The sequence below is a fragment of the Streptomyces sp. NPDC020917 genome, from assembly GCF_044333795.1.
Lineage (GTDB): Bacteria > Actinomycetota > Actinomycetes > Streptomycetales > Streptomycetaceae > Actinacidiphila.
The window spans coordinates 1-115,343 of sequence record NZ_JBIRRR010000016.1 but is presented as its reverse complement, the minus strand read 5'-3'; the positions used below and the strand labels follow the sequence as shown (position 1 = coordinate 115,343).

Genomic DNA, 115,343 nt, shown 5'->3' with positions numbered 1-115,343 from the left:
GCCGATCACCACGGCGAACACCGCCCGCCTGCCGCGGAAGTCGAACTTCGCCAGGCCGTAGCCGCCGAGCACCGCGAGGAACGTCGCGCCGCCGGCGCCGAGCACCACGTACAGCAGGGTGTTGAGCAGCCACCGTACGAAGATGTGGTCGTTGTAGGTGAACGTCTCCCGGATGTTGTCCCACAGCGCGAACTTGCCGCTGAACCACAGGCCGAAGGAGTCGAGCAGCTTCGGCTGGGTCTTGCAGGCGTTGATGACCAGCCAGGCCAGCGGGATCAGGGAGTAGAGCACCACGATCGCGGTCAGCACGGTCAGCAGCACGCTGCGCCGGGGCTTGCCGGGGCTGTGGCGCCGGGACGAGCGGGAGATGCGCGGCCGCACACGCTCCCGGGTCCGCGACGTGGGGGCGGTGCCCTGCACGGCGGTGTCGGTGGCCATCGGTCACGCCTCCTTTCGCATGCCGCGCAGCTGCACGAGGTAGGCGACGATCATCGTGACGACTCCCATGACGATCGCGACCGTCGCGGCGTAGTTGTGCTGCTGGCCGGAGAAGGACAGCGAGTAGGTGTAGAGGTTCGGGGTGAAGTACGTGGTGATGGCATTGGGCGCCAGGCTCTTGAGGATGCTGGGCTCGTTGAACAGCTGGAAGCTGCCGATCACCGAGAAGATCGTGGCGATGACCAGCGCGCCCCGGATGGCCGGGATCTTGATCGAGCGGATGACCCGCCACTGCCCGGCACCGTCGATCTCCGCCGCCTCGTACAGCGACTCCGGGACGACCCGCAGCGCCGCGTAGAAGATCAGCATGTTGTAGCCGACGAACTCCCAGGTGACGATGTTGCCGATGCTGGCCAGCACCCAGCTCGGGGAGAGCGGGTCGGGGATCGACGTGTGCAGGTGCTGGTTGATGCTGGCGACCAGGCCGAACCGCTTGCCGTACATGAAGCCCCACATCAGGGTGGCGACCACCGCGGGCACCGCGTACGGCAGGAAGATCGAGATGCGGAAGAAGTCCCGCCCGTACAGCCGCCCGCTGTCCAGCGCCAGGGCGACCAGCAGGGCGATGCCGAGCATGATCGGCACCTGGACGATCAGGAACAGGCCGACGCGGCCCAGCCCCGACCAGAACTCGTGGTCCTGGAACGCCTGCGTGTAGTTGTCCAGGCCGACGAAGTGGTTGCCGCCGATCAGCTGGTCCCGGTACAGGCTCAGGTAGATCGAGTAGGCGATCGGCGCCAGGAAGACCAGGGCGAAGACCACCAGGAACGGGGCGACGAAGCCCCAACCGGCCAAGCGCCGCCTTCCGACGCGCCCCCCGTCGCTGCGCCTCCGGCCGGTCGCGGGACGACCCGCGGCCGATGGGGGCGAGAGGACCGCCATGACTCATCCTTCCGGTCGGCGTCACAGCCCCGCCGCGGGCTCGCGGCGAGGGGGGATGGTTACGTAACCATTGACGACCGGGGGTCGCTCCTGTTTACGTAAACATTGGATGACGGCGATGTTGGCATTGCAGGTCGAGGACGTCAAGGTCTGAGTCGGGGTTGTGGAGGGAAACGTGATCCGAGAAGGGCAGGCACCGCCTTCGGCGGCGGTCCGGAGCGGCGTGCCGCCCGCCGGAGCGGCCCCCGGGGAAGCCGGTCAGGCCCGCCCGAGACGCGGCGTCTCCATGGCCGACGTCGCACGGCTGGCCGGGGTCTCCTCCCAGACGGTCTCCCGGGTCTCCAACGGGCATCCCAGCGTCGTCGCCGGCACCCGTGAGCGGGTGCTGCGGGCGATGGAGCAGCTGGGCTACCGGCCCAACAGCGCCGCCCGCGCCCTGCGCAGCGGCCGGTTCCGCACCATCGGCGTGATCCTGTTCACCCTCTCCACCACCGGGAACACCCGCACCCTGGAGGCGATCGCCGTCTCGGCCGCCGAGCAGGGCTACGCCATCACGCTCCAGCCGGTGGCCGTCCCGACGCAGACCGGGGTGCACGGCGCCTTCACCCGGCTCGGAGAGCTCGCGGTCGACGGCATCATCGTGATCATGGAGGTGAACCTGCTCGACGCGGCCACCATCACCCTGCCCCCGCACGTCCAGGTCGTCGTGGTGGACTCCGACGCGGGCGACCGGTACAGCGTGGTCGACACCGACCAGGTCGGCGGCGCCCACCTCGCGGTGCGCCACCTGCTGGACCTCGGGCACTCCACCGTGTGGCACCTGGCCGGGCCCGACGGGTCCTTCGCGGCCCAGCGCCGCGAGCAGGCATGGCGGGAGGCGCTCGCGAAGGACTGGCGTGCGGCACCGCCGGTGGTCCGCGGCGACTGGTCCGCGGAGTCCGGCTACCGTGCGGGCCTGGAGCTCGCCGGCCATCAGGACTGCACGGCCGTGTTCGCCGCGAACGACCAGATGGCGCTGGGGCTGCTGCGCGCCCTGCGCGAGTGCGGCCGCCGGGTCCCGCAGGACGTCAGCGTGGTCGGCTTCGACGACATCCCGGAGGCGGCGTCCTTCGCCCCGCCGCTGACGACCGTCCACCAGGACTTCGCCGAGGTCGGCAGGCGCTGCGTGGACGGGGTGCTGCGGGAGATCAGCCGCGCGGAGGTGCCCACCGGCGCCGTGCTGGTGCCGACCCGGCTGGTCGAGCGTTCCAGCACCGCGCCCGCGCGGCGCGGTTGACGCCCTGGCGGCGCGGGCCGGGGAAGCATGGCCCGGCCCGCACCGCCACGGATTCAGGCGACGGTGAAGGTCACCGTGTGCACGGTCGGGTCGGATCCCGCCGAGAACGCGAAGGTGTGCGTGCCCGCGGCGAGTCCCTTCGTGTCGAGCAGGTGCAGGTACGCACCGCCGGTCGGCGTGAAGTCCTCGCCGAATGAGGTGTGGCCGTCCGCCGTCTCCGCCCTGGTGTCGATGCCCAGGGCGCGGACCCTGACGAGCGGCGACGCCTGGTCGCTGCCGGCCGCGTCGGTGAGCTTGACGCGCAGCGGCAGCGTCGCCCCGCCGCGCACGGGGCGGCTGAGGTCGGTCAGGGTGACCGCCTTGTAGGCGATCGCGAAGGTGCGGGTGACGTCCGCGGCGGGCCGGAAGTCGGCGTTGCCGTCCTGGGCGGCGGTCACCGTGCAGGTGCCCGCGCGGGCCAGGCGCAGCGCCGAGCCGTCCAGGTCGCATGCTCCCTGTGCGGTGAACCGGACCGGGAGTCCGGACGAGGCGGTGGCGTGCAGCGGTATGTCCGCGGCGTGCAGGACCTGTTCGGGCAGCGCGGCGAAGGTGACGTCCTGCGCGTCGGGGTGGGCGTAGACCTGGACTTCGACCAGCCCCGCGGCCCAGTCGGCCCCGTTGCCGTTGTGGTCGTTGACCACCTTCGACACGCTCACCCGCACGTAACGGTAGGTGCCCGTAAGGGTGTTGCTGGTGAAGCCGACGGTCCTGCCGGCGCTCTGGCCGACCAGCCGCGTCCAGGCCTGTCCGTCGTCGCTTCCCTCGACGGTGTATCCGCTGTACGTCTCCGACCCGTTGTAGCTGCGGAAGCTCAGGTCGACGCGGCTGAGGTCGTACGGCCGCTGCAGGTCGACGGTCCACGAGTAGGGCACGGACGACGGCTGGTAGAAGTTGCTGTTGTCGCCGCTGACGTTGAGGTTGAACACGTTGCCGTCATTGGCGTCGCCCGCCGGATGGCCCGCGGCGGCGGCGGTCGCCACTACCGGCTTGTCCTGCGAGACCAGGCGGTCGGTGGACAGCGTGAGGTCGCCGGAGGCGGTGTCGAACGACCACTGCGGCTGGTAGCCCATGCTGATGTCCGGCCCGCCGGCACCGGTGGCCGCGGTGACGTCCAGCGGCAGCCAGACGTAGGTGGAAGTGCCCAGCGCCTTGGGGGTCCAGCGGTCGCCCATGTAGATGTAGCGGGTCGTGCCGTTCTTCCCGGTGAGCGGCAGGATGTTGGTCGGCTGGCTGTAGAAGGTGGTGTTGTTGCCCACCGGCTTCAGCGGCGACCATCCCGCCGGGTCGGAGATGTCCTTGGTGAAGGAGTACATCGCCTGGTTCGGGTACCAGCCGGACTGGCTGGAGGTGAGGACGACGTAGTAGTCGCCGACCTTCACCAGTGCGGGCGCCTCGCGCCGGGAGCCGGCGAACAGCGGGTAGGAGTGCTGCCAGTCGACGTCGGTGTAGTCGTCGGTGAGCTTGTAGACCCGCATGTCGGTGCCGTTCTGCGTGGACACCAGGTACGCGTCCGACGTGGCAGGGTCCTGGAAGACGGTGAAGTCCCTTGACCCGTAACCCCACTTGCCGTCACCGCCGGTGTAGGTGGGGTCCGCGTCGGCGGTGGCCACCTGCCCGGCGCCGGGCCGGAAGTCCTTCAGGAAGCGGTAGTCGCCGTCGACGGTGGAACTGGTGGCGACCATCAGGTGCGAGGCGGAGTAGTCGGTGGCCCGCTCCCAGTGCGCCCACAGCACGAACGTGCCGGTCTTGGCGTTGTAGACGAGCTTGGGGCGTTCGACGTTGCAGTCGGCCAGCTCCCCCGCGCTGCCCGCGGTGAGGATGTCCTTGACGTACGTCCAGTTCTTCAGGTCACGGGACTTGTACAGGCTGATGCCGGCGAACCGGGTGCTGTTGTCGGTCTTGTTCTCCCCGACCCAGTAGTACCAGCCGTCCCTGGCGAGGACGTTGCCGCCGTGGCCCTGGATCGGCGTGCCCGCGGTGTCGTACCAGAGGCGGCCGACGGGGACGGAGGAGTACGTGCCGGGGTCGGGTTCGATGTCGTACGCGGCCTCGAACTGCGCGCTCGGGAAGCCGTCGGAGACCGCGACCGCCTTGAGCGTCCGGGAGGAGGAGACGGTGACCGGTCCGGTGTACCTGGTCCCGTTGGCACGACTCGCGTCCGTGCCGTCTGTGGTGTAGTAGATCGCGGCGCCGGGCGTCGCCGTGCTCAACGCGACGCTCTGGGCGGTCTTGTAGATGCCGGCGGCCACCGAGGCGGTGGGCGCGCCGACGGAGATCGGCGCGGTGTCGATGTCCCACGCCCCCGAGGCGACGCCGAACCAGCCGAGGACCGGGGCCTCGGTACCGCCCGCGATGTCCACGCGGAGCTGCGCCAGGCCGCCGTCCCCGGCGGCGACGGTGACGTGCCCGCTGACCATGGCGTTCCTCGTCAAGCTGCTGCTCACGGTGACGTTGGGGGTGATGACGGTGGTGGCGCCGGACGCCGTCACCAGGCTGACCTTCATCTGCCGCGGCCCGCTCCACCATTCACGGAACCCCGCGGTCACCGTGTAGGTGCCCGCGTCCAGCGGCAGTTCGTACACGATCGGCTTGGACGTGGCGGAACTGCCCAGCGCGTACAGGCCGGTGGCGTCCTTGTCGGCCGCGTCCCCCGGGTGCTGGGCCACGTAGGCGTTGCCGTCGTTGACGTACCCCCAGCCGGCGCCGGCGGTGTACTGCTGGTCGGCGGCGCCGTTGCGCAGGTCCGATCCGGTGAGCTGCTTCACGGCGCCGTAGGCGGGCGTGGTGGCCAGCATGCCGCTGTCGACGTAGTAGAGCGTGCCGTGCGGGACCACCTCGACCTGCGCGCTGGTGGCGAGGGCGCCCTCGACGCTGCCCGGCACCGTGAAGGTGCGGTAGGGCTTGTCGAAGGAGTAGCCGGACAGGTCCCACGTGACGTCGGCGGCCCGGGTCCCGCCGTCGGCGGTGGTCACCTGGACCTGCTTCGGCAGTGCGGGCTGCTCGCCGGTGTAGGTGGCCACCGTCACCGGCGAGGTCACGGCGACCGGTGTGCCGGCCTGCGCGGCGGTGCCGGACGCGCCGGCAGAAGCGGAGGACGCGGTGACCGCGGCGGTGCCGGCCGGCGTCGCGGCCTGGCTCCCGGTCGCCAGGTACACCGGGGCGAGGACGGTGGCGGCCAGCATTCCGGCCAGGGCGAAAGCCAGCGTCCCGCGCGGCCGTTCGGGTCTGCGGCCTTCGGGTCTGGGGCGTCCGGAGATACGTGTTCTGCGTGGTGGCATGGGATGATCCCTTCGCGTGTTTGCGCAAACATACGGGTCGGCCGCGAGGAGCACCAGACACCTGACAGGGATGTCCGGAGGATGGGGTTCCGAATCCGGGGCGGTGTTCGGGTACTTCTCGCCGGCCGAAGCCGGCTGCCGGAGCGGCCGGGCCCGCGGCCCGCCGCGAACCCCGGTGGGGGAGCGGGGCGGTGGTGGTGCCGGGTGCGTGCGCGCATCCGGGCCCGGGCTGCTACCGTCCTCCCAGTCGCCCGGACCCGCATTGGCCCGGGCCTCACATTTCTCTTCCGCCTGGTGCACGGGGTGGCGGCGAGGGCGCGTGCCCCGTCCTGCCGCAGTTCTGGACGCCTCAGGCGGGCTGCGGGTCGCACCACATCTCTCCGCACCCTGGCAGGGGTGCAGGCGCCGGCGACCCGGGACGCAGCCCGCCCCGCCCGGCGGCGACGAAGGACTCCCATGCCGTCCCTCGCGTCCGGCTACCGTCCTCTGCTGCGCACTCCCGGTGCCGCGGCCTTCTTCCTCGCCGCGTCCGTGGGGCGCGTCGGCATCGCCATGACGGGCCTCGGCCTGGTCTGGCTCGTCCATGCCCGCACGGGTTCCTACGGCACCGCCGGGCAGGTCGCCGCGGCCTTCTCCGTGGCCGAGGCCCTGATCGGCCCGCATCTGGCCCGGCTGGTCGACCGGTTCGGCCAGACACGCGTCCTGCCGTGGTGCCTCCTCGCCCACGGTGCCGCCGTCGCCGGCGTGCTGTCCGCGGCCTCCGCCGGCTCCCGGTCCGCGCTCGTCACCGCCGCCACGTGCGCCGGGGCGGCGGTCCCGCAGCTCGGGGCCTGCTCCGCCGCCCGCTGGGTCGCGCTGCTGCGCGGGGGACGGGACGCGGAACTCCCCACCGCCTTCTCGCTGGAGTCGCTGGCCAACGCCACGGGATTCCTCCTCGGGCCCGTCGCCGTCACCGCGCTCGGCGCGGCCGGCCGGGCCGCCCTGGCCACCGCCCTCGCCGCGGCCCTGATCGTGGTCGGCGGCGGAGTACTCGCGCTGCAGCGCCGGACGGCTCCGGCGCCCGCCCGCGGGGACGCCGACGCCACCGGGCCCGCAGGGGGCCTGCTGCGACCGGACTTCCTGCTCCTGGCCCTGCTCAACCTGGCCATCGGGCTCTACTTCGGCACGATGGCCATCGCGGTCAGCGCCTTCGCGGTCGGGCACGGCAGGCCCGGGGCCGCCGCGCCGATCATCGCCGCAGCCAGTCTCAGCGGGCTGCTCTCCGGCTGGATCTACGGCACCCGGCCGCGCCGTGCTCCGGCGCATCTCCAACTGGTCCGCGCCACGCTGTACATGACGTGCGCGGGGCTGCTGCTCCCGCTCGCGCCCTCCGCGCTGTGGCTCGGCGCCGCGGTGGCCGTCACCGAGGCGGCGGTGCCGCCCACGCTCGTCCTGCTGAACGTCCTCACCGAGAAGTCCGTCTCCCGGGCGGTGCTCACCCAGGCGTTCACCTGGAACAACTCCACCAGCGCGGCCGGTTCCGCATCCGCCGCGTGGCTGGCCGGCCGGACCGCCGACGCCCTCGGCGCCTCCGCGGCCCTCGCCCTGGCACCGGCGGCCGGGCTCCTCCTGCTCGCCCTCGCCCTCGCCTCGCGGCACCGATCCGTGCGGGCCGGAACCGTGTGATGCCCGCGCGGGCGGGGAGAGGGCGGCGGGCCCGAACCGCCGCGCTCGGCTGATGAATTATGTGCGTTTCGTTGTGCTGATCAGCTCGTTCGTGTTTGATTCGCGGTGGGTTGCCGCCGTCCTGCCGGACCGGGCGGCGGCTGCGCCGCACTGTACGACGGTCCGGCGTGGAGCACCGCGACCAGGAAGGCGAGGAAGGCGACGTGATCCTGGCGGCGTGGTGTGCCATCGCCCTCGGCGGCCTCGTGCAGACGACCGCCGGCTTCGGCTTCGCGCTGGTGTCCTCCCCGGTCGTCGTCGCCGCGCTCGGCCCGACGGAAGCCGTTCGCGCGGTCATCACGCTGTCCTCGCTCATCAGCGTGCTGATCCTCGCCCGCACCTGGCGGCACACCCGGCTGCGCGACGCCCTGCTGCTGGCCGTTCCGGCCGTCGTGCTCGCGGCCCCCGCTGCCGTCCTCGTGCACCACATGAATACCCGGCTGCTGACCGTCGCGGCCGGCGCCGTTACCGTCACCGGCGCCGCCCTCATGGCGCGCGGCAACCGGCGCCTGCCGCTGCGCGGGCCGGGCGGCGTGTGCGCCGTGGGCCTCGCCAGCGCCCTGATGAACGCGCTCGGCGGGCTGTCGGGACCGGCCGGAGCGATCTACGCGGCGAACGACGAGTGGCCGCCGGAAGCGATCGCCCCCACCCTCCAGGTCTTCGGCCTCATCCTCAACGCGGCCTCCCTGACGACCCTCGGCGGACCCGAGCTGGACTACCGGCTCGCGACGGCGCTGCCTGTCGGGTGGCTGTGCGGGATATGGGTGGCCAGGCGGCTGTCGGCGTCCCATCTCCACCGCATCGTGCTGGCCGTGGCGGCCGCCGGCGGCGCGGCTGCCATGATGCGCGCGGCCGTCGGCTGACGCTGCCGGCCGGAAGGCGGCCCACCGGCCCTCTTCGCACATCTGCCCGGCGTCGCCGCCCCGCCGCGCGCCCCGTACGATGACCGCCAATGCCCGGATGTAGCGCAGAGGCAGGCGCGCCGTCCCTCAAGACGGTCACGCCGGTTCGAATCCGGCCGTCCGGGCAGGCAGCACGACGGGACCCCGTAGCGCAGAGGCAGGCGCGCCGTCTTGGCAAGACGGGTACGCCGGTTCGAATCCGGCCGGGGTCACCGCTGGGAGAAGGGGAGTCGGGGGCGTGGTGGGGGACGGACGCATCTCTGAGGAGGAGTTGGCCGCCTTCCACCGCACGGTCGGCCGGCTCCGTGCACTGCCCGCCGACGACCCGGTCCGCCTTCAGGCCGAGCAGGTCGCCGCGTCCTTCGCCCGGGACGGCCGGCAGCAGCGCAAGCGGTTACGCAACCAGGAGCGGTCGCAGGCCGAGGCCGCCGTCTTCGGCGCCACCGCCACCGGCGCGCACGACCGGCGTGAGGACGCGCCGCTCGCCGTCCCGGAGACTGTCGCCGGCGGGCCGGGCGCGTACCCGCGGCCGCGCCGCTGCTATGTCTGCAAGTCGCCTTATCGCCAGGCCGATTCCTTCTACCACGCACTCTGTCCCGCGTGCGCCGCGGACAACACCGCGCGCCGTTCGCTGACCACCGATCTGCGCGGCCGGCGGGTGCTGCTCACCGGCGGCCGGGTGAAGATCGGCTTCCAGCTCGCCCTGATGATGCTGAGGGACGGCGCCGAGGTCCTCGTCACCAGCCGCTTCCCGCACGACACCCTCCGCCGGTTCCGGGCGGCCGACGGCAGCGACCACTGGATCGACCGGCTCACCGTCATCGCCGTCGACCTCCGCGACCCGCGCCAGGTCATCGGGCTCTGCGCGGAGTTGACAGCGGCCGGCGAGCCGCTGGACATCCTCGTCAACAACGCCGCGCAGACCGTGCGCCGCCCGCCCGGCTCCTACGCGGCGCTGACCGCCGGTGAGGGCGGGCCGCTGCCCGCCGCCGTGATCCGCGCTCCCGGCTACCGGCCGATGTCCGCCCTGGCGGGAACGGGCACCGAAGTGCCGTCGGCCGTTCGGGACGTGCTCGACCTCGCTCCGGCCGACGCCGGCGAGGGCCACGCGACCAGCGCCGTGCTGCCGCAGCAGGGGCCGGGCGCCGGCGCCGTCCTCGACGAGGCGGGGCTGCTGCCCGACCTCTCACCGGCCAACTCCTGGTCGGCGCGGATCGGGGAACTGGACCCGGCCGAACTGCTGGAGACGCAGCTGGTGAACGCTCTCGCCCCGGCGCTGCTCGCCGACCGCCTCCTCCCGCTGCTGCTCGCCTCGCCGCACCCGCGGCGGTACATCGTCAACGTGACCGCCGTCGAGGGCCGCTTCGCGGTGCGCAACAAGACCTGCGGCCACCCGCACACCAACATGGCCAAGGCCGCGCTGAACATGCTCACACGCACCAGCGGACCCGAACTCGCCGCGCGGGGCGTCCACATGTGCAGTGTCGACACCGGGTGGATCACCGACGAGAACCCTGCGCCGAAGAAGGGCCGGATCGCGGCCCGGGGCTTCCGCACCCCGCTGGACATCGTCGACGGGGCCGCCCGCGTCTACGACCCGATCGTGCGCGGCGAGGCGGGGGACCCCGTGTCGGGCGTGTTCCTCAAGGACTACCAGGAGGCGGAGTGGTGACCTCCGATCCGGCACCCGAACCGCCCGGACCCGCACCCGCGTCGGCGGACGGTACCTCCGCCGACCAGGCGCCCGACCTCGAACCGTCCGACCTCGAACCATCGGCCGCCGGCGAACCGCCGTCCCCCGTCGAGCCGTCCGCCGAGGGGCCGTTCGCGGGCGTGCCGCCGGTCCTGCCCCGCTCCGTGCAGGATCTCGCGCCGCTGCTCGCCTGGCTCAGGACGGGGGGTCCGGCGCAGGCGCGCCTCGACTTCCCAGCCGGCACCGCCCTTCCCGACGGCCGCCTGGACCTGTGCAAGCAGGCCCTCGGCCCGGAGGGCGCCACGTTGATCAGCGAGGCGCTGCGGCTCGGCGGCGGACGGGCGGCCGGCGGCGTACGCCATCTGCTGCTCGGCACCGACGGCCTGGGCGACGAAGGAGCCGCCGCCGTCGCCGACCGTACCGCCGGCACCGGTGTGGAGACCCTGTACCTGGGCTGCAACGGCATCACCGCCGCAGGCGCCTGCCGGATCGCCGACAGCGTCCGTGCCTCGCAGCACGTGGTGACCGGCGTCTGGCTCAAGCGCAACCCGCTGGGCACCGGCGGCGGCCGGGCCGCCGCCGAACTCATCGGCGCCGCAGCCGCGTTGCGCACCCTCGACCTGGTGCAGACCGGTCTCGACCCGGCCGGTGCCGCCGTGCTGGCCGAGGCGCTGCTCGCCGCCGCGGCGGACGGGCGTCCCATCGAGCGGCTCTACGTCGGCGGCAACCCGCTGGGCAGCCTCGGGGCGGCGCCGCTGGCCGCGCTGGTGGCGGCCGGCGCCCTCGGCGAACTGTACGCATCCGCCTGCGGCTTGGGCGACGACGGCGCCCTGCTGCTGGCCTCCGCGCTGGAGCGGGCACCCCGCGCCCGGCTGACACGGCTGTCCGTCGCCAGCAACGGCATCGGGCCGCGCGCCGTCGCCCGGCTCGTCGCGGCCGCCGTGGCCGCCGGCGTCGCGTTGCTGGACTTCGGCCGGGTGCGGGCCGCGGGCACCCTCGGCGCGCCCGACAACCAGGTGGACACCGTGGCGGCGACCGCCATCGGCCTGGCCCTGGCCGCCGCGCCGCACCGGCTGACCCATCTCGTGCTGTCCCACACCGGCATGCGCAGCCATCAGGCCCACCGCCTGCTCGACGCCGCTCCCTCGGCCCCCACCGCCACCCGCTACGTGCTGGGCAAGGGCGTCGCCACCAGCGTCCGCCGGCGCCTGGACGCGCTCAGCGCGCACCTGCCGATGCCCGCCGTCGCGGCGGACGTCGCCGCGGTGCGCAGCGTGCACCGCACCGCGCCGCCCGAGGACTGACGACCACCGACGAGCCCTGGCGAGGGCCTCAAGACGACGACCGGCGGCGTCCGATCAGCGCGATCAGCGCGGCAGCGAGGTGAACAGCCCGATCCAGAACCGCTGCTGCGCATCCGAGGCGCCGACCAGGTACGTCGCCCGGAGCTTGGGCGGCAGCAGCGCCACCAGCCGCGCCACGGCCTTGCGGTGCCGCTTCAACTGCGACAGTTCCGCGTTGGCGATGACCTGGTGCACCACGTCGGTGTCGTCGGTGCCCTCGCTCGACCGGTCGGCCGCCCGCCGCAGCCGCTCCTCCCAGCGGCCCACCTCGGCGGCCAGCTCCCGCAGACCGGTCACCGGCCGGTTGTCGAGCCGCTCGACCAGCGCGGTCAGCGGGACGGGCGCGTACTCCCCGTCGCCGAGGTAGACCATTCCCATCTCCAGCGGCAGGCCCCGCTGGTGGAGTTTGACCAGCCGCTCGATGGTGCGCTTGGTGACCCAGGCGCGTCCGTCCTCGTCGATGTCGTGCTTCCACCACTCCAGGACCGTCTCCGCCACGGCGCCGTACCGGGCGATCAGCCACTCGTTCGCGGGGATGTCCTGTGGCGTCACCGTCAGCGAGGCGGTGAAGCGGGTGGCCTGGGCGATGTTATTCCGCGCGACCAGCAGTTTGCGGCCCAGGTGGTACGGCGGGTTCTGCACCGCTATCTGTGCGCGCAGGCCGGGGATCGGGCGCCCCGCGAGCGACCACTCCTGGGTGATCTCCATCAGCTTCGCGAACGCGGCCTTGTCCTTGGGGCGGTTGTACTCGTCCCAGACGATGACCTTGGGCTCCGGGCCGGTGAACCCCTTGGCCAGCAGGTTCTCCAGCGAGCCGTCAGGCGTCGGGACCGGCGCGCACAGATCCTCGACGTTGGTGACCGGCAGCGAGAAGTACAGCGGGTCCCGGCCGCCGAGCTCCTCGCGCACCGTCTGCCGCACGATCTCCGTCTTGCCGCAGCCCGGCGGGCCCTGCAGTAGGACCGTCCAGCGGTTGCGCAGCGCCGCCCGCAGCACTCTGCGCACCGGATCGGCGATGTTCGCCGGGTTCGGCACCCCGAGGGCGGCCGCGATCCGGTCCAGTACCTCGGCCGTCCGGTCGGGGCCCGGCTTCCCGTCGGGGCGCGGCTGGGCCAGCCGAAGCCGCTCACCGTTGACCAGTGGCAGCCCCCAGCGCAGCGGGAAGCCCTCGCGGGCGTTGGCCAGGATGTGGTCGACGGTCCGCGGGGACAGCGTCTCGCGCAGCTCCGGCCCGAGCGATGCCCACACCCCGAACACCCCGGTCAGGTCCCAGTCCCGGTATTTCTGGGCCAGCTTGATGCGCCACGACGTGTCGTTCGCGGTGATCCGCACGGTGACCATGCGGTCCAGGATCGCCAGGTCGCTGCGGCGGGCCGCGGTCTCCGCCAGCGACTCGTTGTCGGTGAGGAAGACGCCCATGCAGCCCAGCGCCCGCAGGTCGTACTCGCCCAGCGTCCAGTTGCAGGCGATCTGCATCAGCTGCGACTGGATGGTCTCGCCGGCCTGCAGCGAGTCGTCGATGAGCAGGACGAACGGCCGCCCCGGCTTCAGTTGGCTCATCACCAGCTGGCGCAGCACCAGTTCGCCGGTCGCCTCGTCGCGCACCGGCGCGTTGGCCAGCAGGTCGTCAGGGGTGAGGTTCGCGGCCGGCACGAACACCAGCTGCGCCTGCGGATAGGCCTCCTCCACGTGGGAGAAGAACGTCGCCGTCTTGCCGATGCCGTGCTCGCCGAAGACCTGACCGGTCTGGCCCATGTCGATCATCGCGTCGATGAACGACTCCAGGCGGGAGGCGCCGTTCCAGCCCTCGGGCGGCCGGGGATAGGTGGCGTTGGGCCGCCAGGCGGGCGCTGCCGGCGTGACCGCGGTGCTCATGTCGATCCTGTCGTGACGCGATGGCAGGCCATCGGCGGACGGTGGGCGTCGGGCCAGTCGTCGCCGCCCTCGGTGATCAGCCAGATCCACTTGTCCGGCTCGGCCGGGGTGATGTGCGGTGCGTAGCCGTCGGTGAGGACCACGACCGCGTCCGGGCGCTCCTCGAACAGCTTCCCGTCGAGCGGGGTGCGTCCCTCCACGTAGTCGGCGACGACCGCGAAGCTGGTGCCGCCGCCGCCGAAGACGCGTTCGCCGGGCTGGAACGGCATGACAGCACCGTCGAACGAGAGCCAGTACGCCTGGACCCCGTCGATGGCGCCGACCAGGTCCGTCAGCCAGCCGATCACCCGGTGGGGCATGGACCCCGAGGTGTCGTAGGCGATCACGAGCACCTTGTCCCTGACCGGTCCGCGGCGGGACAGCATCGGGTCCATCCCCAGCGCGGCCAGCAGCGCGCCGCGCTTCTTCGGATAGACCAGCCGCTCGCCCTCCCGCAGTTTGGAGGCGAGGACGTCCACCAGCCAGCGCTGCCACCAGTCCACCCGGCCGGTGGCCGTGGTCGTGCCGCGCAGCGCGCCCGCCCCGAGCCGCCCCCACAACCGGGACACCCGCTCGCCTGCCCCCTCCGTACGGTCCATCAGGTCGAGCAGTTCCTGCTCCGCGACGGCGTGCCCGCGGCGCGCCGCCAGCAGCGAGTTGAGCAGTACCGAAGAGGCGGTGGAGTCGACAGTCTCCTGGTCGGCCGGCACCGCGCCGTCCGTCAGATGGAGGCAGACGGGCGCCGGCACCGGCGGGTGCCGCATCCGCTTCAGCTCGCGGTACACCGCCATGTCGGTGTCGACGAACTCGGCGTAGTCCACGGGCTCCAGGCCGTGCGCCCGCAGATCCTCGGCGTAGCCGCGGTGGACTTCGGCCGGATCGACGCCCGTCGGCTCCCCGTCCACCGACGGCAGGGACTCACGGGCGAGCCGGACCAGGGCGACATGGTTGATGGACACCTCCGCGGCCAGGGTGAAGACCGGGTCGGCGCGCAGCTCCGGCTCGCTGAACAGATGGCGGTGCACCAGGTGCCGCGCCTCGTGGAAGAGCACGAACTTCACCCCGTCCAGGCCCAGCGCGACGAAGAAGTCCGGGTTGTAGAGCAGCAGGCAGGAGCCGTCGCCGCTCGCGACCACCGCGGCGGTGCCGACCGCCGTGGTGGCGATCTGGTGCCGGCACTTGGCGTACAGCCACGAGGCCACCGCCGACTCGGTCAGCCCGAAGTCCAGCAGGGCTGCCTCCTTGAGCCGGTGCGCCTCCGCCACCACGGACTCGTCGGCCGGCCGCCACCTCTCCAGGGCCCGGCGGTCCGCCAGGTCGACGACATGCCGCTGCCGCCCCCGCTCCCCGTACGCCATGTGCTCCGCCCCCAGCGTTCCCCCGCGTTCCGTCCTCGTGATCCATTGGTATCAGGGAGCCCCGACACCGGCGATGTGGTTTTCCACAGGGCACCGGAGCTACGATCACGGCCAGGCGGGGTCGTAGCGCAGAGGCAGACGCTCGGTCTCCAAAACCGGATCACGCTGGTTCGAATCCAGCCGCCCCGCCGCCTTCCGCCCTCCTGACGGCGCGTGGGGCGACCCCCTCTCGCTGCGTCAGGCGACGGATCCCTCGCCGGATCGGACGGCGGCTCAGGCGATCGCGCCGGCCGTCGCGACCAGTTCCGGCACCGTACCGGTGAACGTCGGCAGCAACTGGGCGGCCACCGCCCACGCTTCGGTGCTGCCGCCGAGCCGCTCGCGCACCAGCGGCCGCAGCCCGTCCAGCGCCTGCGCCACCCGTTCGGGGAAGGCCCAGCGCCCGGCGTCGAGCACGGACAGCACCTGGCGGGCCGGCCCCCACCCGCGGACGTACACGTCCGGGTCGTCCACGATCCCCGCCTGCCGCATCCGGTGGGCGAACGACGGGTGGCCGGCGCCCAGCCGCTCGCGCACCTCCTTCGGGCAGTCGATCCGGATCGCGAGCGCCCAGCGCGCGTAGCCGGGCAGCGGGCGTTCGCGGTCCGCGGCATCCACCGAGTCCCAGTGCTCGCGCTGCACGAGGGCGGCGGCCGACCTGCCGGTCTTCATCGACGTCACCTGCCGCAGCTCCGAGACCGCCTCGGCCGCGCCGACATCGCGCAGGTCCGAGGCCGCGGCGGTCCTGACCCGCTTCGCGACCGGCACGCTGCCCGCCGCGCGGTCGCCGAACGGCAGGCCCCGCTGGATGTCCCGGCGGATCGCGCGGTCCGCCAACGCACTGAAGAAGACGATCTCGTTGACCTCCGGACGGTCGCGCTCCAGCATCCACAGCACGACCGAGGCCGGTACGTCGCCGGACGACATCCACCGGCCGCCGGTCCAGACGGTCGGAGGCACGGCGCCACCCCCGGGCGCGGGCAGGCCCAGGCGTGCCCGTATCCGCTGCTCGTCGCCGGGGTCCGCCGCCGCAAGCAGCACGTTCAGATGCGCGTCCGTCACCCGCACAGGGTACGAGCCGCCCCCGACAGGCCGTGCCGGGGGTCGTCCGCTCGCCGCCGTTCGGACGGCGCGTCAGCGGGGGAGCCGGACCGGGGACTTCGCGCCCCGCGAGGAGCGGGGGCGGCCCCGGCCGGCTGACACGGGAGGTGCTACTTCACGGCGTCCTTGTCGGGGTGCGGGTTGAGGGGGCCGCCCTGGCGCAGCACGGCGTAGCCGACGCCGATGCCGGCCGCCACGGGCCATTCCAGGACGCCCACGATGCCGAGGGCGCCCAGGCCCATGTACAGGGGGAGTCCGCCCGCGGCGGGCAGGATGCGCTGCGCGGCGGTGACCGGCAGGGTGACGACCTTGCCGACCGCGTTGGCGGCGCTGTCGATCGGAATGGTGATGGTCATGTCGTGGTCGTGCTCATGGGCCTTGGTGCGGCCCCCGGACTTGGCCCGGCTCTCGGCCTTGCCGCGGCCCTGGCCGCCCCGCCCGCCGCCGCTGGACGCCTTGCCCTTCCCCTTGGTGCTGCGGGTCGTCGTGGAGGACCGGCCGCGCGCCGCTGCGCCTTTCGGGGACTTCGCCGTGGACTTGGCGGCTCGTTTGGCCGGGCGGCGGCTGCTCTGCGTGGCGGTCGTCATGGCGTGGTCCTCCTGCTGGCTGCGGGGTCACCCCCTCTGGGGTGTTATCGACCCATTATCCGATTACGTCACCTAATGTTCTCTTTGTGGCCTGCTCCGCGACCGGGATCCGTCCGGCCGTGTTCATCGAGCGGAGGCGGTGGGCCGGGGACTGCGGGAGTTGCCTTGGTGTCGTTGAACGGGCTCGTGCCCTCCGTCGTGGGTCTGGTGTCCGCACCCGTGGGAGCGCTGGGCGGAGCGGTGCGCGACGCCACCACGACGGCCTACCAGTGCGGCCGCGCCGCGCAGCAGGCGCTGCGCAGCGTTCCCGGTGACCTGGCAGAAGCGGCCGCCGTACTGGCGGACGCGGGCAAGAAGCGCGGACGGCGGCGGGTGTGGCGGCGCAGGGGCCGGGCCTACGTCGAGGTGCGCGGCCTGACCGGGAGCGGCGAGTGCCACGAACGGCTCGGCCGCGAGGTGACCGCGGCGCTCCGCGCCGTCGAGGGGGTGCGCTGGGCGGAGGTCAACGCCGTACTCGGGCAGGTGGTCGTCGACCTCTCCGAGGACGACACCGGCCTGGACGAGGTCCTCGACGTGGTGATGGCCTTGGAGGAGGAGCACGGCACCGACGACCACCCGTTCTCCGGCACCGGCCCGATGCCCCCGTTCGCCACCGCGCCCGCCGCGCTGGCCAAGGCCGCCCTGGTGGCGGACTGCGTGGCGCTGGGGGTGGCCGCGGTCCGGCAGGTCACGCCGCTGCCCGCGTTCCCCACGGTGCTGCGGGTGCCGGTGGTCATGACCGAGTCCCACCCGCGACTGCGCCGTCTGGTGGAGAACCGGCTCGGCAAGCCGCACGCCGCCGTGGTGATCGCGGTGTCCAGCGCGACGGTGCACGCCCTGACCGACGGTGTGGCACCGGTGGCCCTGGACACCGTGCAGCGCGTCTGGCAGCTCGCCGAGATCCGCGCGCGGCAGGGAGTGTGGCACGCGCGGGAGCACGAACTGGTGCCCGCCGGGGCGGGGTTGCCGCCGCGGATCGGCGGCCGGCAGCCCCGGCCCGTTCCGCTGCCACCCGGCCCGGTGGAGAAGTGCGGTGAGCGCACCTCGATGGCCTCCGTGCTCGGCGCGGGCGGGCTGCTCGCGTGGACGGGCAGCATCGACACCGCCGCACGGGCGATCCTCGCCACCGTGCCCAAGGCGGCCGGCATGGGCCGGGAGGCGTTCAGCGCCCTGCTGGGACGCGACCTGGCCGGCGCCGGCGCGGTGCCGATGGACGCCGAGGCGCTGCGCGTCCTGGACCGCGTGACGACCGTACTCATCGACTCCTCCGTGCTGTGCACCTCCCGCCCCAGGCTGCTGGAAGCGGCGCCCACCGGTGAGTTGGACGAGGCGGAGGTGTGGAGCGCCGCCCACAACGTGCTCGCCGGCCGGTCGGTGGCGGACCTGTCGCACCCCGGGCCGTGGACGGCGGACGGCTGGCGGCTTCAGCGTGCCGCCGGCACCGGGGGCCGCAGGCCCGACGACCCGGCGGGGATGCCGCTGGACCTGCACGACGCCGGGGGCCGCGTCCAGGGCCGGATCCTCGCCGGCTGCGACCTCGACCCGCTCGCGGACGCGCTCGTCGGCGCCGCGAGGTCCGGCGGCCGGGGCCTGCTGCTCACCGAGCACGCCGGCGCCAGTGAACTGCTGCCCTGGGCCGACCGGGTCCTGCCGTCCGGCAGTTCGGCGGCCGCGGAGGTGCGCCGGCTGCAGGCGGACGGGGAAGTGGTGCTGGTGGTCGCCACGGGCGACGACCATGCCCTGGCCGCGGCGGACGTCGGGGTGGGCGTGCTGCCGCCGCCCGGCGTGCCCGGCCATCCCTGCTGGTCCGCCGACATCATCTGCGGTCCCGGCGTCGAGCAGGTCTGGCGCATCCTGATCGCCGTCGACGAGGCCCGGCAGGTCAGCGGCCGGTCCGCGCACCTGTCCATGGGCGGCTCCGCGCTCGGCGCCCTGATCGCCGCCGCCGGACGCCGCCGGACCATGCTGGGCCTGACGACCTCGCCGGTCTACGGTGCGGCGTTCCTGGCGCAGCTCGGCGCGCTGCGCGCCGCCCGCCGCCTCGCCGGCCGGCCGCTGCCGCCGCGACGCGTCCGCGGTACCTGGCACGCCCTCGGGGCACGCGAGACCCTCGGCGTGCTGCACCACTCCGGCCGGCCGAAGGCCACCTCGGGCGTGGCCGCCGAAACCGGAGGGCCCGGCCCGGGAGCGGTCGAAGCGACCCGTCAAGCCCTCGCCGCCGCCGCCCGGTTCACCGCCGGCGCCACCGGCCTGCGCTCCGCCGCCCACGGTGCCGGGCAGTTGGCGACGGCGGTACGCGAGGAGCTGCGCGACCCGCTGACCCCCGTGCTCGCGCTGGGGGCCGCAGCCTCCGCGGCAGTGGGGTCCACCATCGACTCGGCCCTGGTCGGCGGGGTCATGGCCGGGAACGCCGTGATCAGCGGCGCGCAGCGGGCCCGGGCCGAACGCGCCCTGAACGCGCTGCTGCTGACGCAGCAGACCACCGCGCGCCTGGTGACCTGGGACCCGCCGGACCCCGCGGACGTCTCCGACCGGGAGGCCTTCTTCGCCACGCTCGCCGACGCCCCCGAGGAGACCGTCCCCGCCGAGGGCCTGCAGATCGGCGACATCATCGCGCTGCGCCCCTCCGACGTCGTCCCGGCCGACGCCCGCCTGCTCGTCTGCGACCGGCTCGAACTGGACGAGGCGAGCCTGACCGGTGAGGCCGCGCCCGTCGTCAAGGATCCCAGGGCCACCCCCGGCGCCGACCTCGCGGAGCGGTCGTGCATGGTCTACCAGGGCTGCACCGTGCTGGCCGGCACCGGCCATGCCGTCGTCGTCGCCAGCGGCGCGCAGAGCGAGGCCGGACGCGCCGCCGACATGGCGGGCGCCGCCACCGTCCCGACCGGCATCGAGGGCCACCTCGCGGACCTGACCAGGGCCGCGCTGCCCGCGGTCGGCGTCGGCGGCGCCGCCGTCACCCTCCTCGGGATGATGCGCGGGGTGCCGGTGCGCGAAGCCCTCGCCTCCGGTGTGGCCGTCGCCGTCGCCGCCGTTCCCGAGGGCCTGCCGCTGGTCGCCACCGTCGCCCAGTCGGCCGCCGCGCGCCGCCTGTCCCAGAAGGGCGTCCTGACCCGCGCCCCGCGCGTCCTGGAGGCGCTCGGCCGCGTCGACGTCGTCTGCTTCGACAAGACCGGCACCCTCACGCTCGGCCAGCTGGCCGTGACCCGCCTGGCCGGCCTCGACTACGACCTCGATCTGGACAGCGCCGAAGGGCACCGCCTGCTGCGCACCGCCGCGCGGGCCTGCCCGGAGACCGGCGGCGGCCACCTCGTCGCGCACGCCACCGACCGGGCCGTCCTGGAGGCCGCAGCCGAGCACTGCCCGCCCGACGACGACTGGCACCTGGCGGCGGAACTGCCCTTCGAAGCCACCCGCGGCTACTCCGCGTCCTCCGGCACCGAGGCCGGACGGCACCGCCTGGCGGTCAAGGGCGCACCCGAGACCGTGCTCGCCCGCTGCACCACGGTCGCCACGGCCGGGCGCGGGGGTTCTGGCGGCCGCACAGGCGGCCACGCGCCCTTCGCGCCGAGCCGCAAGCGCGCCGCCGACCGCCTCGTGCGGCGTCTCGCGGACGACGGGCTGCGCGTCCTGGCCGTCGCCGAGGCGCTTCCCGACGGGCCCCCGAGCCCCGACGACGACATCCCCGAGATGGTCCGCGACCTCACCCTGATCGGCTTCCTCGCCATCGCGGACACCCCGCGGCCGGGCGCGGCCGAAACCGTCAAGCGCCTCGCCGACGCGGGCGTGCGTGTCGCCATGATCACCGGCGACCATCCCGCCACCGCGTCCGCGATCGCCCGCGACCTGGGGATCAGCCAGGCCGAGAGCGTGCTGACCGGGCCGGAACTGGACGGCCTGCCCGACCGCGAGCGCATCGACCGGGTCTCCCGGACCGCCGTCTTCGCCCGGGTCTCCCCGGAGCACAAGGTCCGCGTCGTCCAGGACCTCCAGCGCGCGGGACACGTCGTCGCGATGACCGGCGACGGCGTCAACGACGCGGCGGCCATCCGCCTGGCCGACGTCGGCATCGGCCTGTCCGCGCACGGCTCCACGGCCGCCCGCGCCGCCGCCGACCTCGTCCTCACCGACGCCGACCCGGCGCGCATCCTCGACGCCCTCCTCGAAGGGCGCACCCTGTGGCGCAGCGTCCGCGACGCCGTCGGCATCCTCGTCGGCGGCAACGCCGGCGAGGTCGCCTTCACCGTCCTCGGCACCGCACTGTCCGGGCGCGCGCCGCTGGGCACCCGCCAGTTGCTCCTGGTCAACATGTTCACCGACATGCTGCCCGCGCTCGCCGTCGCCCTCGCGCCCGTCCGTACGCCCGACACCGGCGAGGACCCGCTGGCCGGCGGTCCCGTCCCCTCCCTGCTCGGCCCCGAACTCGCCCGTGTGCTCGCCGTCCGCGGCACCGCCACCACGCTCGGCGCGGCCGGCGCCTGGCAGACCGGCCGCATGACCGGCCGGGCGACCCGCGCGAGCACCATGGGCCTGGCCGCCCTCGTCGGCACCCAGCTGGGCCAGACCCTCATCACCGACTGGCACAGCCCCCTCGTCGTGACCACCGCCGCGATCTCCACGGCCGCACTGGTCACGGTCATCCAGACCCCCGGCGTCAGCCAGTTCTTCGGCTGCACGCCCCTGGGACCCGTCGCCTGGACGACCGTCGCGACCTGCTCCACCGCGGCCACGCTCACCGCCGCCGTGGCTCCCCGGCTGATCGCCCGCCTGACCCCCGAGGAAAGCTGATCCGGCGTCCGTACGCACGCCGTTCACGCCGAAGCAACCGGGACCACACCCGCGCTCCGGCTTGCTCGCCTCCACTGGGACCGTCCCCGACGCGCCGGCCCCGCGCGTCAGCATCCAGGCACGACCCGCCGGAGCCGAGCATGACCGTCACCCTCCGCATCACCCTCCCCGACCTCGTACCTCCACAGCACGCCGCCCGCGTGCTGCGCGGTCTCGTCCCGCTCGCCGTCCCCGCGCTCCTGGCCGCCGTGGACGCAAGCGGCATGGGACTGCCGGCGCGCCTCCTGCTCCACGCGGCCGCCGGCGCCGCCCAGCGTGCCGCGGCCGCGCCCGCGGACTGAACGGTCCGAACCCGTCACCCCCGCCTCGAACCTTCCTGGACGGCCGCCCTCAGGGGTGCTTCGGGCAGGTGGTCGGCGAGGCCGGCGCGGCAGGGCGCACGTCAGCCCGCTGTTTCGGCGGGGCGGTCGAGGGCGGAGATCAGGCGTCCCAGATCGCGGCGGCGCGAGTCCGCGGGCCACACCGCCCACGTGCGGCGGACCAGCGGCCGGCCGGCCAGCGGCGTCCAGCGCACCCCCTCCGGAAGCGGCTGCGACCAGTTCGGCGGGGCCAGCGCGAAGGCGCGGCCGGCGCTGACCGCCGCGAGCTTCACCTCGGCGATCAGCCGCTGGCCCACCGGGACGTCGGTGAACCGGTCGAGGCCGTGGCTGCGCAGGATCGCGGTCAGCTCGTCGTACCAGGCGGGGCTGTCCGAGCGCGGGAAGGCCAGCCACTCGAGCCGGCCGAGGGAGTCCAGCGGCACGCCGTCCCGGGTCGAGAACTCCTCCGCGTGGTCCGCGGACAGCAGCACCCCCAGCTCCTCGCGCACGACCGGCATCGCGTCGAACAGCTCGCCGCCCGGCCGCTCGCGCAGCAGCCCCAGTTCCAGCTCCCCGTCGCGCAGCGCGACGAGTTGGGCGGCCGACGACAGGTGCCGGGCCTGAACCTTCGTGTCCGGCCACTCCTCGGCGAGCTCCGCCAGCGCCGGGCGGAGCACGTCGAAGGGGAACTCGAGCGGGATGCCGATCCGCAGCACCCCTTCGTGGCCGTCGGACAGCTGCGCCATGGTGCGCACCGCCTGGTGGTAACGGGCCAGGACCGCCCGCGCCTCGCCGAGCAGGGTGACGCCCGCCTCGGTGGGCCGGGTGCCGGAGCGGCTGCGTTCGAGCAGCTTGACCCGCAGCTCCCGTTCGAGGCTGCCGATCGTCTGCGACAGTGCCGGCTGGCTCACGTGCAGCCGCCGCGCGGCCGCGGACAGCCCGCCCTCCTCCACCACCGCCACGAAGACCGACAGCTCCCGCAGTTCCATGAGCCCATCCCACCACGGGCCGGACGCCGGGCAGGCGGGATGCGCCGGACCGGGGCTTAGGCCATAGGCGTGGCTTATGGCGGTTGCCGGCAGAAAGGGGGAAGCGCGCCGTCCCCACCGCGAAGGGGGCGACCTAGCGTGGGGAAGGCGGCGCCCTCCGCGCACCCGCATTCGTCGCAACCGTCACCCGGGAGACCGCATGACCGCGAACGCCGAAGAGCAGCCCACCCTCCGTGCCGACGTGCTGGTGATCGGATTCGGCAAGGGCGGCAAGACCGCCGCGAAGGCCCTCGGCCGCCTCGGCAGGAACGTGGTCCTCGTCGAGGAGTCCGCGCGCATGTACGGCGGCACATGCCCGAACGTGGGCTGCGTCCCGTCCAAGGGGATGGTGCACCACTCCCGCGAGCGCCGCCCGCAGGACGATCCGCAGACCTTCTACGAACGGTCCGTCGAGAAGGTCCAGGACGTGCGGGAGTTCATGCGCAAGGGCAACTACGACGGCCTGAACGGCCTCGAGACCGTCACCATCCTGACCGGAAAAGCGGTGTTCACCGATCCCCACGCCGTCGCCGTCACCCGGCAGGACGGCGAGCGGCTGACCGTCACCGCGGAGACGATCCTGATCAACGCCGGGTCCCGGCCGGTCGTGCCGGACATCCCCGGCCTGCGCACCAGCCGGCACCTCGTCAGCAGCACCGGACTGCTGGAGAGCCGGCGCCTGCCGCAGCGGCTCGCGGTGATCGGCGGCGGTTACCTGGGCCTGGAGTTCGCCGCGATCTACCAGCGCTTCGGCTCCAGGGTGACGATGCTCGCCCGGGGCGAGCGGTTCCTGCCGCGCGCGGACGCCGACGTGGCCGAGGCGGTGCACGCGATCCTCACCGGAGAGGGCGTCGAGATCGTCACCGGTGCCCGGCTGCGCGAGGTCCGCGACGGCGCGGACGGTGCCACGGTCGTCTACGAACACGGCGGCGCCGAGCGCACGGTGACGGTCGACGCGGTGCTGCCGGCCACCGGCCGGGTCCCCGCCACCGGCGGGCTCGGCCTGGAGGCGGCGGGCGTGCGCACGGCGGAGAACGGCGCGATCGAGGTGGACGGCCACCTGCGCACGAGTCAGCCCCACATCTTCGCCCTCGGCGACGTCAACGGCGGCCCGAAGTTCACCTACATCTCGCTCGACGACAGCAGGATCGTGCTGGACCAGCTCGCGGGCGAGGGCAAGCGCTCCACCGCCGACCGCGTCGCGGTGCCGAACACCGTCTTCATGACGCCGCCGCTGGCGACCGTCGGCATGACCGAGGAGGAGGCGCGGGCGGCCGGCCACCGGATCAGGGTCGCGCGCGAGAACGTCGCCGACATCCTCCTCATGCCGCGCGCCTACGCCGTGGAGGAGACGCGCGGACTGATGAAGTTCGTCATCGACGCCGACACCGACCTGATCCTCGGCGCCGTGCTGCTCAGCGTCGACGCGCAGGAGCTGATCAACACCGTCGCGCTCGCGATGCGCCACGGCATCACCGCTACCGACCTGCGCGACGGCATCTACACCCACCCCAGCTCGACGGAGGCGTTCAACGAGGTGCCGTCGGTCGTCGTGCACGAGGACGCGCGCGGCTGAGCATCCGGTGCCGCCGGCCCGCGGGTCCGCGCGCGGCGGGCCGGCGGCCGGCGGAGGTGTTCTTAGGGCAGGGGGCGGCGCACGGTCGGCCGGCCGTCGGCCGCGGTGATGGCCACGCCCGCCAGGTCGGGGCAGTCCAGGCCGATATGGACGGCGTCGGAGCCGCGGCCCTCGGCGGTGATGCCGCCGGCGACGGCCAGACTGCTGAGCTCGCCGTCGATCTCCACGGTGGTGACACCGTCCCCGCGGGTGGCGATCCGGCCGCCGACGCTCATCTCGTCGATCCTGCCGCCCGGCTTGATGCTGAACGCGACGGCCTGAAGCTCGACCTGGACGCCGCGGACCAGGCTGGTCCCGGTGCCGCCCGTGGTGGCCAGGTCCCCGCGGACCTCCAGACGCGGCAGGTGCCTGCTGACCTGGACGCCGACCGCGCCGTCCCCGCTGGTGGTGATGGAGTCGAACGACGCGTGGCGCAGGGAGCCGTCGTAGAGGTTGAAGCCGCGCGCACCCGTGCCGTGCGTGGTGATCGGGGCCTGCACGTCGAGGTGGTCGAGCGCGCCGAAGTTGACGAAGCCGATGCCGCTCGGCCCGTGCGAGACGACCGGCGCGGTGGCCGTCCAGGTGCGCACCCGGCCCCAGTTGTCGAGCACCATGTCGTTCTGGCCGCGCGTTGTGACCGGGCCGGCGGTGCGGACGTCCTCGACGACGGCGCCGGAGACGACGAAGACGCCGTCGCTGATCAGGTCCGGGGTGCCGGCCGGGATGCCGCCGTCGGTGTGGATCTCGCCGGTGCGCAGCTCGCCGACCCGGACCGTGCCGCCGTCCGCGGCGCCGTCCCGGTCGCCGTGGCCGCCGACGAACACGCCGCTGCCGCGCACCGGCCGCTCCGCGCTGCCCGCGGCCACGTCGAGCAGCTCCGCGGTGATCTCGACGGCGGGGTCCGGCTGCTGGTTCCACAGGGTGAAGGCGCCCTGGAGGGCGTCGACACCGAAGTCGTGCGGCCGATCGAGCCGCCCGCGCACGTCCGCCGCCTCGATCGTCAGCCCGGCGACCCGCACATGGCCGGAGCGGACCGCGTCCCGGGCCAGCAGCAGCACCTGGCCGCGGGTGCGCACGCCGCGCAGCTCCAGCGTCCCCAGCGTGTCGACGGAGGTGTCGTTGAGCACCGCGACCTCGTGCTCGGCGGTGCGCACCGCGACGTCCTCCAGCACGTTGTCCCGCGTCAGCCGCACGCCCCTGGCGCCGAACTGCAGAGTGCCGCCGCGAAGGTGGGTGCCGGGCGGCAGTGTGACCATGGGCATGCCCTGCAGGACGCCGGAGACCTCGATGGCCGGCGCCTGCCGCCGGATCGCCTCCATCAGCTCGGCCGCGGTCGTGACGCGCGCCCACTCACCCACGGTGACCTCCTGAACGTCCCTGCTCCCGGACCCGCCCGGACCGTCGTCCGGCCCCCACCCTGCCAGCCGCACCCCGCCACCGGCGGAGTCTCCGGTTCCGGCGCGTCGCCTCGGGTGCGGACCGCCGCCTGCCGAGCGGGCCGCGCCCCCTAGAGTGGGGGCGAGGCGAGGGGGGAGCCGGTGTGATTGGCGAGCCGGAGATGGTGGAGGGGACGGGCGGCGACCTGCCGTCCGATGTGCTGAGCGACTCCGACGACGGTCCCGCGAAGGCGAACGCGCCCTGGAGCGGGCGGCCTTGGGTGTGGGCGGTCGGCGGGATCGCGGTGGCTTCGGCGGTGTGGGCGGCGGTCCTGCACGGGGTGGGCGCGACGACGCCGGACCTGCACGGCTACCACCTGGGCGGCAACCCGTGCGCCGGCAGCGCCCTCGGCCCGCTCGAGGACGCGGTGGGCAAGCGGAGTTTCGCGGCGTCCGACGCGAACATGAGCCAGGGGCCCGCGCTGGACAAGGTGTCGTGCGTGCTGAGCAGCAACTCGCCGACCGGCGACGGCTGGGTGACCGACTACGCCGTCACCGTGACGGTGGAACTCCACAAGAAGACCGATCCCCGCGCCGAGTTCGAGAACGTCCGCCACGCCCGGGCCTCCACCGTGCCCGGTGCCTCCCGGGACGGCAGCGCGGTGCTCGCGGTCACCGGGACGGACACCACCTCGGCGGACGACGTCCATCCGGTCACCGGAGTCGGCGACGAGGCGTACTTCCTGGATTCCCGCGCCTCCGCCCAGACGTTGCAGGTCCTGCACGGCGGCGCCGTCCTCACCCTCCAGATCACCGGCTACAGCCGCTGGAACGGCCCGACCGGTTCCCCCGCGGACCCCGACGGCGCCCCGGACGTCTCGGACCTCAGCGGCCTCCGGCCCGCCATGACGGCGGCGATGCGCCACCTGATGACGTCCCTGGCGTCGTGACGGGACCGCTTTCCCAACCCCCCGTCGGTGCGTGAATTTACCCTGCTTGGGAAAGGGAGAAGGTCTCGTTCCGCTGCTTTCCCGAGGATGATTTCGCGTCGACGCGGTCCTCGATGTCGTCGTCGACCGCGCGCTCACGAGCAGCGACGCCGGGTCCGTGCGCGACGGCGGGGCGCTGTTCTCGACCGCCTTCGGCGGCGGCGACGGACTCCTCGCCGACCCGCGCATCCGCGGTGCGAACCACCGGCTCGACCGCAAGCCCGAGCGCCTCGCCGAACTCGCCGAGTCGGTCACCACCGGCGTGCTGAGCCCCGTCGTCGGCGCGTACGTCCCGCTCACGGAGGCTCCGCGAACTCTCGCCGGCGGCACGGAAGGTGCCGGACCGCGGGGCAAGAGGGTGCTGCGCGTGCCATGACAGGCAGATCCGCCCCGGCAACCGGCGGTTCTGCCGCTGCTTCCCGATCATTCTGCGGCGGCGCGCCGCAGCGTAGAGTGGCCCACCGTTCAGACGCCGCACAGCCGGAGGCAGAGCGTGAGATCTCAGCGATTGACCTGGAGAGTTCGAAGAAGAACCGGCGCCGCCCTGATGGGTCTGCTGCTCTCGGCCGTGTCGGTCGGGGCGCTCGGCCCGCAGGCGGTGGCCGCGGATCCGGCGGGCGCGGATCCGGTGAGTGCCGACACCGCGGACGCGGGCTGGGTGCTCAGCACGACCGATCCGTCCACCGATTACGCGCCGGCCTTCCTGGGCAACGGCTACTTCTCCACCCGCGTGCCCGCGCAGGGCGCCGGCTTCTCCGCCACGCCGCTGCTGACGGAGTCCCAACTCGCCGGGTTCTACGGCCAGGGACCGGGTATTTCGGTGCAGCGGGTGAACATCCCCGCCTGGTCCACCCTCGGCATCTCCGACGGCAGCGGGGTCTACGGGAACGTCGGCTCGGCCGGCTGCCCGTTCGGCGTGGTCTGCGAGGCGGAGAGCGGGACGCTGGCCGGCGGCGCGTTCCTCGCCACCAACCACACGGGCTTCGGCGGGACCGGCTTCATCGCCGGATACGGTCCCGGCGGCCACCCGGCCCCCGGCGCCTCCGCGACCGTGAAGATCTCGGACGTGCCCGCGGGCACCGCCCGGCTGACCGTCCGGTACTCCGCGGCCTCCGGTGGAACGCAGACGCTCAGCGCCGGGACGAACGGATCCGCGCCGGTCCAGCTCCAACTGCCCGCGACCAGCAACTGGGACACCTGGGCCACGGCGACCGTCGACGTCCCCGTCACCGCCGGGGTGAACACCGCGACCGTCCTGTGCGCCCAAGGCGACAGCTGCTTGGCGAACGTCGACCAGATAACGTTGTCATCGGTGGGGACGCCGCCGGCCGACAAGGCGCCGACCGGGACGACCTCGGACTACCGGCAGTCCCTCGACCTGCGCAACGGCGCCATCACCACGTCCCTGACGTGGACCTCGCCGGCCGGCCGTGAGACCCGGCTGGCCTACCGCGTGCTCGTCGACCGGGCCAACGCCCATCTCGGCGTCACCCAGGTCGACATCACGCCGCTGAACTGGAGCGGCCCGCTGTCGGTGATCGACATGTTCGACGGGCGCGCCGACACCCTCCCGGTCAACCACCGGCTGTCCAAGGCGGTCGACCTCACCCAGGTCTCCGGCGGCCGGGTCGACCAGGCGTCGGCGACGATGAGCGAGAGCCTCACCACCCAGCAGATCGGGATGCGGGCCGGCCTCGCCTCCGTGCTGCGGGTGAACAACGAGCCGGTGGACGCGCGGCCGTACACCGACGTGCCCGCCAACTCCCTGGCGCAGAGCGCCGATCTGCAGGTGCGCACCGGAAAGACCTACCAGGCGGCGAAGTTCGTCGGCATCGCGTCCTCCAACGACACCGCGCAGGGCTCCGCGCCCCTGGTGAAGGACGGTCCCGGCGACCCGCAGGCCGCGGCCGAGGGCTACGCCACGAGCGGCGCGCTGCAGGGCTGGCGCTCGGTCCAGGTCGAGCACGAGCACGCGTGGGCGAAGCTCTGGCAGTCCGACATCTCCGTCCCCGGGGATCTCGCGCTGACCCAGAAGCTGCGTGCCGGGCTGTTCTACCTGCTCTCCTCGGTGCGTGACGGAGTGGCCTGGGGTCCGTCGCCGGGCGGGCTGTCGTCCGCCGACTACAACGGCCATGTGTTCTGGGACGCGGACACCTGGATGAACCCGGCGCTGCTGGCCGCGCATCCCGAGCTGGCCAGGAGCCTGCTCGACTACCGCTCCACGCTGCTCGACGCGGCCCGCGCGAACGCCCAGGCGCACGGCTACCAGGGCGCGCAGTACCCGTGGGAGAGCGCGGACACCGGCAGCGACGTGGGCATCCACCCGCGGGAGATCCACATCGACTCCGACGTCGCCCTCGGCCAGTGGCAGTACTACGAGGCGACCGGCGACCTGGACTGGCTGCGCACCAAGGGCTGGCCGGTGATCAAGTCGATCGCGCAGTTCTGGGCGAGCAGGGCCACGCCCGACGGGCAGGGCGGCTACGCACTCAAGGGCGTGCAGTCGCCCGACGAGAACCACGACAACGTGACCAACAGCGCCTACACCAACGCCGGCGCGATCGACAGCCTGGACATCGCCACCCAGGCTGCCCAACTCGTCGGCGAGCAGCCCGATCCGCTGTGGAAGCAGGTCGCCGGCGGGCTGGGCGTGCCGGTCGACCCGGCCACCGGTGTGCACCTGGAGTTCGACGGCTACCGCGGCGACACGATCAACCAGGCCGACACCGTCATGCTCCAGTACCCGCTGAACTACCCGATGACCGACGCGCAGGCGCAGGCCGACCTCGACTACTACACGCCGCGCACGGACATCAACGGGCCGTCCATGACGGACTCGATCAACCTGATCGACAGCGCCCGGCTGGGCACCCCCGGCTGCGTCACCGAGACCTTCCTCAAGCGCAGCCTCGACCCCTACACCTACGCGCCGTTCGACCAGTTCGCCGAGACGCGCGCGGGCGGGGCGTTCACCTTCACCACCGGCATCGGCGGGGTGCTGCAGGCTTTCTACTACGGCTTCACCGGCCTGCGGTTCGGCTCCGACGCGATCACCGTGGACCCGATGCTCCCGCCGCAGATCCCGGGCGTGGACATCACCGGCCTGCAGTGGCACGGCAGCACCTTCGACATCTCCGTCCGCCCGGACGGCACCCGGATCACGCAGCACGGCGGCGGCTCGCTGGTCGTGAAGGCCGGCGGCCGGACGACGACGCTGCGCGGCTCGCACTCCGTCACCGTCCCCACCCGGCGCCCGGACCTGACGCCGACCCAGGACGCGGCGCGCTGCAAGAGCGTGAGCGCCTCCACCGCCGACCTGAGCTTCCCCGCGGTCGCCGCGGTCGACGGCAGCCCGAGCACGCGGTGGAAGCCGACCGGGACCGGGGCGAGCCTCACCGTCGACCTGGGAAGCGCCATGAGCGTCGGCCGGACCGTCGTCCGGTCGTACGGGAGCACCACCCCGTACCGGATCGACGTCTCGACCGACGGCACGACCTGGACGCCGTTCGGGTCTCCGGTCGCGGCGGCCACCGACGCCACGTCGACGGTCACCGCGCCCCCGGTGACCGCGCGCTACGTCAGGTACACCGCCGGCAGTTCCACGACCGCGCAGGTGGTCGCGCTGGAGGCGTACTCCGGGTAGTGCGTGACCGGTGAACAACAGCCAGGAACGGGCCAGTCGGGCGCCGCCGCCGGTTGCGGCGGCGGCGCCCGCTGTCCGCTCGGGGACGATGCCGCACCTCCAGGCGCGGGTCGGTCGCGGCCCGCGCGCCGACTTGACGTGAACGCGACTTACACAGACACTCCATCTGCCGGTGAGAGCGCTCTCAGATCTGGTTCGAGAGGCCCACCGCCCGGACCCGGCATCCCTTTCGCCCCCCACACGCGCCGAAGAAGGGACACCGCACCGATGCGCAGAATCCCCCATGGGCGGCCCCGCCATGCCCTGCTCCCGGAAGGCCCGCGCCCACGTCACCGCGGCGCGATCACCGCCCTGGTGTGCGCCGCGGCACTCGTGCTGGCCGGCCTGTTCGGGCTGGCGTCCCTGCCGGGGAGTGCCGCCGCGGACTCCTCCGACTACACGCAGAGCGTCGTCCCGGTCGGCACCGACCAGGCGAAGATCTCCTTCACGCCGACGACGGCCGCCGCCTACGTGGACGTGCACTACCTCGTCAACGGCGCCAACCAGCAGAACTTCCGGATGACCAACGGCGGCGGTACCTGGACCCAGACGGTCGGCAGCCTGTCCAACGGCACCGTCCTGACGTACTGGTTCACCTACGAGAAGAACGGTCCGCAGTACGACACCCCGCAGTTCACCTACACCCAGGGCAGCGGCGGGACGAGCACCACCGGCGGCGGCACCTCCGGCAGCACCACCAGCGGCAGCACGGGCGGCGGCGGGCAGCCGGTGCCCGGCACGGTCCCGCTGACGATCACCAACAACTCCGGCCGCTCCGGCAGCGTCTACCTGTACGATCTCGGTACCCAGCTGTCCTCGGGACAGCAGGGCTGGGCGGACGCGGGCGGCACCTTCCACGCTTGGCCGGCCGGCGGCAACCCGCCGGTGCCCGCGCCCGACGCGTCGATCCCCGGCCCGGCCAACGGCCAGTCCGTCACCATCCAGATCCCGCGGTTCTCTGGCCGGGTGTATTTCTCCTACGGCCAGAAGCTGGTCTTCAAGCTCGCCACCGGCGGCCTGGTCCAGCCCGCCGTGCAGAACCCGTCCGACCCCAACCGCAACATCCTGTTCAGCTGGTCGGAGTACACGCTCGACGACAGCGGGCTGTGGATCAACAGCACCCAGGTGGACATGTTCACCGCGCCCTACGCGGTCGGCGTGACGTCCACCACCGGCGCCTCGCAGACCACCGGCCACCTCAAGTCCGGCGGCTACAACGCGGTGCTCAACGCGCTGCGCGCGCAGGGCGGCGGCTGGGGCGGCCTGATCCAGACCGCGCCCGACGGCTCGGTGCTGCGGGCGCTGTCGCCCGGCCACGGCATCGAGACCGGCGCGCTGGCCAACTCGGTCATGGACGACTACATCAACCGCGTCTGGACGAAGTACACGAGCAGCACGCTGACCGTCACGCCCTTCTCCGACCAGCCGAACACCAAGTACTTCGGCCGGGTCTCGGGCAGCACCATGAACTTCACCGACAGTTCCGGTGCGGTGGTCACCAGCTTCCAGAAGCCCGACGCGGACAGCGTCTTCGGCTGCTACAAGCTGCTCGACGCCCCCAACGACCAGGTGCGCGGCCCCATTTCCCGCACCCTGTGCGCCGGCTTCAACCGGTCGACGCTGCTGACCAACCCCAACCAGCCCGACAGCAGCGACGCGAGCTTCTACCAGGACGCGGTGACCAACTACTACGCCAAGGCGATCCACGCCCAGATGGCCGACGGCAAGGCGTACGCCTTCGCCTTCGACGACGTCGGCAACCACGAGTCGCTGGTCCACGACGGCAGCCCGCAGCAGGCGTCGCTGATCCTCGACCCGTTCAACTGATCCCTGCCCGTCCTCTGCGTGCGGGCCCGTCACCGCGGGCCCGCACGCCCGCGCCCACGCCCCCAGGAACGTCGCAGCACGCTCTCAGGAGGTCCCCCCATGCACCTGCGCCCCGCGCGCGGCAGAGCACGGCCGTCGACCCGCCCTCCCCGCCCCCGCTCCGATCCGCATCCCCCGAACCCGGCGCCCGGTCAGCCCCGTTCGGCCCTTCGCCGACCGGTCCGCCGGGCCGTCCTCGCCGCCGGCGGCTGCCTCGCGCTGCTGTGCGGGCTCGTGGTGTCGGGCGCCGCCGGAGCGCCGGCCGCCCGCGCCGCGGGCAGCGCCGTCACCGACGGCAACGCCCGCTTCGAGGTGCTCACGCCGACCCTGATCCGCCTGGAGTACGCCGGCGACGGCGCGTTCCAGGACGGCGCCACCTTCAACGCGGTGAACCGCTCGTTCACACCGCCCGCGTACACCACGGACGTGACCTCCGACGGGTACCGGGAGATCACGACCAGCGCGCTGACGCTGCGCTGGAAGGAGGGCAGCGGGCCCTTCACCCCGGCCAACACCACCGTCACGCTGTCCGTGACCGGCGTGCAGGCCAAGCCGGCGTTCCCGTCCTTCTGCGCGCTCGGCACCGCATGCGAGGGCGAGGACGCGCTGTTCAGCGGGCGCGCCGCGGTGGCGTACGACCACACCGGCTACACCGGCACCGGCTTCGTCGCCGGCTACGAGGCCACCGGCAGCGGCATCACCCAGGACGTCTCGCAGGTGCCGGCCACCGGCGACTACCGCCTCCAGGTGCGCTACTCCAACGCGGCCGGCGGCACCGGCAGCCTGTCCACCCGGGTCGACGGGACCGCCGGGCCGAAGCTGAGCCTGCCCGCGACCTCCTCGTGGAACGCCTGGTCCACCGCGTCGGCCACCGTCCACCTGACCGCGGGCACCGACACCCTGAACGTGGTGCAGAACTCCGACGACACCGGCCGCGTCAACATCGACAGCCTCGCCGTCACCCCGGTCGCCACCACCACCTACCCCGCCGCGCAGACGGACCTGGCCACCACCGGCTACGGCGCGGGCCCCACCGACACCCTCGGCGGCTGGTCGCGCACCCTGGACAACCCCAGGACCCTGCCGGTGCCCGAGCACCCCGGCATCCTCGACCGGCACGGCTGGTACCTGCTCGACGACACCCGCAGCGCCCTGCTCGGCTCCGGCCACACCGTCACCGACCGGCCCTCGCACGGCCGGCAGCCGTACCAGGACGGCTACTTCTTCGGCTACGGCCAGAACTACAAGCAGGGCCTGACCGACCTCAACGCGCTGACCGGCGGCACCGACCTGCTGCCGCAGTCCGCGTACGGCGTCTGGTACTCGCGCTACTACGCCTACTCGACCGCCGACTACGAGAACACCCTCCTGCCGGCTTTCCGCGCCAGCCACACCCCGATCGACTGGCTGGTGGTGGACACCGACTGGAAGTCGCCCACCCAGTGGAACGGCTGGAACTGGAACTCCGCGCTCTTCCCCGATCCGCAGGGCTTCCTCGACTGGACGAAGCAGCGCGGCCTGTCGGTCGCGATGAACATCCACCCGAGCATCAACGGCGACGACCCGAAGTTCGCCGCCGCCAACAGCCAGGCCGGCGGGCTCACCGTCGACAGCGGCAGCACCTACCGGTTCGACTGGTCCGACCCCGCCCAACTCGCCGCCTACCTCGGCCTGCACCAGCCCTTCGAGCAGCAGGGCGTGCGGGAGTGGTGGCTGGACTACTGCGGCGGCTGCGGCGGTTCGACCGCCGGCGACCCGCACGTCGCCCCCGACAACCTGATCAACCAGGCGTACGCGGACGACTCGGCCGCCAAGGGCCTGCGCGGCTTCTCGTTCGCCCGGATCGGCGGCTCCGAACAGGGCGGTGACGACAGCAACTACGCGCTCGGACCCTGGTCGGAGCGGCGCACCACCATGCAGTTCACCGGGGACACCCCCGCCACCTGGGACATGCTCGGCTTCGAAGTGCGGTTCACCGCCGACGAGGCCGCCGCGGGGATCTCCAACGTCAGCCACGACATCGGCAGTTTCCACGGCGGCCACCTGGCCGACGACCTGTACGTGCGCTGGATGCAGCTCGGCACCTTCCAGCCGATCGACCGGATGCACTCCGACCACGGCGACCGGCTGCCGTGGAACTACACCGGGGCCGCCCAGACCGCGGCCGAACAGGCGCTGCGGCTGCGGGAGTCCCTGGTGCCGTACACGTACACCCTCGCCCGGCAGGCCAACACCACCGGCGTGCCCATCGTCCGGCCGCTGTACCTGGACTACCCGGCGCAGGACGCCGCGTACAGCGCGCCGGGCGAGTACCTGTACGGCGACGACGTGCTGGTCGCGCCGATCACCACCCCGAACGACTCCTCGGGCAACGGCTCGGCGTCGGTGTGGGTGCCGCCCGGGACCTGGACCGACTACTTCACCGGGAAGAGCTACACCGGCCCGTCGACCGTGACGGTCACCGACCCGCTCAGCCAGATGCCGGTGCTGATCAAGTCAGGCGGCATCCTCACCACCCGCACCGACTACACCGACAACGCGCAGAAGGCGCTCACCGCGCTGACCGTCAACGTCGCGGCGGGCGGGGACGGAGCGTTCTCGCTGTACTCCGACGCGGGCGAGGGCACCGGCTACACCTCGGGCCAGTCCGCGACCGCGCCACTGTCCTGGAACGACACCGCGCGCGCCCTCACCATCGGTGCGCAGAGCGGCAGTTGGCCCGGCGCGCCGACCAGCAGGGCGTACACCCTGCGGCTGTCGAACTCCGCCGCGCCGACCGCCGTCGCCGTCGACGGCATGCAGGTGCCCGAGACGGACTGGTCGTGGAACGCCAACCGGCGCACCGTCACCGTGGCCACGGCGGCGCTGCCGCTCGGCACCGCGCACACCGTGACCCTCAGCGGCAGCGCCACCGCCAACCCGTCGACCGGCGAGGTGATCGGCGACGGCGGCGGATGCCTGGACGTGCGCGACGGCGCCACCGCGGACGGCACCGCGATGCAGCTGTGGACCTGCAACCACACCGCCGCGCAGCAGTTCGCGCTGCAGTCCGACAACACCCTGCGCACACTGGGCAAGTGCGTGACCGCATCCGGCGGCGGCACGGGCAACGGCACCCCTGTCGCGCTCTCCTCGTGCACCGGTTCGGCCGGGCAGGTCTGGACGCACCGCACCGACGGCACCCTGCTCAACCCGGCGTCCGGCCGCTGCCTCGACGTGCCGGACGGCACCACGACCCCGGGCGCCGTGCAACTCCAGCTCTACGACTGCAACTCCACGGCCGCCCAGCTGTGGCAGCTGCCGCCAGGGCCGGTCGGCGGGCCCGGCGGGCTGTGCGTGGACGTGGCCGACGCCGATCCGGCACCCGCCACGCCGGTCCAGCTGTGGGGCTGCAACGGGAGCGACGCGCAGCGCTGGTCGGCACCCGGTGACCGCACCCTGCACACCCTCGGCAGGTGCCTGGACGTGGCAGGCGGCGCCACCGCCAACAGCACACCGGTGCAGCTGTGGGACTGCAACGGCACCGGCGCGCAGGTCTGGACGAGCCGCTCCGACGGCACGCTGTTCAACCCGCAGTCCGGGCGCTGCTTGGACGACAGCGGCAACCACCAACTGCAGGGCGACGCCCTGCAGATCTACGACTGCAACGGCACCGGCGCCCAGGTCTTCCGTCTGGGCTGACCCGCCGCCAGCCGCACCGGGCGCGGCCGCGCAGGGCCATGGACGGCGACGCGCGGCCGCGCACGACCCGGCACAGCCCCTCACGACGCACGACCTCTCACGACGACGCACGACCCCGTTCGACCACGCCCACCGACACCGAAAAGGAGAAAGAGCCGACGATGACCTCCACCACCCCATGGACCGCGCTGCGCACGGCACTTCGGCGCTGCCGCCGCGTCCTCCTCGCGCTCGGCGGGGCCCTGGCCCTGACGCTGGGCCTGCTCATCGGCGCGGTCGGACCGGCGCACGCCGCCGGGACCCTCCCCTGCGACCTCTACGGCGACGCGGGCACGCCCTGCGTGGGCGCCTTCAGCACGGTCCGCGCCCTCTACTCGTCGTACGACGGGAACCTCTACCAGGTCGTGCGCAAACGGGACAACGCGACGCTCGACGTGGGGGTGCTCGCCACCGGCGGGTACGCCGACGCGTCGGCCCAGAACGCCTTCTGCACCGGGGCCGTCTGCGTCATCACCACGATCTACGACCAGTCGCCGCGGCACAACGACCTGACCATCGCCGGCGCCGGCACCGCCGGGGCAGCGAACGTCGGCGCGCTGGCCAACACGCTGCACGTCACCGTCAACGGCCATGCCGTGTACGGCGTCTACGTGATGCCGGGCATCGGGTACCGCCACGCGGTCGGCGCCGGTGTCGCCACCAACGGCCAGGCCGAGGGTATGTACATGGTGACCAGCGGCACCCACACCATCGCCAAGTGCTGCTTCGACTTCGGCAACGTCGAGGCGGCCGAGAACGACACCGGCGCCGGCCACATGGACGCGCTGAACATCTCGTCGATCACCTCGTGCGACCCCTGCCAGGGCAGCGGGCCGTGGGTGCAGGCCGACCTGGAGAACGGCATCTTCCAGGCCGACACCAAGGCGCACAGCGTCAACGGCGGCAACCCCAGCGCCTTCGTCACGGCCCTGCTGAAGAACAACGGCCAGACGAGCTTCGCGCTCAAGGGCGGCAACTCCCAGTCGGGCGGCCTGTCGACGTGGTGGAACGGCGCGCTGCCCAGCGGCTACGCACCGATGAAGCAGGAGGGTTCGATCGTCATGGGCACCGGCGGCGACAACAGCAACCGGGCCGGCGGGTCGTTCTTCGAGGGCGCCATCACCTCCGGGTACCCCTCGGACGCGGCCGACAACGCCGTCCAGGCGAACATCGTCTCGGCCGGCTACGCGGGCGACACGGCCGGCGTCGCGCCCTCGACGATCTCCGCGCCCGGCGGCACCTGCGTCGACGTGACCGGCGACGACATCTCGGGAGACAGCGGCGCCGTCCAGCTGTGGAGCTGCCAGAGCGGCGCGGCCGACCAGCACTGGACCCACGAGTCCGACGGGTCGCTGCGCACGCTCGGCCGGTGCATGGACATCGCGGGCAACTCCACCGCGCAGAACGCCCAGGTGCAGCTGTGGGACTGCAACGGCGTCGGCGGCCAGAAGTGGGTGCAGCGCGCCGACGGCACGCTGTTCAACCCGCAGTCCGGCCGCTGCCTCGACGCGACCAACGGCGCCACCGCCGACGGTACCCGGCTGCAGATCCACGACTGCAACGGGACCGCCGCGCAGGTCTTCACCGTCAACGGCGGCGGTATGGTCGCCGGCCCCGCCGCGAAGTGCCTGGACATCGCGGCCGACGACACCGGCGGCAACGGCGCGGCCGCGCAGCTGTGGGACTGCCAGTCCTACGCCAGGGACCAGCACTGGGTGCACACGTCCAGCAACAGGCTGACGACGCTGGGCCGTTGCCTGGACATCGCGGGCAACTCCACGGCGCAGAACGCGCTGGTGCAGCTGTGGGACTGCAACACCGCGGGCGGCCAGGTCTGGGTGCAGCAGTCCGACGGATCCCTGCTCAACCCGCAGTCCGGCCGCTGCCTCGACGCCACCGACGGCGCCACGGCCAACGGCACGCGCCTGCAGATCCACGACTGCAACGGCACGACCGCGCAGAAGTTCGCGTTGAGCTGAGCTGAGCTGAGCCGGGCGCCGGCCCGGTCCTGGAAGCGCATCCCGGAGCCCGTCGAGGACAGGCGGGGAACGCTGCCGGGACCGGGCCGGCAGCCCGCACCTCGCGCACTTCGCCGCAGCGCCCGGATCCTCGCGTCCTCTTCGGCGGTGCCGGTCCGCCTCGTCATCCGCAGTGCGGGGCGCGCAGCGCGGTGAAGCCGCGGCCGTCCATGCTCCAGGAGGCCGCGGCGGTCCAGCCGGCCGCCGCGGCATGGCGGGCCAGGGTGTTCGTGCCCAGCAGCGCCCAGGGGAACGGGATGCCGGACGCCGCCGTGCCGTCGTGCAGCCGGACCTGGAGCCGCTCGTCCTGATCCGGCCCGCTGCCACCGGGTGTGCACTCGGCGACGAGCGTCCCGCCCGGACACACCAGGTCCCGTACCCGGGCCAGCAGCGCGACGGGGTCGCCGCCGATCCCGACGTTGCCGTCCATCAGCAGTGCCGTGCGCCAACTGCCCTCGCGGGGAAGGGAGTCGAAGACGGAGCGGACGAGGGCCTGGCCGCCGGCCGCCCGGGTGCGCAGGACCGCGTGCGGGTTGACGTCGATGCCCAGCGCGGGCGCGCCGCGGGTGGCGAGCGCGGTCACCATCCGGCCCGGTCCGCACCCGATGTCCAGCACCGGTGGTGCGCTCGCCGCAAGGGCCAGCACCGTGCGATCGGCGGCGTCCGGGGCGCCGCACCACCGCTCGACCTCCAGCGGCAGCAGCCGGGCGTCGGCATCGGGACTGCCGTCCTGACCGGCGTCGGCGCAGGCCAGGAACAGCGGCCCGCGGCCGGAGCGCAGTGCCTCGGCATAGGGGTCGGCGGTCGACCACGCGGGCGCCGGGAGCGGCGCGGTCAGGGGGACGCTCACCGCACGCCCGCCGTCCGGTAGCCGGCGAGGACCGCGGCGAACCGGGTGCCAGGGGCCTGCCCGGCCACCCAGGCGGCGTCCGGTGCGGTGTCCACGTCGCGCAGTTCCGGCAGGTCCCGCACGGTGAGCCCGGCGGCCGTCAGCCGCTCGCGCTGCGTCCTGCCGGTGTACGGCGTGGACATCGGCACCCCGCGGACCAGGTCCGGGTCGGGCACGGCCAGCCCCAGCGCCCAGAACCCCCCGTCGGCCGCCGGCCCGAACCAGGCGTCGGGGCCGGGCTCCAGCGCGGACCCCAGGAGCTCGGGCGTGACCTGCGGCGTGTCCATCCCGATGAGCAGCGCCGGCCCCTCGCACCGCGCGAAGGCCGCGGCCAGCCGCGCGTCGAGGCCGCCCCGCCCCTGCGGAACCACGTCGATGCCCGGCGGCAGCCACGGCCCCGGGCGCCCGTCCAGCACGAGCAATTTACGTCCGGCAGGCGTCGCCGCAACCGCGGCCAGGGTGTCGGCGAGCGCGGCCGCCGCCAACTCGGCCGCCTGCTCCGGCGTGTACGGCGGCGTCAGCCGCGTCTTGACCCGCCCCGCCACGGGCTCCTTGGCGATCACCATCAACGTCGTCACCGAGCACCACCCCGTTCGTCGTGGACCTCGGGTGCGTCGCGGACGTCTCGGGGGTTGGGCTGGGCCGAGGAGTGGAGCGGGGTGCGGGCGTCGCGGACGGCCAGTGGGTCGGTCGCGGGCCGTGTGGCGGGGAGGGCGGGTGCGGGGAGCGAGGCCTGTCCGTAGCCCGGGCCGGTTGTGTCGGGCGTCAACTCCCTTGCGGGTGCGGCGGGTGCGGGTGACCCGTCCCGTTCGTCGTGGACCTCGGGTGCGGGGAGGACGTCCCGGGGGCTGGGGTGGGCCGAGGAGTGGAGCGGGGTGCGGGCGTTGCGGACCGAGGGGGCGGGAGGGACCGCCGCGGTGTGCAGCACGGCGCGCATGTCGTGGACGGCGTGCCATGTGCCCCGCCAGGTGCCGGTGACCTTGGATCGCCCGGTGCGCGGGTGGTAGGGGACGTCCTGTTCGGCGATGCGCCAGCCCGCGTCGGCGGCCAGGACGACCGTTTCCAGCGGGTAGCCGCTGCGCCGGTCGCGCATGCCGAGGTCGAGCAGCGACTCGCGGTGGGCGGCCCGCAGCGGGCCGAGGTCGCGCAGGCGCAGGCCCGTGCGGCGCCGCAGCATGCGGACGAGGGCGGCGTTGCCCGCGCGGGCGTGCGGCGGGAACGCGCCCCGGGCCGTGGGCCGGCGGCGCCCCAGCACCAGATCGGCGTCACCCGTCGCGATCCGGTCGACGAAACCGGGAAGCAGGCCCGGATCCAGGGAGGCGTCGCAGTCGCAGAAGCAGACGAACTCGGCCTCGGCGGCGAGGAGCCCGGCGTGGCAGGCGGCGCCGAAGCCGCGCCGCCGCTCGTGCACGACGGTCGCCCCCAGCTCGGCGGCGATCCGGGCGGAACCGTCACTGGACCCGTTGTCCACGACGACGGCCCGCCACCCGGGCGGGATGCGCGCCAGAACCCAGGGAAGCGCCCCGGCTTCGTCGAGGCAGGGCAGGACGACATCGGCGGTTGGTGTCACGAGCATTCCCGTCGGTTGCGAGTTCGGTGATCAGAGGTGGGTGGTGGGTGCGTGGGGGAGAGGGAAGCGAGGCAAGCCCCCCGGAGGCACGAAGACATGACGCCGCGTCAGGACAACTGCCGTGCCCCGCGGGACTCTGTGAGGAGACCGGCGCCCGCACCGGTCCCGCCCTGCGCTCACGCCCCGGCGCAGCCCGCGGCGCGGCGCGGCGTACACCGGCCGGGCGAGAAGGAGGGACAAGGGGGGTGGCGCGGTGGTGCGGGCCGTGCCGGCGAAGCCACGAGCGGAGCCGCCCGGTCGCCGAGCGGGTCGCGGAGCCGGTGCCGCCACCGGGCAGCGGACCGGGCGCCACGCCCGGGCAGGTCAGCGGCCCATTGCCGAAGCGGGGGTCAGGAAGCCGTCACCCCCTCCTGGCCACGCAGCCGTGCCCGCGCGAACTCGGCGACACCGGCGGCGAATTCGACCGAGGGCCGCCACCCCAGTTCGTCGCGGAGGCGGGCCGAGGACGCCGTCACATGGCGGACGTCGCCGAGGCGGAACTCGCCGGTGACGACGGGCACGGGTCCGCCGCTCGCGGTGGCCAGCGCGGTCGCCAGGTCCCCGACGGTGTGCGGCGTTCCGCTGCCGGTGTTGTACGCGCGGAAGCTCCCGCCGGGCCGGTCCGCGACGGCCTCCAGCGCGCGCACGTTCGCCGCCGCCACGTCCGTCACGTGGACGAAGTCCCGCCGCTGGCCGCCGTCTTCGAACACCCGCGGCGCCAGGCCGCGCGCCAGGGCCGAGCGGAAGTACGACGCGACGCCCGCGTACGGGGTGTCCCTCGGCATCCCCGGGCCGTACACGTTGTGGTAGCGCAGCGACACCGCCCGGCCGCCGGTCGCCCGTGCCCAGGCCGAAGCCAGGTGCTCCTGGGCGAGCTTGGTGGCGGCGTAGACGCTGCGCGGGTCGGCGGGCGCGTCCTCCGTCACCAGCCCGGGCCGCAGGTCCGCGCCGCAGTGCGGGCACGGCGGCTCGAACCGGCCGGCCGCGAGGTCGTGCTCCGCGCGGGGACCGGGGATCACCCGGCCGTGCCGCGCGCAGTCGTACCGCCCCTCGCCGTAGACGACCATCGACCCGGCGAGCACCAGGTTCCGCACACCCTCGCGGGCCATGGCGGCCAGGAGTTCGGCGGTGCCGAGGTCGTTGCAGCCGACGTAGGCGGGGGTGTCCGCCATGTCCTTGCCGAGGCCGACCATGGCTGCCTGGTGGCAGACCGCCGTCACCCCGCGCAGCGCCCGCCCGACGGCCTCGCCGTCGCGGACGTCCTCGTGGAAGAACGCGGCGGCTCCGGCCGGAGGCGCCGCGGGCGGCATGGCGTGGGCGGCCGGCAGCAGGGCGTCGAGGACGACCGGTTCGTGGCCGCGGGCGGCGAGTTCGGCGACGATGTGCGAGCCGATGAAGCCCGCGCCGCCGGTGACGAGTACGCGCATGCCGGCGACCTTAGGAGCCGGCGCGGCCGGAAGGACCGGTGCCGCGGCGTCCGCCACAGGTTCGTAAGAATTCACCGGCCCCTCCCGCTTCCGTCACGCCACAGGCGAAAGGCCAGGTGGAGGCCCGAGAGGCCGAACAGCACCCCGGTGATCACCAGCCAGCGGGTGCGGAAGACACCGGGGTCGAGCAGGGTCGCGGACCGGTACTGCGCGCCGCTGTCCCTGGAGACGAGCGGCCAGTAGACGAGCAGCAGGACGAGCGAGACGAACGCCGGGACGCGGACGTGGTTCACGACGGCGATGCGGTACGGCGAGTGCGGTCGCCCGGCGCGCACCGCCCGGTGGAGCAGCCAGTCGGCGCTGCCGTACAGCGGGACGGCCACCAGGTCGTGGACGAGGGCGGCGCCCACTGCCCACTGCACCACGCCCCACCAGTCGCCGGCGAGGAGCTGGGCCATGGCGTAGCCACACAGGGCGAACGAACCGAGCAGGGCGGCGAGATGCCACCACGGCTCGCCGTACAGGGTCCGGAAGGCGTGCTTCACGCGGTGGTTCATGCCGGCTCCGGGAAGTCGGTGGCGCCGAAGGTCAGCCGGCCGACCCACTTGGTGTTCATCACTCCGGGCGCGCCGGGGACGATGACCCGCGCCGGACGGCCGTGGTCGGCGGTGAGAGCCGCGCCGTTGACCCGCAGGGCCAGCAACGACCGGCCGTCGCGGACCTGTTGGGCGCTGAGGGCGACCGCGCGGAAGGACCCCGTGCGCTGGACGGACTCGACGAACACCCCCGGCGGATCGGCCGGGTGACCGACCAGGGCGGCGAGGTCCCGCAGCCGCACGCCCTCCCAGTGCTGGTCGCCGGTGGACCAGCCCTCGACGCACGCGATGGGCAGGGCGGCACTGTGCTGCGCCAGCCGCTGGAGGTCGGCGAGGCCCAACCGGACGCTGCCGGCCGCTCCGCTGACCGTCAACCGCCAGCCCGGGCCGACGTCCTGGGGTCTGATGCGGGCGGCGGCCGCGGGTTTGTTCACCGGGAAGCCCCCGGGGCCGGTGCCCGGCGAGCGGCCGTGCGGCGCGAGCAGGGCGGCGCGGCGCAGCGGGCCGCCGACGCTCTGGCCGGCCGTCACCACCAGGAGCGCGAGGGAGCCGAGGCCGACCATCCCGAGCGCGCCGCGCCGGGAGATGGTGGGATCCGCGGGGTGCCGCGGGACCAGGCCGCCCGCGTCCGGGGCCTCGGGTCGCGTCCGCGACGTCGGTGTGCGCAGCTCGGCCCGCAGGTCGCGACTGCGCAACGCCCGTACGGCCGTGGGCAGTTTGAGTGCCACGTGGGCGAGCACCGCCCCGAAGAACACCCAACCGCCGTAGAAGTGCAGGGGGTAGAACGAGCCCGGGAAGACGTAGTCCAGCTGCACATTGAGGATGCCGGTGGTGAACTCGAACAGTCCGCCGCCGACCAGGAGCACCAGGGACAGCCGCTCCAGCGCGTGGCCGGCCGAGCGCACGGGCGGCAGCGCGAACAGCTTGGGCACCACCGACCAGAGCTTGGCCAGCAGCACGGGCACCAGCACGATCCCGAGCGTGACGTGCACGCCCTGCGTCACCCGGTACAGCCAGTACGGGTGCGTCGGCCAGGAGAAGAGGTAGAAGCCGAGCAGGCCCTTGCCCGGCGTCTTGTCGTTCACGTGCGACAGGCCCGGGTTGTACGCGGCGTACGACAGCAGGCCGGTGACGAACAGCACCGGGATGCCGATGAGGAGCACCGCGCCGAACACGGACGTCAGCCAAGGACCGCGCAGCGGGCTGCGCCAGGGCCCCGGCGGGCGGGGGAGGGGGACGTTCATGGCGGCCGACCCTAGGGGCGGGCGGGCCGCCGGCGACCGGATCGACTCATGACGAAAGTCTGACGTCGCCCGGTACCGCGCCGAGTCCTTGCGGAAGTCTGACGTCCTGCCGCGGCGCCGCGACCACCGCCCGGCGCGCGCCTAGGGTGCGGCGGGTGAGCCCCTTCCCGCCTTCCGCGCGCAGCCGGCGCGACGCCGCGTCGCCGTCGACGTCTCCACACCCGTCCGCTCCCGCTCCCGCGTCCGCCTCCGTGCCCGGCTCCGCCTCCTCCTCCGCACCGGGCCTGCCGGAAGCGTCGCCGGCCGGGCCGGACCCGCTGCGGCGCGAGGGGCCGCGGTCGCGTCGCCGGGACCTCCTCGCCGCGGGCGCGGCCCTCCTGCTGTTCGCGGCGATGGCGGGGATCGGCGCCTGGCTGCAGCGGGACAGCTACGTGCTCAGGTCGCCCTTCCCGCCCCTGGAGGCGTGGTGGCGGCCGCACGCGGGACCGGGCACGCCGCCGGCCGTGGTGGTCGCCGCCCTCGTCGTCGGATACGGGCCGTCCGTCGCCGGACGGCTGCCCTGGCGCGCACTGCCCTGGGCGGCGTGGGCCGCGGCGATGGCATGGACCTGGTCGCTGGCCCTGGTGGACGGCTGGCGGCGCGGCATCTCGGGCCGGCTCCTGGAGACCGGCGAGTACCTGACGCAGCTGCACCGGTTCGATCACCTCGGGCCCGCGCTGCGCACGTACACCGACCACATCCTCATCGACTCCCCGCAGCACTGGACCACGCACATCGCGGGCCACCCGGCCGGCGCGGTGCTGACCTTCGTCGGGCTGGACCGGATCGGGCTCGGCGGCGGCACCTGGGCCGCGGCGTTCGTGATGACCGCCGGCACCTCGCTGGTCGTCGCGGTGCTGATCGCGCTGCGCCTGCTCACCGGCGAGCAGCGGGCACGGGCAGCCGCGCCGTTCCTCGTCCTGGCGCCGGGCGCGGTGTGGGTCGGGGTCTCCGCGGACGGCTACTTCGCGGCCGTCGCCGCCTGGTCGCTGGCGCTGCTCGCCGTCTCCGCCACCCGCACCTCGCCCGTGGCCCGGGCGGCGGCCGGGTTCGGCGGCGGGCTGCTGCTCGGCGCCGCGTGCTACCTGTCGTACGGTCTGGTGCTCCTCGCGGTGCCGGCGGCCGTCGTGCTGGTCTGCGCCCGCAGCGCCCGCCCGGTGCCGTACGCGCTGGCCGGAGCCGCGGTCGTGGTGGCCGCGTTCACCCTGGCGGGCTTCGACTGGTGGCAGGCGTACGGGCTGCTCAGGACCCGTTACTACCAGGGCTACGGCGGTGTACGGCCGTACAGCTACTGGTTCTTCGGCGACCTGGCGACAGTGGCCGCGGCGGCCGGGCTCGCCGCGTTCGCGGGGCTGCGCCGGGTGCTGGCGGCCGTGCCCGCCGTCGCCCGCAGCAGGTTGCGCGGGGAACGGGCGGCGATCGCGGCGGTACTGCTGCCGTGCGGTTTCCTCCTGGCGATGCTCGCCGCCGATCTCTCGGGGATGAGCAAGGCGGAGACCGAGCGCATCTGGCTGCCGTTCAGCCTGTGGCTGCCCGCCTGCGCCGCGTTCCTCCCGCGGCGGGACCACCGCGGTTGGCTCGCCGCCCAGGCCGTGGCCGCGCTGCTGCTCAACCACCTTCTGCTGACCGGCTGGTGAGCCCGCGGCCGGGGACGTCGGGGGCCGCCCGGGCAGGAGCGGGCGAGCCGGGTGATCCGGGTCAGAAGAGGGGGAGCAGCGCGGCGGCTTCGGCCCCCGCGGCGGCCGCGTCGTCGACGTCGATCTCCAACTGCCGTCCGTGCGCGGGCAGGTCGACGAGGCGCAGCGAGCCCCCGCACGACACGAGCGGCCCGCCGGCCACTTTGGGCTGCCCCGGCGGGTCGTGCCGCCACACCCGTCCCTTGTTCAGCCGTCCGGCCACCGGGCCTGCGGCGATCGGCCGCCCGCAGTCCGGGCACTCCACCCGCGGAAGTTTCACCCCTCCAGTGTGGACCGGCCCCCTGACAGTCCGCCCTGATCCGCGCGCCCCGCCCCCGCGCGCCCCGCAATCCGCCCCTGCTGATGAGCCCTGCGGCGGGCGGGCCGCCGCCGCGTTCCCCGGCTCCGATCCGTGGCATGATGCAGCACCACAATGGCCGTGGATCATTCAAGGGGCGTGCGAGGTGGCGGGGTTAGCGGACCTGGAGCGGGAGGATCCGCGGCAGGTCGGACGGTTTCGGATCGTGGCACGGCTCGGCGCGGGCGGCATGGGGCAGGTCTTCCTGGCCCGCTCGCCCGCCGGCCGCCCGGTCGCCGTGAAGGTGGTGCGGCCGGAACTGGGGGAGGACGGCGAGTTCCGGCGGCGGTTCGCGCGCGAAGTGGCAGCGGCCCGGCGGGTCAACGGCGCTTTCACTGCGGGGGTGGTGGACGCCGACCCAGACGGCTCCCCGGCCTGGCTGGCCACCGTCTATGTGCCCGGGGTGCCGCTCGGGGAGGCGGTCGCCGCCCACGGCCCCTGGCCGGCCCGTTCGGTCCTGGCGCTCGGCGCCGGCCTGGTCGAGGCGCTGGAGGCGATCCACGCCGCGGGCGTCGTGCACCGCGATCTGAAGCCGTCCAACGTGCTGCTCGCCTCCGACGGCCCGCGGGTGATCGACTTCGGCATCTCCGCGGCCACCGAGACGAGCATGCTGACCCGGACGGGCACCACGATGGGCACGCCCGGGTTCATGTCGCCGGAGCAGCTCACCGGTGACCCCGTCGGGCCCGAGAGCGACGTGTTCAGCCTCGGCGAGCTGCTGGCCTACACCGCCACCGGGACCGGGCCGTTCGGCACGGGCTCGGCTCACGCGCTGTCCTACCGCACGGTGCACGAGCAGCCCGACCTGGACGGACTGCCGCCGGAGCTGCGCGCGGTGGTCGCGGACTGCCTGGCCAAGCGACCCGGCGAGCGCCCCACCGTGCCCGCCCTGCTCGACCGGTTGACGGCCGCGGGCAGCACGGGCCCCGAGGACCAGGGGGACACCGCCACGCTGCTGCTGGGCGAGCCCGACTGGATGCCCGATCGGGTGGCCCGCCTGGTCCAGGAGAACACCGCCACCGCACTGCCCCAAGTCGCCCCGCCCGTACGGGAGTCGCCGTCAGGGCAGCCGCCGTCGGACGCTGCCCCTGCCCCTGCCCCTGCCCCCGCGCCTGCCGGGATGCACGAGGCGCCCACCCGGACGGGGACGGCGGCGGCCTTCGAGGCGCCCGGCCCGTCCGCCCCGCCCGGTCCCGGCCAGTCCGGTCCCGGTCCGTCCGGTCCCTCGGACCCGCCGGGTCCGCCCGCCGGGACGCCGGCTCCGCCGCAGGACCCGCCCCTCGACCCCGCGACGGAGCTCTCCCGCCGCCGCGCGCTGATCGCCCTCACCGGCGTGGCGGCCGCGGGCGTGGGCGTCGCCGTGTGGTCGATCGCCGACAACGGCGGCTCCGGCTCGCCCTCCGGCGGAACCCCGCAGAGCACCGGCACGTCCTCGCGTCCCCCCACCGCGCCGCCTGCCCAGGCCGGTGGCGCGACACCGCGTCTCGACGCCGGACCGGGCGAGCAGCGCTGGGCCTTCGAGACCGGGGACGCGGTGACGGCCTCGCCGGTGGTGGCGGAGGGCGTCGTCTACGTGGGCAGCAACGACCACCTGCTGTACGCGGTGGACGCGCTCACCGGCTCCCAGCAGTGGGTGTTCCGCACCAGGGACTCGATCGACGGGTCGGTGGCGGTCGCCGGGGACGCCGTCTACGTCGGAAGCATCGACTTCAACCTCTACGCGGTGGACACGGCGTCGGGGTCGCAGCGCTGGACGTTCCCCACGCAGTCAGGTGTCTACTCCTCGCCGGCGGTGGCCGGCGGCCTCGTCTACTTCGGGAGCACCGACTACAACCTCTACGCGCTGGACGTGGCGACGGGGACGCAGCGCTGGGCGAAGGCGACCAAGGTCACCGGGTTCTCCTCGCCGGTCGTGGACGGTGGCGTCGTCTACGTCCTCAGCGACAACGAGGACCTGTACACGTTCGACGCGAAGACCGGCGACCGGGGCTGGATGCTCCCCGCGTCCGGTGACGTCTACGGGGACCAGCGGCCCGTGGTGGCCGGCGGCATGGTCTACTTCGGCAGGTCCGACGGGCGCCTGTACGCGGTGGACCTCGTGACGGGCAAGGAACGGTGGCGCTTTCCGACCGGCGGCCCGGTGCACTCCTCGCCCGTGCTAGCCGGGGGCACCGTCTACATCGGCAGCGACGACCACCACCTGTACGCGGTCGACGCCAGGACGGGCGGCCAGAGGTGGGCCTTCCGCACCAACAACTGGGTGCGGACGACCCCCGCGGTCGCCGGCGGGGTCGTGTACGTCGGCAACGACGGCGGCAACCTCTACGCCGTGGACGCCGCGAAAGGCAGGCAGCGCTGGACCTTCCACGCCGGCGGCCCCTTCAACTCGTCGCCGGCAGTCGCCGGAAACCTCGTCTACATCGGCAGCGACGACCATCACCTGTACGCCGTGCAGCGATGACCCGGTCCCCTGCGGGAGGGGACCGGGCCGAACCGGGTCCGGCCGAGGGACCTCCCTCGGCCGGCCGCCGTCGCTCCGGCGGGGGTGACTAGAGGGAGAAGCGGGCGACGAAGCTCCGGCCCGCCGCGCCCTCGACGTCCACCGAGAGGCGGAGGTCGGGGGAGGTGGCCAGGACCGTGACGCCGGGGTCGGTGGAGGTGACGCGCGAGACGGGGCCGTCGACGGTGACCGTCACCGATCCGGTGAGCTGCTGGGTCGGGTCGCAGACGGCCACGCTGAGCTTGCCGTCCTTGCGCCGGGTGACGACCGAGGCGGTCCTGTCGACCTGGATGCCGGCGGCCTTGGGCGCTCCGGCCTGCCAGACGTTGGCCATCGCGAAACCGGACCCGGAGCGGCTGACGGCCTGGACCTCGGCGGTGTTGGCGGCGACCGTGACGTCGTTGGAGGCGGCGAACGCCTCGGTCTGGGCCGAGGTCGCGGCAGGCAGCTGGATGTAGCGGTAGCTGCCGCCGGCCGGGCTCACGCCGTGGTCGACCCACATGGTCACGAACCGGCGGGTGTAGGCGGTGGTGTCGTCGTAGACGCCGCGATGGTCCATGTCGGTCCACCTGCCGGTGCGGTCCTCGCGCAGCAGGTTCACGTGGCCGCCGACCGGGAAGACGTAGCCGCCGAGGTTGTCGACGAAGATCCACTGCGGCTGCACGAGGGCCGGCGTGCTGCTCGGGGTGGCGAGCACCACGCTGCCGTCGACGTGGATGTTCGCCCGCCCGTTGGGGCCGATGTTGCGGTTCTCGATGACCGACTCGACCGTGTGGCCGTCGGTGCTGGTGATCCCGGCGCCCAGGCAGATCACGGCGTCGTCGATGCAGAACCACGACTTGCGGCCCTTGAGCGTCTGCACCGCGAACGACAGTCCCATGCCGGCCGCCACGTTCCCGTCCAGCAGGGCGCCGCCGGCCCAGGTGTTGGTGGAGCCGCGGTTGGCGCCCAGCGCGAGGGTCTTGGTGTCGAGGGTGACGCCGGGCACCCGGTACTTGTCCGCGGCCGGCCAGTACCCGTTGGTCCAGTGGCCCGGCTGCGTGGCCAGGTACAGGTAGGTGGCGCCCTCGCCGGTGTACCAGCCCTGGAGGTTCTCCTTGTTCGCGCTCTCGTACGGCTTGATGCGCGTGCTGTCCATCGCGATGGCGAGGGCGAACGCGGGCCGCCGGTGCACGATCCGGGCCATCGACGTCGCGACCACGGTCGTCGTCGACTCGGCCGCCGTCGGGACGTGGGTGTCGGCGACGACGGCCCGGCCCAGGGCGATGGACGAGACCCGCACCTGCTCGAGCGGCACCGAGTCGTAGGTGAAGAAGTCCTGGTAGGTGTCGGCGGCGATCCAGCTCTTGGCCTGCGCGCGGACGGCGCGGGCGTGGCCGGGCGGGAAGACGCCGGCGAGCTGGAGGAGGGTGGCCGTGGTGAGCCGCCCGATGCGGTGGTCGGTCTCGTAGAAGCGGGAGAGCGCGCGGCCGCGCACCATGTCCATGAACGCCCCGCGGTAGATCCACGGCATGTAGTTGGCCTGCGTCCAGGTGTAGACCCGCTGCACCTGGTCCGCTGTCGCCGCCCACGGCGTGCCCTGCAGGGCGACCAGCAGGTAGGTCAGGTACTGCAGCAGGGACACGCCGTAGGAGCCGTTGTAGGCGAAGTAGACGTGCTGGAGGAAACCGCCGTCGGGATAGAAGCCGTCACCACTGGTGCTGTAGGGGAAGAGGCGCGCGATGGCCGTCATGGCGGCCTCGATCACGTCCGCGTCCTCGCTCAGCGCGCCGCGCACGGTCGAGATGGCACAGGTCCAGTTGAGGTTGGCACCGGTGGCCGTGCCTCCGCCCACCCGGCTCGGGTCCGGCAGGTACCGGGCGATCGCGGTCATCGCGGTGCCGATCTCGGCCGAGGTCAGCTGCGGGTACAGGGCGACGCAGGTGTCGTTGAGGGCCAGCGGTATGCCGATCTGGAAGTCCCACCAGTTGTCGTACTGCGCGGTGACGCCGTACTTGTGGGACAGGAACCAGTCGAGGGCGGACCGGATGTCGGCCAGCAGTTGAGGGTCGCCCGCCAGCGACGAGCCGGGGGTGGCGTAGACGAGGGCGAGCTGCCGCAGCCGTCCGATCACGTCGCGCTGGACCGCCGAGACGGTGCTGCTGTCCAGGTCCGCCCACAGGTAGGTGCGCGAGGCGGAGGTGTCCAGCGTCGCCCACAGGTCGCTCGCGGTCCTGGCCATGGCCTGCACATAGGTGGCGATCACCTGGTCGGAGCTGTCGTAGCTGCCGATCAGGGTGTCGTGCCACTGGTTGCGGACCGTGGCGAAGTCCGCGGCCGTCGCCGCGCCGGCCCGGCCCGGGGCGGCGAAGGCCGAGCCGAGGAACCACGCGGGGGCCAGCGCGGCACCGGCCAGCAGGGTCGAGCGGCGGGTGATGCCACGGGATGTGTGCTCAGCGGACATGAGAAAGACCCTCACGGTAGGGGAGGAGGATGGCGGCCGGGAGCGGGCCGGAGCGGATGGTGCCCGGCGGCGTGAGGGATCGTGGCTCCACGCTACCCTGGAAGTCAAGAGATAATACGTATTAGCATGGGGTCCGACGGAGATCGGCCGGACCGTGCCGGCCGGGAGTCGATCGTTCGCAGAGGAGGGTGGCGTTACGATGCAGCACGTGACGCAGCGCCGGAAACGGGTTACCCAGGCCGAGGTGGCCCGCCTCGCGGGTGTCTCGCAGGCGATGGTCTCCCTGGTGCTCAATGACTCCGACGGGGTGCGCGTCGCGCCGGAGACCCGCAAGCGCGTCGAGGAGGCGCTGCGGCAGACCGGCTACACCGTGGACATCATGGGTCGGCGCCTGCGCGGCAAGTCGAACCAGATCCTCGGGGTGTTCACCTACGAGGCGGTCTTCCCCTCCGGCACGGCCGACTTCTACGGGCCGTTCCTCGGCGGTATCGAGGAGGAGTCGGAGGCGCAGGGGTTCGACCTGCTGCTCTTCACCAGCCCGGGCCGCCGGCAGGGCCGGCGCAAGGTCTACGAGAAGGGGTCGAACCGGCTCGGCATCGCGGACGGCTGCATCCTGCTCGGCCGGCACACCGACCGCGACGAGCTCGACCGCCTGGTAGACGAGCGGTTCCCGTTCGTGTTCATCGGCCGGCGCGAGTCGTCGGCCGGCCCGGTGAGCTACGTCGGCGGCGACTACGCCGCGGCCACCGCGGCGCTGTACGAGCGCCTGTGGTCGCTCGGCCACCGCCGGGTGGCGCTCGTCGGGTACCGCGAGGAGAGCGAGTCGACGGCCGACCGCCGCTCCGGGTACCTGCGCGCCTGCCGGCGGCACCGCAAGACGCCGCTGGCGCTGACCGACGACGATCCGTCGGCGGTCTTCGAGCGGCTGCGCGCCGACCAGGTCACCGCAGCCCTGGTGGAGACCACCGAGATGGCCGTCGCGCTGCACGCGCTGGCCGTGAACTCCGGGCTGCGCGTGCCCGAGGACCTGTCCATCGGCGTGCTCGGTGACACCGACCCCACGCAGACCTCATCGTGGCCGCTGCGGGCGACGCCCGAGATCGACTGGACCACGTTCCGGATCCCCCGCCGCGAGATGGGCGCCCGCGCGGTGCGCATCCTGGTCGGGATGCTGCGCGGCGACATGGAACCCGGCCGCAGGACGCAGGTCCTGCTTCCCTGCGAACTGGTCGACGGCAGCACCGTCGCCGAGGCGCCCCGCACCCCTCGCCGCTGAGCCGCCGTCGCCCGCGGCGCCGAGCCGCGCGCCGCCGTGCCGGCGGCCGGGTCGCCGTGCCCGGCGCCGGGCAACCGCCCCGAACCTTCCTCGAAACTTGCCGTTGACTTCTCCGGAATCCTTCCCTAGCGTGCGCTAATACGAATTACCAAGGAAGGACGCGCGGGTGAAGGAACTACGCACGGACGTGCTGGTCGTCGGCGGAGGGCTCGGCGGCATAGCCGCCGCCCTGGCCGCGACCGAGCACGGCGCACAAGTGGTGCTCACGGAGGGCCCCCGGTGGCTCGGTGGGCAACTCACCGCCCAGGCCACCCCGCCGGACGAGCACCCGTGGGTCGAGATGCTCGGTGTCACGGCGTCGTACCGGTCGATGCGGGACGGCATCCGCGGGTACTACCGCCGCCACTACCCGCTGACCGCCCAGGCGCTGCGCGCCCGCCAACTGAACCCGGGCGCCGGCCTGGTGAGCCGGCTGTGCCACGAGCCGCGGGTCGCCGTCTCGGTCCTGGAGGCGATGCTCGCCCCGGCCCGCAGCTCCGGCCGGCTCACGGTGCTGCGGCCCTACCGCGCGGAGTCGGCGGCGGTCGACGGCGACGCGGTGACCGCGGTGACCCTGGTGCCGGACGGCGATACGGCGGACGGCCCGGTCACGGTGCACGCCCGGTACGTGATCGACGCGACGGAGACCGGCGACCTGCTGCCGCTGGCCGGCGCCGAGTACGTCACCGGCGCCGAGTCACGGGACGAGACCGGCGAGCCCAGCGCGAAGGACACCGCCGAGCCGCTGACCATGCAGGCCGTGTCCTGGTGCTTCGCCGTCGACCACGTCGACGGTGACCACACCATCGACCGGCCGGCGACCTACGACCACTGGCGGTCGGTCCGCCCGGACATCTGGCCGGGACCGCTGCTGGCGTTCTCCTGGCCCAACCCGCGGACGCTCGAACCGTCGAACGGCTGGCTCGACCCCAACCCGCAGGACGACCCGCTGGCCGTCGAGGCGGACCAGAGCAAGAACGCCGGGACCGACGACCTGTGGCGGTTCCGCCGCATCGCGGCCCGCAAGCTGTTCGAGCCCGGCGCCTACGCCAGTGACATCACCCTGGTGAACTGGCCGATGATCGACTACATGGACGGACCCCTGTTCGAGGTCTCGGCCGACGAGGCGGCCAAGCACCGCAACGGCGCACGCGAGTTGGCGCTGTCGGCCCTGTACTGGATGCAGACCGAGGCGCCGCGGCCCGACGGCGGCACCGGCTTCCCGTCCCTGCGGCTGCGCGGCGACCTGCTCGGCACCGACGACGGCCTGGCCCAGGACGTCTACGTGCGGGAGTCCCGCCGCATCCGGGCCGTCACCACGGTCCGGGAGGACGACGTCTCGCTGGCGATCCGCGGCGAGAACGGTGCGACCCGCTACCGCGACTCGGTCGGCATCGGCATGTACCGGATCGACCTGCACCCCTCAACCGGCGGCGACACCTATCTCGACGTGGCGTCGGCACCGTTCCAGATCCCGCTCGGCGCGCTGCTGCCGCAGCGGCTGACCAACCTCCTGCCGGCGGCGAAGAACATCGGCACCACGCACATCACCAACGGCGCCTACCGGTTGCACCCGGTCGAGTGGAACATCGGCGAGGCCGCCGGCACCCTCGCCGCCCACTGCGTCGCCACCGGCCGCACGCCGCACGGCGTGCACGCCACCGCCGACCACCTCGACGACTACCGGTCCCTGCTGTCCCGGCGCGGCGTTCCGCTGGCCTGGCCCGAGATCCGCGGCTACTAGAACCGAATCCTCTGGAGCAACGATGAGAACCAGACGCCTCCGGCTCACCTCCCTCGCCTTGTCCGCCGTCTCCCTGCTGGCCGTCTCCCTGGCGGGGTGCTCGAACGGGTCCGGATCGGGCGACAGGAACGTGTCGCTGCGGATGACCGTGTGGAGCAACGACAAGTCGCAGACGGCGCTGTTCGACAGCATCGCGGCGGACTACCGCAAGACCCATCCGGACATCGCGTCGATCACCTTCGACTACATCCCGATCGACAACTACACCACCGCGCTGACCACCCAGATCGCCGGCAGCAACCCGCCCGACATGGCCTGGGTCCTGGAGCGGGACGCCCCCGACTTCGTGTCCTCCGGGGCGCTCACCGACCTCACCCCGACCCTGAAGAAGGCGGCCGGCTACCAGTACGACGACCTGGCGCCCGCGGCCACCAAGCTGTGGAAGCAGGGCGGGGACCTCTACGCGTACCCCTTCTCCACCTCGCCGTTCGGGATGTTCTACAACAAGGACCTGCTCGCGCGGGCCGGCGTGACGAAGACCCCGGACCAGCTGGTCGCCGACCACCAGTGGACCTGGCAGAACGCGGAGAAGATGGCTGCCCAGGTGGCCGCCCACACCGACAAGCAGGGCCTGGTGATACGCGACTGGGACTACAAGACGTGGATCCAGCTCGCCGGCATGTGGCGCGGCTGGGGCGCCGACGCGTGGTCGGCCGACGGCAAGACCTGCCAGTTCGACTCGCCGCAGATGCAGCAGGCGATGACGTTCCTGCACGACGCGATCTTCACGGACAAGGCGCTGCCCGGCCCCGGTGAGACCGCCGACTTCTTCGCCGGCGAGTCCGCCCTCACCATCACCCAGATCAGCCGGGCCACGCTGCTGGCCAGCCACCCCTTCAACTGGGGCATCGTTCCGCTTCCGGCCGGACCGGCCGGAGCGTCGCAGGTCATCGGGCAGGCCGGCATCGGGGTCATGACGAAGGGGTCGCACAAGCAGCAGGCGGCGGACTTCCTCGCCTACTTCACCGACGCGGCCAACTCCGCCAAGCTGGCCCGCTACTTCCCGCCCGCCCGCAACAGCCAGCTGACCACCGCCACCCTCGCCAAGGCCAACCCCATGTTCACTCCGCAGCAACTGCAGAGCGTGGTCATCGACGGCATCAAGACCGGCTCGGTCCTGCCGTCCCACCAGAACAGCGCCAAGATCGCCAACCTCGTCCAGAACGCGCTCGACCCGATGTGGAAGTCCGGCGCGAACGTCGGCTCCGTGCTGGCGGGCGTGTGCAAGGCGATCGCACCGGCCCTGACCCAGTGACGACCATGCAGAAGACCCAGCCCACACGGGAGCGGGCGAGCACCCCTCGCCCGCCGGCCGGGGCGGGGCGGTTCTGGACCCTGCGGCGGCAGGACACCCTCAGCGGCTGGCTGTTCGTCCTGCCGCAGACCCTCGGGTTCCTCGCCTTCGTCCTCTACCCCCTGATCGCGGTCGTCTACTACAGCTTCCACACGTCCAACGTGCTCTCCGGCGTGACGAAGTACGCGGGGACGAAGAACTACTCGCAGCTGGTGCACGACCCGGCCACGCCGTCGGTGGCCCGGGCGACGGTGCTGTTCTGCATCGGGCTCGTGGTGATCAACATCGCGCTGGCCATGCTGCTGGCCGTGCTGCTGAACCAGCGGCTGCGCGGTACCACGGTGTTCCGGACGCTGTTCTTCTCACCGGTCGTCGTCTCGCTGGTGGCCTGGACGATCACCTGGAACTTCCTGCTGCAGAACAACGGCGGCATCAACTCGATGCTGCACGTGGTGGGCATCCACGGACCCAACTGGCTGCGCGGCGACAACTCGGCGCTGGTGTCGGTGGTGGTCGTCCAGGTGTTCAAGAACGTCGGGCTCAACATGGTGCTGTTCCTCGCGGCGCTCCAGGGCGTTCCGCGGTCGCTGCTGGAAGCCGCCGAGATCGACGGCGCCGGGCCGTGGCGCCGGTTCCGCTCGGTGGTGCTGCCGATGATCAGCCCGACGACCCTGCTGACCACCATCGTGACGATCAGCGGTTCCCTGCAGGTGTTCGCCCAGATCCAGATCCTCACCGAGGGCGGTCCCAGCAACCGGACGAACGTCCTCGTGTACTTCTTCTACCAGCAGGCCTTCGACAACCACGACTTCGGCTACGGCAGCGCCGTCGCGGTCGTGCTGTTCGCGATCATCCTGGTGCTCACCCTGATTCAGTGGCGCCTGCGCAAGAAGTGGGTGTTCTATGAGTCTTGAGACAGCCGCCCGGCAGCCCGTCGGGCTCCGGCACGCGGCCGCCGAGCCGCAGGCCCCGGGGCGGCGCCCCGGCCGGTGGAAGAAGCCGCTGCTGTACGCGGTGATGACCGTGCTCGCGATCCCGTTCGTGTTCCCGACATGGTGGATGATCACCTCCTCCCTGCTGCCCGAGAACGAGGTGCTCAGCTATCCGCCGAAGCTGCTGCCGGTGCACCCGCAGTGGTCCAACTACAAGACCGCGTTCGCGAACTACCCGCTGGCGCACCAGTATCTGAACAGCCTCTACATCGCCGTCCTCGTCACCGCGGGGACGATGCTGGTGGCGTCGCTGTCGGGGTACGCGTTCGCCCGCATCCCCTTCCCCGGCAACAAGGTCCTGTTCCCGCTGATCCTCAGCGGCCTGCTGATCCCGACCGAGGTCACCATCATCCCGCTGTTCAAGATGGTGGACCGGCTGGGACTGACCAACACGCACTGGCCGCTGATCGTCATCCCGATCCTCGGCGCGCCGAGCGTGCTGGGCACGTTCGTGATGCGGCAGTTCTTCCTGGCGATCCCCGACGAACTCGAGGACGCCGGCCGCATGGACGGCCTGGGCCGGTTCGGCCTCTACTTCCGCGTGGCGCTGCCGCTGGCCCGGCCGGCGCTGGCGTCGGTGGCCATCTTCACGTTCCTCAACAGCTGGAACATGTACCTCGAACCCCTCGTCTACGAGACGGACAAGAAGAACTACACGCTCCCGGTCGCGCTCACCCAGTACACCGACGCGTACGGCTCGCACCTGTGGAACATCCAGCTCGCCGCGTCCGTGACGACGGTGGTCCCGGTGCTGCTCGTCTTCATCGCCGCCCAGCGGCACTTCGTGGAAGGCCTCGCCCAGACCGGGCTCAAAGGCTGAACCGACGGCCCGTCACGCGGTGTCTGCGCTCAGCGGCGCCCGCTCACCCGCGGGCGACCGCCGGCGCCGCGGACGGCGAGGCGGCCGACGGCGTGCTCCCGCCGTGCCGGTCCGGCGAGTCCCAGCCGGAGGTGACGGTGTCCAGCGCCGCCACCGCCCGGGCGATCCTGCGCTCGCTGGTCCGGACCGTGCGGCTGAACTCGACGTGCAGGAAGGGGACATGGGCGGCCGCGGCGACCGCGCTCTGGGTGTTCGTCCGGCCTTCCAGCGAGCAGTCGCGCGCCCACGCGCGGCACACCTCGAAGCCCTTGCCGCTCAGCGCGCGGGCCAGGGTGCGCGCCTCGGCGTGGGCGTCGTCGGCCTTGCCGGTGGACACGATGACGTCGTAGCCGGGCTGCGAGGAGTCGGCGAAGCCGTGCACCTGGACGCCCGGCAGCTGCCGGCGCACGAGTTCGGCGCAGACCGCGTCGAAGACGGTGTCCTGGCGGTGCGCCACGTCGGCCGAGTTGCCCTCGCCGGACCGGCGGTGGGCGCCGGCCAGCACCATCACGCCGCCGGAGGTGCCCCGCAGGACGCCGACGCCGAGCTTCTCGGAGTCCTCGTCGGCGACCGGGTGCGGCACCTGGACCGACCAGCGCACCGGGGCGCTGAGGTCGACGTAGACCCGGCCCCAGCCGCGGTTGCCGTTGCCGCCCTCGTGCGAGTCGGCGATCTCGGCGAAGCGGCGGCCGCTCCGGGTGTCGGTCAGGGTGCGCAGGTCGAACCCGACCTCGGCGAGCCGGTCGCGGGCCGGCTGCTCCCGGTGGTCGAGGAGGAGGCCGACGCCGCCGGCGACGGTCGCGCGCTCGGCCTCGGTCGGCGGCCGGTAGCCGCCGTTCCGGTCGATCATGGAAGTGAAGTCCGTCACGCGACGTTCGAGGTCGATCCGCCCGGCCGCCGCTCCGCTTGGGCCCGACTGCCTGGCTGAGGAGCGGGCTGTGGCACTGTCACCACCGCTCCGGAAGAGGATCAGAAAAAGTCCGCCCAGCAGCACAACCATCGCTGTTGCCGCAATCGTTATGCGTTTCAGGGAACCTGTTTCCATAAAACGTTGATAATACCCCGGTGAAGAGAACGTCAAACGGCTCGTTGCGGACCCTGGGCACAACGCTTCTGGTCGTGCTGCTGCTGAGCAGCATGTCCGGTTGCTTCGGGAAGGCATCGGGCAGCTCCGCCGGCAGTGGCGCCGGAGGGCAGGACGGACCGACCTTCACTGTGGCCGCGGCAGGCGACATCCTGATCCACCCGCAGCTCACCGAGCAGGCCATGCTCGACGCCAAGCGCCACCACGTCAAGGGCCCCTACTTCGGCGACATCATGGCCGGCGTCGAGCCGGTGATCAGCAAGGCGGATCTGGCGATCTGCCATCTGGAGCCGGTGCTGGGCACCACCAGCGGCCCCTGGTCGTCGTACCCCAACTTCCTCGTGCCGCCGCAGATCGCCACCACGATCAAGGACATCGGCTACGACACCTGCTCCACCAACTCCAACCACTCCCTGGACGGCGGCTACGCCGGCGTCAAGCGGACCCTGGACACCCTGGACAAGGTCGGCCTGAAGCACACCGGTTCGGCCCGCACCAAGAAGGAGCACGACACCCCGAACATCATCGATGTGAAGGGCGTCAAGGTCGCCCAGATCTCCTTCGCGTTCGGCTACAACGCGCACGAGGTGCCCAAGGACAAGCCGTGGCTGGTCAACAAGACCAGCCTGAAGGCGATCAAGGCGGCCGAGAAGCGGGCCCGCGCGGCCGGCGCCGAGGTGGTGATCCTCAGCATCCACTGGGGCCGCGAGGACTGGCCCAACCCCAGCAAGTCGCAGCTGGAACTGGGCCGGCAGATCGCCACCCAGACCGGCATCAACCTGGTCATCGGCCACCACGCGCACGTCGTGCAGCCGATGGAGAAGGTCGACGGCACCTGGATCGCGTACGGCCTGGGCAACCAGGTGGCCCGCCACGACGTGCCCATCGGCCTGACCGAGGAGGGCGTGATCGGCTGGTTCACCTTCACCAAGCGCCACGGGAAGTGGGACGTGAAGGCGCAGTACGTGCCCACGTTCGTGGACCTGCCGCCGACCCAGGACGTGAAGGGGCAGACCCCCGACCCCGGTGTCACCGCCGCCGAGGAGGGCACCGGCGGGCAGGGCACCCTGGTGCAGCCCGTCCGCGACCACCGCCTGGTCGACATCGCCCGCTCCCTGCGCGCGGACAAGACCCAGCACACGCTCACCGAGGAGCAGCGGGCCCGCTACCGGCTGGCCTTCGAGCGCACCCGCGGCACCCTGCTGAACCGCGGCGCCGCCAAGGACGGGCTGACGCCCCTGCTCGACCTGCCGGACTGATCCGGCCCGCCCAGGACGACGCGGGGTCCGGTCCGGTCCGGGCGACCCCGAGGGCGCAGCGTGCGCGGGAGGGACCCCGCGCACGCCGTGCCGCGCGGCGCATGACGGCGCCGCCGCGAAGCAGCCGCAGCTCAGCAGCACCATCACCATGGGGAGGGACGCTCCGTTGGCCGTCTGGCAGACAGCACGGGGTCACAAGGCACGCCGCAGGGCCGACATGTCGCTGCTCGGCGGCATCCGGCCACCGATCGCGGCGCTGGCCGCGGCACTGCTGGCGCTCGCCGCCATCACCGCGCTGACCATCGGGCAGGTCAAGAGCGCGGGCCAGCCGAAGGCCGTGCTCACCTCGCAGCAGCACTTCGCCGAGGACGGGGCGATCGCCCTGCGCGCCTCGCTCGACGAGAGCGTCACGGACCTCACCAGGACCGCGTCGCTGTTCAACGCGGGCAAGCCGGTCCCCGCCGACGCGGTGCTGGACAAGATCGGCAGCGTCTACCAGAAGTGGCTGGGCACGGCCGTCATCGAGATCAACTCCGGCAAGCTGCTCGCCGCCCGCGGCGAGAACATGCCGCTGACCGCGATCGATAGGTCCAAGCTGTCCGACGAGGACGGCCTGCGGCCGCGGATGATCAAGCTCAGCAACGGTGAGACGCGGCTGCTGACCTTCGCGCTGCTGTCCTGGCCGGGCAAGCCGCAGGAACTGCTGATCGCGTCCAGCAGCCTGAAGTTCCCCGGTATCAGCCTGGGCGACTTCCGGGCCATCGCGGTGCTCGACTCCGACGGCGAAGTCCTGTCCACCGACGGCATCCCGGCGCCCGAGCAGGTCCTCACCGCCGACGAGCGCGAGGGCGTCAAGCGGTCCAACGCGCAGATGGCGGCCTTCGCCAAGATCGTCGCCAAGCGCACCGACCACGACCCGCTCACCACCAGGGAGCCGGGCGAGGGCGGCTTCCTCGGCATCAGCGGCAGCCTGACCGGCGGCATGTTCCAGGGCGACCGCTCCGTCGCGGGCTACGCCACGCTCGCCGCGCCGCAGCCCGGCACCAGCACCACCGCCACCGGCCTGGGCCTGACCGTGCTCGCCATGGTCAGCGTCGCCGAGGACCCGACCCGCACCGACCACCCGCTGTTCGGCCTGCTCGCCGCGGCGGCCCTGCTGATCCTCGGCACGGTGGCGGTCGCGGTGCTGTTCGGCGTGGTGCAACGGCCGCTGCTGCGGCTCTTCCTGGAGGCCCGGCGGCTGCACCAGGGCGACCTGGCGCGGCCGGTGGGCCTGCCGGCGTACGGCGAGACCGCGCGGATCGGGCGGGCGCTGGAACGCCTGCGGCGCCAACTGCGCGGGGAGTCCCCGCCGGAGCACGCCGGGGGACGGCCGGAACAGGGCGGGGCCGCGGGACCGGACGCGGCGCTGCCCGCGGCGCGGCTGCGGTGGTTCGGCACCCGCAGCGTCGTCGCCCTGGTCGCCGTCATCCTGCTGGCCTGGTCGGCGCCGCTGATGCTGCTGCTCAACCGCGCCGACGCGACGGTGATCATCCCCCAGCAGGTCGTCAACGACCAGCGCGAGCGCACCGACACCCTCACCGACCGGGTCCGCCGGGCGCTCAACGAGGGACAGGCCGACCTGGCGTCGGTGGCCTCGCTGATCGGCAACACCACGGCCGACGACCAGATGGCCGTGGTCCTGGAGCGCACGATGGGCGACCACCTGCGCTACAAGTCGCTGTACGTGCTCTCCGGTTCCGGCGAGAAGGCCGGCGTGCTGGCCAGGGCCGGCGACCGGCCGCGGAACGTGGAGGACCAGAAGCCGCGCAACCTGGAGGTGCGGGTCGTCAACGACTCCGGGAAGGAGCCGGTGATCGCCGGTTACGCGGAGATCCCCGGGCGCGACGGCGCCGTGGTGGTGGGGGAGTTCCGCATCGACTTCCTCAACTCGCTGCTGAAGCGGCCCGGTCTGGGCTCGATCCGGGTGGTCGACGCGCACCGCCGGGTGATCGCGGGCAACACCGGCTACCGCGCCTTCCAGAAGCTCCCGTCGGAGCGGCTCGACGAGCTGGTCGAGGCGTCCGCCATGAAGGTCGGCGTCAGCGCCCACCCGGGCAGCGTCGTCTACCGGCACCACGGCAAGGCGCAGATCGCCGCCGCCGCGCCCTTCGTCGGCGGCGGTGCCGCCAAGGACCTGGGGTGGTCGGTCGTCAGCTGGCAGCCGGCCGCGGGACTCGACATCCCGGAGTACCGGCTCCAGCACCGCACCACGCTCGCCGGGCTGCTCGGCCTGACGCTCGTGGCGGCCTGCCTGGGCTGGCTGCACATCGTGGTGGTCCGGCCGCTGCGCACCCTGGCCGAGCAGGCCGAGGCGCTCGCGGACGGGGACCGCAGGACCGTGCTCTACCCGCGCCACCACGACGAGGTCGGCGCGGTCACCCGCAGCCTCGAACTGATCCGGCAGCGACTGCAGGAGCAGCGCAGGACGACCGCCGCCGGAAGGAACTGAGATGATCTTCCTCTACTGCGTGCTGGTCACCAGCTGCACCGTGCTGCTGATCGCCGGTGTCGTCGAACAGCGCCGGCACAACGCCAACCTGGCGCAGATCCCGGTGCGGGTGCTGGTCAACGGCATCCGCGGCAAGTCCTCGATCACCCGGCTGTGCGCCGGGGCGCTGCGCGGCGGCCGGCTGGTGACCGTCGCCAAGACCACCGGCACCGCGGCCCGCTTCATCCACCCCGACGCCACCGAGGAGCCGGTCTACCGCAAGTTCGGCATCGCCAACGTCGTCGAGCAGATCGGCATCGTGCGGCGGGCCGCCTCGTACCAGCCGCACGCCATGGTCATCGAGTGCATGGCGGTCATGCCGGCGCTGCAGGAGATCAACCAGAGCAAGCTCATCAGGTCCACGATCGGCGTGCTGTGCAACGTCCGTGAGGACCACCTGGCGGAGATGGGCCCGACCCTGGACGACGTGGCGCGCTCGCTGTGCCGGTCGATGCCGATCGGCGGGGTCTGCGTGACCGCGGAACGGGAGCGGTACGACATCCTCGCCGAGGAGGCCGCCGCCCGCGACTGCGAGCTGATCTACGCCAACCCGGAGACGGTCAGCGACGAGGAGCTGCGCGGCTTCAGCTGGTTCACCTTCAAGGAGAACGTGGCCATCGCCCTGAAGGTCGCCGAACTCCTGGGCATCGACCGGCAGACCGCGCTGGCCGGGATGTACGAGGCGCCGCCGGACCCGGGCGTGCTGTCCGTCGAGCGCTACCTCACCCCGGACGGCAAGCGGCTGCGGTTCGCCAACGTCTTCGCGGCCAACGACCCCGAGTCCACGCTGATGAACATCGAGCAGCTGCTCGGCCTCGGCGCGGTGCACCGGCCGCTGAACGTGCTGATCAACTGCCGCCCGGACCGCGTCGAGCGCAACGGCCAGATGGGCGCGCTGGTGCCGCACCTCGCCCCCGACCACGTCTTCGTGATCGGGCACCCGGCGAAGAGCGCGATCGACGCGATCCCCGCTCAGTGGCGCGACCGCGTCGTGGACCTCGGCGGCGAGCGGCGCGACCCGGACGCCCTGCTGGCCGACGTGCTGGGCCGGCTCGGCCCGGACTCCTCGCTGGTCGCGATCGGCAACATCCACGGCCGCGGTGAACTCCTGCTGGAGCGGATCGCCGAACTCGCACCGGACGAGGACGGTCAGGAGGCGGCGGACGACGCGGGAACGGCGTGGACGATCGACCAGGCGGCCGAGGACCAGGCGGCGGTCTGGGCCCACGCGGCCCCGCCCTTCCACGCCGTCCTGCCGGGGCAGCTGGCCCCGCACGATGCCGAGGACACCACCCGCATCCCGGTGGTGGCCGAAACGTACCCCGTCGACCCGGACGACGACTGGCCGCAGCCGGCCCGCCCCGCGCCGCACTGGGCCGCGCAGCCCCCGGCCGACCAGCACCCGTCCATGCCATGGCAGAACCCAGGAGACAACCGATGATCCCCGACGCCCTCACCCCGGAGATCGCCGCGATCGGCATCGCCCTGGGCCTGCTCGCCTCCCTGGTCTGCTACCTGACCACCAACCTGTCGCCCGGCGGCATGATCACGCCCGGCTGGCTCGCGCTCACCCTCGTCGAGGACCTGCAGCGCGCCTCGATGGTGGTCGGCGTGACCGTGCTGACCTACCTGCTCACGGTGGTCGTGCAGAAGTACGTGATCCTCTACGGCAAGCGGCTGTTCGCGGCGGTCGTGCTGATCGGCGTGATCCTGCAGGCGACGCTGATCATCGTGCTGCAGCGGGAGTACCCGCTGATGTACACCAACCAGACCCTCGGGTTCATCGTGCCGGGTCTGATCGCCTACCAGCTGGTCCGCCAGCCCAAAGGCCCGACCCTGCTGGCCACCGGCTCCGCCACGCTGACCACCTACGTGGTGCTGACCGCCGGAATCCTGCTCGGCGTCATGCCGTCCGCCTGACCGTACGACTGGAGCTGATCCCATGCCCACGAGCAGCAAGGCCGGCGCCGGCCGCAGCCGCAAGATCGTCAACGTCGTCGCCGTCACCGCGCTGCTGGCCGCCAGCGGCTATCTGACGGTGGCGCTGCGCAAGGACGAGCAGGCCAAGGCACCCGAGGTGCAGGCCGTCACCGACAAGCCGCAGCTGTCGTCGTCCACCGTCGGCGCGCAGGGCGCGCAGACCTGGGAGCGGCTGACCGGCCCCGACCGGTCGGTGCTGCGCGACGCCAAGGGACAGGTGCTGGGCACCTTCACCGACGGCGCCCGCACCGCGACCCTCACCGGGCCCAGCCGGACCTTCGCCGAGGCCGCCAACACCAAGTCCCGGGTCGTGACCGAGAACTGGGTGCGGTTGATGCCGCAGAAGTGGAAGGCCGGCGCGGAGAACAGCGCCTGGTTCAAGGAGTGGTTCAAGAAGTACTTCGGCAGCGAGGAGGACGACATCTTCGCCTTCGCGTTCCAGTACGTCGAGGGCGCGCCGGTGAAGAAGGACGCGCAGGGCGTCCCGTACGCGGGCGACGCCGCCTTCGGGCCGATCAACCCCGGCGGCAGCATCGGCAACGACCTCCGCAAGGAGCAGTCGGACTTCTACGACTACCTCGGCATCCCGTACACCTTCCGGGACGGCACCACCATGAAGCCGGAGCAGGAGCGCTACCGGGCCATCGACTGCTCGGGCTTCGTCCGGACCGTCTACGGCTACCGCGCCCGCTACCCGCTGGCGCCCACCGACACCCAGGGCGACGGCCTGCCGCGCACCGCCAACGGCATCGCCCGCTCCCACGAGGGCATCACCGTCATACCGCTGCAGGGGCCCGGGCCCTGGTACACCCGGCCGACCGCCATCGACGTGCTGCAGCCCGGCGACCTGGTGATCTTCAAGCTGGACTCGCGGACCCACAACCGCCTGGACCACATCGGCATCTACCTGGGCAACGACACCGACGGCCACAAGATCTTCATCTCCAGCCGCGAAGAGGTCAACGGCCCGACCATCGGCGACAAGGGCGGCACGTCCCGCCTGGACGGCAACGGCTACTACGCCAACTACTTCCGCACCGCCCGCCGCCTCTAGCCACCGCCTGCGAAACGGCCGGGGGACCAGCGTCCCCCGGCCGTTTCGCGTTCGGAGGGTCACGAAGGGGCCGGCGGCGCGGGCGCAGGGCCGCGGAGGTCGTCACCTTCCCACCTGCTCGCTCGTGCCCGCGTCGCCCTCGGGCACCCCCGCAGTTCCGGGCACCGGTATGCCGTGGGCGCGGGCCAGGCGCAGCGCGCCGTTCAGCTCGTCCAGGGCCCGGGCCACCGCCGCGGCGTCCCTGGCCTCGGCCGCGTCGCGCAGCGCTTCACGGGCCTGAAGGACGCGCTCCACCAGGCGGTCGGCGAAGTCGTCCGTGCCGCTGCGGTCCACCGGACATCTCCTCGGGTCGTCATGACGCGCGGCGACGCCGCCGCGGCGACCTCGTCACCCACGGCGGACACCATGGCGCCGATCGGCGGGGCGCTCCGTCGTGCCGGGGGCCGTCCCCGCAGGTGACAGAGTAGTCCCTTGCTGACTTGAAGACTTTTTCACATGACTATATTGTGGCGCAGGCTCGGAGGGGCGGATCCCTCCCCGCACCCCAGAGAGAGGAACCCGTGGGCCTGCTCCGCAAGATTCGTGAGACGGGTCGGGTGGCAGAGCCCCCACCGCCTTCGCCTGCCGGCGCGATGCCCCCGGCGGCACGGGAGTTGGGCGGGTCGGCCCAGGTCCGGTGCGTGGACGCAGGCTCCTGCAACGGGTGCGAGCTCGAGATCGGCATGGCGTTCTCACCGGTCTACGACGCGGAGCGCTACGGTGCGCGGCTGGTCGCCTCGCCGCGCCATGCCGACGTGCTGCTGGTGACGGGACCGGTGACCAGGAACATGGCACACGCCCTGAAGGCGACGGTCGCGGCGGCCGCCGAGCCGCGGCTGGTCGTCGCGGTCGGCGACTGCGCGCTCGGCCGCGGGGAGTTCAGCGGCGGCTACGGGCTGGCGAGCGGCACGGGCGCGGTCGACGACACCGTGCCCGTGGACGTGCGGATCGCCGGGTGCCCGCCCGAACCCGCCGCCATCGTGGCCGGACTGCGGCAGGTGACCGGGCGATGACGGCGATCGGCGAGGCGGCCGGACGGTGAACGTGATCGCCGCCGCCGTGGCCACCGCGGCAGCCGGCGCGGCGCTGGGCGCGGCCGCGGGCGGCGGGCTGCCGCCGCGGATCCGGGTCGTCGCCTCGGGCGCGGCCTCGGTGTGCGTCGGCGCCGCCGGCGTGACGGCCGGCGCGGCGGCCCTCGCCGGCCGCACATGGTCGGCGTGGTGGCCGTCGCTGCTGCCGCTCGCCGGAGTGCGGCTGCGGGTCGACGCGCTGTCCGGGCTGTTCATGGCGGTGTCGGGCGCGGTGGTGGTGGCCGTCGCGGTCTACGGCGTCGGCTACGCGAAGGGCGGGCACGGCCCGGTCGCCTCGCGCACGGCGCAGGCGCTGCTGCCGGTGTTCGCCGCCACCTTGGTGCTGGTGCCCGCGGCGGCGTCCGTGTCGACGTTCCTGCTGCTGTGGGAGCTGATGGCGCTGGCCTCGCTGCTGCTGGTGCTCACCGAGCACCGCCTGCGGCCCCCGGTGCGCGGCGCCGGCGTCTGGTACGCGGTGATGACGCACCTCGGGCTGGTGCTGCTGCTCGCCGGACTCGCGCTGTTCGCGGCCCGGGCCGGCGGCGAGAGCTTCACCCAACTGCGCGCCGGAGCCGACCGGTTGTCGCCCGCGCTGCGGGGCACGGTGTTCGTCCTGTGCGCTGCGGCGTTCACCTCGAAGGCCGGCGCCGTACCACTGCACGCGTGGTTGCCCCGGGCGCATCCGGAAGCCCCCAGCCAGGTCTCGGCGCTGATGAGCGCGGCCATGGTGAACCTCGGCGTCTACGGCGTGGTGCGGGTCGGGTTCGACCTGCTGGGCGGCGGGTCGCGCTGGTGGTGGCTGGCGGTGCTGCTGGCCGGCGCCGCGTCCGCGGTGTACGGGATCCTCCAGGCGTCCATGGCCGTCGACCTCAAGCGGCTGCTGGCCTGTTCGACGTCGGAGAACCTCGGGCTGGTGCTCGTCGGCGTGGGTGCCGCGGGGGTGCTGCGGACGGCCGGCGACCCGGAGCTCGCCGGGGTCGCCCTGGCGGCGGCACTGCTCCACACCGTCAACCACGCCGCTTTCAAGGCCCTGCTGTTCACCGCGGCGGGGTCGGTGCTGCGCGCGACCGGCGAGCGGAACCTCGACCGGCTCGGCGGGCTGCGCGGCGCGATGCCGGCCACCGCGGGCCTGTTCGCGCTGGGAGCGCTCGGCGCGGTGGCGCTGCCGCCCGGCAACGGCTTCGTGAGCGAGTGGCTGCTGCTGCAGTCCCTCGTCCACGGGATGGCGGTGCCGGGTCTGGCGACCGCGATCGTGCTGCCGATCGCGGTGGCGGCGATCGCGCTGTCCGCCGGGCTCGCGGCGGCCACCTTCGTCAAGGCGCTCGGCGTGGGCTTCTTCGCCCGGCCCCGCAGCCCCCGGGCGGCGCGCGCGGCGGAGAGCCCGCCGGGCATGCTCGCCGGGATGGGCCTGCTGGGCGCGGCCTGCGTCGCGCTCGCCCTGGTGCCCGGTCTCCTCGCGGACGGCCTCTCCCGCGCGGTGAACACCGCGCTGCCCGGCTCCGGACGGCCGCTGTCCGGCGGCGAGTTGCGGCTGCGCCTGGACGGGGCGGCCGCCACGTACGCCCCGCTGTGGCTGGCGGTCGCGCTGGCCGCCGGTGTGGCGCTGCCCGCGGCGGCCGTGCGGCTGCTGCGGCGCAGGGCACGGCGGCACCGTGCCCCGGTCTGGGACTGCGGCGGCGGCCGGCCCACGGCGCGGATGGCCTACACGGCGACGTCGTTCGCCGAGCCGCTGCAGCGCGTCTTCGACGACGTCCTCGCGCCGGAACAGGACCTGGACGTCACGCACGTCCGGGAGTCCGCGTACCTCGTCGAGAGCGTCCGTTTCCGCAACCGCGTCCCCGACCGGATCGAGCACCGGCTCTACGCGCCCGTCCTGGCGGCCCTGTCGGCCGTGGGCCGCCACTCGCGCCGGCTTGCCGCCGGCAGCGTGCACGTGTATCTCGGCTACGGCTTCGCGGGGTTGGTCGTGCTGCTCGCCACGCTGACCGTGGCCAGGTGAGCGCCGCCGTGCGTCCCCTGTCCGATGGCGTCCGACGTGCGGGCGACGCCGCGCGCCGCGCGTCCGGTGGCGTCCGTCCCGCGAGCACCGTGGGGTGTTCTGCGGGGGGCGTCGGCCGGTGGGTGCGTGAGGGCCTGCGGCCCGCCTCCGCCGCATTCCGTCCCGCGAGCTGCGCCTGTCGCCGTGCCGCCGATGCCCGCCGCGGGGAGGGCCGTTGAGCGTCTTCGGAACGGTCGCGCTCGCGGCGCAGGTGCTGCTGGTGCTGGCCGGCGCCCCCCTGCTCGCCGGGCTGATGCGCCAGGTCCGCGCCCGGATGGAGGGCCGCGCCGGGGCCGGCGTCGCGCAGCCCTGGCGGGATCTGCGCAAGCTGCTGCGCAAGGAGCCGATCAGCCCGGACGGCACCGGGCCCGCGTTCCGCGCGGCCCCGCTCGCGCTCGTCGCCACCAGCCTGGTCATCGCGGCCCTGATCCCGCTGGCGGGCACGGACACGCCCGCCGCCTCGCACGGCGACCTCGTCGTGGTGGTGGCCACCCTCGCGCTCGGCACGATCGCCTTGGCCCTGGCCGGACTTGACACCGGGACGGCCTTCGGCGGCATGGGCGCCTCCCGCGAGATGACCATCGCCGCCCTGGTGGAGCCGACGATCCTGCTATCGGTGCTGGCCCTCTCGGTGCCCGCCGGATCGACGAACCTGGCCTCGATCGTCGAGGGCCGGATCGACCAGCCGTCCACGCTCACCTCGCCGTCCGGGCTGCTGGCGCTGGTCGCTCTCGCCGTGGTGACCCTCGCCGAGGCCGGGCGGCTGCCGGTGGACAACCCGAGCACCCACCTCGAACTGACCATGGTCCACGAGGCGATGGTGCTGGAGTACGCGGGACCCGACCTCGCGCTGGTCGAACTCGGGGCCCAGATGCGGCTGGCCCTGCTGCTCGGGCTGCTGGGCACCCTCGCCGTCCCGTGGGGCATCGCGACCACCGCCTCCTACCCCGCGCTGCTGCTCGCGCTGGTGCTGCTCGCGGTGAAGACGGCGGTGCTGGGCGGGGCGCTGGCGGCGGCGGAGGTGTTCTGGGCGAAGCTGCGCCTGTTCCGGGTGCCCGAGCTGCTCGCCGGCTCCTTCCTGCTGGCGCTGCTCGCCGTCGCCGCCTCCTACTTCCTGAGCGGAGCCTGAGCCGCCGATGAACCACACCGTCTACGTCCAACTGCTCGACCTCGCCTGCGGGGCGTTCCTGCTCGCCGCCGTGATGGTGCTGTGGTTCCGCGAACTGGCCGCCATCGTCAGGGTGTTCGCCCTGCAGGGCGTGGCGCTGGCCGGCATCGGGCTGCTGCTCGGCCTGCACGGGAGGCACTGGGGGGTGGCCGGGGTCGCCGTCGGCATCGGCGCGCTCCGCGCCGGGCTGCTGCCGTCGCTGATGCGGCGCGCCCTGGAACGCTCCGGGCACGCCCGGGAGACGCAGCCGCTGGTCAACGTGGCCGCGTCGCTGCTGCTGGCCGCCGCCCTCACGCTGCTCGCCTACGCCGCCGCCCAGCCCCTGGTGACGCTCGCGCCGGGACCGGCGACCCGGGCCGTGCCGGTGGGCCTCGCCGTCGTCCTCATCGGCTTCCTGACCCTGGTCACCAGGCGGCGCGCGGTCTCCCAGATGGTCGGCTTCCTGCTCCTGGACAACGGGATCACCGCCGTCGCGCTGCTCACCACCGGCGGCGTGCCGCTGATCCTGGAACTCGGCGTCTCCTTCGACCTGCTGCTCGCCGTGCTGGCCCTGCAACTCCTCACCCTGCGCATGCGGGCGGCCTTCGGCGGCACCGACCTCGACACCCTGCGGGAGCTGCACGACTGATGCCCACCGCCGCCGTCCCCCTGCTGCTGGTCCTGCCCGTCGCCGTACCGCTCGCCGTCGCCGCGTGCCATGCCGCCGGGCTGCTGCTGCGCCGCTCGCCCGGCGACTGGGCCGGGCTGGTCTCGCCCGTGGTGACGCTGGCCTGCGCCGCCCTGCTGGCCGGCCGGGTCACCGACCGCGGCCCGCAGCACGCTCTCGGGCACCTGCTGCGCGCCGACGCGCTGACCGTCTGGCTGCTGCTGGCCGTCGGCGCGGTCTCGCTGCTCGCGCTCGCCGCCTCGCCCTCGTACCTGGCCGGCGAACGCGCCGCCGGGCGTGCGACACCGCGCACCACCGGCCGCTACCACCTGCTGGTCCAGGCGTTCCTGGCCGCCATGGCCCTCGGGGTGCTGGCCGAGAACCTCGGCGTCCTGTGGGTGGCGATCGAGGCGACCACGCTGGTCACCGCGTTCCTCGTCGGGCACCGGCGCACCCGCGCCTCGGTGGAGGCGGCGTGGAAGTACGTGGTGATCTGCTCGGTCGGCATCGCGCTGGCCTTCCTCGGCACCGTGCTGATCTACTACGCCGCCCGGCAGGCCGGGCTCTCCGAGGCGGCCGCGCTGGACTGGCCGCGGCTCGCCGCGCACGCCGACCGGCTCGACCCGGACGTGACCCGGCTCGGCACCGGACTGATCGTCCTCGGCTTCGGCACCAAGGCCGGGCTCGTGCCGCTGCACGCCTGGCTGCCCGACGCCCACAGCCAGGCCCCGGCCCCCGTCTCCGCACTGATGTCCGGCGTGCTGCTGTCCGTCGGGTTCAGCGGGGTCCTGCGCTACAAGACCGTGGCGGACGCGGCCCTCGGCCCCGGCTACCTGCGGCTGCTGCTGACCGTCGCGGCACTGCTCACCCTGGCGCTGGCGGCCGCCGTGCTGCTCGGGCAGCGCGACTACAAGCGGATGCTGGCCTATTCGAGCATGGAGCACATGAGCCTGATCGCACTGGGCACGGCCATCGGCAGCCCGCTCGCGATCGCCGCGGTCCTCCTCCACATGACCGGCCACGGCCTGGCGAAGTCCGTCGCCTTCTGCTCGGCCGGGCAGATCCTGCAGTGGCAGGGCAGCAGCCGGATCGCGGGCGTGCAGGGGCTGGCGACCCGTGCGCCCGCCCTGGCCGCGGGCTTCGGGCTGGCGGTCGTCGCGCTCCTCGGACTGCCGCCGTTCAGCCTGTTCGCGTCCGAAGTCGGCATCGCCCGCGCCGGTTTCGGCGCCCGTCTCGGCTGGCCTGTCACCGTCGCCCTCCTGCTCGTCCTGGTCTCGTTCGCCGCACTCGCGGCCCGCGGCGCACGGATGCTGCTCGGCCCGCCGTCCGGTCCGCACGGCGGGGACGTCCCGGCCGTCGGGGGAGTCCCGGCCCAGGCCGAACCCGCGGACGACGCCGGCCGGACGGCCGCAGCCGGCGCCCCGGCCGCCGCAACCGCCGTGGCAGGCAGGGACGTTGGCGGCGACGGGGACGTCCCGGCGGCCGTGGGCCTCCCGCACCGGATCGGTGCCGCCGCCGGACTCCCGTTGCTGGCCGGACTGGTGGCGTGCGCGGTGCTCGGCACCACCACCGGACCCCTCACCCGGCTCCTGGACGCCGCCGCGGCCGTCATCGGAGGACACTGACCATGCCCAGCACCGCACCCGCCCCCACGGTGGTGGACACCGGGACCGCCGAACTCGCCCAGCGCGCAGCCGGCCTGCTCGCCCAGGGCCGGCGTCTCGCGCTGATCGCCGCCCACCACGACCCGGACGCGCTGCGCGTCGTCTACCTCTTCGTGGACGGGCCGCCCGACCACCGCACCGAGCTGCACGTGCGCCTCGACCCGGACTCGCCTCGGCTGCCCACCCTGTCCGAACTGTCCTTTCCCGCCGGGCGCTTCGAGCGCGAGATGCACGACCTGCACGGCGTGGACCTCCTCGGCCATCCGCTGCCGCGCCGTCTCGTCCGGCACTACCACTGGCCGCGCGGCTGGTACCCCGGACGGCCCGACGCCGGCCCGCCGCCGCCGTTCGCCGAACCCGAGGGCCCGTACCCGTTCCTGGCGGTCGAGGGGGACGGCGTGTACGAGATCCCCGTCGGCCCGGTCCACGCCGGCCTGATCGAGCCCGGGCACTTCCGCTTCTCCGTCGTGGGCGAGACCATCCTCAAGCTCAAGGCGCGGCTGTGGTTCGTGCACAAGGGCATCGAGAAGCTCTTCGAAGGCCGCACCGTCGAACGCGGGCTCCCGCTGGCCGAGCGGATCAGCGGGGACACGGCGGTCGGCCACGCCCTCGCCTACTGCCAGGCCGTCGAACAGGCCACGGCGACCGACGTCCCCGCCGAAGCCCGCGCCGGCCGCGCCCTGCTGCTGGAACTGGAGCGGCTGCACAACCATGTCGCCGATCTCGGCGCGCTGTGCAACGACGTCGGGCACGGCATCCTCAACTCCCATGCCCAGCGCATCCGCGAGCAGCTGCTGCGCGTCAACGCGGGGACGACCGGCCACCGTCTGCTGCGCGACGGCGTGGTGCCCGGCGGGGTCCGCCTGCTGTCCGTGCCCTCGGTGGACGGGCTGCGGCGGATCGGCGACGACATCCGCGACCTCACCCGCCTCGCCCTGAACCACCCCGTGGTCCGCGACCGTTTCAGCGGAACAGCCCGCCTTGCGCCGGAGGCCGCCCGCGACCTCGGCTGTCTCGGCTACGTCGCCCGGGCCAGCGGCCTGGACCTCGACGCGCGCGTGAGGCACCCGGTCGCCGACGTACCGCTGCCGGCCGTCCCCGGCCGCACCGATGGCGACGTCCTGGCCCGGTTCGAGATCCGCGCGGAGGAGATCGACGCCTCCCTGGCGCTCATCGCCCGGCTCGCGCCGCACGCCAGAGCCGGAACAGCGGTGCGCGGGCCGGCATTTCTGGGCGACGTCAGCGGTGCGGGACCCGGCGCCACCGGCCCGGGAGCGGGCACGGGGCTGGTCGAGGGCTGGCGCGGCACCATCGCCACCCGCGTCGAACTCGGCCCCGACGGCCGGCTGACGCGGGTCAAGCCCGTCGACCCGTCGTTCTTCAACTGGCCCGCGCTGCCGGTGGCCCTGGCCGACACGATCGTGCCCGACTTCCCCCTCACCAACAAGAGCTTCAATCTCTCCTACGCCGGCAACGACCTCTGACACGCGGGCACGTACGCCGGGTCACCGCCACCTGCGGCGGCTGCGGCACGTCAAGTGATGCCTGAGCACTACGGGTTGCAGCACCGTCCGACGTCGTGCCCCGCGGCGGCGTCAGTCCCGGCGGAAGGCCACCGAGGGGTCCTTGCCGCACGCGGCGAGCCGGATCCCGGCCCCGGCGTTCACCACGCCCAGGCACCTGCCGGCCTGCTTGGAGTAGACGGTGGTGCCGCGCAGCGAGAACTGCTGGGCAGGGTTGCCGCTGCAGTTGGCGACCTGGATGACGGTGCCCGGGGCGGTGCCGCCCCACGCGGCGTCCATGCACAGGCCCTTGGAGCGGATCGTGCCGTCCGACCCGAGCGCCCACTTCTCGTTCGCGGCGCCGCCGCACGCGGCGAGGGCCAGCGGCGTGCCGTCGGTGCCCGCCCCGCCGCTCAGGCACTTGCCGGTCGCCGGGTTCACCAGCGCGGCCACCGGCCCGCTCGCGGGTCCTGTGCCGCCGCTCGACCCCGTGTCGCCGGTCGAGCCGGGTGCGGTGGCGGTACCCGTCGAGGGCTGCGCGCCGCCCTGCGTGTCCGTGGGCGCGGCCCCGGTCGTGGGCGACGACACGACGCCCCCGGCGGATCCGCCCTCGGGGGCGGTCGCCTGGGTCGTACGCGGTGAGGACGACGTGGACGACCCCGACAGGGCGAAGCCCACGCCCGTACCGGCCGCGCACACGGCGACCACACACGCGGCGATGATCCAACGCCGGGCGTTCGGCGGCCCGTTGCGGACGGCGGCCCGGGGCGTCGGGCAGTCGGCCTCCGCCGCGGGCTCCGGTTCCGGCTCGGGTTCCTCGTCCTCGGTCTCCGGCTCGGGCAGCGCGTCGAGACTGCGGGCCACCGGCCTGTCGAGCAGTCCGGTGTCCACCATGCCGCCGGCGTCGAGGGCGAAGCGCCACCGCGGGTGGTCGACGCGGCCGACGGCGACCACCGACCACCGGCCTTCGGCGTCGTCGGCGAGCCGGGCGAGGCGCTCGCGGTCCCGGCCGCCCGGTGCCGTCGCGAGCAGCAGCACCCCGCCGCCCAGGTCGGCCAGCGCGGCCTCGGCCTCGGCGAGCGACGCCGCGTCGGTGGTGCCCGCCGGGTCCGCGCCGCCGGCCCGGAAGCCGACCCTGACCACCTGCACCCCGCGCGACCACGGACCGGTGGTCAGCTCGCGGGTCCACTCCTGGACCAGGGTGCGGGCCTGCCGGGCGTCACCCTCCAGGCCGATGATGCCGTCCACATGGGCGAGGTTGACCAGCACGAAGCCCTTGCCGCTGTGGCCGAGCGACACCAGCCGCGGATACGGCTCGCGGGCCGACTCGGCGACCCCGGCGCCCTGCAGCCAGCGCAGTTGCGCGTGCCAGATCCGGCCGTCCTGGTCCGCGGTCCAGCCGGCCGGCGGCCGCAGGTCGGGGGTCTTGAGGTGGAGCCAGACGGTCTCCGCGCCGACGACCACCACGTGCGCCACCGGCACCGGCCGGCCCTCCTGCTCGCAGGCGGTGGCCAGTACCCGTACGGCGCGGTCGACGGTCCACAGCCCGTGATCGGTGCCCCGGCCCGGTCCGGGACGCGGTGCCGGCTTGCGCGCGCCGCGCAGCCGGGTACGCCAGTCACCGCGGCGGCGCACGCGGTCTGCGGATCGTGTCGGCACGGTCACCCTCGTCTCCTCGGCATCGGCTCCTGCTCAGCGGGGGCCGGTGCGCGCTGGTGTACACCTCGCCCGCGCGGGGTGTCCACGGCCGGCCGCGGCGCCCGGACGCGGTCGCCGCAACGCGCCGGCACGGCTGTCCTGCACACGGTGGCTGCCCGGCCGGCCTGCGCCCGACGCCCGCCGCGACCTGGGCTTGGGTCCCTGGGCCCACCGGGGGAAGCGCCGTCCTGGACCGCCGTCGCCGGACGTTCCTAGCATCGACGGCGTCCGAGCCCGGCGCGTCACCGCGGGCCGGCAGTGTCCGGCGAAGTCAGAAGGGACCCACGATGACGAATCTCAACATCACCTATCAGGAGATGTCGGACAGCGCGACCAAGATGCGCAACAACAAGGCCGACATCGACGCCAAGCTCACCGAGTGCAAGAACATCGTGGACGGACTGACGAGTTCCGGCTTCGTCACCGACCAGGCGTCGGGCCGGTTCGACGAGGTGCACACCGAGTTCGTCACGTCGGCAAACCAGGCCATGGACACGCTGGACCAGCTGTCCTCGTGGCTGGACAAGGCCGTTGAGGCGATGCGCGACATGGACACCCAGCTCGCCGGATCGCTCAACCAGAAGTAGCCGGCCGTCCCGCGCCGGCCACCCGGCCGGCACCGCGCCCGCCCGGACCCCGTGTCCGGCGCGGGCGCCCTTCTCCGAGCGCCGCCACGAGGAGGTGGGAGCCATGCCCATGATGATCACCATTGCCCGGCCGCCCGACTGGTCCGCCGACGTGGCCGTGGACGCCGACCCCGGCACCCCGCTGCGCGACGTGGTGAAGAACCTGCTGGACAGCCTTGAGGGCGCGCAGGCCCCGGCGGCCGACGAGCCCGCCGGGACCGCGGTGTTCCTCGACGACCGGCCGCTCGACCTCGCCCAGCCGCTGGCCGGCAGCGGGATCCACGACGGCTCGGTGCTGTGGCTCGGCCGGCCAGGCCCGGCCGCGACGCCGCGCGCGGGCCTGGTCACCGTGCGGGCGGTGGCGGGCGCCGGCGCCGGGCGGGTCTGGTACCTGGGCGCGGGCGAGTACCGGATCGGCTCCGGAGCGGACTGCGACGTCGTCCTCCACGGCGACCAGCCCGCCGTGGCGGCCGTGCTCCGGGTGTCCCTCGGCGCCGTGGTGCGCGTGCAGGCCACCGGCCGCGGCGCCCTGCTGGACCGCTCGCCGCTGCCCGACGGCGACACCGCCTGGCCCGCGGCGGCCCAGCTCCGCCTCGGCACCACCCTCCTGGAGGAGCACCCGCTGCTGCGCCCGGACGCCGTCGTCGAACCGTCACCCGACGGCGAGTACCTGGACTACAACCGGCCGCCGCGGCTGCTGCCCCCGGCCCGGCGCACCGCGTTCCGGCTGCCCGTCCAGCCCAAGGCGCCCGCGCTGAACGCGCTGCCGTGGCTGACCGCCGCGCTGCCCGCGGTCGTCGGCGGGCTCATCGCGATGATGCTGCGCAACCCCATGTTCCTGATGATGGCCGCGATGTCGCCGGTGATGATGATCGGCAGCTGGATGAGCGGGCGCCGCCAGGGCCGGCTCAGCCACCGCCGCCAGATGTCCGAGTACCGCGGCCAACTCGTCTCCACCGAGGCGGAGATCGCGGTGGCGCTGGACCGGGAGCGGCTGGACCGCAGGGCGTCGGGACCCGACCCGGCCGAACTGCTCGTCATCGCCACCGGGCCCCGCGCGCGGCTGTGGGAGCGGCGCCGCACCGACCCCGACCACCTCATGGTGCGGGTGGGCATCGCGGACCTGCCCACCGCGATCGCGGTCGAGCAGGGCGACGGCACCCGGCGCCGCCAGGAGGCGCGCTCCGCGCGGGACGTACCCGCCGCGTTCTCCCTCGCGCAGGCCGGCGTCGTCGGCGTCGCGGGGCACGAGGCCCGGCCGCGGCGCATGGCCCGCTGGCTGGCCGGCCAGCTGGCGGTGCTGCAGAGCCCGCGCGACCTGCAGCTGTACGTGCTCACCGACCCGGCGGGCGAGGCGCTGTGGGAGTGGGCGGCGTGGCTGCCGCACACCCGGCCGCTGCTGGGCCAGCAGGCGCTGGCGTTGGTCGGGGCCGACGCCGAGACCCTGGGCCGCCGGGTCGCCGAACTCACCGAACTCATCGCCCTGCGCCAGCAGGCCCGCCTCAACGCCGGTGTCGGCGCGAGCTTCTCCGACCCCGACGTGGTCGTCGTCATGGACGGCGCGCGCCGGCTGCGGGCGCTGCCCGGCGTGGTGACGATCCTCCAGGAGGGCCCCGCGGTCGGCGTCTACAGCATCTGCGTCGACGCCGACGAGCGCACGCTGCCCGAGGAGTGCGCGACCGTCGTGGTCGTCGGCGCCTCCGCGGGGCAGACCACGCTGCGCCAGCAGCGCGCCGCGCAGATCGACGGCATCCTCGCGGACGAGGTGCACGACAGCTGGTACGCGGCGGCCGGCCGCCGGCTCGCGCCGCTGCGCGACGTCAGCGACAACCAGGGCGAGGCCGCGCTGCCCGCGTCCGCCCGCCTGCTGGAGATCCTCGGCATGGAGGATCCCACCCCGTCCGCGATCGCCGCCCGGTGGCGCGGCTCCGGCCGCGCCACCAAGGCCGTCGTCGGGTACTCGCTGAACGGCCCGTTCGCCCTGGACCTGGTCGCCCACGGCCCGCACGGGCTGGTCGCGGGCACCACCGGGTCCGGCAAGTCGGAGTTCCTGCAGACCCTGGTCGCCTCACTGGCCGTCGCCAACCGCCCGGACGCCATGACGTTCGTACTGGTCGACTACAAGGGCGGAGCGGCGTTCAAGGACTGCGTCGACCTGCCGCACACCGTCGGCCTGGTCACCGACCTCGACCCGCACCTCGTGGAACGCGCGCTGACCTCGCTCGGCGCCGAACTCACCCACCGTGAGCACCTGCTGGCGGCCGCCGGGGCCAAGGACCTGGAGGACTACCTCGACTACGCCACGCGTCGGCCGGAGCTCGCCCCGATCCCGCGACTGCTCATCGTCATCGACGAGTTCGCCTCGATGGCCCGCGAACTGCCCGACTTCGTCACCGGCCTGGTCAACATCGCCCAGCGCGGCCGCTCGCTCGGCATCCACCTGATCCTCGCCACCCAGCGCCCGTCGGGCGTGGTGTCGGCGGAGATCCGCGCCAACACCAACCTGCGGGTGGCGCTGCGGGTGACGGACTCCGGGGAGAGCACCGACGTCATCGACGCCAGGGAAGCCGCCGGGATCTCCGCGACCACCCCGGGCCGCGCCTACGCCCGGCTCGGCCACAGCTCGCTGATCCCGTTCCAGACCGGCCGGGTGGGCGGCCGCCGCCGGCGCGCCGACCGGGCCGCCGCGGTCGCCGAGCCCTTCCTGCACCCCGTCTCCTGGCTGGACCTCGGGCTGCCGGTTCCGCAGCGCCCGCAGACCACGGCCGAGACCGACGAGGTCACCGACCTGACGGTGCTGGTGCGGGCGATCCGGCAGGCCGACGACATGCTGGGCATCCCGCCGCAGCGCCGCCCCTGGCTGCCGCCGCTGCCGCTGTCCCCGGTGGTCGATCTGTCGCCGGACCCGGTCCGCGGCAGCCGCGACGAACCGGCGTTCGCCTGGGCCCTCCAGGACCTGCCGATGCAGCAGCGCCAGGAACCGGTGACCGTCGACCTGGCCACCTTCGGCCATCTGCACATCATCGGCGCCCCCCGCTCCGGCCGCTCCTCGGCGCTGCGCACCTTCGCCGCTGCCGCGGCCAGCCAGGCCGGCGTCGCCGACCTGCACCTGTACGGGCTCGACTGCGGCAACGGCGCGCTGCTCCCGCTGACCCGGCTGCCGCACTGCGGCGCGGTGGTGCAGCGCTCGGAGACCGACCGGGCGGCCCGGCTGCTGAACAGGCTGCACGCCGAGGTGCAGGCCCGCCAACGCCTGCTCGGCGAGGGTGGGTTCGCCGACGTGGCCGAGCAGCGCGCGGCCCGCCCGGCGGCCGAGCGGCTGCCGCACGTCGTGCTTCTCCTGGACCGGTGGGAGGGCTTCATGGGCACCCTCAGCGAGTACGACGGCGGCGCCCTGACCAACCTGGTGCAGACCCTGCACCGCGAGGGTGGCAGCGCGGGCGTGCACATGGTCGTCGCGGGCGACCACATGCTGCTGAGCGGCCGGATGAGCTCGCTGTGCGACGACAAGCTGGTGCTGCGCCTGTCCGACCGGAGCGACGCGGGACTCGCCGGGCTGAACGCCCGGAAGATCCCGGAGAACCTGCCGCCCGGCCGCGGCTACCGTGCGGGCAGCGCCGTCGAGACGCAGGTCGCGCTGGTCGCCGCCGACCCGGCGGGACCCGCGCAGGCCGCTGCGGTGCACGCGCTCGCCGCCCGGCTCACCGCACGCGAGGCGGACGTGCCCGCGGCCGCCCGGCCCCGCCGCATCGCGGTGATGCCCACCGAGATGTCCTTCGAGCAGGCATGGGAGACGGCCTGCGCCGCCCCGGGCGGCACCGCCCCCGGCCCGATGTGGGCGCTGGTGGGTGTCGCCGGCGACGAACTGGAGCCGGTCGGCGCCGACCTGATGGGCGACCAGCCGACGTTCCTGATCGCGGGACCCTCGCGGTCCGGGCGCAGCACCGCGCTGGCCGTCATGGCCGAGTCGCTGCTGCGCGGCGGCAGCGAACTCGTCGTGGGTGCCCCCCTGCACTCGCCGCTGCGCGGCCTCGCCGGGCGCACCGGAGTGCGCGGGGTGATCACCGACGAGGCCCCCACCAAGGAGCAGTTCGCCGAACTGCTCGACCCCGGCGACGGGCCGGTGGTGCTCGTCGTCGACGACGCCGAGGCATGGCGCGACCTGGCCTGCCGCGACTGGCTCAAGGCGTTCGTCCGCAGGGCGTCCGGCAGCAGGCGGGGCGTGGTCCTCGGCGGCGATGTCGCCTCGGTGGCCATGGGCTTCTCCGGCTGGCAGTCCGAGGTCAAGCGGAACCGCCGCGGCGCGCTGCTGTCGCCGCCCACCCTCAACGACGGCGACCTGGTGGGCGTCCGGATGTCCCGGGCCCAGATCGCGAGCCGGGTCGTGCCCGGCTCGGCCCTGGTGCACCTGGGCAGCGGCAGCCTGCTCACCGCCCAGATCCCCACCGCCCCCGCCGCGCCCCGGCCGGCGGCGGCCGGCCCCGGCACACCCGCCCGCGACGACGACCCGGAGCAGTGATGGCAGACCTCGTGGTGAAGGACCTGCAGGCGCTCGCCGACGACCTCGGCGAGCTGATCGGGCAGTTCGAGGGGGCACTGGACTTCCAGAACGACGACAAGGGGCTGTGGGGGCAGCTCAACGCCAACCTGTCGATGGGCGACTTCGCCGACAACTGGACCGTCCACCGCGACGCGATGGTCAAGGACATGAAGAGCCTGCGCGACAAGGTGACCCAGGTCGACGAGTCCTGGTCGCAGGCCAACCAGCAGCTCGTGGACTCGCTCAAGGACACGTGACCGGCCGCCAGAGGAGGACGGGATGTCTGTCAGGAACCTCGACTGGTCGCCGCTGGACCTGGACTCCGACCCGGTCCGCGCCGACCCCGACGTGGTGCGCGACGCCCAGAAGCGGTACCAGCACATCGCCGACACCATCGACGACGCGGTGGCCAAGCTGCAGAAGATCGTCGACACCGGCAGCGACAGCCTCGCCGGCCAGTACGTCGACGGGCTCAAGTCGGACGCGGGGTCGCTGAAGGACCGGCTCACCAAGGCCGCGGTGCGCTACCACGACGTCGCCACCGAGATCGGCAGGTACGAACCCGACCTGGACCGCGGGCTCAGCGAGACCGCGGGCGCGCTCACCGACGCCGAGGAGGCCAGGAACGCGCAGACGAAGGCGAAGGCGCTGCCGGACCCGCAGAAGGGCTCGGACGGCACCACCTCGCCCGAGGAGCAGGCGAAGGGCACCGCCAAGGACAAGGCCACCACCGACGCGGACGGGCAGCTGGCCGCCGCGAAGAAGCGGCTCGACGACGCGCTGGGCGCGCTCAACGTGGCGGGCAAGCGGTTCGGCGACGCGGTCAACTGCAAGAAGTACGACGACGGGCTGAGCGACTCCTTCAAGGACAAGCTCGACGCCATCATGGCCAAGATCAGCCAGATCTTCGCGATCATCGGCATGATCCTGGGGGTCCTGGCGATCCTGATCCCCGGCGTGGACGTCCTGGTCTTCGCCGGCATCGTCGCCGGCGCCGTCACGCTGGTCGCCAACGTGGTGCTGTACGCCGACGGCAAGGGCAGCGTCCTGGACGTGGTGCTCGGCGCGGTCGGCCTCGGCCTCGCCGGTCTCGGCGCGGCCGTGTCCCTGATCGGCAAGGGCATGTCCAGCGCCGCCAAGGCCGCCGCGAGCTTCCGGCCGCGGCCGGCGCCCGCACCGCCCGGCGGCGGTATCCAGATGGTGCCGCTGCGGCCGATCGGCGCCGGCGGCGCGGGACGGCCGGTGCCGAACTACTCCCGCCCGTTCGGCCCGGGCAACACCCCGCCGCCCCGCCCGATCCCCAACTACTCCCGGCCCTTCGGCCCCGGCAACCTGCCGCCGGGCCGCCCAGTGCCGAACTTCTCCCGGCCCTTCGGCCCGCCCGCCCCCAACGCGGCCAACCAGTGGCAGAACCTGTCCGAGTGGTTCAACAACCCGGCCACCAACTGGCTGCTCGGCAAGCTCGGCGCCATCACCCCCGACGTCGGCTTCTGGGCCTCCGCCTGGGCCCAGCTCAAGGGCGCGGGCTCGATGTGGGCCACACTGCTCAGCGACCCGCTGAAGTTCGGCAAGGACCTGGGGAGCATCCTCACCGGCCTCAAGGGCGCCCAGGACCTGGCCGCGATCATGCGGGCCGCCGGCCTCGGCGCGATCTCCCCGCTCTGGTACGTCTGGGGCGGCATCAACGGTGCCTTCGGCATCGGCGCCGGCTTCGTCTACACCGGCGGCCGGCTCAACGGCTGGATCCCCGCGGTCAACCCGCCAGGACAGGTGGCCACCTCATGAGCGGGACGGAGCAGGCGGACGACCTGCGGGCGCTGATGCGGGTGCCCTGGCACTGGGAGTGGGTGCCGCAGACGGGGCCCGGCCAGGCGGAGCACCGGGAGTGGACCGCCCGGGTGGTGGCACTGTTCGAGGCGTGGACGGCCGAGGGCCTGGACGCCGGGCGCGCCGCATGGCCCGCGGCCGCCGGCACGCCCTTCCCGTTCACCGCCGGGATGCTGGGCCGTGAGGCCGCCGGCTGGCTGGGCGAACGCGCCGCGGCACTGCCCCCGTGGGCGCGGCTGGCATGGGGCGCGGCGTTCCTCGGCGGGCGGCCGCGCTGGGCACCCGTCCCGGTCGTCGTGGAGTTCGCCGAACCCGAGGCCGAGGACCCCAACTACCTGATGGAGACGGTCGGTGCGCGCGGCATGGAGGGCGACGCGCGCGAGCCCGTCGTCGACTACGTGACCACCGCGATCGGCGACGGCCTGCGGGTGTTCGCGCTCTGCCGCAGCCCCGAGGGCGCGGCCTGCGCCCGCCTGCACGCCGCCCTGCGCCTCGACGTGCCGCCACGCGGCGGCGTCGCCAGCGTCAGCACCGACGTGCTGCTCAGCACGCTCGTCTTCGAGACCGGGCTGATGGCCGTGATCGGCGACGGAGTCGAGCAGTTGATGCAGCAGATCGCCGAGGAGTGCGCGCCCGCCGACGCGGGCCCGGCCCGGCTCGGCTTCCTCGCCGCCACCCAGGAAGGGCAGTCGTGATCGACTTCGAACTGGTCGTCCCCGCCGGGTGGGTGCAGATCCCCACCACACCCGACTCGGCGGCCCTGCGCCGCCGGATCGTCGACGGCGTGATCCGCCACCACCTGCCCGACTCGCTGCCGCGGGACAAGGCCGGACCCTGGCGGCGGATGCTGCGCAAGGAGCTCACCGAGGCCACCGACGAGGCGTCCCGGCAGGGCGCACGCGCGGTGCTCCTGCCGCTGGAGGAGTTCAACGGCTTCCGGCTGCCCGGGTCGATGCTGATGACCGTCATCGAGGGCGACGAGGACCAGGACCCCGAGCAGCTGCTCGGCTCCCTCCTCACCGACGCCGGGGCCGATGGGATGTACCTGGAGATCGGCGGTGCGCCCGCGGTGCGCGTCGCCTCGCTGGTGGACAGCGGCCGGATCGGCCGCAAGGCACCGACCCGGCGCGTCTCGTACTACGTGTCCAACCCGGACGCCCCCGGGGCATGGGGGCTGATCACCTTCAGCGTGCTCACCGACGGCGACGCCGACGCGGACCCGGTCAGGGCCGTCGTGCTGCTCTTCGACACGATCGTGGCGACGCTGCGCTGGGCGAACCGCGTCGACGCCCCCACCGAGGACGAAGTCCTCGCCCAGCTCGCCGAGTTGGCGGGCGCCGGCACCGACGGTGGGCAGGAACCCGCGCAGAACGCGGTGTGAATCCGGCATGAAGGATGCCTGAAGCGGGCTCCGTCACGCTGGAGGCATGACAGGCCACGCCTCCCCGGTGCCGGCGCTCCCCGCCCGCGTACGGATCGCCATCACCAGCCCGGACATCCTCGCCCAGATCCGTCAGGTGTTCGCCAGCAAGAACCTGGCCGTGGAGATCGTCCGCCTTCCCTACGTCGAGGTCACGGTCCGGCCGGCAGCCGGCACGGCCCCCAGTACGGGGCAGCTCGCCGCGGCCGCCCACGAGCGGGCGGCGGGCGCGGTCCCCGCGGCCCCACCGGCGGCGGCCCGCCGGCTGTGCGCGGAGTACCGGCTGAACGTCGTGGAGACGGCCGCGACCCTCCCGGTCCGGGACCGCCCGCGTCCCGCCGACGCCGGCCGGACCGCCGCGGAACCCGGCCCCGCCGCACGGCTGTCGCGGCGCCAGCACGAGGTGATGGCGCTGGTGTCGCGCGGGGTGCGCAACGCCGAGATCGCCGACCGGCTCGGCCTCACCGAGAAGACCGTGAAGAACCATCTCAACCGGATCTTCCGCACGTTGGGCGCGCGCAGCCGCATCGAGGCGGTGCTGCTCTGGCAGCGGCACGGCGCCGTCATCCGGCCCGGGGGACCGGACCCGCGCCCGGCGCCACACCAGTTGGAGGTGGTGCGTCCGGCGCCGGAACCGGAGGTGCCGCGCCGAGCGCCGGAACCGGGTCCGCGCGGGACGCCGGGAAAGGAGCCGCGTCCGGCTCCCGCGGTGGTGGTGCGTCCGATGCCGGTGCGGATTCCGCGTCGAGCATCCGCAGGAACTCCCTGACGTCCGCGACCTCTTCGGCGTCCAGATCGGCCAGCCGCAGCAGGGCCCGCCCGGCGAGCTCCCGCGCCGCGCCGGCCCCGGTGGCGTGCTCCATCTTCGCCAGCCCGAACAGCGCCAGGCCCTCGTGGTACTGGTCACCGGTGGCCGAGCAGAGGGCGAGCGCGTCCTGGAGGCTCCCCGCCGCCGCCTCGGTGTGGCCGAGCCCGAACTCCGCGGCGCCCAGGTTGATCAGGATGTTGGCCTCCAGCAGCACGTTCCTGCACCGCCTGGCCGCGGTCAGCCCGAACCTGCCGTACCACAGTGCGTTCTCGAACGCGCCCAGCTCGGCGTGGAGTTCGCACAGCACGTCGAGGCAGCCCGCCGCGTAGTAGTCCAGGCCGCTGTGCTGCGCCAGGTTCAGCGCCTGCGCCGCGTACGGCAGCGCCTCCGGGTACCGCTTGGCCTCCCGCAGCGTGGACGCCATGTTGCCCAGCAGGCTGGTGAGCAGCATGTCGTCGCCGAGGTCCGGCAGCAGTTGCAGCCCGTGCTCCAACTGCCTGACCGCGGCGTCGTTCTCGCCCACCCGGGAGTGGGCCACGCTCATGTGGTTGAGCAGCACCACCTGGGCGCGGCGGTCCTCGACCAGCTCGGCGCTGCGCATCCCGATGCGCAGCGTGTCCAGCCACTCCCGGGCCTGCCCGGCGGCGTAGAAGTAGCCGAAGAGCAGATACGCCAGCTGCCAGGTCCCGTCGTGGCAGCCGGCCCGCTGCGCCGCCCGCACCAGCGGTGCGATGTTGGCCCACTCCTGCGCGCACCAGCCGACGAAGTCCTTCCGGTCGGCGAACCGCAGCGGCTCGTGCCGGGGTTCGGCGTCCAGCGCGAACGGCAGCGTGACCTTGGTGGAGCGGTAGTCCTCGGCCAGCGTCCGCACGTACCAGTCGAGGACCCGCTCCAGGGCCGCGCGGCGCGAGGCGGCCGTCTCGCCGCTGCGGGACACCTCCTCGGCGTAGATCCGCGTCAGGTCGTGCATCCAGAAGACGCCGCCGGAACTCTCCACCAGGTGCTGGGCCGCCAGCCGCCGCAGCACCGCGGCCGCCGCCGCGGGGGAGACGTCCAGCAGCGCGGCGGCCACCTCCAGGCGGATGGTCACCCCGGGGAACATGCCGAGGGTGCGCAGCGCGTGGGCCGCCTCGGCGTCCAGCCGCGCGTAGGACCACGACAGGACGCCGCGTACCGAGCACAGCTCGTCGTCCGGGATCTGCAGCGCGTCCAGCCGCCGCTGCACGTCCTCCAACTCGGCGACCAGGTCGGCGATGCGCGCCTGCGCCCCGGCCGTCACCTGCTCCGACGCGATGCGCAGCGCGAGCGGCAGGTGGTCGCACAGGTCGGCGAGCCGCCGCGCCGCGACCGGCTCGGCGTCGACCCGGGCGGGGCCGATCGAGTCGGCGAGCAGTTGCAGCGACTCCTCGGTGGTGAACGGCTGGAGCGTCACCCGGCGGGCTGCGTACCGGACGGCGAGGCCGCTGAGCCGGTTGCGGCTGGTGACCAGGACGAACGAGGGGCCGTCGCCCGGCAGCAGGTCCTCCACCTGCTCGGCGGACTCCGCGTTGTCCAGCACGACGAGCATCGACCGGTCGCGGACGATGCTGCGCCACAGGGCGATCCGGCCCTCCAGGTCGGACGGGACCGTGCCCGTGTGCACGGACGCCAGCAGGTGCTGCAGCACGTCCGTCGGCGAGCTGGCCGGGCTCTTCGGGTCGAAGCCGCGAAGGTTCACGTACACCTGCCCGTCGGGGTAGGCGTCCGCCAGCCGGTGGGCGCAGTGCACCGCGAGCGCCGTCTTGCCCACGCCGCCGACGCCCACCACCATCAGGATCTGCGGCGAGCCGGAACCGCCGGAGCCGGAACCCGACGTGGAGCCGCCGTCGTTGGCCGATGCCGCACGGCCGGCGTCCAGCACCTGCCGCACCGCCTCCACGCGTCCCGCGAAACGTCCGACGCCGCGCGGGAGTTGGGCGGGACGCACCGGCGCCGCGGGCGCGGACGGCGGCGTGCGCGGCGCCGGCGGGGATCCCGCGCCGGGCGCGGCGGCCGCGGGGCCCGCAGGGGAGGCGGGCGTCCCGGGAGCGCGCCGGCCGGGGGCGTCCTCCAGCAGCGACGCGTACAGCGCCTGCAGCTCCGCGGACGGATCGATGCCGAGGTCCTCGGCGAGCAGCCGCCGCAGATCGTGGTACTGGGCGAGCGCGTCGGCGGTCCTGCCGCTGCGGCGGAGCGCGAGCATCAGCACCGAGCGCAGCCGCTCGTGGTACGGGTTGTCGGCGGTGTGTCCGTGCAACTGGTCGGCGACGCCCGCCGGCTGGTCCATCGCCAGCAGTAACTCCGCCCGGTCCAGCAGGAGTCCGAGCCGCAGGTCGGCGGTCCAGGTGCGGTACCCGGCGGCGAACGGGCCCGGCAGACCGCCGAGTACGGTACCGGGGCGCCAGCAGGCCAGCGCCTGCGTGAGCGCGTCGACCGCGGCGGCCGGGTCCTGCCGGGCGGGCACGCCCCGTGCCCGGGTCGCCAGCCGCTCCACCACGCGCACGTCCAGCCGGTCCGGGTCCAGCCGCAGCCCGTAGCCCGCCTCCGAGGTGGTCAGCGCCTCGTCCAGCCCGGACAGGGCGCGGCGCAGGCCCGACAGGTACGTGTGCAGGCTGCCGGTCGCGGTGGCCGGCGGCGACGCTCCCCATATGCGGTCGACGAGCACGTCGCGTCCCACCACACCGCCCGCGCTGAGCGCGAGGACCGCGAACACCGCGCGCTGCTTGGGAGGTCCGAGCGGCAGTTCCTCCCCGCCGGCGAAGGCGCGCAGCGGCCCCAGGGTCTCCACCCGCAGCCCGTCGCCCTCCGTCACGGCTCCCTCCGCACCGGGCCGCCGTGGCCGATCGCGTCCGCCATGCCTCTCCCGAGTCCCGTCCCGCGCCTGGATTCCGCGCGGGGTTCGGCGCGGCCGGGGCGCCGTCCCTGACGCCCCGTGGACCTGCCGTGACAGGAGCATACGGCGCCCGGTTGCCGAGCGTCACCGGCGCGTTCACCGGACGCACCCGTCACGCTCCCGCGCTTCCGGCGGCGTCGGGGCGGCGTCTCACCTCGCGTTCAGGCGGAGGTCGCGGCCGGTGCCCAGGGCCGCGGCGGCGACCACCCCCAGCGCGACGGACTCGGCAACGGCGCCCGGGTGCACGGCGGTTCGGGCCAGAACGACGTTCTGGCAGGCGGCGAGGGCGATTCCCGCCCCCAAGACCAGCAGCGCGGCGGACAGCCGGCGGGTGGTCGGCAGCAGGGACGTCCGGGCCAGGCGCGCGACCAGGGAGCAGAGGCGGAACGCGACGAAGGCGAGCGTGAGCCAGTAGCAGAGGACCATGGCGGCGCCCGTGCCGCCCGCGGGGTGTGCGGCGGCGCCGCTCCACGCCAGGGCGCACAGTGCCGCGACGGCGGCGGCCGGCGCCGCCATGACGCGGACCGCGGCGGCTGCCGTGCGGCGCAGCACCCCGCGCTCCAGCCGCGGAAGGGGCGCGGCCAGGGCGATGCCGAGCAGGACCGGGCCGAGCCACAGGCTGGTGACCGGGTGCCGGACGTCGGCGGTCAGCGTCGCGGACGGTTCGGCGTGGCGCAGCAGCAGGCCGGCGACCGCGGCCAGGGCGAACAGCGCGACGGTCAGCACGCGGCGGGTCTGGCCGGCGGACGTCTCGGGCCAGTCGGCGGGATGGAGCCAGAGCCGCACGGCCCCGGCGAGGGTGTCGGGCCACGAGCGGATCCCGGCCGCCGCCACCTCGTGGCCGATGTCCGCACCCCAGCGCTCGCGTACCGCCGGCGGGTAGAGCCGCGTGAGCACCGTGGCGGCGTTCACGCCGGTCCGCTCCCCAGCGCGCGCAGCCCGGCGGCCGAGATGCGGGCCATCTGCTGGAGTTCGGTGCGCAGGCGGTCGCGCCCCGCGTCGGTGATCTGCATCGTGCGGTGGCGTTCCTTCGGGCCGGCCGGCTCGTCCGCCGGTCCGATCAGCCCGCGCGCCTCCAGCCGGGACAGCGCGCCGTAGAGGCTGCCGGGACCGAGCTTGCCGCCGGTCAGCTCCTCGATCGCGGTGTTGATGGCGTATCCGTGCCGCGGCCCCTCCGCGAGGACGGTGAGGACGAGCATCTGGGCATCGTTGCTGTGCATGGGCCTCTCCGCCTGCCGCTCCCTGCTGGTACCGGTCACGGTACTACTTCCCGCGTACTACTGGACGCGGCGGCGCCCGCGGCCTGTCGCCCGGCGAGGTCGTTCCGCTCGACCGGTCGGGCGCGGGTCGCGCGCACCGGACTCCGCCGGCAGCCGGGGACATGGGCCGGCGCGATCGGCTCTCGCACTCGCCGACGCCGCTCGGCCAGGTGTTCGCGCCGGCTCGTGGGGGCCTCGGTTCGCTCAATGCCCCGGGGGTGCCTGATCGCCGCCCTGCAGCACGGGCCGCGGTCCGGCAGGCACGCCAGGCGGCCCGGCTCGGGTGCTCTCGTGCTCCGCGCGGCCATACTACTTGACGCGTACTACGCGGAACGTAGTATGGCGGCCATGCAACGTGCCAACAAGAACGCACGCGCGGCCCTTGCCGCGGTGCTGGCGGCCCTGGGGACGGCCGCGGTGTGCGAGGGACTGACCCTGCTGGCGACCCATGACAAGTCGGTGCGGGCCGCCAGCCCGTGGCAGGACGACCCGTACGACGTGATGGTGTCGCTGGCCCAGTTCACGGTGCCCATGCTCGGCCTGGTCATCGCGCTTCGCCTGCTGGTGTGGCGGGCCCCGGGCGGGCCGGACCGCGCTCAGCAGACGGCGCGCGCGGCGGGGGTCATGACCGCGCTGGCCGGACTGACCGCCGCCTTCGAGTGGGCCGCGCTCGCCGGCGGGCGGCACCGCTCCGCCTGGGACGCGTGGACCTGGGTGCTGGTCGGCGGGCTGGCCGTGACCTCCGTGCTCACCGTGTCCACGGCGGTCCTGCTCGCGCGCGCCCGCCGGCCGCGGGGCTCGGCACGCCGGTGGCGGCACGACTGGCTGGGCGACGCGGTCCTGCTGGGCGGCAGGGTTCCGGTCCTGGGACGGTGGCTCGGCCCCCAGGCGGCGGCGTGGACGCGGGAGCGGGCCTGGCCGGTGTTCGTCGTACTGAGCCTGCTGGCCTCAGCGGTGCTGACCGCGGGGCAGGCCGTGGGGGAGCGGTGGACGGATCCGCTGCTCATCGTCTGGATGCTCGGCGTCGAGACCGCCTCCAACCTGGCGTTCTGCGTGATCGGCAACGCGCTCGCCGGCTTCGTCGCCCGCCCGCCGCGCAGCAGGATCCGGCGCGTCACCGAGCTCTCCGTCGTGACCGGATGCGTCGCCGTCCAGCTGGCGATCGCCTTCCGCGACGCGCTGTGGTCGGCGCTCGTCGGCGGCTCCCTGAGCTCCGTTCCGGCGCTGACCGCCCTCACCCTCGGCGCGGGCGCGGCGGCGTCCCTCCTCTGCGCCGCGCTGCTGCTCGCGCGACGGCCCGCGGCGCCGCCGTCCGGCGGGACCGCCGTGGCCTGACGCACTCCCGACCCCGTCACGTCCCGCGGCAGCCGCCGGGGAAAGGCGCGGACCCTCCTCGTCCTCTCCTTGTCCCCCTCGCCCCGGCCGGTTCCGGCGATCCGGGTCTGCGAGGCGTCCAAGGCTGGACCCCGCCGAGGTCCGCGCCCTGCGCCATTACCCGGGGGCCTGTTCGGCCCCGCCGGGGCGGCACACCTCGGCCCTGGCGTCCTCGCGCAGATCGCCCGGATCGTGCTCTGTGGCGGTGCCGCCGCCCTCGTCCTTGCGGGCCGCGCCCCGGCAGTGTGACCGCGTGCGCCGCCGCGGCGCCCGTTGACCGAGGGCGGCGCGTGGCTGCCGGACCGTCCACCGTGCGGAGCCGCAGAGTGACGCCGTGAAGCGCGTCGCCCGCGGAGCGAATCGAACAGGGCGCATTTACGGCATAAGGCGTCAAAACTGGTTAACTTCACCGTATGGACTTCGGTCGTCGCCTGACTGACCTGCCCGAGCGCATGTCCCGCCTGGCGCTGGGGCTGGCGCTTGCCCTGGTGGTGGCCATCACCGTCGCCGACGTGATCTCGCCGAGGCAGGTCTACCTCAGTCCGATGCTCGTGGTCGCCCCGGCGCTGGTGGCATCGTTCGTGGGGCCCTGGCGCACGGCGGGCATCGCCCTCGTGGCCCTCGGAGCGCAGGTGGTCGCCGCAGCGGCCAATGGCGGAGCGGCCACCAAGACCCGGGTGTGGCAGCTGGCCGCCCTGTTCGTCGTCTCGGTCCTGCTCGTCTTCTTCAGTTACGTCCGCCAGCAGCGCGGCCAGGAGTTGAGCCGCGCCAGACTCGTGGCCGAGACCGCCCAGCGGGTGCTGCTGCGCCCGCCGCCCCCGCGCGTCGGCCCGCTGCGGATCGCCTGGCAGTACCTCGCCGCCGAGAACGACACGCAGTTCGGTGGTGACCTCTTCGCCGTCACCCGCTGCCGGCCGGCCGGCAGCCGGGCGATCATCGGCGACGTCCGCGGCCACGGGCTGCCCGCGATCGCCGAGGCGTCCGCGATCCTGGGCTCCTTCCGCGAGGCCGCCCGGCGCAGCGCGACCCTGGACGAGCTCGCGGCGGTCCTGGAGGAGAGCGTCGGCTGGGACCTCCAGGAGATCGCGGACAGCGGCCAGGACCGGGGCGAGAACTTCGCCACCGCGCTGCTGCTCGAAGTGCCCGACCAGGGCGACCGCGTCTACATGACCTGCTGCGGGCACCCGCCGCCCCTGCTGATCAGCGCGGACGGCCGGGTCACCGCCACGCACTGCGCCGACCCGGCCCCACCGCTGGGCCTGGGCTTCCTGTCCGGGAGCAGCGGCAGCCTGGAGACCCTCACCTACTCCACCGGGGACACGCTCCTGCTCTACACCGACGGGGTCATCGAGGCGCGTTCACCGCAGGGGGTGTTCTACTCGCTCGTCGAACGCGTCGCCGGCTTCCCCCACCCGCTGTCCCCGGACGCCCTGGTGCGGCACCTGCGCCAGGACCTGCTCGCCCACACCGGCGGCCGGCTGAGCGACGACGCCGCACTGCTCGCGCTCAGCATGGTCCCTGAGGACGACGAGACCCAGCGGTACCGTGGAAACGAGGCTGAGGCCGGCAGCACACCCAGCCCCGCCGGGGTGGCGAACGCGACCGGCGCCACCAGCGCGCCCGGCGCATCCGGCGCCCCCCGGGAACCGCTCCAGAGCGGGGTCGACGAGAGCCCCACGAGGAGGACCTCACGCCATGGAATCCGAGCGCATCGACAGCATCGTCTCCGCACTGCGTACGCGGGGCATCATGGCCCATCGCGTTGACGAGGGCGTGTACGAGTTCGGCATCCGCGTGGTCATCCCGGACGGCAGCGAGGCCCTCTGGGCGATCGGCGCCGGCGGGCTGGAGGCCGAGGTGCTGCGGGACAACACCCTCATCGGCTTCGTGCCGCACATCCCCGGATCCGAGGACTTCACCGACCAGCAGGCGACCCAGGCGATCGCCGCCACCAGCTACTCCGAGGAAGGGCTGCACCCGGCGAGGCGCGACGTCCCGCCGCCGGACCCCGCCCGGTCGCCGGCGTCGCCCCAGCCGCTCCAGGACACGCGGCCGCTGCCCGAGTCGCCGGCCGAACCGCCGAGCGCCCCGTCGCCGGGCGCGGATTCCGGCGCCGAACCGCTGCCCGATCCGTCGCACTCGCGCTGGCGCCACTGGCCGCATCGCTGAACCAGGCGTGACCGCCCGGCGGCGGGACGGCGAACCCGGCATGGACGCCGCCCGCGATCGCTGCGGGCTGCTTGCGGGTTCCAGCCAAGCGCGGGGACCGCGCCGCGATGTACGGCATTGGTCGAGGTGGGTGCCACGCACCCCTGTTCATGGCTGACGGGCACCCCTGTTCATAGGGGTGGTGCGCGCCCGGGTAGGGGTTACTGGTGAGTGCGGGGCCGAACTACTTTCGAGCGTGCCTGTGTGGCGCTCCCGGAGTACATTGGGCGGATTTGGATCGAATTGGAGATGTGTGTGGACCGCGAGGCCTGGTTCAGCCGCTATCACCCTGCTCCTCCCGGAAGTGAACCCCGCAGACTTGTCTGCTTTCCGCACGCCGGCGGCTCGGCCAGTTTTTACCTCCCGGTTTCCAGGGCGCTGCAACCGGATGTCGAAGTCCTCGCCGTGCAGTATCCGGGCCGGCAGGAGCGCAGGACCGAGGAACCGGTCCTGGACCTGCACGATCTGGCGGACCGGGTGGCCGAGGCACTGGCCCCCACGGTCGACCGGCGGACGGCCTTCTTCGGCCACAGCATGGGCGCGGTGGTCGCCTACGAGGTGGCCCTGCGGCTGAAGCGGAACCACGGGGTGGAGCCGGCCCGGCTCTTCGTCTCCGGGCGCCGCGCGCCGTCGGTGCACCGCCCGCTGCCCGATCCGGTCCACCTGCGGGACGACGCCGGGGTCGTCGCCGAGCTGCGGCGGCTGGCCGGCACCCATGCCGACCTCCTCGCCGACGACGAGGTCGTGCGGATGGTCCTGCCCGCGGTGCGCGGCGACTACCGGGCCATCGAGACGTATGTGCCGCGCCCGGCAGTGCCGCTGGGCTGCCCGGTCACGGCGCTCGTCGGTGACCGCGACCCGCAGGTCGAGGTCGCCGAAGCGGAAGCTTGGGCCGGGCACACCACCGGCCCGTTCGACATCCGGGTGTTCCCCGGCGGGCACTTCTACCTGGTCGCCGAGGGGCCGGACGTGATCGGCGCGGTCCGCGACCGGCTCGGTGTGCGGGTGTGACGGCGGTGCCGGCCGCGGCTGATTCCTTCCGCCTTCTTAACAGGCCGGGTTGCCTGAACTTCGGGCAGCCGCGATAGAGTCGAACCGGCTTTCGGGGCCTGCGGAAGCCGGTTATTTGGAGTATGCCAGGAGCACCTATGCCGCGGGCTGCGAGCCCGGCGGGCACCTTGTCGTGTGCCCGGTTTCTGTTGGGTAAGAGTGCGAATTGAACGGTTTGAACGGGGGCTGTTCACTGTCGTGGAATTTATTCAGCGTGAAGCACAGTTAGAGTTTCTGCGAACTGCCCTGAGGGAAGCCATTTCGGGCAGCGGTGGAACGGTTCTGGTCGAAGGTGGAATCGCCTGCGGGAAGAGCCAGACCCTGGAATGGGTGATCGACGAGGCTGCCCGTGCCGGGGTGACCCTGCTGAGCGCGGCGGGGTCGCCCGCCGAGGGCGGCGCACCGCTGGGTGTCGTCGCCCAGTTACTCGACGGCGCGCCGCCGCTGACCGGACTCCCGTCCGCGGTGGAGGGCGCCGCCGACCAGCGGCCCGGCCGGTTCGCCCGGCAACTCACCGCGGCCGTACGGGACATGGCTGAGCAGGCGCCGGTCGTCATCGGTGTCGACGACCTGCAGCACGCGGACGCCGAGTCGCTGCACTGCCTGCTCCAGCTGGCGCGGTTGACCCGGCGCAGCCGCGTCCTGATGGTCCTCACCCAGCCCCTGCACGGCGGGCCGCGCGACCCGCAGTTCGCCGTCGAGCTGCTCCGCCAGCCCGCGGTGCACCGGATGCGGCTGCCGCTCCTCGACCCGGACGGCGTCGCCGAAGTCCTCGCCGGGCACAGCGACATGCCGGCCAGCGCCGCGGACGCCGCCGAGCTGCACCAGCTGACCGGCGGCAACCCGCTGCTGCTGCGCGCGCTCATCGAGGACTGCCGGCGCTCGGAGACCTACTGGTCCTCGGGCGTCGCCCGGCTGGCGGCGGGGGAGCTGTTCGGGCAGGCGCTGCTGACGTGCCTGCGCCGCGGCGGCGAGAACACCTGGGAGGTGGCCGCCGCCCTCGCGGTACTCGGGGACGCGGCCGACACCGAGTCCCTCGGACGGGTCGCCGAGGCCACCTCCTGGAGCGTCGACGAGGCGCTGCAGGCGCTGGAGTCCGCCGGCATCGTCGACGGCGCGCGGTTCCGCGACCCGGTGGCGCAGTCGGTGGTGCTCGACAGCCTCGACGCGGGCGAGCGCGGCCGGCTGCACCGGCACGTGGCCTGCCTGCTCAAGGACCAGGGCGCACGCCCTTCCGAAGTGGCCGCGCACCTGCTCGCGGGGGGCGAGGTGCCCGACCCGTGGGGAGCGGCCGTGCTGCGGGAGGCCGCCGAGGCCGCGCTGCACGAGGACGACGCCCGGCTCGCCATCGACTACCTGGAGCTGGCCTGCGCCGGCTGCGACGACGAGCGCGTCCGCATCGACATCCGGTTGCGGCTGGCCGCCGTGCTGTGGCGGGTCGACCCCACCGCGGCCGAGCTCCGGCACCTTCCCGACGTGGTCGCCACCGCGGCCCGCACCCGGCTCCCGGCGCACACCGCCGGCCGGCTGGCCAACCTGCTGATCGGCCACGGCCGGGTGGAGGAGGCCCGCGAGATCATCGGCGGCCTCAAGGAGCGGGCGTCCTCCGGCCAGTGGGCCGCCGCGCAGGCGGCCCTGGACCTGGTGGCCCCCCTGTCGGGGCGCTGGTACGCCGAGGGCGACGAGGGGCCGCAGGACCACCCGGCGCCCGGGGACTTGACGGCCCCGGCGTCCCTCGACGGGCCGCCGCGCTTCCCCGTCCTGCCGCCCGACAGCGGCGGCGAAGGGTCGGTCGAGCGCTTCTTGCGGGTGTCCCCGCTGATCGACGTGACGCTGACGCCGATCGTCAACGCGGTGGTGTCGCTGTACTACGGCGACCGGCTGGAAGCGGCCGAGGACGCCTGCCGGAAGTTCCTGGAGGAGGCCGGCCGGCGGCGCGCGCCCGGCTGGCGGGCCGTGTTCGCCGCCCTGCGGGCCGACATCGCCCTGCGCGGCGGCCGGTTGGAGGCCGCCGCGGAGTACGCCCGGGAGTCGCTGCGCGGCGTCTCCGACTGCAACGGGAGCTTCTTCCTCGGCGGCCCGCTGGCGGTGCTGGTCCTCACCCACACCGCGGCGGGCGACTACACCGCGGCGGCAAGGAGGCTCAACCAGCCTGTGCCCGACGCCCTCCTCAAGAGCGTCTACGGGCTTGGATACCTGCGCGCGCGGGGCCACTTCCACCTGGCCACCGACCAACCCGAGGCCGCGCTCGCGGACTTCATGACCGCCGGTCGGCTCGCCGTCCGCTGGGGCGTGGACCGCCCGGTGCTGCTGCCCTGGCGCACCGACGCCGCCCAGGCTCTCTACCAGCTGGAACGGGTCGACCGCGCCGAGCGGTTGATCGTCGACCAGATGCGGATGCCGGACGCGGTGTACCCGCGGGTGCGCGGGGTCGCGCTGCGGCTGCGGGCGCAGAGCGTCGACCTCAAGCTGCGGCCGTCGCTGCTGGCCCGCGCGGTCGAGGACCTGCACCGCTCGGGCGACCGGCTGGAACTGGCCCGCACCGTCAGCGTGCTGGGCGAGACGTACCGCGAACTGGGCGAGACCACCCGGTCGATCGCGGTCACTCGCCGGGCCCTGCACCTGGCCCGCGAGTGCGGCGCCGAGCCGCTGTGCGAGGAGTCGGGGCAGCGGCTGCGCGAGGGCGAGCGCAAGCGGGTTCAGGACCTCGGCCCGGCGGGCGGCGCGCCCGCGGAACCCGCCGAGGGCGACGTGCTGGGCGCGGAGGCCGAGGCCAAGCTCAGCGATTCCGAGAAGCGGGTCGCGGCCCTGGCGGCCTGCGGATACACCAACCGGGAGATCTCGGCGAAGCTGTTCGTGACGATCAGCACCGTCGAGCAGCACCTGACCCGGGTCTACCGCAAGCTCAACATCACCAGGCGGCACCAACTCCCGCTGGAAGTGCACCTGCCGACCAACGAGATCGCCTGACCGCCGGGTCAGGACGGGAGGACCGCTCATGCAGCAGATCGTCGACGCCGTGCTCGCGGGAGCGGGAGCCGAGGACTTCCTCGCGCTCCCGGTGCCGGAGAGCCATCGCGGCGCGGCCGTGCTCCGCGAGGAGACCGGCATGTTCGAGGGGCTCGCGACACGGGACAAGGACCCCGCCAAGTCCCTGCACACCGTCGAGGTCGCGACCCCCGAACCCGGGCCGGGCGAGGCGCTGATCGCCGTGATGGCCAGCGCGATCAACTACAACACGGTGTGGAGCGCGATCTTCGAACCGCTGCCGACGTTCACCTTCCTCGACCGGTACGCGCGCAGCAGCCCGGAGGCGGCGCGGCACGCGCAGCCGTACCACGTGCTCGGCTCGGACCTGTCCGGCGTGGTGCTGCGCACCGGGCCGGGTGTGCGGAACTGGAAGCCGGGCGACCAGGTCGTCGCGCACTGCCTGAGCGTGGAGCTGGAGTCGGCGGACGGGCACGACGACACGATGCTCGACCCCGAGCAGCGGATCTGGGGCTTCGAGACCAACTTCGGCGGGCTCGCGGAGCTGGCCCTGGTCAAGTCCAACCAGCTGATGCCCAAGCCCCGCCACCTCACCTGGGAGGAGTCCGCGTCCTCCGGGCTGGTGAACTCCACCGCCTACCGGCAGTTGGTCTCGCGCAACGGCGCCGCACTCAAGCAGGGCGATGTGGTGCTGATCTGGGGCGCGGGCGGCGGCCTCGGCTCCTACGCCACCCAACTGGCCCTGAACGGCGGGGCGGTGCCGGTGTGCGTGGTCTCCGATCCGCACAAGGCCGAGCTGGTGCGCGCCATGGGCGCGGACCTGGTCATCGACCGGGCCGCGGAGGGCTACCGGTTCTGGAAGGACCCGCAGACGCCCGACCCCCGCGAGTGGAAGCGGTTCGGCGCGCGGATACGCGAGCTGACCGGCGGCGAGGACCCGGACATCGTGCTGGAGCACCCCGGCCGGGAGACCTTCGGCGCCAGCGTCTTCGTCACCCGCCGCGGCGGCACCGTCGTCACCTGCGCCTCGACCTCAGGGTTCCGGCACGAGTACGACAACCGCTACCTGTGGATGTCGCTGAAGCGGATCGTCGGCTCGCACTTCGCGAACTACCGGGAGGCGTGGGAGGCCAACCGCCTGATCACCAAGGGCATGGTGCACCCGACGCTGTCCACGGTCTATCCGCTGGAGGCCACCGGCGAGGCGACCCGCGCCGTCCACCGCAACGAGCACAGCGGGAAGGTGGGTGTGCTGTGCCTGGCGCCCGGTGAGGGGCTCGGCGTGACCGACCCGGAGACCCGCGAGAAGCACCTGCCGAAGATCGACCGGTTCCGCAGCCCGGCGGCCGGCTGAAGCCGGCGGTGGCGCGCGGCCCGGGCGGGTGCGCGCCACCGCCCTCCTCCTCGACCGTGGCGCGCCGTCCGGCCTAGTCCTGTCGCCCGGCGGCCCCGGCGGCCGGCCGCGGTCAGCGGGCCTCGTGCACCAGGAATCCGCGCCCGGTCTTGCGTCCCAGGAACCCGCGCTCGACCAGCCTGGTGAGTGCGGGTCCCGGCGCCAGCGCCGGATCGCCCGACGCGGCGTGCAGGCTCGTCAGGATCTGCACCGCGACGTCCAGGCCGATCACGTCCAGGAGGTGCAGCGGCCCCATCGGGAAGCCGTGGACGCCGGTCATCACCGCGTCCACGTCCTCCGGCGGGATCCCGTGCCGCTCGGTCAGCGCGATCGCCCGGTTCAGATACGGGAAGAGCAGCGCGTTGACGATGAAGCCGGCCCGGTCGTGGCACTCCACCGGGTGCTTGCCCAGGGCGAGCGCCGCGTCCCTGGCGCGGGCCGCGCACGCCGGCGACGTCTCCGCCGTCCGCACCACCTCGACCAGCCGCATCACGGGCGCGGGGTTGAAGAAGTGCAGGCCCACCACCGCGTGCGGCCGGCCGGAGGCCGCCGCGCACGCGGACACCGGAAGGCTGGAGGTCGTCGTGGCCAGCAGCGCGTCCTGGTGGGCGGCCCGGCCCAGCCGGGCGAAGACCTCCCGCTTCGCGGCCAGTTCCTCCGCGATCGCCTCGACCACCAGATCGCAGCCGCCGAGCGCGTCCAGGTCCGCCGCCGCGGTCAGCCGGCTCAGCGCAGCGTCGGCCCGGTCGGGCGTCAGCTTGCCGCGCGCCACCGCCCGGCCCAGCGAGCGCTCGACGGCGACGAGCGCCTCCTTGGCCCTGCTCTCGCTGCGGGCCACCAGCACCGTCGGCACCCCGGCGCGTGCGCACACCTCGGCGATGCCGGTGCCCATCGTCCCGGAGCCCACCACGCCGACCGCCGACAGCGGCGGTCGGCCGCCGCGCGCCCGCGCATCGTGCGCGCCCGGTTGCGCGGCCGTCCGGTAGTCGTGGAAGCCGCGACCGGCCTTGCGGCCGGTCAGGCCGGCCGCCGCGCGGTGCGTCAGCATCGGGGCGGGCGCGTAGCAGGCGTCGCCGGTCCGCTCGTGCAGCGCGGCCAGGGTGTCGTGCGCGGTGTCCAGGCCGATGTCGTCCAGCCGGGCCAGCGGCCCGACCGGCAGCCCGCAGCCGAGGGTCATCGCGGCGTCGATGTCCCCAGCGGACGCGTAGCCCTCGGCGAGCATCCTCACCGCGTCGTTCAGGTACGCCGCCAGCAGCGCGCCGCCGACGAACCCCGGCAGGTCCGCGCCGGGCAGCGGCGCCAGCCCCAGCGAGCGGACCAGAGCGGCGGCCGCCTCCCGTACCGCGGGCGCGGTGGACGGCGTGACCGCCAGCTCCACCGCGGGCCCGGCCGGCGGGCGGCGCAGCGCCGGATCGGGCGGGAAGACGTGCAGGGCGACCAGCCGTGCCGCCAGGCGCTCGTCCGCGGAGGCGACGGCCGTCAGCGGGAACGCGGTCGTCGTTGACGCGAACACCGCGTCCTCGCCGACGAGTTCCACGATCCGGCGCAGCATCGCGGCCTTGACGTCCAGGCGTTCCGGCAGCGCCTCGACGACCAGATCGGCGCCGGCGGCGTCCGCCGGCCGGAAGGACCAGTCGATGCGGTCCCGCACCTCCGGTTCACCTGCGAGCGCGACGTGCAGGGCGCGGCGCCGCAGTGCGCAGCTCTCCTCGTCGCGCTCGATCACCACCACCGACCGGCCGTGGCGGGCCAGCAGCGCGGCCAGATGGGAACCGACCCGGCCGGCCCCGATCACGGCGACGCGCGAAAAGGGCCCGCTCACCGCCGGCCCTCCTCAGCCGCGGTTCCTGCGGTCCGGTGCACCGCGTCACTTCCTCTCGATGACGGTGACGTCGGAGCTCCCGTAGAGCGCCATCATCCGGTCGACCAGGCCGACCGCGTTGACGCGGATCGTCATGACCATCTTGACCCGGATCATCTTCTCCTCCGGGTCCTCCGGCGGGGTGGCGGGCAGGAGGCCCGACTCGGCCATCGCCGGGCCGGCCAGCGGCAGGTAGTTGAAGGTCGAGATCATCGGAACCGACGCCCACTGGCCGTCCTTCGACGCCACCGGCATGGCCGCGTCCTCGAAGGCGCCGGAGAAGACGGCGGCCGCGGCGCGCTGGCTCAGCGCGTGCAGGCCGTGCTGCTTGCCGTTGCCCACCGGGTCCTCGAAGGTGCAGTCCTCGGCGTACAGCTGCAGCAGGCCCTCCACGTTGCCGTCATTGATCATCCGGCAGTGCTCGAGAATGAGCCACTTGGCCCGTTCCTCGTCGGTCATCGTGTCTGCTCCGGTGGTCGTGAAGGCGGTCGGGACAGCGGGCACAGGGGGGGAGGGGCGGGCCGGCGGAGCCGGGCCGAGGGTCAGGCGTGGACGACCGAGACCGGCAGCGACTTCACCCCGAAGAAGTTGCGGTCGTAGAACTCCAGCGGATCGGTGCGGTCCAGCCGCACGTCGCGGTAGCGGTCGAAGAGGAGGTTGAGAGCCACCCTCCCCTCCAGCCGGGCCAGCGGCGCGCCGATGCAGAAGTGGATCCCCTTGCCGAACGCCAGGTGCGGGTTGGGCGTGCGGGTGATGTCGAACCGGTCCGGCTCGTCGAACTGCCGCTCGTCGCGGTTGGCCGACGCCAGCCACGGGATGACGATCGACCGCTCCGGGATCACCACGCCGCCGATCTCCACGTCCCGGGTCGTGTACCGGCCGGTGATGGTGAACGGCGGCCGGTACCGCATGACTTCCTCGAGCGCGGCGGGGATCAGGGAGCGGTCGGCGCGCAGCGCCGCGGCCGCCTCCGGGTGCTCCTCGAAGCACAGGATCGAGCTGCTCAGCATCATCGTCGTCGTGATGTGGCCGGCGATCAGCAGCAGCCGGGCGAAGTTGACGGCCTCCTCCGACGAGATCGGCTCGCCGTCCACCTCGCTGGTGGCCATCTTGCTGAGCAGGTCGTCACCCGGCCGGGCCCGCCGCTCCTCCAGCATGCCGTCGAGGTAGTAGTCCATCTCCTCGATCGCGGTCCGCAGCCGCTCGTAGTTCTCCGGCAGGTCGATGCCGACGATCTTGGCGGCGATGATGCGGTCCGCCCAGTGCCGGAAGATCGGCCGGTCCTCGGCGGGCACGCCCAGCAGCTCGGCGATCACGATCACCGGCAGCGGGTGGGTGAGATGCCGCACCAGGTCGAACCGCTCCATGTCCACCGTGGCGTCGAGCAGTTCGCGGCCGATCTCGGCGATCCGAGGCTCCAGTGCGGCCACCGTCCGCGGCGTGAACACCCGGCTGATCCCGCGGCGCAGATGATGGTGCTCGGGCGGGTCGATCTGCGCCAGGTCACCGCGGGCGATCTCCGCCGCCTTCGGCGACACCGGGGTCGGGTCGGAGGAGAAGTCGGCCGGGTCCGACAGCACCCGCTGCACGTCCGCGTACCGCAGCACGTGCCAACTGCCGTTGTCGTCACGGAACACCGGACGGTCGTCGCGCATACGGCGCAGCCACGCGAACAGTTCACCGCCTCCGTCGGCGGCCGACGGCGGGCTGAGCGACACAACGGAATCGGTCACGCGAGGCTCCCAGCGTATGGCGCGGCCTTGGAGTCGGCCTTTTGTTCACGCCGCGAATAAGGCAGGTTTTTTGCCGACTTCGATCGCCAGTGGACGGTAACAGCGTGCGGCAGCGGACCGAACCCCAGAATAGGCATAGGGGGTGGGAGCGGCGCTTTAGGGGGGACCCCTCAGGCGGTAGGGGTCGGGGGGGTCCGGGACCCCGGTTGACGGGCCTGTTCTGCCCTGATGGGATCAGGAAACGGTCCACGCCCGCCCCCTCCGGAATCACGCGGACGACGGCGCGCGGAGAGCGGTAAACCGAGTGATCGGGACGCGCACTCCGCATTCCGTCCGGGCGGTGAAACATTTGTGTTTCCGTGCGGCCTGCACCACCCCCTGGTCGTGGGATTCCAAAGGAGCTCTGACGTACTGGTGGCGGACACAAGTGCCGACAGGAATTCGCTGGACGGACACGGCGGCGACCCTGCCGGACCGGGCGAACCCATCGCCGTCATCGGGGTCTCCTGCCGGCTGCCGGGAGCCGCCGACCCGGCGGCGTTCTGGGACCTGCTGCGGCGCGGCGGCGACGCCGTGACCGAACTCGCCGGCCCGCGCTGGCCGGTGGACGGCGACCAGGAACGGCGCCCAGAGCGCGGCGGGTTCATCGACGCCGAGCGGATCGAGGGCTTCGACGCGGAGTTCTTCGCCGTCACGCCCCGCGAGGCCGCCCTCATGGACCCGCAGCAGCGGCTCGCCCTCGAACTCGGCTGGGAGGCACTGGAGGACGCCGGCATCGCCGCCCTCCACCCCGCCTCCCGGTCCGGGACCGCTGCGGCTCGGGAGCAACGGAGCGGAACCTGCGGTGTGTTCCTCGGCGTCATCGCCGACGACTACGCCACCCTCAGCGCCCGCACGGGCCCTGCCACCGCGCACACCCTCACCGGCCTGCACCGCAGCCTCGTCGCCAACCGCATCTCCTACGCACTGGGCCTGAGCGGTCCGAGCCTGACCGTCGACGCCGGGCAGTCCTCCTCGCTCGTCTCGGTCCACCTCGCCTGCGAGAGCCTGCGCAGCGGCGAGTCGAGGGTCGCCCTGGCCGGCGGCGTGAACCTCAACCTCGTGCCGGAGACCACCGAGCGGATCACCGCCTTCGGCGCGCTGTCGCCCGACGGGCGGTGCTTCACCTTCGACGAGCGCGCCAACGGCTACGTCCGCGGCGAAGGCGGCGCCGTCCTCGTCCTCAAGCGGCTGAGCGACGCGGTCGCCGCCGGCGACCCCATCCGCTGCGTGCTGCTCGGCAGCGCGGTCAACAACGACGGCGGCGGCCCGAGCCTCACCACCCCCCACCAGGCCGCCCAGGAGGACCTCCTGCGCAGCGCCTACCGGCAGGCCGGGGTCGACCCGTCGCAGGTGCAGTACGTCGAACTGCACGGCACCGGCACCCGCGTCGGCGACCCGGTCGAGGCTCGGGCGCTCGGCGCCGTCCTCGGGGCGGAGCGCGACCCGCGGGCGCCGCTGGCGGTCGGCTCGGTCAAGACCAACGTCGGCCACCTGGAAGGCGCAGCGGGCGTGACCGGCCTGCTCAAGCTGGTCCTCAGCGTCCAGCACCGGGCGCTCCCGCCGAGCCTCAACTACCGCCGCCCCAACCCCGGGATCCCGCTGGCGGACCTGCACCTGAAGGTGCACACCGGGAACGGGGCGACCGGCTGGCCCGACGCCGAGCGGCCGCTGCTGGGCGCCGTCTCCTCCTTCGGGATGGGAGGCACCAACTGCCATGTGGTGGTGGGCGAACGGCCCGCGCTCACCGCTCCCGGCGGCGCGTCCTCCGACGAACCCGCGGCGGACGGCACCCCCCGCACGGCAACAGGCCCCGCCCAGCCCGCAGGCGAGCGGGGACCCCTCGGTGACCTGAGGCTCGTGCCCTGGCCGGTGTCCGCGCGCTCCGCCGCCGCGCTGCGCGGCCAGGCCGAGCGGCTCCTGCCCGTCGCGGACGCCTGCGCCGACGCCTTGTCCGGCGCGGCGGGCGGTGCGCCCGGACTGCGCCCGGTCGGTCGCGCCCTCGCCCTCTCCCGTGCGGCGTTCGAGCACCGCGGCGTCGTCCTCGCCGCCGAACCCGCCGACGCCGGCGGCGCGCTCGGCATGCTCGCCACCGGCATGCCCGCGGCCGGCCTGGTGAGCGGCGCGGTGCGCGCCGGCGGGAGCTGGGTGGCCCTGGTGTTCCCGGGCCAGGGCTCGCAGTGGGCGGGCATGGCGATGGAACTCCTCGCCTCCTCACCGGTGTTCGCGGCCAGGATGGGGGAGTGCGACGCTGCACTGGCCCCCCACCTCGGCAGCTCGGTCGTCGACGCCATCGGTGAGGGCGCCCTGGACGACGTGCTCGTCGTCCAGGCGGCGCTGTGGGCCGTGATGGTGTCGCTGGCCGCGGTGTGGCGGTCGGTGGGCGTCGAGCCGGGTGCCGTCATCGGCCACAGCCAGGGTGAGATCGCGGCCGCCTGCGTCGCGGGCGCCCTGTCGGTCGAGGACGCCGCGAAGGTCGTCGTGCTGCGCGCGAAGGTGATCCGCGCGACGCTGTCCGGACGCGGCGGGATGCTGTCCGTCGGGCAGCCCGTCGGCGCCGTCATGGACCGCATCGCCCGCTGGGGCGACCGGCTGTGCGTCGGGTCGGTGAACGGTCCCTCGTCCACCGTCGTGTCCGGCGACCTGGACGCGCTGGCCGAACTGCGGGCCGCCTGCGAGGGCGACGGGATCCGCGCCCGTCGCGTCGACATCGACTACGCGTCGCACTCCGCCCAAGTGGACGCGATCAGTGAGGAGTTGCTGGACGCCCTCGCCGGCATCACGCCGGCCGCCTCCGACGTGCCGTTCTACTCCACGGTCACCGGCGGCAGGCTCGACACCCGCGAGCTGGACGCCTCCTACTGGCTGGCCAACCTCCGCCGCCAGGTGCGGTTCGACGAGACCGTCCGCGTCCTGCTGGCCGACGGGTTCGGGTACTTCGTCGAGTCCAGCCCGCACCCCGTACTCGCCGTGGGCCTCGCCGAGACGTTCGAGGACGCCGGGTTCGACGCCGTCGCCCTCGGCACGTTGCGCCGCCACGAAGGCGGCCAGGAGCGGTTCCTGACCTCCCTGGCCGAGGGGTGGGTGCGCGGCCTGCCGGTCGACTGGCAGGCCGTCTTCGCCGGCACGCCCGGCGCCCATGTGGAGCTGCCCACCTACGCGTTCCAGCGCCGCCGCCACTGGGTCGACACCGCGAGCACCCCGCGGCGCCCCACACCGCGGCTGCCCGTCACCGGCACCCCGGACCAGGACCCGGGCGAAGGCCACGACCTGCGCCAGGGCCAGGACGGCACCGGCGAACCGGCCTCCTCCGCCTCGCCGTTCACCGCCTCCTCCTTCGCCGCACGGCTGGCCGCCCTGCGCCCGTCCGAGCAGGACACCACGCTCCTCAGGTTCGTCCTGGCGCACGCGGCGGCCGTCGCCGGCCAGCCGTCGCCCGACGCGCTCGACCCCGAACACACCTTCAAGGACCTCGGGTTCGACTCGCACCTGTCGGTGCAGCTGCGCAACCAGATCGCCGAGCAGGCCGAGGTGGCGCTGCCCGCCACCGTCCTCTTCGACCAGCCCACGCCCTCCGCGCTCGCCCGCTTCCTGCGCGGCGCCCTGCTGGACGGGCCCGCCGCCACCGACACGCCCGTCCCGCCGTCCGGCCGACCCGACACCGACGACGACCCCGTCGCCATCGTCGCCATGGCCTGCCGGCTGCCCGGCGGCGTCGACTCGCCCGAGGCGCTGTGGGACGTCGTCGCGGACGGCCGGGACGTCATCGGGGACTTCCCCGGCAACCGCGGCTGGGACGTCGAGCGCCTCTACGACCCGCAGGCGCAGCGGTCGGCCACCAGCTACGTCCGGCACGGCGGATTCCTGGGCGACGCACCGGACTTCGACGCCGGGCTGTTCGGGATCTCACCGCGCGAGGCCCTGGCCATGGACCCGCAGCAGCGGCTGCTGATGGAGACCTCGTGGGAGGCGGTGGAACGCGCCGGCATCGATCCGCTGTCGCTGCGCGGCACCCGCACCGGCGTCTTCTTCGGCGCGATGTTCCAGGAGTACGGGCCGCAACTGCAGTACGGCGCCCACGGCGTGGAGGGCCACCGCCTCACCGGCACGCTGACCAGCGTCGCGTCGGGACGGCTGGCCTACACCCTCGGGCTGGAAGGGCCGGCCGTCACGCTCGACACGGCCTGCTCGTCGTCGCTGGTCGCGCTGCACTGGGCGATCCGCTCGCTGCGCTCGGGCGAGTGCGCCATGGCGATCGCCGGCGGCGTCACGATCATGTCCACGCCGGGCATGTTCGTCGAGCTGAGCCGGCAGGGCGCGCTGTCCCCCGACGGCCGATGCAAGGCGTTCTCCGCCGCCGCCGACGGCACCGGCTGGGCCGAGGGCGTCGGCGTGCTGGTGGTCGAGCGGCTGTCCGACGCCCGCCGCAACGGCCACCAGGTGCTCGCCCTGATCCGCGGATCCGCCACCAACCAGGACGGTGCGAGCAACGGCCTGACCGCGCCGCACGGGCCCTCCCAGGAGCGGGTGATCCGCGACGCGCTCGCCGACGCCCGGCTGACCGCCGCCCAGGTCGACGCCGTCGAAGCGCACGGCACCGGCACCCGGCTCGGCGACCCCATCGAGGCCCAGGCGCTCCTCGCCACCTACGGGCAGGGCCGCGCGGAGGACCGCCCGCTGCTGCTGGGCTCGGTCAAGTCCAACATCGGGCACACCCAGGCCGCGGCCGGTGTCGCGGGTGTGATCAAGATGGTGCTGGCCCTGCACCACGAGGAACTGCCCCGCACCCTGCACGCCGGCGTCCCCTCGCCGCACGTCGACTGGTCCGGCGGCGTCACCCTTCTCACCGAGCCGGTGGCGTGGACCCGCGGAGACCGGCCGCGCCGCGCGGGCGTCTCGTCGTTCGGCATCAGCGGCACCAACGCGCACCTCATCCTCGAAGAGGCCGAGCCGGAGCCCGCACCAGCATCGGAGTCCGGGCCCGACGCCGCACCCGCTTCCGTGGCGGGGAACGCCCAGGCCGCGAACGGGGCCGGAACGGCGTCCGAGCCGTCCCCGGCGTCCGCGCCCGACGCCGCGCCGTTCACCGGCAGTGCCGCCGTGCACCCGGAGCCGCTCCCCGTCGTGACCGGTGCCGCCGTGCCGTGGCCGCTGTCCGGTCAGTCGCCCGCCGCGCTGCGCGCCCAGGCGGGCCGCCTCGCCGACTGGGCGGCCGGTACCGGAGACGACGACGGGCCCGCTGCCACCGAACGGGGCCGCGCCGCCACCGGCCACGCCCTGGCGACCACCCGCGCGGTCCTCGAACACCGGGCCGTCGTGCTCGCCGCGGATCCGGAGGGCACGCGCGGCGCGCTGGCCGCGCTCGCCGGCGGCGCTCCCACCGCGAACGCCGTCGCCGGCGCGGCGGACCTGCGCGGACGGACCGTCTTCGTCTTCCCCGGCCAGGGTTCGCAGTGGCGCGGCATGGCCGCCGAACTCCTCGACACCTCACCGGTGTTCGCCCACCGCTTCGCCGAGTGCGAGAGCGCACTGGCCGCCTATGTCGACTGGTCCGCCGCCGACGTGGTCCGCGACGCGCCCGGCGCGCCGTCGCTTGACCTGATCGAAGTCCTGCAGCCCGTCCTGTTCGCCGTCAACGTGTCGCTGGCCGCGATGTGGCGTGCTGCGGGCGTAGAGCCGGGCGCGGTCGTCGGCAGCAGCCAGGGCGAGATCGCCGCGGCCTGCGTCGCCGGTGCCCTCACCCTCGCCGACGCCGTGCGCGTCGTCGTCCTGCGCAGTGCCCTGTTCGCCGAGGAACTCGTCGGCAACGGCGCCGTCGCCTCGGTCGCGCTGACCGCCGACGCGCTGGAGGAGCGGCTCGCCGCCTGGGACGGCCGCCTCACCGCGGCAGGACGCAACGGGCCCACCGCGCAGACCGTCGCCGGGGACGAGGCGTCGCTGGCCGCGTTCGTCGCCGCCTGCAAGGACGACGGGATCCGGGCCCGCGTCATCGGCTCCACCGTCGCGTCCCACTGCGCCCAGGTCGACCCGCTGCGCGACCGCATCCTGCGGATGTTCGCGGACGTCACCCCCGCCGAGGGGGACGTCCCCTTCTACTCGACCGTCACCGGCGGACCGCTGGACCCGCGGCGGCTCGACGCCGGCTACTGGTTCGACAACACCCGCCGGCCGGTCGACTTCGAGGCCGCCGTCCGCGCACTCCTCGACGACGGCTTCCGGTTCTTCGTCGAGAACAGCGCCCACCCCGTGCTGACCCCCGCCATGCAGGAGACCTTCGAGGACGCCGGGACCGACGCCGTCGCCCTCGGCACGCTGCGCCGCGACGAGGGCGGCCCCGGCCGCTTCCTTACCTCCCTTGCCGAGGGCTGGGTCCGCGGCCTGCCCGGCGTGGACTGGACCCGGCTGCTGCCCGCGCCCGACGGCCGGCGCGTCCACCTGCCCACCTACGCCTTCCAGCGCGCGCGGTACTGGCTGGAGCCGGCCGCTGGCACCGGCGTCGAGGTGGGCAGCCTCGGCCTGACCGCGACCGGCCACCCCATGCTCGGCGCGGCCGTGCGGCTCGCCGACGAGGACACCCTGCTGCTCACCGGCCGGATCTCGCTGCGCACCCACCCGTGGCTCGCCGACCACGCGGCCCTGGACACGGTGCTGCTCCCGGGTGCGGCCTTCGCGGAACTCGCCCTGCACGCGGCCGAGCTGACCGGCTGCCCCCAGGTGGAGGAACTCACCCTGGAGGCCCCGCTGATCCTGCACGGCCAGGACGGCGTGCAGGTGCAGCTCACCGTCGCCGCCCCGGACGCGGCCGGCCGCCGCGACCTGCGGGTCCACTCCCGTCCCGACCGCGGCGGCAGCGACGCCCACGCCGACGCCGGCCCGTGGACGCGGCACGCGGCGGGCGTCCTCGCCCCGGACGCGCCCGCCACCCCCGAACCGCTGACCGCGTGGCCCCCGGCGGACGCCCGGCCGGTCGCCGTCGCCGAGTTCTACGCGGGCCTGGACGCGATCGGCTACGGCTACGGCCCCGCCTTCCGCCGCGTCCGCGCGGCGTGGCGGTCCGGCTCCGACCTCTACGCCGAGGTGGCCCTCGGTGACGAGCAGGCCGAGGACGCCGGTGCGTACGGCGTCCATCCCGCCCTGCTGGACGCCGCGTTGCACATCTCGCTGGCCCATGTCGACGGGCTGCGGCTGCCGTTCGCGTGGCGCGGACTGGCACTGCACGCCGTCCACGCCGCCGCGGCACGCGTCCGCGTCACGCCCCTCGGCCCCGACACGGTCGCCCTGACCCTCGCGGACGCCACCGGTGCGCCGCTGGCGTCGATCGACTCCCTCACCCTGCTGCCCGTCAGCGAGGAGCAGTTGAGCAGGGCCGGTCGCCTGGGCACGCCCGCCGACGAGGCGCTCTTCCGGCTCGACTGGCAGCCCGCGCCCACCGCGCAGCCCGCGACCACATGGCTGACCATCGGACCCGAGGGCGGCGACAACGGCGTGGCCGACGTCGCGGAGCTTCTCGCCCGCATCGACGCCGGTGACGCCGAGGCCCCGCGGACCGCCCTCGTCCGCCTCGGCGCGCACGGCAGCGACGACGCGAACGGGACGACGGCCCGTACCTCAGTCGACGCCGCGCTTCCCGCCAGCGCCCGGGCCACGACCGCCGAGACCCTGGACCTGCTCAGGACCTGGCTCGGCGACGAGCGGCTGAGCGGCTCGCGGCTGGTGGTGGTGACCCGCGGCGCGGTGTCCACCGCACCTGGCGAGGACGTCACCGACCTGGCCACCGCACCCGTCTGGGGCCTGATCCGCAGCGCCCAGTCCGAGCACCCGGGCCGCCTCGTCCTGGTCGACACCGACGACAGCACCGCGTCCCGGGACGCGATGGCCGCCGCCGTCGCCACCGCAGTGGCGCAGAACGAGACCCATCTCGCCCTGCGTGAGGGCGAGATGCGGCTGCCCCGGCTGGTCCGGGCCGCGCCCGTCGCCGTCACCGGCGGCACCGGCGCCCCGGGCGCCGACGGCACTCCCGGTTCTGGCAGCCCCCTGGCCGACCCGCACGGGACGGTCCTGATCACCGGCGGAACCGGAGCCCTCGGCTCCCTCCTGGCCGGCCACCTCGTCGCCGAGCACGGCATCCGCCACCTCGTCCTCACGAGCCGCCGCGGCCCCGGCACGGACAGCGCCGACGAACTCACGGCACGGCTCCTCGCCGGCGGCGCGGAGACCGTCGAGATCGTCGCCTGCGACGTGGCGGACCGGCGGGCGCTGGCCGCGCTGCTCGACGCCGTTCCGTCCGACCGGCCGCTGACGGGTGTGGTGCACGCGGCCGGCGTGCTGGACGACGGACTCGTGCTGTCCCTCACCGACGACCAGCTGTCCCGCGTGCTGGCGCCGAAGGTGGACGCCGCCGTCCACCTGCACGAGCTGACCCGCCACATGGACCTCACGCTGTTCGTGCTCTTCTCCTCCATCGCCGCGACCTTCGGCAACCCCGGCCAGGCCGACTACGCCGCCGCCAACGCCTTCCTCGACGCGCTCGCCGCCCGCCGCCACGCGGAGGGCCTGCCCGCCCACTCCCTCGCGTGGGGCCTGTGGTCCGAGGTCGGCAGCATGGGCGCCCACCTGGACGACGGCGACCTCGCCTGGCTCCGCGCCTCCGGCGTCACGGCGCTCCCCGCGGACCTCGGCCTGGCCCTCTTCGACGCGGCAACCGCCACCGGCGGGCCCTGCCTCGTCCCCGTCTCCCTTGACCTGGCCGCCCTCCGCAACGAGGCCGCCCGCGGCGCCCTGCGACCGGCCTTCCGCGGCCTGGTCCGCGCACGCCGCACCGCCGCGACCGCGGCACCGGCCGACCACGCCACCGACCTTCAGCACCGCCTCACCGTCCTCGACCCGCAGGAGCAGGACAAGCTCCTGCTCGACCTGGTCCGCGAACAGGCCGCCGCCGTCCTGGCGTTGCCGACGCCCGACACGATCTCCGTACGCCGCAGCTTCAAGGACTTCGGCTTCGACTCGCTGACCGCCCTGCAACTCCGCAACGCCCTCGCCACGTCCACCGGCCTCCGGCTCCCCGCCACCCTCGTCTTCGACTACCCGACGCCCCAGGCACTCGCCGGCTTCCTCCGCACCCTCGTGCTGGGCGCCGACACCGCAGCACCCGTCGACCGGGCCGGACAGGCCACCGCCGTGGCCCCGGCGGATGCGGCACACCGGGCCTCCGGCCCGGACGACGCAGCGAATGAACCCGTGGCGATCGTGGGGATGGCGTGCCGGTATCCGGGTGGTGTGGGTTCGCCTGAGGAGTTGTGGTCGCTGGTTGCTTCGGGTGGTGATGCGGTGTCGGGGTTCCCGGTGGATCGCGGGTGGAACGTGGAGGAGTTGTTCGATCCGAATCCGGGTGTGGTGGGTCGGAGTTATGCGCGTGAGGGTGGATTCCTCTATGACGCGGGGGAGTTCGATGCGGGCTTCTTCGGGGTGTCTCCGCGTGAGGCGTTGTCGATGGATCCGCAGCAGCGGTTGCTGCTGGAGGCGTCGTGGGAGGTGCTGGAGCGGGCGGGGATCGACCCGGGTGCGTTGAGGGGCAGCGCGACGGGTGTCTTCACCGGCGTCATGCACCACGACTACGGCTCCACCGGCGACCGCCCCGAGGAACTCGAGGGCTACGCCGTCACCAGCACGCAGGGCAGCGTCGCCTCCGGCCGGGTGTCCTACACCTTCGGGTTCGAGGGCCCGGCGATGACGGTGGACACGGCGTGCTCGTCGTCGCTGGTCGCCCTGCACCTGGCCGCGCAAGCGCTGCGGTCGGGAGAGTGCTCGCTCGCCCTGGCCGGAGGCGTCACCGTCATGGCGACCCCGTGGGTGTTCGTCGAGTTCAGCCGGCAGCGCGGCATGGCGCCCGACGGCCGGAGCAAGGCGTTCTCCTCGGCGGCAGACGGCGCGGGGTGGGGTGAAGGCGTCGGCGTCCTGCTGCTGGAACGGCTCTCCGACGCCCGCCGCAACGGCCACCGCGTGCTGGCGGTGGTGAAGGGTTCCGCGGTCAACCAGGACGGCGCGTCGAACGGGCTGACCGCGCCCAACGGGCCGTCGCAGGAACGGGTGATCCGGGCCGCGCTGGCCAGCGCCGGGTTGTCGGCGGCCGACGTGGACGCGGTCGAGGCACACGGAACCGGCACCGCCCTGGGCGACCCGATCGAGGCGCAGGCGCTGCTGGCGACGTACGGGCAGGAGCGGGCCGGCGAACAGCCGTTGTGGCTGGGCTCGGTGAAGTCGAACATCGGGCACACGCAGGCCGCCGCGGGTGTCGCGGGCGTGATCAAGATGGTCGAGGCGATGCGCCACGGCGTGCTGCCCAAGACCCTCCACGTGGACGAGCCGACACCGCACGTCGACTGGTCCAGCGGCGCGGTGGAGCTGCTGACCGACGCCCTGGACTGGACCCCGGGTGACCGCCCCCGGCGGGCCGCCGTCTCGTCGTTCGGCATCAGCGGGACGAACGCTCACGTGATCCTGGAGGAGCCGAAGGCCCTGGCGACGGCTGGCGACACTGCCGAAGTCATTCCGGACGCCGGTGCGTTGGGGTCGCTCGCGGTGGCGCCGTGGGTGGTGTCCGGGAGGTCGCCCGCGGCGCTGCGCGGCCAAGCCGAGCGCCTCGCGGCCTTCGTCGAGGCCGGCGGCGACGAGAACCCCCCGGCGGACATCGGCTTTTCCCTCGCAACGTCCCGCACCGCACTGGAGCACCGCAGCGTGGTGCTGGCCCCCGACCTCACCGCTGGAGTCGCCGGCCTCGTCGCTCTGGCCGGCGACGAAGCCGCCGCCCACGTCGTGTCGGGCGCGGTGATGCGGGATCCCGGCCGGGTGGTGTTCGTGTTCCCGGGTCAGGGGTCGCAGTGGGCGGGTATGGCGGTGGGGTTGTTCGACTCGTCGCCGGTGTTCGCTGCGCGGTTGGCGGAGTGTGATGCGGCGCTGGAGCCGTACTTGGGCTGCTCCGTCGTTGACGCGATTCGGGCGGGCGCCCTTGACGATGTTGTGGTTGTCCAGGCCGCGTTGTGGGCGGTGATGGTGTCGCTGGCGGCGGTGTGGCGGTCGGTGGGTGTGGAGCCTGGGGCGGTCATTGGTCACAGTCAGGGTGAGATTGCGGCGGCGTGCGTGGCGGGTGCGTTGTCGGTGGAGGATGCGGCGAGGGTGGTGGCGCTGCGGGCGCGGGCCATTCGCGGGACGTTGTCCGGCCGTGGTGGGATGGTGTCGGTGGCTCTGCCGGCTGAGGCGGTGCGGGAGCGGATCGCGGGCTGGGACGGCCGGATCTCCGTCGCTTCGGTGAACGGGCCCTCTTCGACGGTCGTATCCGGTGAAGTGGATGCTCTGGATGAGCTGTTGGCGTCCTGCGAGGGCGACGGTGTGCGGGCGCGTCGCATCGATGTCGACTACGCCTCGCATTCCGCGCAGGTGGATGCGATCCGTGATGAGGTCGTGGAGACGCTGGCCGGGATCACGCCGACGTCCTCAAGTATCCCGTTCTACTCGACGGTCACCGGCGGCAAGCTCGACACGACGGCCCTTGATGCCGAGTACTGGGTGACCAACCTCCGTCAGGAGGTGCGCTTCGATGAGACCGTCCGGGCCCTACTGGCCGATGGGTTCGGCTACTTCGTGGAGTCCAGTGCCCACCCGGTGCTGGCGGTCGGCCTGGCCGAGACCTTTGAGGACACGGGTTCCGATGCCGTCGCGCTGGGCACGCTGCGTCGCGACGAGGGCGGCCAGGAACGCTTCCTGACCTCACTGGCGGAGGGCTGGGTCCGCGGTCTGCCCGTGGACTGGCGGGCGGTCTTCGCCGGCACCCCCGCCCACCGCGTGGACCTTCCCACCTACGCCTTTCAGCACGAGCGCTACTGGCTGACCGGCGAGAGCAGTCGTACCGGAGATCCGAGTGGGCTCGGGCAGGAGCCGGTCGATCACCCGCTGTTGGGTGCGGTGGTGCGGCTGGCGGGGTCGGATCAGGTGGTGCTGACCGGGCGGTTGTCGCTGGCGGCGCATGCGTGGCTCGGTGATCACCGCGTGGAGGGCACGGTTCTGGTGCCGGGGGCTGCTCTGGCGGAGTGGGCGTTGCGGGCCGCGGATGAGGTGGGGTGCGGCCGGGTCGAGGAGTTGACGCTTCAGGTGCCGCTCGTCGTTCCGGAGACCGGCGGGGTGCAGGTGCAGGTGGCCGTCGGTGCGCCGGACGCGGACGGCCGGCGCGAACTCGCCATTCACTCCCGGATGGACAACGGCGCGCCGGGCGACCAGCCGTGGACGCGGAACGCCGTGGGCACGCTGCTCGACGGCACCGCGGACACCCTGGACGCGCTCACGGCGTGGCCACCGCCAGGTGCTGAACCCGTTCCTGTCGACGGCTTCTACGAGCGGGCAGCAGAGGCCGGTTACGGCTACGGGCCGGCATTCCAGGGCCTGCGTGCAGCATGGCGCGACGGCGACGACCTCTACGCCGAGGTGACGTTGCCGGAGGCCGCGGTCAAGGACGCGGCCCGGTTCGGCATCCACCCGGCCCTGCTTGACGCCGCGCTCCAGGCCGTGTTGCTGGAACACCCTGACGGCTCACCGGTGCGACTCCCGTTCGCCTGGTCCGACGTGGTCCTGGGTGCGGTCGGCGCGACGTCCGTACGGGTGCGGCTGCGGGCGTCGGGACCGGACACGGTGGCGGTCACGGTAACCGACACCGCGGGTGCCCTGGTGCTGTCCGTGGCGTCCCTCGTGCTGCGCGCAATAGCGGGCGACGAGCTGCGCGGCGCCGGCTCGGGCGCGGTCGACGGGCTGTTCCGCGTCGACTGGATACGGGCCATTTCGGCGGAGAGCGACCCGGCCGCGGCCGACTGCGTCCTCGTGCCGGGGACGGCGGCCCTCGCCGCGCTTGCCAGCGCCCCGCAGCCCGTTCCGCCGCTCGTAGCCGTGGTCCTGCCCCAGGCTCCCGCCGCCTCGGCCCCGGACGATGTGCCGGGCGCGGTCGGGGACGCGGTGAGCAGTGCTCTGGGTCTGGTCCAGGAGTGGCTGGCCGAGGAGCGGTTCGCCGGGTCGCGGCTGGTTGTGGTGACCCGTGGTGCGGTGGCGACCCACGCGGGTGAGTCCGTCGCTGATCTGGTGAATGCCCCGGTGTGGGGTCTGGTGCGCAGCGCGCAGGCCGAGAATCCCGGGCGGTTCCTGCTGGTCGACACCGACCACGCGGTGGAGACGGCCACTGCTCTCGACCTGGCCCTCGGCGTGGCGGTGGCGGGGGGTGAGCCGCAGGTGGCGGTGCGCGGTGGTGAGGTGCTGGTGCCGCGGCTGGTGCGGGCGCCTGCCGGTGGCGGGGGTCTGGTGCCGCCCGCCGAGGGCGCGTGGCGGCTGGTCGCCTCCGGAGGGACGCTCGACGGGCTCGCCCTGGCACCCAATCCCACGGCCGAGGCGCCCCTCGCCGCCGGCCAGATCCGCGTCGAGATCCGCGCGGCCGGCGTCAACTTCCGTGACGTGGTGGTGAGTCTGGGCCTGGTCAGCACCGAGGAATCGCTCGGCTGCGAGGGCGCGGGTGTCGTGGCCGAGGTCGGGCCGGGTGTCGAGGGTGTCGTGGTGGGGGACCGGGTGATGGGCCTGCTGCCGGAGTCCTTCGGCCCGCTGGCGGTGGTGGACGAGCGGCTCGTCGTCCCGATGCCGGCGGGGTGGAGCTTCGAGCAGGCGGCCGCCGTCCCGGCGGTGTTCCTCACCGCGTGGATCGGTCTCGCCGACCTCGGCGAACTCACATCCGGGCAGCGGGTGTTGATCCACGCCGCGACCGGTGGTGTGGGTATGGCGGCGACGCAACTGGCCCGCCACTGGGGTGCGGAGGTGTTCGGAACCGCCAGCGAGGGGAAGTGGGACACGCTCCGGGAGATGGGCTTCGACGAGGACCACATCGCCTCCTCCCGCACCCTCGCCTTCGAGAACGCCGTCATGACTGCCACCGGTGGCGACGGAGTCGACGTCGTACTGGACTGCCTGGCGCGGGAGTTCGTGGACGCGTCGTTGCGGCTGCTGCCGCGCGGCGGCCGGTTCCTGGAGATGGGCAAGACCGACATCCGCGACCCGCAGACCGTTGCAGCCGAGCACCCAGGCGTCGTCTACCGGGCCTACGACCTTGCGAGGGCGGACCCGCAGCGTGTCGGGGTGATCCTGCGGGAGTTGGTGGGGTTGTTCGAGCGGGGTGTGCTGGGGTCGTTGCCGGTGCGGGTGTGGGATGTGCGGCGGGCTGGTGAGGCGTTGCGGTTCATGTCGCAGGCGCGGCATGTGGGCAAGGTCGTGTTGCGGCTGCCGCGCCCGGTCGATGCGTCACGTGCCGTGCTGGTGACGGGTGGTACGGGTCTGCTCGGTGGTGTGGTGGCGCGGCATCTGGTGGCCTCGTACGGGGTGCGGGATGTGGTGCTGGCCAGCCGGCGGGGGATCGA

General features: G+C 73.7%; 69 protein-coding genes, 3 tRNA genes and 4 pseudogenes (1 of these 76 running past the window's edge). 50 read left to right on the top strand and 26 right to left on the bottom strand.

All coding sequences use genetic code 11. The features are described 5' to 3' along the window. Both ACH4TG_RS28965 and ACH4TG_RS28960 read right to left on the bottom strand, forming a co-directional pair. A protein-coding gene (locus ACH4TG_RS28965; protein WP_398245493.1) for a carbohydrate ABC transporter permease crosses the window boundary here: on the bottom strand, positions 1-438 show its start. It extends 507 nt beyond the left edge of the window; 438 of the gene's 945 nt are visible here — the first part of the coding sequence; its start codon is at positions 436-438; its stop codon lies beyond the left edge, outside the window. A gap of 3 nt (positions 439-441) precedes the next feature. Then, positions 442-1,380 carry a carbohydrate ABC transporter permease gene (locus tag ACH4TG_RS28960; RefSeq protein ID WP_398245492.1) on the bottom strand — a complete coding sequence of 313 codons (939 nt, stop codon included), beginning with the start codon at positions 1,378-1,380 and terminating at the stop codon, positions 442-444. 286 nt (positions 1,381-1,666) lie between these two features. Here ACH4TG_RS28960 and ACH4TG_RS28955 point away from each other — a divergent pair, with 286 nt between their 5' ends. Next, the gene (locus tag ACH4TG_RS28955) at positions 1,667-2,656 is read left to right on the top strand and encodes a LacI family DNA-binding transcriptional regulator (RefSeq protein ID WP_398245491.1); all 990 of its coding nucleotides are present in this window, start codon (positions 1,667-1,669) and stop codon (positions 2,654-2,656) included. Between the two features lie 53 nt (positions 2,657-2,709). Here ACH4TG_RS28955 and ACH4TG_RS28950 read toward each other — a convergent pair whose 3' ends face one another. Then, complete coding sequence (locus ACH4TG_RS28950; RefSeq protein ID WP_398245490.1) at positions 2,710-5,877, bottom strand: chitobiase/beta-hexosaminidase C-terminal domain-containing protein; 3,168 nt, start codon at positions 5,875-5,877, stop codon at positions 2,710-2,712. A gap of 552 nt (positions 5,878-6,429) precedes the next feature. On the opposite strand from ACH4TG_RS28950, the gene ACH4TG_RS28945 reads away from it, so the two are divergent. The 6 genes from ACH4TG_RS28945 to ACH4TG_RS28920 all read left to right on the top strand — a co-directional run bounded on the left by ACH4TG_RS28945 (position 6,430) and on the right by ACH4TG_RS28920 (position 11,576). Continuing rightward, positions 6,430-7,638: an MFS transporter gene (locus tag ACH4TG_RS28945; RefSeq protein ID WP_398245489.1), complete on the top strand. Its 1,209-nt coding sequence runs from the start codon at positions 6,430-6,432 to the stop codon at positions 7,636-7,638. A 167-nt stretch (positions 7,639-7,805) separates the two neighbouring features. Then, complete coding sequence (locus tag ACH4TG_RS28940; protein ID WP_398245488.1) at positions 7,806-8,540, top strand: sulfite exporter TauE/SafE family protein; 735 nt, start codon at positions 7,806-7,808, stop codon at positions 8,538-8,540. A gap of 93 nt (positions 8,541-8,633) precedes the next feature. Continuing rightward, positions 8,634-8,704, top strand: a tRNA-OTHER gene (locus ACH4TG_RS28935). A gap of 15 nt (positions 8,705-8,719) precedes the next feature. Then, positions 8,720-8,791 (top strand) — tRNA-Ala (locus tag ACH4TG_RS28930). A 29-nt stretch (positions 8,792-8,820) separates the two neighbouring features. Continuing rightward, complete coding sequence (locus tag ACH4TG_RS28925; RefSeq protein WP_398245579.1) at positions 8,821-10,251, top strand: SDR family NAD(P)-dependent oxidoreductase; 1,431 nt, start codon at positions 8,821-8,823, stop codon at positions 10,249-10,251. Continuing rightward, the gene (locus ACH4TG_RS28920; RefSeq protein ID WP_398245486.1) at positions 10,248-11,576 is read left to right on the top strand and encodes a ribonuclease inhibitor; all 1,329 of its coding nucleotides are present in this window, start codon (positions 10,248-10,250) and stop codon (positions 11,574-11,576) included. The genes ACH4TG_RS28925 and ACH4TG_RS28920 overlap by 4 nt, the downstream gene beginning before the upstream one ends. A gap of 63 nt (positions 11,577-11,639) precedes the next feature. Here ACH4TG_RS28920 and ACH4TG_RS28915 read toward each other — a convergent pair whose 3' ends face one another. Both ACH4TG_RS28915 and ACH4TG_RS28910 read right to left on the bottom strand, forming a co-directional pair. Beyond that, positions 11,640-13,490: an AAA family ATPase gene (locus tag ACH4TG_RS28915; protein WP_398245485.1), complete on the bottom strand. Its 1,851-nt coding sequence runs from the start codon at positions 13,488-13,490 to the stop codon at positions 11,640-11,642. Next, positions 13,487-14,887, bottom strand: coding sequence for a hypothetical protein (locus ACH4TG_RS28910; RefSeq protein ID WP_398245484.1), 1,401 nt, complete (start codon positions 14,885-14,887; stop codon positions 13,487-13,489). Before ACH4TG_RS28910 ends, ACH4TG_RS28915 begins: the two co-directional genes overlap by 4 nt. Before the next feature lie 114 nt (positions 14,888-15,001). On the opposite strand from ACH4TG_RS28910, the gene ACH4TG_RS28905 reads away from it, so the two are divergent. Then, positions 15,002-15,078: transfer RNA gene (locus tag ACH4TG_RS28905), tRNA-Trp, on the top strand. An 82-nt stretch (positions 15,079-15,160) separates the two neighbouring features. Here ACH4TG_RS28905 and ACH4TG_RS28900 read toward each other — a convergent pair. Next, complete coding sequence (locus tag ACH4TG_RS28900) at positions 15,161-15,988, bottom strand: hypothetical protein (protein ID WP_398245483.1); 828 nt, start codon at positions 15,986-15,988, stop codon at positions 15,161-15,163. 149 nt (positions 15,989-16,137) lie between these two features. Beyond that, entirely contained in the window at positions 16,138-16,614 is a 477-nt protein-coding gene (locus tag ACH4TG_RS28895) for a hypothetical protein (RefSeq protein WP_398245481.1), read from the bottom strand. A 186-nt stretch (positions 16,615-16,800) separates the two neighbouring features. Here ACH4TG_RS28895 and ACH4TG_RS28890 point away from each other — a divergent pair, with 186 nt between their 5' ends. Together ACH4TG_RS28890 and ACH4TG_RS28885 are read left to right on the top strand one after the other, a co-directional pair. Further along, positions 16,801-21,441 carry an HAD-IC family P-type ATPase gene (locus ACH4TG_RS28890; RefSeq protein WP_398245480.1) on the top strand — a complete coding sequence of 1,547 codons (4,641 nt, stop codon included), beginning with the start codon at positions 16,801-16,803 and terminating at the stop codon, positions 21,439-21,441. A 140-nt stretch (positions 21,442-21,581) separates the two neighbouring features. Beyond that, positions 21,582-21,782: a hypothetical protein gene (locus ACH4TG_RS28885; protein WP_398245479.1), complete on the top strand. Its 201-nt coding sequence runs from the start codon at positions 21,582-21,584 to the stop codon at positions 21,780-21,782. Between the two features lie 101 nt (positions 21,783-21,883). Here the strand turns inward: ACH4TG_RS28885 and ACH4TG_RS28880 are convergent, their stop codons facing one another. Then, positions 21,884-22,789, bottom strand: coding sequence for a LysR family transcriptional regulator (locus ACH4TG_RS28880; protein WP_398245478.1), 906 nt, complete (start codon positions 22,787-22,789; stop codon positions 21,884-21,886). Between the two features lie 199 nt (positions 22,790-22,988). On the opposite strand from ACH4TG_RS28880, the gene ACH4TG_RS28875 reads away from it, so the two are divergent. Then, positions 22,989-24,404: an FAD-dependent oxidoreductase gene (locus tag ACH4TG_RS28875; protein WP_398245477.1), complete on the top strand. Its 1,416-nt coding sequence runs from the start codon at positions 22,989-22,991 to the stop codon at positions 24,402-24,404. A 62-nt stretch (positions 24,405-24,466) separates the two neighbouring features. On the opposite strand, the gene ACH4TG_RS28870 is transcribed toward ACH4TG_RS28875, so the two are convergent. Beyond that, on the bottom strand, positions 24,467-25,801 hold the full coding sequence (locus ACH4TG_RS28870; RefSeq protein ID WP_398245476.1) for a hypothetical protein: 1,335 nt from the start codon (positions 25,799-25,801) through the stop codon (positions 24,467-24,469). Between the two features lie 182 nt (positions 25,802-25,983). On the opposite strand from ACH4TG_RS28870, the gene ACH4TG_RS28865 reads away from it, so the two are divergent. The 7 genes and pseudogenes from ACH4TG_RS28865 to ACH4TG_RS28835 all read left to right on the top strand — a co-directional run bounded on the left by ACH4TG_RS28865 (position 25,984) and on the right by ACH4TG_RS28835 (position 38,055). Beyond that, a complete protein-coding gene (locus tag ACH4TG_RS28865) occupies positions 25,984-26,769 on the top strand; it encodes a hypothetical protein (RefSeq protein ID WP_398245475.1) in 786 nt (261 codons plus the stop codon). Between the two features lie 157 nt (positions 26,770-26,926). Next, positions 26,927-27,184, top strand: a complete 258-nt coding sequence (locus ACH4TG_RS28860) for a hypothetical protein (protein ID WP_398245474.1) — start codon at positions 26,927-26,929, stop codon at positions 27,182-27,184. A 171-nt stretch (positions 27,185-27,355) separates the two neighbouring features. Beyond that, the gene (locus ACH4TG_RS28855) at positions 27,356-30,451 is read left to right on the top strand and encodes a discoidin domain-containing protein (protein ID WP_398245473.1); all 3,096 of its coding nucleotides are present in this window, start codon (positions 27,356-27,358) and stop codon (positions 30,449-30,451) included. 267 nt (positions 30,452-30,718) lie between these two features. Then, positions 30,719-31,105: pseudogene (locus tag ACH4TG_RS28850) on the top strand (hypothetical protein); the annotation flags it as partial. A 114-nt stretch (positions 31,106-31,219) separates the two neighbouring features. Then, a pseudogene (locus ACH4TG_RS28845) lies at positions 31,220-32,317 on the top strand (glycoside hydrolase family 64 protein); the annotation flags it as partial. 99 nt (positions 32,318-32,416) lie between these two features. Next, complete coding sequence (locus tag ACH4TG_RS28840) at positions 32,417-36,037, top strand: ricin-type beta-trefoil lectin domain protein (protein WP_398245472.1); 3,621 nt, start codon at positions 32,417-32,419, stop codon at positions 36,035-36,037. Between the two features lie 161 nt (positions 36,038-36,198). Continuing rightward, a complete protein-coding gene (locus tag ACH4TG_RS28835) occupies positions 36,199-38,055 on the top strand; it encodes an arabinofuranosidase catalytic domain-containing protein (protein ID WP_398245471.1) in 1,857 nt (618 codons plus the stop codon). A gap of 163 nt (positions 38,056-38,218) precedes the next feature. On the opposite strand, the gene ACH4TG_RS28830 is transcribed toward ACH4TG_RS28835, so the two are convergent. From ACH4TG_RS28830 to ACH4TG_RS28805, 6 genes and pseudogenes are all read right to left on the bottom strand, one after another. Further along, entirely contained in the window at positions 38,219-38,944 is a 726-nt protein-coding gene (locus ACH4TG_RS28830; RefSeq protein ID WP_398245470.1) for a class I SAM-dependent methyltransferase, read from the bottom strand. Then, positions 38,941-39,561 (bottom strand): DUF2064 domain-containing protein, encoded by a 621-nt coding sequence (locus ACH4TG_RS28825; RefSeq protein WP_398245469.1) that lies wholly within the window; start codon positions 39,559-39,561, stop codon positions 38,941-38,943. The genes ACH4TG_RS28830 and ACH4TG_RS28825 overlap by 4 nt, the downstream gene beginning before the upstream one ends. Positions 39,562-39,857: 296 nt before the next feature. After that, positions 39,858-40,559 (bottom strand): annotated as a pseudogene (locus ACH4TG_RS28820) (glycosyltransferase family 2 protein); the annotation flags it as partial. Between the two features lie 383 nt (positions 40,560-40,942). Continuing rightward, positions 40,943-42,019 carry an NAD-dependent epimerase/dehydratase family protein gene (locus ACH4TG_RS28815; RefSeq protein WP_398245468.1) on the bottom strand — a complete coding sequence of 359 codons (1,077 nt, stop codon included), beginning with the start codon at positions 42,017-42,019 and terminating at the stop codon, positions 40,943-40,945. Between the two features lie 71 nt (positions 42,020-42,090). Further along, the gene (locus ACH4TG_RS28810) at positions 42,091-42,576 is read right to left on the bottom strand and encodes a hypothetical protein (protein ID WP_398245467.1); all 486 of its coding nucleotides are present in this window, start codon (positions 42,574-42,576) and stop codon (positions 42,091-42,093) included. Then, positions 42,573-43,859, bottom strand: coding sequence for a molybdopterin-dependent oxidoreductase (locus tag ACH4TG_RS28805; RefSeq protein ID WP_398245466.1), 1,287 nt, complete (start codon positions 43,857-43,859; stop codon positions 42,573-42,575). The genes ACH4TG_RS28810 and ACH4TG_RS28805 overlap by 4 nt, the downstream gene beginning before the upstream one ends. A 251-nt stretch (positions 43,860-44,110) precedes the next feature. Here ACH4TG_RS28805 and ACH4TG_RS28800 point away from each other — a divergent pair, with 251 nt between their 5' ends. Further along, on the top strand, positions 44,111-45,535 hold the full coding sequence (locus ACH4TG_RS28800; protein ID WP_398245578.1) for a hypothetical protein: 1,425 nt from the start codon (positions 44,111-44,113) through the stop codon (positions 45,533-45,535). Positions 45,536-45,596: 61 nt separating this feature from the next. Here the strand turns inward: ACH4TG_RS28800 and ACH4TG_RS28795 are convergent, their stop codons facing one another. Then, positions 45,597-45,854 (bottom strand): hypothetical protein, encoded by a 258-nt coding sequence (locus ACH4TG_RS28795; protein ID WP_398245465.1) that lies wholly within the window; start codon positions 45,852-45,854, stop codon positions 45,597-45,599. Between the two features lie 244 nt (positions 45,855-46,098). Here ACH4TG_RS28795 and ACH4TG_RS28790 point away from each other — a divergent pair, with 244 nt between their 5' ends. Next, complete coding sequence (locus ACH4TG_RS28790) at positions 46,099-48,393, top strand: PQQ-binding-like beta-propeller repeat protein (protein ID WP_398245464.1); 2,295 nt, start codon at positions 46,099-46,101, stop codon at positions 48,391-48,393. A gap of 88 nt (positions 48,394-48,481) precedes the next feature. Here ACH4TG_RS28790 and ACH4TG_RS28785 read toward each other — a convergent pair whose 3' ends face one another. Continuing rightward, positions 48,482-50,875: a polysaccharide lyase 8 family protein gene (locus tag ACH4TG_RS28785; RefSeq protein ID WP_398245462.1), complete on the bottom strand. Its 2,394-nt coding sequence runs from the start codon at positions 50,873-50,875 to the stop codon at positions 48,482-48,484. 208 nt (positions 50,876-51,083) lie between these two features. On the opposite strand from ACH4TG_RS28785, the gene ACH4TG_RS28780 reads away from it, so the two are divergent. The 5 genes from ACH4TG_RS28780 to ACH4TG_RS28760 all read left to right on the top strand — a co-directional run bounded on the left by ACH4TG_RS28780 (position 51,084) and on the right by ACH4TG_RS28760 (position 57,100). Continuing rightward, complete coding sequence (locus tag ACH4TG_RS28780; RefSeq protein ID WP_398245461.1) at positions 51,084-52,151, top strand: LacI family DNA-binding transcriptional regulator; 1,068 nt, start codon at positions 51,084-51,086, stop codon at positions 52,149-52,151. Positions 52,152-52,317: 166 nt separating this feature from the next. Beyond that, positions 52,318-53,934 (top strand): FAD-dependent oxidoreductase, encoded by a 1,617-nt coding sequence (locus tag ACH4TG_RS28775; RefSeq protein WP_398245460.1) that lies wholly within the window; start codon positions 52,318-52,320, stop codon positions 53,932-53,934. Positions 53,935-53,956: 22 nt separating this feature from the next. Further along, positions 53,957-55,249 carry an ABC transporter substrate-binding protein gene (locus ACH4TG_RS28770; RefSeq protein WP_398245459.1) on the top strand — a complete coding sequence of 431 codons (1,293 nt, stop codon included), beginning with the start codon at positions 53,957-53,959 and terminating at the stop codon, positions 55,247-55,249. Between the two features lie 5 nt (positions 55,250-55,254). Next, the gene (locus ACH4TG_RS28765) at positions 55,255-56,202 is read left to right on the top strand and encodes a carbohydrate ABC transporter permease (RefSeq protein WP_398245458.1); all 948 of its coding nucleotides are present in this window, start codon (positions 55,255-55,257) and stop codon (positions 56,200-56,202) included. After that, complete coding sequence (locus ACH4TG_RS28760; protein ID WP_398245457.1) at positions 56,192-57,100, top strand: carbohydrate ABC transporter permease; 909 nt, start codon at positions 56,192-56,194, stop codon at positions 57,098-57,100. Before ACH4TG_RS28765 ends, ACH4TG_RS28760 begins: the two co-directional genes overlap by 11 nt. Before the next feature lie 43 nt (positions 57,101-57,143). Here the strand turns inward: ACH4TG_RS28760 and ACH4TG_RS28755 are convergent, their stop codons facing one another. Further along, positions 57,144-57,989, bottom strand: coding sequence for a hypothetical protein (locus ACH4TG_RS28755; RefSeq protein ID WP_398245456.1), 846 nt, complete (start codon positions 57,987-57,989; stop codon positions 57,144-57,146). Positions 57,990-58,276: 287 nt separating this feature from the next. Here ACH4TG_RS28755 and ACH4TG_RS28750 point away from each other — a divergent pair, with 287 nt between their 5' ends. From ACH4TG_RS28750 to ACH4TG_RS28730, 5 genes are all read left to right on the top strand, one after another. After that, positions 58,277-59,482: a CapA family protein gene (locus tag ACH4TG_RS28750; RefSeq protein ID WP_398245577.1), complete on the top strand. Its 1,206-nt coding sequence runs from the start codon at positions 58,277-58,279 to the stop codon at positions 59,480-59,482. Positions 59,483-59,699: 217 nt separating this feature from the next. Then, positions 59,700-61,973: a cache and HAMP domain-containing protein gene (locus ACH4TG_RS28745; RefSeq protein ID WP_398245576.1), complete on the top strand. Its 2,274-nt coding sequence runs from the start codon at positions 59,700-59,702 to the stop codon at positions 61,971-61,973. Position 61,974: 1 nt separating this feature from the next. Then, positions 61,975-63,453: a poly-gamma-glutamate synthase PgsB gene (gene pgsB, locus ACH4TG_RS28740; RefSeq protein ID WP_398245455.1), complete on the top strand. Its 1,479-nt coding sequence runs from the start codon at positions 61,975-61,977 to the stop codon at positions 63,451-63,453. Next, entirely contained in the window at positions 63,450-63,932 is a 483-nt protein-coding gene (locus tag ACH4TG_RS28735; RefSeq protein ID WP_398245454.1) for a poly-gamma-glutamate biosynthesis protein PgsC/CapC, read from the top strand. The genes pgsB and ACH4TG_RS28735 overlap by 4 nt, the downstream gene beginning before the upstream one ends. A 22-nt stretch (positions 63,933-63,954) precedes the next feature. Further along, positions 63,955-65,046 carry a C40 family peptidase gene (locus ACH4TG_RS28730; protein WP_398245453.1) on the top strand — a complete coding sequence of 364 codons (1,092 nt, stop codon included), beginning with the start codon at positions 63,955-63,957 and terminating at the stop codon, positions 65,044-65,046. A 102-nt stretch (positions 65,047-65,148) separates the two neighbouring features. Here the strand turns inward: ACH4TG_RS28730 and ACH4TG_RS28725 are convergent, their stop codons facing one another. Next, positions 65,149-65,379, bottom strand: coding sequence for a hypothetical protein (locus tag ACH4TG_RS28725; protein WP_398245452.1), 231 nt, complete (start codon positions 65,377-65,379; stop codon positions 65,149-65,151). A 347-nt stretch (positions 65,380-65,726) separates the two neighbouring features. On the opposite strand from ACH4TG_RS28725, the gene ACH4TG_RS28720 reads away from it, so the two are divergent. From ACH4TG_RS28720 to ACH4TG_RS28695, 6 genes are all read left to right on the top strand, one after another. After that, positions 65,727-66,098: an NADH-quinone oxidoreductase subunit B family protein gene (locus ACH4TG_RS28720; protein ID WP_398245451.1), complete on the top strand. Its 372-nt coding sequence runs from the start codon at positions 65,727-65,729 to the stop codon at positions 66,096-66,098. 25 nt (positions 66,099-66,123) lie between these two features. Continuing rightward, positions 66,124-68,154, top strand: a complete 2,031-nt coding sequence (locus ACH4TG_RS28715; RefSeq protein WP_398245450.1) for a proton-conducting transporter membrane subunit — start codon at positions 66,124-66,126, stop codon at positions 68,152-68,154. Positions 68,155-68,368: 214 nt separating this feature from the next. Continuing rightward, the gene (locus ACH4TG_RS28710) at positions 68,369-69,322 is read left to right on the top strand and encodes a respiratory chain complex I subunit 1 family protein (RefSeq protein ID WP_398245449.1); all 954 of its coding nucleotides are present in this window, start codon (positions 68,369-68,371) and stop codon (positions 69,320-69,322) included. Positions 69,323-69,329: 7 nt separating this feature from the next. Further along, positions 69,330-69,989 (top strand): hypothetical protein, encoded by a 660-nt coding sequence (locus tag ACH4TG_RS28705; protein WP_398245448.1) that lies wholly within the window; start codon positions 69,330-69,332, stop codon positions 69,987-69,989. Then, positions 69,989-71,632, top strand: coding sequence for a proton-conducting transporter membrane subunit (locus tag ACH4TG_RS28700; RefSeq protein ID WP_398245447.1), 1,644 nt, complete (start codon positions 69,989-69,991; stop codon positions 71,630-71,632). The genes ACH4TG_RS28705 and ACH4TG_RS28700 overlap by 1 nt, the downstream gene beginning before the upstream one ends. A 2-nt stretch (positions 71,633-71,634) precedes the next feature. Then, positions 71,635-73,155, top strand: a complete 1,521-nt coding sequence (locus tag ACH4TG_RS28695) for an NADH-quinone oxidoreductase subunit C (RefSeq protein ID WP_398245446.1) — start codon at positions 71,635-71,637, stop codon at positions 73,153-73,155. 111 nt (positions 73,156-73,266) lie between these two features. Here the strand turns inward: ACH4TG_RS28695 and ACH4TG_RS28690 are convergent, their stop codons facing one another. Continuing rightward, the gene (locus ACH4TG_RS28690; RefSeq protein ID WP_398245445.1) at positions 73,267-74,838 is read right to left on the bottom strand and encodes a ricin-type beta-trefoil lectin domain protein; all 1,572 of its coding nucleotides are present in this window, start codon (positions 74,836-74,838) and stop codon (positions 73,267-73,269) included. Between the two features lie 320 nt (positions 74,839-75,158). On the opposite strand from ACH4TG_RS28690, the gene ACH4TG_RS28685 reads away from it, so the two are divergent. The 7 genes from ACH4TG_RS28685 (at position 75,159) to ACH4TG_RS28655 (ending at position 84,053) form a co-directional block, all read left to right on the top strand. Continuing rightward, positions 75,159-75,458, top strand: a complete 300-nt coding sequence (locus tag ACH4TG_RS28685) for a WXG100 family type VII secretion target (protein ID WP_398245444.1) — start codon at positions 75,159-75,161, stop codon at positions 75,456-75,458. Positions 75,459-75,561: 103 nt separating this feature from the next. After that, positions 75,562-80,016 (top strand): FtsK/SpoIIIE domain-containing protein, encoded by a 4,455-nt coding sequence (locus ACH4TG_RS28680; RefSeq protein ID WP_398245443.1) that lies wholly within the window; start codon positions 75,562-75,564, stop codon positions 80,014-80,016. Then, entirely contained in the window at positions 80,016-80,294 is a 279-nt protein-coding gene (locus ACH4TG_RS28675; RefSeq protein ID WP_398245442.1) for a hypothetical protein, read from the top strand. The genes ACH4TG_RS28680 and ACH4TG_RS28675 overlap by 1 nt, the downstream gene beginning before the upstream one ends. Positions 80,295-80,316: 22 nt before the next feature. Continuing rightward, positions 80,317-81,822, top strand: coding sequence for a hypothetical protein (locus ACH4TG_RS28670; protein ID WP_398245441.1), 1,506 nt, complete (start codon positions 80,317-80,319; stop codon positions 81,820-81,822). Beyond that, positions 81,819-82,559: a hypothetical protein gene (locus ACH4TG_RS28665; protein ID WP_398245440.1), complete on the top strand. Its 741-nt coding sequence runs from the start codon at positions 81,819-81,821 to the stop codon at positions 82,557-82,559. Before ACH4TG_RS28670 ends, ACH4TG_RS28665 begins: the two co-directional genes overlap by 4 nt. Beyond that, on the top strand, positions 82,556-83,245 hold the full coding sequence (locus ACH4TG_RS28660) for a hypothetical protein (protein ID WP_398245439.1): 690 nt from the start codon (positions 82,556-82,558) through the stop codon (positions 83,243-83,245). Before ACH4TG_RS28665 ends, ACH4TG_RS28660 begins: the two co-directional genes overlap by 4 nt. 46 nt (positions 83,246-83,291) lie before the next feature. Next, positions 83,292-84,053, top strand: coding sequence for a response regulator transcription factor (locus ACH4TG_RS28655; protein ID WP_398245438.1), 762 nt, complete (start codon positions 83,292-83,294; stop codon positions 84,051-84,053). A gap of 1,198 nt (positions 84,054-85,251) precedes the next feature. Here the strand turns inward: ACH4TG_RS28655 and ACH4TG_RS28650 are convergent. From ACH4TG_RS28650 to ACH4TG_RS28640, 3 genes and pseudogenes are all read right to left on the bottom strand, one after another. Continuing rightward, positions 85,252-87,066 (bottom strand): annotated as a pseudogene (locus ACH4TG_RS28650) (BTAD domain-containing putative transcriptional regulator); the annotation flags it as partial. Positions 87,067-87,153: 87 nt separating this feature from the next. Further along, a complete protein-coding gene (locus ACH4TG_RS28645; protein WP_398245437.1) occupies positions 87,154-87,915 on the bottom strand; it encodes a hypothetical protein in 762 nt (253 codons plus the stop codon). Next, entirely contained in the window at positions 87,912-88,223 is a 312-nt protein-coding gene (locus tag ACH4TG_RS28640) for a PadR family transcriptional regulator (protein ID WP_398245436.1), read from the bottom strand. Before ACH4TG_RS28640 ends, ACH4TG_RS28645 begins: the two co-directional genes overlap by 4 nt. A 387-nt stretch (positions 88,224-88,610) precedes the next feature. Between ACH4TG_RS28640 and ACH4TG_RS28635 the strand changes: the two genes are divergently transcribed. The 6 genes from ACH4TG_RS28635 (at position 88,611) to ccrA (ending at position 97,236) form a co-directional block, all read left to right on the top strand. After that, positions 88,611-89,597 (top strand): hypothetical protein, encoded by a 987-nt coding sequence (locus tag ACH4TG_RS28635; protein ID WP_398245435.1) that lies wholly within the window; start codon positions 88,611-88,613, stop codon positions 89,595-89,597. Positions 89,598-90,049: 452 nt separating this feature from the next. Then, positions 90,050-91,402, top strand: coding sequence for a PP2C family protein-serine/threonine phosphatase (locus tag ACH4TG_RS28630; RefSeq protein WP_398245433.1), 1,353 nt, complete (start codon positions 90,050-90,052; stop codon positions 91,400-91,402). Continuing rightward, complete coding sequence (locus ACH4TG_RS28625) at positions 91,386-91,805, top strand: hypothetical protein (RefSeq protein WP_398245432.1); 420 nt, start codon at positions 91,386-91,388, stop codon at positions 91,803-91,805. The genes ACH4TG_RS28630 and ACH4TG_RS28625 overlap by 17 nt, the downstream gene beginning before the upstream one ends. Before the next feature lie 288 nt (positions 91,806-92,093). Then, complete coding sequence (locus tag ACH4TG_RS28620) at positions 92,094-92,855, top strand: thioesterase II family protein (RefSeq protein ID WP_398245431.1); 762 nt, start codon at positions 92,094-92,096, stop codon at positions 92,853-92,855. A 174-nt stretch (positions 92,856-93,029) separates the two neighbouring features. Continuing rightward, positions 93,030-95,864, top strand: a complete 2,835-nt coding sequence (locus ACH4TG_RS28615) for an AAA family ATPase (protein WP_398245430.1) — start codon at positions 93,030-93,032, stop codon at positions 95,862-95,864. A 28-nt stretch (positions 95,865-95,892) separates the two neighbouring features. Then, the gene (ccrA, locus tag ACH4TG_RS28610) at positions 95,893-97,236 is read left to right on the top strand and encodes a crotonyl-CoA carboxylase/reductase (protein WP_398245429.1); all 1,344 of its coding nucleotides are present in this window, start codon (positions 95,893-95,895) and stop codon (positions 97,234-97,236) included. A gap of 112 nt (positions 97,237-97,348) precedes the next feature. On the opposite strand, the gene ACH4TG_RS28605 is transcribed toward ccrA, so the two are convergent. The 3 genes from ACH4TG_RS28605 to ACH4TG_RS28595 form a co-directional block, all read right to left on the bottom strand. Continuing rightward, complete coding sequence (locus tag ACH4TG_RS28605; protein WP_398245428.1) at positions 97,349-99,097, bottom strand: 3-hydroxyacyl-CoA dehydrogenase family protein; 1,749 nt, start codon at positions 99,095-99,097, stop codon at positions 97,349-97,351. Positions 99,098-99,142: 45 nt separating this feature from the next. Next, the gene (locus ACH4TG_RS28600) at positions 99,143-99,595 is read right to left on the bottom strand and encodes a nuclear transport factor 2 family protein (protein WP_398245427.1); all 453 of its coding nucleotides are present in this window, start codon (positions 99,593-99,595) and stop codon (positions 99,143-99,145) included. A gap of 83 nt (positions 99,596-99,678) precedes the next feature. Beyond that, positions 99,679-100,869, bottom strand: coding sequence for a cytochrome P450 (locus ACH4TG_RS28595; protein WP_398245426.1), 1,191 nt, complete (start codon positions 100,867-100,869; stop codon positions 99,679-99,681). A 414-nt stretch (positions 100,870-101,283) separates the two neighbouring features. Between ACH4TG_RS28595 and ACH4TG_RS28590 the strand changes: the two genes are divergently transcribed. Next, positions 101,284-115,343: SDR family NAD(P)-dependent oxidoreductase (locus ACH4TG_RS28590; protein ID WP_398245425.1), on the top strand; the 14,060-nt coding region annotated here is incomplete at its 3' end.

Coding starts and splice junctions, on each gene's coding strand:
- ccrA (WP_398245429.1), top strand. CDS start 95,893: ATGCAGCAGATCGTCGACGCCGTGCTCGCGGGAGCGGGAGCCGAGGAC.
- ACH4TG_RS28885 (WP_398245479.1), top strand. CDS start 21,582: ATGACCGTCACCCTCCGCATCACCCTCCCCGACCTCGTACCTCCACAG.
- ACH4TG_RS28730 (WP_398245453.1), top strand. CDS start 63,955: ATGCCCACGAGCAGCAAGGCCGGCGCCGGCCGCAGCCGCAAGATCGTC.
- ACH4TG_RS28625 (WP_398245432.1), top strand. CDS start 91,386: ATGGCCCATCGCGTTGACGAGGGCGTGTACGAGTTCGGCATCCGCGTG.
- ACH4TG_RS28685 (WP_398245444.1), top strand. CDS start 75,159: ATGACGAATCTCAACATCACCTATCAGGAGATGTCGGACAGCGCGACC.
- ACH4TG_RS28955 (WP_398245491.1), top strand. CDS start 1,667: ATGGCCGACGTCGCACGGCTGGCCGGGGTCTCCTCCCAGACGGTCTCC.
- ACH4TG_RS28765 (WP_398245458.1), top strand. CDS start 55,255: ATGCAGAAGACCCAGCCCACACGGGAGCGGGCGAGCACCCCTCGCCCG.
- ACH4TG_RS28810 (WP_398245467.1), bottom strand. CDS start 42,576: ATGAACCACCGCGTGAAGCACGCCTTCCGGACCCTGTACGGCGAGCCG.
- ACH4TG_RS28960 (WP_398245492.1), bottom strand. CDS start 1,380: ATGGCGGTCCTCTCGCCCCCATCGGCCGCGGGTCGTCCCGCGACCGGC.
- ACH4TG_RS28620 (WP_398245431.1), top strand. CDS start 92,094: ATGTGTGTGGACCGCGAGGCCTGGTTCAGCCGCTATCACCCTGCTCCT.
- ACH4TG_RS28750 (WP_398245577.1), top strand. CDS start 58,277: ATGTCCGGTTGCTTCGGGAAGGCATCGGGCAGCTCCGCCGGCAGTGGC.
- ACH4TG_RS28655 (WP_398245438.1), top strand. CDS start 83,292: ATGACAGGCCACGCCTCCCCGGTGCCGGCGCTCCCCGCCCGCGTACGG.
- ACH4TG_RS28675 (WP_398245442.1), top strand. CDS start 80,016: ATGGCAGACCTCGTGGTGAAGGACCTGCAGGCGCTCGCCGACGACCTC.
- ACH4TG_RS28945 (WP_398245489.1), top strand. CDS start 6,430: ATGCCGTCCCTCGCGTCCGGCTACCGTCCTCTGCTGCGCACTCCCGGT.
- ACH4TG_RS28950 (WP_398245490.1), bottom strand. CDS start 5,877: ATGCTGGCCGCCACCGTCCTCGCCCCGGTGTACCTGGCGACCGGGAGC.
- ACH4TG_RS28635 (WP_398245435.1), top strand. CDS start 88,611: ATGCAACGTGCCAACAAGAACGCACGCGCGGCCCTTGCCGCGGTGCTG.
- ACH4TG_RS28895 (WP_398245481.1), bottom strand. CDS start 16,614: ATGACGACCGCCACGCAGAGCAGCCGCCGCCCGGCCAAACGAGCCGCC.
- ACH4TG_RS28785 (WP_398245462.1), bottom strand. CDS start 50,875: ATGTCCGCTGAGCACACATCCCGTGGCATCACCCGCCGCTCGACCCTG.
- ACH4TG_RS28880 (WP_398245478.1), bottom strand. CDS start 22,789: ATGGAACTGCGGGAGCTGTCGGTCTTCGTGGCGGTGGTGGAGGAGGGC.
- ACH4TG_RS28705 (WP_398245448.1), top strand. CDS start 69,330: ATGAACCACACCGTCTACGTCCAACTGCTCGACCTCGCCTGCGGGGCG.
- ACH4TG_RS28805 (WP_398245466.1), bottom strand. CDS start 43,859: ATGAACGTCCCCCTCCCCCGCCCGCCGGGGCCCTGGCGCAGCCCGCTG.
- ACH4TG_RS28600 (WP_398245427.1), bottom strand. CDS start 99,595: ATGACCGACGAGGAACGGGCCAAGTGGCTCATTCTCGAGCACTGCCGG.
- ACH4TG_RS28760 (WP_398245457.1), top strand. CDS start 56,192: ATGAGTCTTGAGACAGCCGCCCGGCAGCCCGTCGGGCTCCGGCACGCG.
- ACH4TG_RS28875 (WP_398245477.1), top strand. CDS start 22,989: ATGACCGCGAACGCCGAAGAGCAGCCCACCCTCCGTGCCGACGTGCTG.
- ACH4TG_RS28640 (WP_398245436.1), bottom strand. CDS start 88,223: ATGCACAGCAACGATGCCCAGATGCTCGTCCTCACCGTCCTCGCGGAG.
- ACH4TG_RS28695 (WP_398245446.1), top strand. CDS start 71,635: ATGCCCAGCACCGCACCCGCCCCCACGGTGGTGGACACCGGGACCGCC.
- ACH4TG_RS28670 (WP_398245441.1), top strand. CDS start 80,317: ATGTCTGTCAGGAACCTCGACTGGTCGCCGCTGGACCTGGACTCCGAC.
- ACH4TG_RS28910 (WP_398245484.1), bottom strand. CDS start 14,887: ATGGCGTACGGGGAGCGGGGGCGGCAGCGGCATGTCGTCGACCTGGCG.
- ACH4TG_RS28855 (WP_398245473.1), top strand. CDS start 27,356: ATGGGTCTGCTGCTCTCGGCCGTGTCGGTCGGGGCGCTCGGCCCGCAG.
- ACH4TG_RS28745 (WP_398245576.1), top strand. CDS start 59,700: ATGTCGCTGCTCGGCGGCATCCGGCCACCGATCGCGGCGCTGGCCGCG.
- ACH4TG_RS28680 (WP_398245443.1), top strand. CDS start 75,562: ATGCCCATGATGATCACCATTGCCCGGCCGCCCGACTGGTCCGCCGAC.
- ACH4TG_RS28770 (WP_398245459.1), top strand. CDS start 53,957: ATGAGAACCAGACGCCTCCGGCTCACCTCCCTCGCCTTGTCCGCCGTC.
- ACH4TG_RS28915 (WP_398245485.1), bottom strand. CDS start 13,490: ATGAGCACCGCGGTCACGCCGGCAGCGCCCGCCTGGCGGCCCAACGCC.
- ACH4TG_RS28755 (WP_398245456.1), bottom strand. CDS start 57,989: ATGATCGACCGGAACGGCGGCTACCGGCCGCCGACCGAGGCCGAGCGC.
- ACH4TG_RS28630 (WP_398245433.1), top strand. CDS start 90,050: ATGGACTTCGGTCGTCGCCTGACTGACCTGCCCGAGCGCATGTCCCGC.
- ACH4TG_RS28815 (WP_398245468.1), bottom strand. CDS start 42,019: ATGCGCGTACTCGTCACCGGCGGCGCGGGCTTCATCGGCTCGCACATC.
- pgsB (WP_398245455.1), top strand. CDS start 61,975: ATGATCTTCCTCTACTGCGTGCTGGTCACCAGCTGCACCGTGCTGCTG.
- ACH4TG_RS28665 (WP_398245440.1), top strand. CDS start 81,819: ATGAGCGGGACGGAGCAGGCGGACGACCTGCGGGCGCTGATGCGGGTG.
- ACH4TG_RS28835 (WP_398245471.1), top strand. CDS start 36,199: ATGACCTCCACCACCCCATGGACCGCGCTGCGCACGGCACTTCGGCGC.
- ACH4TG_RS28735 (WP_398245454.1), top strand. CDS start 63,450: ATGATCCCCGACGCCCTCACCCCGGAGATCGCCGCGATCGGCATCGCC.
- ACH4TG_RS28840 (WP_398245472.1), top strand. CDS start 32,417: ATGCACCTGCGCCCCGCGCGCGGCAGAGCACGGCCGTCGACCCGCCCT.
- ACH4TG_RS28700 (WP_398245447.1), top strand. CDS start 69,989: ATGCCCACCGCCGCCGTCCCCCTGCTGCTGGTCCTGCCCGTCGCCGTA.